At 73.0% G+C, this 111,986-nt stretch carries 107 protein-coding genes, 1 pseudogene and 1 riboswitch (2 of these 109 only partly in view); of the genes and pseudogenes, 64 read left to right on the forward strand and 44 right to left on the reverse strand.

Annotation, left to right across the window (positions count from 1 at the left end; all coding sequences use genetic code 11):
• On the reverse strand, positions 1-245 hold the beginning of the coding sequence (locus NI25_RS21860) for an alpha,alpha-trehalose-phosphate synthase (UDP-forming) (RefSeq protein WP_061444062.1). Its footprint begins 1,144 nt before the window's first position; only the first 245 of its 1,389 coding nucleotides appear in the window; the start codon lies at positions 243-245; its stop codon lies off the left edge, out of view.
• Between the two features lie 146 nt (positions 246-391).
• On the opposite strand from NI25_RS21860, the gene NI25_RS21865 reads away from it, so the two are divergent.
• Positions 392-1,099 carry a hypothetical protein gene (locus NI25_RS21865; RefSeq protein ID WP_061444063.1) on the forward strand — a complete coding sequence of 236 codons (708 nt, stop codon included), beginning with the start codon at positions 392-394 and terminating at the stop codon, positions 1,097-1,099.
• Positions 1,100-1,108: 9 nt separating this feature from the next.
• On the opposite strand, the gene NI25_RS21870 is transcribed toward NI25_RS21865, so the two are convergent.
• Positions 1,109-2,053, reverse strand: a complete 945-nt coding sequence (locus tag NI25_RS21870; protein ID WP_061444064.1) for a glucosyl-3-phosphoglycerate synthase — start codon at positions 2,051-2,053, stop codon at positions 1,109-1,111.
• A 172-nt stretch (positions 2,054-2,225) separates the two neighbouring features.
• Positions 2,226-2,373, forward strand: a riboswitch (SAM riboswitch).
• A 17-nt stretch (positions 2,374-2,390) separates the two neighbouring features.
• Here NI25_RS21870 and thrC point away from each other — a divergent pair.
• The 9 genes from thrC (at position 2,391) to NI25_RS21915 (ending at position 11,607) form a co-directional block, all read left to right on the forward strand.
• Entirely contained in the window at positions 2,391-3,683 is a 1,293-nt protein-coding gene (gene thrC / locus NI25_RS21875; protein WP_061444065.1) for a threonine synthase, read from the forward strand.
• A complete protein-coding gene (locus tag NI25_RS21880) occupies positions 3,680-3,955 on the forward strand; it encodes a MoaD/ThiS family protein (RefSeq protein ID WP_061444066.1) in 276 nt (91 codons plus the stop codon). Before thrC ends, NI25_RS21880 begins: the two co-directional genes overlap by 4 nt.
• Before the next feature lie 417 nt (positions 3,956-4,372).
• Positions 4,373-4,576, forward strand: a complete 204-nt coding sequence (locus NI25_RS21885; protein WP_004929928.1) for a cold-shock protein — start codon at positions 4,373-4,375, stop codon at positions 4,574-4,576.
• Positions 4,577-4,936: 360 nt separating this feature from the next.
• The gene (gene groL, locus NI25_RS21890; protein WP_061444067.1) at positions 4,937-6,562 is read left to right on the forward strand and encodes a chaperonin GroEL; all 1,626 of its coding nucleotides are present in this window, start codon (positions 4,937-4,939) and stop codon (positions 6,560-6,562) included.
• 233 nt (positions 6,563-6,795) lie between these two features.
• Positions 6,796-7,926, forward strand: coding sequence for an NADH:flavin oxidoreductase (locus NI25_RS21895; RefSeq protein WP_061444068.1), 1,131 nt, complete (start codon positions 6,796-6,798; stop codon positions 7,924-7,926).
• Between the two features lie 33 nt (positions 7,927-7,959).
• Positions 7,960-9,501, forward strand: coding sequence for a carboxylesterase/lipase family protein (locus tag NI25_RS21900; RefSeq protein WP_061444069.1), 1,542 nt, complete (start codon positions 7,960-7,962; stop codon positions 9,499-9,501).
• Entirely contained in the window at positions 9,498-9,842 is a 345-nt protein-coding gene (locus tag NI25_RS21905; protein ID WP_061444070.1) for a hypothetical protein, read from the forward strand. Before NI25_RS21900 ends, NI25_RS21905 begins: the two co-directional genes overlap by 4 nt.
• Positions 9,843-9,876: 34 nt before the next feature.
• Entirely contained in the window at positions 9,877-11,037 is a 1,161-nt protein-coding gene (locus NI25_RS21910) for a pentapeptide repeat-containing protein (protein WP_228953416.1), read from the forward strand.
• 33 nt (positions 11,038-11,070) lie between these two features.
• Positions 11,071-11,607, forward strand: coding sequence for a hypothetical protein (locus NI25_RS21915; RefSeq protein ID WP_061444071.1), 537 nt, complete (start codon positions 11,071-11,073; stop codon positions 11,605-11,607).
• A 4-nt stretch (positions 11,608-11,611) separates the two neighbouring features.
• Here the strand turns inward: NI25_RS21915 and NI25_RS21920 are convergent, their stop codons facing one another.
• Entirely contained in the window at positions 11,612-12,220 is a 609-nt protein-coding gene (locus NI25_RS21920) for a TetR/AcrR family transcriptional regulator (RefSeq protein WP_061444072.1), read from the reverse strand.
• Between the two features lie 94 nt (positions 12,221-12,314).
• On the opposite strand from NI25_RS21920, the gene NI25_RS21925 reads away from it, so the two are divergent.
• On the forward strand, positions 12,315-13,064 hold the full coding sequence (locus NI25_RS21925; RefSeq protein ID WP_061447028.1) for an SDR family NAD(P)-dependent oxidoreductase: 750 nt from the start codon (positions 12,315-12,317) through the stop codon (positions 13,062-13,064).
• 96 nt (positions 13,065-13,160) lie between these two features.
• Here NI25_RS21925 and NI25_RS21930 read toward each other — a convergent pair whose 3' ends face one another.
• A complete protein-coding gene (locus NI25_RS21930) occupies positions 13,161-13,763 on the reverse strand; it encodes a TetR/AcrR family transcriptional regulator (RefSeq protein WP_061444073.1) in 603 nt (200 codons plus the stop codon).
• 83 nt (positions 13,764-13,846) lie between these two features.
• On the opposite strand from NI25_RS21930, the gene NI25_RS21935 reads away from it, so the two are divergent.
• Positions 13,847-14,437: a dihydrofolate reductase family protein gene (locus NI25_RS21935; protein WP_061444074.1), complete on the forward strand. Its 591-nt coding sequence runs from the start codon at positions 13,847-13,849 to the stop codon at positions 14,435-14,437.
• Positions 14,438-14,456: 19 nt separating this feature from the next.
• Here NI25_RS21935 and NI25_RS21940 read toward each other — a convergent pair whose 3' ends face one another.
• From NI25_RS21940 to NI25_RS21950, 3 genes are all read right to left on the reverse strand, one after another.
• On the reverse strand, positions 14,457-15,026 hold the full coding sequence (locus NI25_RS21940; protein WP_061444075.1) for a hypothetical protein: 570 nt from the start codon (positions 15,024-15,026) through the stop codon (positions 14,457-14,459).
• Between the two features lie 40 nt (positions 15,027-15,066).
• The gene (murQ, locus tag NI25_RS21945; RefSeq protein ID WP_061444076.1) at positions 15,067-16,002 is read right to left on the reverse strand and encodes an N-acetylmuramic acid 6-phosphate etherase; all 936 of its coding nucleotides are present in this window, start codon (positions 16,000-16,002) and stop codon (positions 15,067-15,069) included.
• A gap of 98 nt (positions 16,003-16,100) precedes the next feature.
• Positions 16,101-17,072 carry a MurR/RpiR family transcriptional regulator gene (locus NI25_RS21950; protein ID WP_383514270.1) on the reverse strand — a complete coding sequence of 324 codons (972 nt, stop codon included), beginning with the start codon at positions 17,070-17,072 and terminating at the stop codon, positions 16,101-16,103.
• 55 nt (positions 17,073-17,127) lie between these two features.
• On the opposite strand from NI25_RS21950, the gene NI25_RS21955 reads away from it, so the two are divergent.
• The gene (locus tag NI25_RS21955; protein ID WP_061444078.1) at positions 17,128-17,508 is read left to right on the forward strand and encodes a hypothetical protein; all 381 of its coding nucleotides are present in this window, start codon (positions 17,128-17,130) and stop codon (positions 17,506-17,508) included.
• Positions 17,509-17,518: 10 nt separating this feature from the next.
• Positions 17,519-17,815, forward strand: a complete 297-nt coding sequence (locus NI25_RS21960; protein ID WP_061444079.1) for a DUF4031 domain-containing protein — start codon at positions 17,519-17,521, stop codon at positions 17,813-17,815.
• On the opposite strand, the gene NI25_RS21965 is transcribed toward NI25_RS21960, so the two are convergent.
• Positions 17,797-18,882, reverse strand: a complete 1,086-nt coding sequence (locus tag NI25_RS21965; protein ID WP_107071800.1) for a GNAT family N-acetyltransferase — start codon at positions 18,880-18,882, stop codon at positions 17,797-17,799. The two genes, NI25_RS21960 and NI25_RS21965, sit on opposite strands and share 19 nt — an antisense overlap.
• 10 nt (positions 18,883-18,892) lie before the next feature.
• Entirely contained in the window at positions 18,893-19,555 is a 663-nt protein-coding gene (locus tag NI25_RS21970; RefSeq protein WP_061444081.1) for a hypothetical protein, read from the reverse strand.
• Between the two features lie 99 nt (positions 19,556-19,654).
• On the opposite strand from NI25_RS21970, the gene NI25_RS21975 reads away from it, so the two are divergent.
• The 3 genes from NI25_RS21975 (at position 19,655) to NI25_RS21985 (ending at position 21,773) form a co-directional block, all read left to right on the forward strand.
• Positions 19,655-20,305, forward strand: a complete 651-nt coding sequence (locus NI25_RS21975; RefSeq protein WP_061444082.1) for a TetR/AcrR family transcriptional regulator — start codon at positions 19,655-19,657, stop codon at positions 20,303-20,305.
• Between the two features lie 10 nt (positions 20,306-20,315).
• Positions 20,316-20,999: a maleylpyruvate isomerase family mycothiol-dependent enzyme gene (locus tag NI25_RS21980; protein WP_061447029.1), complete on the forward strand. Its 684-nt coding sequence runs from the start codon at positions 20,316-20,318 to the stop codon at positions 20,997-20,999.
• 84 nt (positions 21,000-21,083) lie between these two features.
• Positions 21,084-21,773 (forward strand): copper homeostasis protein CutC, encoded by a 690-nt coding sequence (locus tag NI25_RS21985; RefSeq protein ID WP_061444083.1) that lies wholly within the window; start codon positions 21,084-21,086, stop codon positions 21,771-21,773.
• Between the two features lie 169 nt (positions 21,774-21,942).
• On the opposite strand, the gene NI25_RS21990 is transcribed toward NI25_RS21985, so the two are convergent.
• Positions 21,943-23,988, reverse strand: a complete 2,046-nt coding sequence (locus tag NI25_RS21990) for a HelD family protein (RefSeq protein ID WP_061444084.1) — start codon at positions 23,986-23,988, stop codon at positions 21,943-21,945.
• A gap of 287 nt (positions 23,989-24,275) precedes the next feature.
• On the opposite strand from NI25_RS21990, the gene NI25_RS21995 reads away from it, so the two are divergent.
• Positions 24,276-24,461: a hypothetical protein gene (locus NI25_RS21995; RefSeq protein ID WP_030399360.1), complete on the forward strand. Its 186-nt coding sequence runs from the start codon at positions 24,276-24,278 to the stop codon at positions 24,459-24,461.
• Between the two features lie 11 nt (positions 24,462-24,472).
• On the opposite strand, the gene NI25_RS22000 is transcribed toward NI25_RS21995, so the two are convergent.
• The 3 genes from NI25_RS22000 to NI25_RS22015 form a co-directional block, all read right to left on the reverse strand.
• Complete coding sequence (locus NI25_RS22000) at positions 24,473-26,119, reverse strand: DNA repair helicase XPB (RefSeq protein ID WP_061444085.1); 1,647 nt, start codon at positions 26,117-26,119, stop codon at positions 24,473-24,475.
• Positions 26,120-26,197: 78 nt separating this feature from the next.
• Positions 26,198-26,365: a hypothetical protein gene (locus NI25_RS39755; protein ID WP_061444086.1), complete on the reverse strand. Its 168-nt coding sequence runs from the start codon at positions 26,363-26,365 to the stop codon at positions 26,198-26,200.
• 369 nt (positions 26,366-26,734) lie between these two features.
• Positions 26,735-29,332, reverse strand: coding sequence for a helicase C-terminal domain-containing protein (locus NI25_RS22015; protein WP_061444088.1), 2,598 nt, complete (start codon positions 29,330-29,332; stop codon positions 26,735-26,737).
• A 139-nt stretch (positions 29,333-29,471) separates the two neighbouring features.
• On the opposite strand from NI25_RS22015, the gene NI25_RS22020 reads away from it, so the two are divergent.
• Together NI25_RS22020 and NI25_RS22025 are read left to right on the forward strand one after the other, a co-directional pair.
• On the forward strand, positions 29,472-30,485 hold the full coding sequence (locus tag NI25_RS22020; protein WP_061444089.1) for a hypothetical protein: 1,014 nt from the start codon (positions 29,472-29,474) through the stop codon (positions 30,483-30,485).
• Positions 30,486-31,101: 616 nt separating this feature from the next.
• A complete protein-coding gene (locus NI25_RS22025) occupies positions 31,102-31,764 on the forward strand; it encodes an HAD family hydrolase (protein ID WP_107071801.1) in 663 nt (220 codons plus the stop codon).
• Here NI25_RS22025 and NI25_RS22030 read toward each other — a convergent pair.
• Positions 31,713-31,991, reverse strand: coding sequence for a hypothetical protein (locus tag NI25_RS22030; protein ID WP_061444091.1), 279 nt, complete (start codon positions 31,989-31,991; stop codon positions 31,713-31,715). The genes NI25_RS22025 and NI25_RS22030 overlap by 52 nt on opposite strands.
• Before the next feature lie 173 nt (positions 31,992-32,164).
• Here NI25_RS22030 and NI25_RS40630 point away from each other — a divergent pair, with 173 nt between their 5' ends.
• Positions 32,165-32,548 carry a cold-shock protein gene (locus NI25_RS40630; RefSeq protein ID WP_003974650.1) on the forward strand — a complete coding sequence of 128 codons (384 nt, stop codon included), beginning with the start codon at positions 32,165-32,167 and terminating at the stop codon, positions 32,546-32,548.
• Positions 32,549-32,562: 14 nt separating this feature from the next.
• On the opposite strand, the gene NI25_RS22040 is transcribed toward NI25_RS40630, so the two are convergent.
• From NI25_RS22040 to NI25_RS22055, 4 genes are read right to left on the reverse strand one after another with little or no spacing between them, the layout of a single operon-like run.
• Positions 32,563-33,411, reverse strand: a complete 849-nt coding sequence (locus tag NI25_RS22040) for a 1,4-dihydroxy-6-naphthoate synthase (protein WP_061444092.1) — start codon at positions 33,409-33,411, stop codon at positions 32,563-32,565.
• Positions 33,401-34,096, reverse strand: coding sequence for a futalosine hydrolase (locus NI25_RS22045; RefSeq protein WP_061444093.1), 696 nt, complete (start codon positions 34,094-34,096; stop codon positions 33,401-33,403). The genes NI25_RS22040 and NI25_RS22045 overlap by 11 nt, the downstream gene beginning before the upstream one ends.
• A gap of 27 nt (positions 34,097-34,123) precedes the next feature.
• Positions 34,124-34,633: a DUF2771 domain-containing protein gene (locus NI25_RS22050; protein ID WP_199560994.1), complete on the reverse strand. Its 510-nt coding sequence runs from the start codon at positions 34,631-34,633 to the stop codon at positions 34,124-34,126.
• Between the two features lie 58 nt (positions 34,634-34,691).
• Positions 34,692-36,083: an MFS transporter gene (locus NI25_RS22055; RefSeq protein ID WP_061444094.1), complete on the reverse strand. Its 1,392-nt coding sequence runs from the start codon at positions 36,081-36,083 to the stop codon at positions 34,692-34,694.
• Between the two features lie 344 nt (positions 36,084-36,427).
• On the opposite strand from NI25_RS22055, the gene NI25_RS22060 reads away from it, so the two are divergent.
• Positions 36,428-37,354 (forward strand): DUF3027 domain-containing protein, encoded by a 927-nt coding sequence (locus NI25_RS22060; RefSeq protein WP_061444095.1) that lies wholly within the window; start codon positions 36,428-36,430, stop codon positions 37,352-37,354.
• Between the two features lie 181 nt (positions 37,355-37,535).
• Positions 37,536-40,664, forward strand: coding sequence for a sacsin N-terminal ATP-binding-like domain-containing protein (locus NI25_RS22065; protein WP_061444096.1), 3,129 nt, complete (start codon positions 37,536-37,538; stop codon positions 40,662-40,664).
• A gap of 105 nt (positions 40,665-40,769) precedes the next feature.
• Here the strand turns inward: NI25_RS22065 and NI25_RS22070 are convergent, their stop codons facing one another.
• Both NI25_RS22070 and NI25_RS22075 read right to left on the reverse strand, forming a co-directional pair.
• Complete coding sequence (locus NI25_RS22070) at positions 40,770-43,178, reverse strand: HAD-IC family P-type ATPase (RefSeq protein ID WP_061444097.1); 2,409 nt, start codon at positions 43,176-43,178, stop codon at positions 40,770-40,772.
• 110 nt (positions 43,179-43,288) lie between these two features.
• Positions 43,289-43,585 carry a DUF2530 domain-containing protein gene (locus NI25_RS22075; RefSeq protein ID WP_061444098.1) on the reverse strand — a complete coding sequence of 99 codons (297 nt, stop codon included), beginning with the start codon at positions 43,583-43,585 and terminating at the stop codon, positions 43,289-43,291.
• Positions 43,586-43,788: 203 nt separating this feature from the next.
• On the opposite strand from NI25_RS22075, the gene NI25_RS22080 reads away from it, so the two are divergent.
• Positions 43,789-45,246, forward strand: a complete 1,458-nt coding sequence (locus NI25_RS22080; protein ID WP_061444099.1) for an NCS2 family permease — start codon at positions 43,789-43,791, stop codon at positions 45,244-45,246.
• A gap of 16 nt (positions 45,247-45,262) precedes the next feature.
• Here the strand turns inward: NI25_RS22080 and NI25_RS22085 are convergent, their stop codons facing one another.
• A complete protein-coding gene (locus NI25_RS22085) occupies positions 45,263-45,451 on the reverse strand; it encodes a hypothetical protein (RefSeq protein WP_061447031.1) in 189 nt (62 codons plus the stop codon).
• A gap of 148 nt (positions 45,452-45,599) precedes the next feature.
• On the opposite strand from NI25_RS22085, the gene NI25_RS22090 reads away from it, so the two are divergent.
• Positions 45,600-46,037: a MarR family winged helix-turn-helix transcriptional regulator gene (locus tag NI25_RS22090; RefSeq protein WP_003974639.1), complete on the forward strand. Its 438-nt coding sequence runs from the start codon at positions 45,600-45,602 to the stop codon at positions 46,035-46,037.
• Between the two features lie 27 nt (positions 46,038-46,064).
• On the forward strand, positions 46,065-47,441 hold the full coding sequence (locus NI25_RS22095) for an MFS transporter (protein WP_061444100.1): 1,377 nt from the start codon (positions 46,065-46,067) through the stop codon (positions 47,439-47,441).
• Between the two features lie 18 nt (positions 47,442-47,459).
• On the opposite strand, the gene NI25_RS22100 is transcribed toward NI25_RS22095, so the two are convergent.
• Entirely contained in the window at positions 47,460-48,047 is a 588-nt protein-coding gene (locus tag NI25_RS22100; RefSeq protein WP_061444101.1) for a Uma2 family endonuclease, read from the reverse strand.
• Between the two features lie 116 nt (positions 48,048-48,163).
• Here NI25_RS22100 and thpR point away from each other — a divergent pair, with 116 nt between their 5' ends.
• Positions 48,164-48,736 carry an RNA 2',3'-cyclic phosphodiesterase gene (gene thpR, locus NI25_RS22105; RefSeq protein ID WP_061444102.1) on the forward strand — a complete coding sequence of 191 codons (573 nt, stop codon included), beginning with the start codon at positions 48,164-48,166 and terminating at the stop codon, positions 48,734-48,736.
• 147 nt (positions 48,737-48,883) lie between these two features.
• Here thpR and NI25_RS22110 read toward each other — a convergent pair whose 3' ends face one another.
• The 3 genes from NI25_RS22110 to NI25_RS22120 all read right to left on the reverse strand — a co-directional run bounded on the left by NI25_RS22110 (position 48,884) and on the right by NI25_RS22120 (position 51,307).
• Positions 48,884-49,876 carry an aldo/keto reductase gene (locus NI25_RS22110; protein ID WP_061444103.1) on the reverse strand — a complete coding sequence of 331 codons (993 nt, stop codon included), beginning with the start codon at positions 49,874-49,876 and terminating at the stop codon, positions 48,884-48,886.
• Between the two features lie 52 nt (positions 49,877-49,928).
• Positions 49,929-50,516: a Uma2 family endonuclease gene (locus tag NI25_RS22115; RefSeq protein WP_061444104.1), complete on the reverse strand. Its 588-nt coding sequence runs from the start codon at positions 50,514-50,516 to the stop codon at positions 49,929-49,931.
• 110 nt (positions 50,517-50,626) lie between these two features.
• A complete protein-coding gene (locus NI25_RS22120; RefSeq protein ID WP_061444105.1) occupies positions 50,627-51,307 on the reverse strand; it encodes an SGNH/GDSL hydrolase family protein in 681 nt (226 codons plus the stop codon).
• A 112-nt stretch (positions 51,308-51,419) separates the two neighbouring features.
• Here NI25_RS22120 and NI25_RS22125 point away from each other — a divergent pair, with 112 nt between their 5' ends.
• Complete coding sequence (locus NI25_RS22125; protein WP_061447032.1) at positions 51,420-52,412, forward strand: hypothetical protein; 993 nt, start codon at positions 51,420-51,422, stop codon at positions 52,410-52,412.
• Here the strand turns inward: NI25_RS22125 and NI25_RS22130 are convergent.
• The gene (locus NI25_RS22130; RefSeq protein WP_078884696.1) at positions 52,386-53,285 is read right to left on the reverse strand and encodes a TetR/AcrR family transcriptional regulator; all 900 of its coding nucleotides are present in this window, start codon (positions 53,283-53,285) and stop codon (positions 52,386-52,388) included. The two genes, NI25_RS22125 and NI25_RS22130, sit on opposite strands and share 27 nt — an antisense overlap.
• A 95-nt stretch (positions 53,286-53,380) precedes the next feature.
• Between NI25_RS22130 and NI25_RS22135 the strand changes: the two genes are divergently transcribed.
• From NI25_RS22135 to NI25_RS22155, 5 genes are all read left to right on the forward strand, one after another.
• Positions 53,381-54,370: an ATP-binding cassette domain-containing protein gene (locus NI25_RS22135; RefSeq protein WP_061444106.1), complete on the forward strand. Its 990-nt coding sequence runs from the start codon at positions 53,381-53,383 to the stop codon at positions 54,368-54,370.
• Entirely contained in the window at positions 54,367-55,209 is an 843-nt protein-coding gene (locus tag NI25_RS22140) for an ABC transporter permease (protein ID WP_061444107.1), read from the forward strand. Before NI25_RS22135 ends, NI25_RS22140 begins: the two co-directional genes overlap by 4 nt.
• Positions 55,210-55,330: 121 nt before the next feature.
• Positions 55,331-55,876, forward strand: a complete 546-nt coding sequence (locus NI25_RS22145) for a hypothetical protein (protein WP_061444108.1) — start codon at positions 55,331-55,333, stop codon at positions 55,874-55,876.
• Positions 55,877-55,878: 2 nt separating this feature from the next.
• Complete coding sequence (locus tag NI25_RS22150; protein WP_061444109.1) at positions 55,879-57,096, forward strand: sensor histidine kinase; 1,218 nt, start codon at positions 55,879-55,881, stop codon at positions 57,094-57,096.
• Positions 57,093-57,782, forward strand: coding sequence for a response regulator transcription factor (locus NI25_RS22155; RefSeq protein WP_061444110.1), 690 nt, complete (start codon positions 57,093-57,095; stop codon positions 57,780-57,782). Before NI25_RS22150 ends, NI25_RS22155 begins: the two co-directional genes overlap by 4 nt.
• A 62-nt stretch (positions 57,783-57,844) precedes the next feature.
• Here NI25_RS22155 and NI25_RS22160 read toward each other — a convergent pair.
• Positions 57,845-58,686 (reverse strand): annotated as a pseudogene (locus tag NI25_RS22160) (NAD(P)H-binding protein).
• A 118-nt stretch (positions 58,687-58,804) separates the two neighbouring features.
• On the opposite strand from NI25_RS22160, the gene NI25_RS22165 reads away from it, so the two are divergent.
• A complete protein-coding gene (locus NI25_RS22165) occupies positions 58,805-59,476 on the forward strand; it encodes a TetR/AcrR family transcriptional regulator (RefSeq protein ID WP_078884887.1) in 672 nt (223 codons plus the stop codon).
• On the opposite strand, the gene NI25_RS22170 is transcribed toward NI25_RS22165, so the two are convergent.
• The gene (locus NI25_RS22170) at positions 59,473-60,669 is read right to left on the reverse strand and encodes a methyltransferase (RefSeq protein ID WP_078884697.1); all 1,197 of its coding nucleotides are present in this window, start codon (positions 60,667-60,669) and stop codon (positions 59,473-59,475) included. The two genes, NI25_RS22165 and NI25_RS22170, sit on opposite strands and share 4 nt — an antisense overlap.
• A 194-nt stretch (positions 60,670-60,863) precedes the next feature.
• Here NI25_RS22170 and NI25_RS22175 point away from each other — a divergent pair, with 194 nt between their 5' ends.
• Both NI25_RS22175 and NI25_RS22180 read left to right on the forward strand, forming a co-directional pair.
• Positions 60,864-61,787 carry a hypothetical protein gene (locus NI25_RS22175; protein ID WP_061444111.1) on the forward strand — a complete coding sequence of 308 codons (924 nt, stop codon included), beginning with the start codon at positions 60,864-60,866 and terminating at the stop codon, positions 61,785-61,787.
• 134 nt (positions 61,788-61,921) lie between these two features.
• Positions 61,922-62,173 (forward strand): hypothetical protein, encoded by a 252-nt coding sequence (locus tag NI25_RS22180; RefSeq protein WP_061444112.1) that lies wholly within the window; start codon positions 61,922-61,924, stop codon positions 62,171-62,173.
• Positions 62,174-62,249: 76 nt separating this feature from the next.
• Here the strand turns inward: NI25_RS22180 and serC are convergent, their stop codons facing one another.
• Positions 62,250-63,368, reverse strand: coding sequence for a phosphoserine transaminase (gene serC, locus NI25_RS22185; protein WP_061444113.1), 1,119 nt, complete (start codon positions 63,366-63,368; stop codon positions 62,250-62,252).
• Between the two features lie 110 nt (positions 63,369-63,478).
• On the opposite strand from serC, the gene NI25_RS22190 reads away from it, so the two are divergent.
• Positions 63,479-66,343: an FAD-binding and (Fe-S)-binding domain-containing protein gene (locus NI25_RS22190; protein ID WP_061444114.1), complete on the forward strand. Its 2,865-nt coding sequence runs from the start codon at positions 63,479-63,481 to the stop codon at positions 66,341-66,343.
• Positions 66,344-66,349: 6 nt separating this feature from the next.
• Here the strand turns inward: NI25_RS22190 and NI25_RS22195 are convergent, their stop codons facing one another.
• Complete coding sequence (locus NI25_RS22195) at positions 66,350-67,510, reverse strand: alpha/beta hydrolase family protein (protein WP_061444115.1); 1,161 nt, start codon at positions 67,508-67,510, stop codon at positions 66,350-66,352.
• 381 nt (positions 67,511-67,891) lie between these two features.
• Here NI25_RS22195 and NI25_RS22200 point away from each other — a divergent pair, with 381 nt between their 5' ends.
• On the forward strand, positions 67,892-69,469 hold the full coding sequence (locus NI25_RS22200) for an FG-GAP repeat protein (protein WP_233520761.1): 1,578 nt from the start codon (positions 67,892-67,894) through the stop codon (positions 69,467-69,469).
• Between the two features lie 56 nt (positions 69,470-69,525).
• On the opposite strand, the gene NI25_RS22205 is transcribed toward NI25_RS22200, so the two are convergent.
• Positions 69,526-69,924 (reverse strand): winged helix-turn-helix transcriptional regulator, encoded by a 399-nt coding sequence (locus tag NI25_RS22205; protein ID WP_061444116.1) that lies wholly within the window; start codon positions 69,922-69,924, stop codon positions 69,526-69,528.
• A gap of 198 nt (positions 69,925-70,122) precedes the next feature.
• Here NI25_RS22205 and NI25_RS22210 point away from each other — a divergent pair, with 198 nt between their 5' ends.
• Positions 70,123-70,848, forward strand: a complete 726-nt coding sequence (locus NI25_RS22210; protein ID WP_078884698.1) for an alpha/beta fold hydrolase — start codon at positions 70,123-70,125, stop codon at positions 70,846-70,848.
• A 238-nt stretch (positions 70,849-71,086) separates the two neighbouring features.
• The gene (locus NI25_RS22215) at positions 71,087-71,647 is read left to right on the forward strand and encodes a DinB family protein (protein ID WP_061444117.1); all 561 of its coding nucleotides are present in this window, start codon (positions 71,087-71,089) and stop codon (positions 71,645-71,647) included.
• A gap of 3 nt (positions 71,648-71,650) precedes the next feature.
• On the opposite strand, the gene NI25_RS22220 is transcribed toward NI25_RS22215, so the two are convergent.
• Positions 71,651-72,265 (reverse strand): dihydrofolate reductase family protein, encoded by a 615-nt coding sequence (locus NI25_RS22220; protein WP_061444118.1) that lies wholly within the window; start codon positions 72,263-72,265, stop codon positions 71,651-71,653.
• 93 nt (positions 72,266-72,358) lie between these two features.
• Entirely contained in the window at positions 72,359-72,811 is a 453-nt protein-coding gene (locus tag NI25_RS22225) for an NUDIX hydrolase (RefSeq protein ID WP_061444119.1), read from the reverse strand.
• Between the two features lie 196 nt (positions 72,812-73,007).
• Between NI25_RS22225 and NI25_RS22230 the strand changes: the two genes are divergently transcribed.
• The 11 genes from NI25_RS22230 to NI25_RS22280 all read left to right on the forward strand — a co-directional run bounded on the left by NI25_RS22230 (position 73,008) and on the right by NI25_RS22280 (position 86,777).
• Positions 73,008-73,958 (forward strand): EamA family transporter, encoded by a 951-nt coding sequence (locus NI25_RS22230; protein WP_061444120.1) that lies wholly within the window; start codon positions 73,008-73,010, stop codon positions 73,956-73,958.
• Between the two features lie 106 nt (positions 73,959-74,064).
• On the forward strand, positions 74,065-75,843 hold the full coding sequence (locus tag NI25_RS22235; protein ID WP_061444121.1) for a serine/threonine-protein kinase: 1,779 nt from the start codon (positions 74,065-74,067) through the stop codon (positions 75,841-75,843).
• Between the two features lie 133 nt (positions 75,844-75,976).
• A complete protein-coding gene (locus tag NI25_RS22240; protein ID WP_061444122.1) occupies positions 75,977-76,771 on the forward strand; it encodes a TIGR03084 family metal-binding protein in 795 nt (264 codons plus the stop codon).
• The gene (locus tag NI25_RS22245; protein ID WP_061444123.1) at positions 76,768-78,438 is read left to right on the forward strand and encodes an acyclic terpene utilization AtuA family protein; all 1,671 of its coding nucleotides are present in this window, start codon (positions 76,768-76,770) and stop codon (positions 78,436-78,438) included. Before NI25_RS22240 ends, NI25_RS22245 begins: the two co-directional genes overlap by 4 nt.
• A 31-nt stretch (positions 78,439-78,469) precedes the next feature.
• Positions 78,470-80,068, forward strand: a complete 1,599-nt coding sequence (locus NI25_RS22250) for an acyl-CoA carboxylase subunit beta (RefSeq protein WP_061444124.1) — start codon at positions 78,470-78,472, stop codon at positions 80,066-80,068.
• A gap of 13 nt (positions 80,069-80,081) precedes the next feature.
• Complete coding sequence (locus tag NI25_RS22255) at positions 80,082-81,935, forward strand: acetyl/propionyl/methylcrotonyl-CoA carboxylase subunit alpha (protein WP_061444125.1); 1,854 nt, start codon at positions 80,082-80,084, stop codon at positions 81,933-81,935.
• Positions 81,936-82,015: 80 nt separating this feature from the next.
• Complete coding sequence (locus NI25_RS22260; RefSeq protein WP_061444126.1) at positions 82,016-83,164, forward strand: acyl-CoA dehydrogenase family protein; 1,149 nt, start codon at positions 82,016-82,018, stop codon at positions 83,162-83,164.
• Between the two features lie 48 nt (positions 83,165-83,212).
• Positions 83,213-84,781 (forward strand): 4-coumarate--CoA ligase family protein, encoded by a 1,569-nt coding sequence (locus NI25_RS22265; protein ID WP_061444127.1) that lies wholly within the window; start codon positions 83,213-83,215, stop codon positions 84,779-84,781.
• Complete coding sequence (locus NI25_RS22270; RefSeq protein WP_061444128.1) at positions 84,778-85,512, forward strand: enoyl-CoA hydratase family protein; 735 nt, start codon at positions 84,778-84,780, stop codon at positions 85,510-85,512. Before NI25_RS22265 ends, NI25_RS22270 begins: the two co-directional genes overlap by 4 nt.
• Positions 85,500-86,129 carry a TetR/AcrR family transcriptional regulator gene (locus NI25_RS22275; protein WP_061444129.1) on the forward strand — a complete coding sequence of 210 codons (630 nt, stop codon included), beginning with the start codon at positions 85,500-85,502 and terminating at the stop codon, positions 86,127-86,129. The genes NI25_RS22270 and NI25_RS22275 overlap by 13 nt, the downstream gene beginning before the upstream one ends.
• A 69-nt stretch (positions 86,130-86,198) precedes the next feature.
• Positions 86,199-86,777: a hypothetical protein gene (locus tag NI25_RS22280; RefSeq protein WP_199560996.1), complete on the forward strand. Its 579-nt coding sequence runs from the start codon at positions 86,199-86,201 to the stop codon at positions 86,775-86,777.
• Between the two features lie 18 nt (positions 86,778-86,795).
• Here the strand turns inward: NI25_RS22280 and pdxH are convergent, their stop codons facing one another.
• Positions 86,796-87,500 carry a pyridoxamine 5'-phosphate oxidase gene (gene pdxH / locus NI25_RS22285; protein ID WP_107071803.1) on the reverse strand — a complete coding sequence of 235 codons (705 nt, stop codon included), beginning with the start codon at positions 87,498-87,500 and terminating at the stop codon, positions 86,796-86,798.
• A gap of 239 nt (positions 87,501-87,739) precedes the next feature.
• On the opposite strand from pdxH, the gene NI25_RS22290 reads away from it, so the two are divergent.
• The 3 genes from NI25_RS22290 (at position 87,740) to NI25_RS22300 (ending at position 91,629) form a co-directional block, all read left to right on the forward strand.
• Positions 87,740-88,840: a citrate synthase 2 gene (locus NI25_RS22290; protein ID WP_061444131.1), complete on the forward strand. Its 1,101-nt coding sequence runs from the start codon at positions 87,740-87,742 to the stop codon at positions 88,838-88,840.
• Positions 88,841-89,182: 342 nt separating this feature from the next.
• Positions 89,183-90,055: a GNAT family N-acetyltransferase gene (locus tag NI25_RS22295; protein ID WP_061444132.1), complete on the forward strand. Its 873-nt coding sequence runs from the start codon at positions 89,183-89,185 to the stop codon at positions 90,053-90,055.
• Positions 90,056-90,222: 167 nt separating this feature from the next.
• On the forward strand, positions 90,223-91,629 hold the full coding sequence (locus NI25_RS22300; RefSeq protein WP_061444133.1) for a PAS domain-containing protein: 1,407 nt from the start codon (positions 90,223-90,225) through the stop codon (positions 91,627-91,629).
• Between the two features lie 45 nt (positions 91,630-91,674).
• Here the strand turns inward: NI25_RS22300 and NI25_RS22305 are convergent, their stop codons facing one another.
• Entirely contained in the window at positions 91,675-92,430 is a 756-nt protein-coding gene (locus NI25_RS22305; protein ID WP_061444134.1) for an SIS domain-containing protein, read from the reverse strand.
• Between the two features lie 233 nt (positions 92,431-92,663).
• On the opposite strand from NI25_RS22305, the gene NI25_RS22310 reads away from it, so the two are divergent.
• Together NI25_RS22310 and NI25_RS22315 are read left to right on the forward strand one after the other, a co-directional pair.
• The gene (locus NI25_RS22310) at positions 92,664-93,356 is read left to right on the forward strand and encodes a metal-dependent transcriptional regulator (protein ID WP_061444135.1); all 693 of its coding nucleotides are present in this window, start codon (positions 92,664-92,666) and stop codon (positions 93,354-93,356) included.
• Between the two features lie 469 nt (positions 93,357-93,825).
• Positions 93,826-94,725: an alpha/beta fold hydrolase gene (locus NI25_RS22315; RefSeq protein WP_061444136.1), complete on the forward strand. Its 900-nt coding sequence runs from the start codon at positions 93,826-93,828 to the stop codon at positions 94,723-94,725.
• A gap of 31 nt (positions 94,726-94,756) precedes the next feature.
• Here NI25_RS22315 and NI25_RS22320 read toward each other — a convergent pair whose 3' ends face one another.
• The 3 genes from NI25_RS22320 to NI25_RS22330 form a co-directional block, all read right to left on the reverse strand.
• Complete coding sequence (locus NI25_RS22320) at positions 94,757-96,406, reverse strand: hypothetical protein (RefSeq protein WP_061444137.1); 1,650 nt, start codon at positions 96,404-96,406, stop codon at positions 94,757-94,759.
• Positions 96,403-97,179 (reverse strand): ABC transporter ATP-binding protein, encoded by a 777-nt coding sequence (locus NI25_RS22325; protein ID WP_061444138.1) that lies wholly within the window; start codon positions 97,177-97,179, stop codon positions 96,403-96,405. Before NI25_RS22325 ends, NI25_RS22320 begins: the two co-directional genes overlap by 4 nt.
• Before the next feature lie 154 nt (positions 97,180-97,333).
• Complete coding sequence (locus NI25_RS22330; protein WP_061444139.1) at positions 97,334-97,987, reverse strand: bifunctional DNA primase/polymerase; 654 nt, start codon at positions 97,985-97,987, stop codon at positions 97,334-97,336.
• Between the two features lie 317 nt (positions 97,988-98,304).
• Here NI25_RS22330 and NI25_RS22335 point away from each other — a divergent pair, with 317 nt between their 5' ends.
• Both NI25_RS22335 and NI25_RS22340 read left to right on the forward strand, forming a co-directional pair.
• Positions 98,305-99,690 (forward strand): hypothetical protein, encoded by a 1,386-nt coding sequence (locus NI25_RS22335; protein WP_061444140.1) that lies wholly within the window; start codon positions 98,305-98,307, stop codon positions 99,688-99,690.
• 201 nt (positions 99,691-99,891) lie between these two features.
• Positions 99,892-101,571, forward strand: a complete 1,680-nt coding sequence (locus NI25_RS22340; protein WP_061444141.1) for a hypothetical protein — start codon at positions 99,892-99,894, stop codon at positions 101,569-101,571.
• A 34-nt stretch (positions 101,572-101,605) separates the two neighbouring features.
• Here NI25_RS22340 and NI25_RS22345 read toward each other — a convergent pair whose 3' ends face one another.
• Positions 101,606-102,925 carry an ABC transporter substrate-binding protein gene (locus tag NI25_RS22345; RefSeq protein ID WP_061444142.1) on the reverse strand — a complete coding sequence of 440 codons (1,320 nt, stop codon included), beginning with the start codon at positions 102,923-102,925 and terminating at the stop codon, positions 101,606-101,608.
• Between the two features lie 116 nt (positions 102,926-103,041).
• On the opposite strand from NI25_RS22345, the gene NI25_RS22350 reads away from it, so the two are divergent.
• Positions 103,042-103,542, forward strand: coding sequence for an SCO4402 family protein (locus NI25_RS22350; protein WP_061444143.1), 501 nt, complete (start codon positions 103,042-103,044; stop codon positions 103,540-103,542).
• A gap of 47 nt (positions 103,543-103,589) precedes the next feature.
• Positions 103,590-104,483, forward strand: coding sequence for a formyltetrahydrofolate deformylase (gene purU / locus NI25_RS22355; protein WP_061444144.1), 894 nt, complete (start codon positions 103,590-103,592; stop codon positions 104,481-104,483).
• Between the two features lie 56 nt (positions 104,484-104,539).
• On the opposite strand, the gene NI25_RS22360 is transcribed toward purU, so the two are convergent.
• The 3 genes from NI25_RS22360 to NI25_RS22370 are packed head-to-tail and all read right to left on the reverse strand — an operon-like array spanning position 104,540 to position 106,968.
• A complete protein-coding gene (locus tag NI25_RS22360) occupies positions 104,540-105,325 on the reverse strand; it encodes an ABC transporter permease (RefSeq protein WP_061444145.1) in 786 nt (261 codons plus the stop codon).
• Entirely contained in the window at positions 105,322-106,290 is a 969-nt protein-coding gene (locus NI25_RS22365) for an ATP-binding cassette domain-containing protein (RefSeq protein WP_061444146.1), read from the reverse strand. The genes NI25_RS22360 and NI25_RS22365 overlap by 4 nt, the downstream gene beginning before the upstream one ends.
• A 12-nt stretch (positions 106,291-106,302) precedes the next feature.
• Positions 106,303-106,968: a DUF4097 family beta strand repeat-containing protein gene (locus tag NI25_RS22370; protein WP_061444147.1), complete on the reverse strand. Its 666-nt coding sequence runs from the start codon at positions 106,966-106,968 to the stop codon at positions 106,303-106,305.
• 224 nt (positions 106,969-107,192) lie between these two features.
• Here NI25_RS22370 and NI25_RS22375 point away from each other — a divergent pair, with 224 nt between their 5' ends.
• A complete protein-coding gene (locus NI25_RS22375; RefSeq protein ID WP_061444148.1) occupies positions 107,193-107,927 on the forward strand; it encodes a helix-turn-helix domain-containing protein in 735 nt (244 codons plus the stop codon).
• A gap of 46 nt (positions 107,928-107,973) precedes the next feature.
• Here the strand turns inward: NI25_RS22375 and NI25_RS22380 are convergent, their stop codons facing one another.
• Entirely contained in the window at positions 107,974-109,245 is a 1,272-nt protein-coding gene (locus tag NI25_RS22380) for a zf-HC2 domain-containing protein (protein ID WP_061444149.1), read from the reverse strand.
• Positions 109,242-109,835, reverse strand: a complete 594-nt coding sequence (locus NI25_RS22385; RefSeq protein WP_061444150.1) for a sigma-70 family RNA polymerase sigma factor — start codon at positions 109,833-109,835, stop codon at positions 109,242-109,244. The genes NI25_RS22380 and NI25_RS22385 overlap by 4 nt, the downstream gene beginning before the upstream one ends.
• 318 nt (positions 109,836-110,153) lie before the next feature.
• Here NI25_RS22385 and NI25_RS22390 point away from each other — a divergent pair, with 318 nt between their 5' ends.
• The 3 genes from NI25_RS22390 to NI25_RS22400 all read left to right on the forward strand — a co-directional run.
• On the forward strand, positions 110,154-110,534 hold the full coding sequence (locus NI25_RS22390; protein ID WP_007388697.1) for an STAS domain-containing protein: 381 nt from the start codon (positions 110,154-110,156) through the stop codon (positions 110,532-110,534).
• A 57-nt stretch (positions 110,535-110,591) separates the two neighbouring features.
• Complete coding sequence (locus tag NI25_RS22395; protein WP_061444151.1) at positions 110,592-111,104, forward strand: EF-hand domain-containing protein; 513 nt, start codon at positions 110,592-110,594, stop codon at positions 111,102-111,104.
• A 558-nt stretch (positions 111,105-111,662) separates the two neighbouring features.
• Positions 111,663-111,986, forward strand: the 5' portion of a protein-coding gene (locus tag NI25_RS22400; RefSeq protein ID WP_061444152.1) for an ATP-binding protein. 141 nt of this gene lie beyond the right edge of the window; the window shows 324 of its 465 coding nt (coding positions 1-324); the start codon lies at positions 111,663-111,665; its stop codon lies off the right edge, out of view.

Here is a 111,986-nt window from a genome sequence, read left to right on the forward strand (position 1 = left end):
GCCGGTACGTCCAGCATCCGTACGCCGTCCTCGGCGACCCCGCGCCGCACCGCCTCGCGGTCGCCGTCGCCGAGCGCCGAGCACACCCACAGCGCGCCGGCGTCGGGCCCGATGGCCGACAGTCCCGAGACCAGTCCGCCACCGCCGCGTTTGGCGTGCAGCGACCCGTCCTCCCGCACCTCGTACGAGACGGGCCCCCGGTTGGAGGCGACCAGCACCTGAGCAGCACCGAAGCTTGAAGCCATACGCCTCAACCTAGCCCGGCCCCTCCCGCCTCAAACGTTCCCCGGTGTCACCTCGGCGGCGATTCGGTCACACGACTTGTGCGGAAACTGTGAACAGGTCGAGGATGTGCGGTGCACATTTCAACTTCTTGGGGGGCGGGCGAACCATGCCCATACGCATACGTACGCGACACCCGCGCGCGGGCGGACTCACCGGCACGGCGGCCCTGATCGCGGCCTGCGCGCTGGCCCTGGCGGGCTGCGGCGACGGCGGCGACGCGCGTACGAAGGCGGACGGGACGCCCGCGGCGGCCACCGCGACCGCCACCGCCACGCCGAGCAGCAGCCCGTCCCCCGAGACGTCCCCCAGCACGGAGACGCCGACGCAGACTCCCACCCCGACCGCCGCCACGCTGTCGGACTTCACCGGCCGCACCATGCGGGCGGCCGTCCTCGCCGCCAAGGGGGCGCACGTCGAGTACACCGTGGTCCTCCAGGGCACCGGGCAGCGGGCCTCCTCCTGGGGTCTCGACGAGAAGGTCTGCGAGCAGAGCGGCGGCTTGGGCACCGTGACCTTCACCGTCCCCCGCGACGGCCGCGACTGCGCCGGGCGCCTGCTGCACACGCCGAAGCCGACCCCGAAGCCGTCGAAGACCCGGGCCGACGGCACCGGCGGCACGAGCGGGGGCGGCGGAACAGGCGGCGGCACCGGCGTCTGCGAGCTGAAGAGCCCCGCCGGCAACTGCTACGCCGACGGCCAGTTCTGCGCCAAGAAGCACCGGGGTCTGAGCACCCACGGCCGCGGCGGCGAGTACCTGACCTGCGAGCGGGACTCCGGCGGCCGGTGGCGCTGGTCGGACGGCGTCCCCGGCTGAGGCAGGGGGTCAGGCCACCTTCCGGGCCGCGTACTCCGCGATCTCCGTCATCGGGGGCCGTTCCTCGGTGTCCACGGCGTAGGTGCGCGGCTCGAAGCCGTCGGCGCCCCGCTCGAACTGGGTGAGCGTCGGCCGGACCAGGTGGCCGCGGGCCAGCCGGAGCTGGGCGGTGCGGTAGATCGCGGCGGCCATCCGGCCCAGCGCCCGCCCGTCCTGGTGGCGGTGGACGCGGACCCCGACGTCGACCTGCGCGAGGGCGTCCAGACCCACCAGGTGCAGGGCGTCGACCAGCATCCCCAGCTCGACGCCGTAGCCGACCGGGAAGGGGAGCCGTTCCAGCAGGGAGCGGCGGGCCGCGTACTCGCCGCCCAGCGGCTGGACGAACCCGGCCAGCTGCGGCCAGTGCATGTTGAGCAGCGGGCGGGCCATCAGCTCCGTGACCCGGCCGCCCTGCCCCGGGGCAGCACCGAGCGGACGGTCGTACATGGCCTTGACCAGGTGCACGTCCGGATCGGTCAGCAGCGGGCCCACGATCCCGGAGACGAAGTCGGCGGAGAACTCGCGCAGGTCGGCGTCGACGAAGCAGACGATGTCCCCGTGGGTGACGAGCAGCGACCGCCACAGCACCTCGCCCTTGCCGGGCAGGGCGGGGATGCGGGGGAGGATCGCGTCCCGGTGCACGACACGCGCGCCGGCCGCCGCGGCCACCTCGGCCGTGCGGTCGCTCGACCCGGAGTCCACGACCACGAGCTCGTCGACCAGCGGGACCCGCTGCACCAGCTCCCGCCGGATCACCGCGACGATGTCGCCGACCGTCGCCTCCTCGTCCAGCGCGGGGAGCACCACGCTCACCGACTGCCCGGTGGCCTGCTTGGCGGACAGCAGTTGCCGGACGGTCCGGTCCCCGGCGGACCAGGAGCGCGCGCTCAGCCAGCGCTCGACTTCTTCCAGCACGTCCGGTGGTCTCCTTCGTGATCCGTGGTGATGCGCAGTGATCCGTTGTGATCCATCTCGCGGTACGGACGACTATCTCAACGGTCCTGGCCTTCGGTTACAGTCTTGAACAACGCGTGGGACCCCCGCATGCCGGGGTCGCCGCGCGCACCAGCGAAGAACAACTTCATACCGCTCATCCAGAGGGGCAGAGGGATACGGCCCGATGAAGCCCCGGCAACCCTCCAGCCGGCTCTTGTCACACGGACGTGGCGAGGCTCCCGGCTAGGGAAGGTGCCAAATCCGTCTCACGGCGAGATGCGTCGTGAGGAAGATGAGGAGAAAGGGCCTCGCCTCCATGGCTGTGCAGACTGCCGAAACCCCCACGAACCCCACGACCCCCGCGGTCGACCTCGGCCCCGCCGCCGCCCTGAGCTGCCGGGAGTGCGGCCACAAGGTCCCGCTCGGACCGGTCTTCGCCTGCGAGGAGTGTTTCGGCCCCCTCGAGATCTCCTACGACTTCTCCGCCTACGACGCCGAAGAGCTGCGCAAGCGGATCGAAGCAGGCCCCGCGAACATCTGGCGCTACGCCCCCCTGCTGCCCGTCCCGGCCGACGTGGCGACCAAGCCGAACATCAACCCGGGCTGGACCAAGCTCGTCAAGGCCGACAACCTCGCCCGCGAGCTGGGTGTCACCGGCGGCCTGTACGTCAAGGACGACTCCGGCAACCCCACGCACTCCTTCAAGGACCGTGTCGTCGCCCAGGCCCTGGAGGCCGCCCGCGCCTTCGGCTTCACCACCCTGTCCTGCTCCTCCACGGGCAACCTCGCCGGTGCCGTCGGCGCCGCCGCCGCCCGGGCCGGCTTCCGCTCCTGCGTGTTCATCCCGCACGACCTGGAGCAGGGCAAGGTCGTCATGGCCGCCGTCTACGGCGGCGAGCTGGTCGGCATCGAGGGCAACTACGACGACGTGAACCGCTTCTGCTCCGAGCTGATCGGCGACCCGGCCGGCGAGGGCTGGGGCTTCGTCAACGTCAACCTGCGCCCCTACTACGCCGAGGGTTCGAAGACCCTCGCGTACGAGATCTGCGAGCAGCTCGGCTGGAAGCTGCCCGACCAGCTCGTCGTGCCGATCGCGTCCGGCTCCCAGCTGACGAAGATCGACAAGGGGCTCAAGGAGCTGATCGAGCTCGGCCTGGTCGAGGACAAGCCGTACAAGATCTTCGGTGCGCAGGCCGAGGGCTGCTCGCCGGTCTCCACGGCGTTCAAGGCCGGCCACGACGTGGTGCGCCCGCAGAAGCCGAACACCATCGCCAAGTCGCTGGCCATCGGCAACCCGGCCGACGGCCCCTACGTCCTCGACATCGCCCGCCGCACCGGCGGTGCCGTGGAGGACGTGACCGACGAGCAGGTCGTGGACGCGATCAAGCTGCTCGCCCGCACGGAGGGCATCTTCGCGGAGACGGCGGGCGGCGTGACGGTCGGCGTCACCAAGAAGCTGATCGAGGACGGCGTGCTCGACCCGTCGCTCACCACGGTCGTCCTGAACACCGGCGACGGCCTCAAGACCCTCGACGCGGTGGCCGGCACCGGGCTCACCGCCACGATCCGTCCCAACCTGGACTCCTTCCGAGAGGCTGGCCTCGCATGAGCGTGACCGTTCGTATCCCGACCATCCTGCGCACCTACACCGGCGGCAAGGCCGAGGTCAGTGCCGAGGGGGCCAACCTCGGTGAGGTCATCTCCGACCTGGAGAAGAACCACACCGGCATCGCCGCCCGCGTCCTGGACGACCAGGGCAAGCTGCGCCGCTTCGTCAACGTCTACGTCAACGACGACGACGTCCGCTTCGAGCAGGGTCTGGAGACCGCGACGCCGGACGGCGCGGGCGTCTCGATCATCCCGGCGGTCGCCGGCGGCTGATCCGTTCCGGACACACCTCGTAGTGCGTATTGCCCTCTCCGTGAGAGAAACGGAGGGGGCAATTCCATGTGGTTGAGCGCGGTAGAGTTGGGGAACGCGCTCCCGATCGGCACAACGGGAACCGTTAATTCCTGCCGCCCGCCCGACAAGAAGCAGCCAAAGTGCGGGCGTTTTCTGCGGCTTTTGTTCCCTTTGCGTGCCCCGACTTGACCCGTATTCAGGCGAATTCTCGCTACATTCCGGACCCGGCGCGTCCAGATTTCTCGTCCGATTGACCTGTTGCAGACGGCAGTTGGACAGATACATTCAGCCGCGGTCGACGCGTTCCGGCGCACGCCCCCAGTCGTGGGGGGTGAGGTCTGACCCGGGTCCGCGAAGTGCGGATCTGTGCAAGGGCCAGTAATAGGGGAGTTAGGCATGGCTCAGGGCACCGTCAAGTGGTTCAACGCGGAGAAGGGGTACGGCTTCATCGCGGTCGACGGTGGTGCGGATGTTTTCGTCCACTACAGCGCGATTCAGATGGACGGCTACCGCACCCTCGAAGAAGGCCAGCGGGTCGAGTTCGAGATCTCGCAGGGTCAGAAGGGCCCGCAGGCCGACATGGTTCGCCTCAGCGCCTGAGACGCGCGGCCACCGCAGCACCCGGTCTTCATCCGAAGGGCCCGTACCCCCTGGGTACGGGCCCTTCGGCCTGTTCGCCGGCGGCTGACGGCAGGGCCCTGCCCCCAGAGGCGCTCGCGCCCGCCCGTCGCCCGGCCACCACCCCTCGACGAGCCCGCTTCGCGGGCGCACCTTGCACTCGGGCATGCCGAGTGCTAATCATTGGCGTTAGCACTCTGAAGGTGAGAGTGACAACGAAGGACCGGGTCGGTGAGGCCCGCGGGCCGGGTGGGGAAGGAACCACAAGGCCGGCGAGCCGTCCGTCGCGGGCGCGGGCGCGGTCCGAAGGAATCACCCCCAGTCCTGGAGGGACCACTTCACATGGCCAAGATCATCGCGTTCGACGAGGAGGCGCGGCGCGGCCTCGAGCGCGGCATGAACCAGCTCGCGGACGCCGTCAAGGTGACGCTCGGCCCCAAGGGCCGCAACGTCGTCCTCGAGAAGAAGTGGGGCGCCCCCACGATCACCAACGATGGTGTGTCCATCGCCAAGGAGATCGAGCTCGAGGACCCGTACGAGAAGATCGGCGCCGAGCTGGTCAAGGAAGTCGCCAAGAAGACGGACGACGTCGCCGGTGACGGTACGACCACCGCGACCGTCCTCGCCCAGGCCCTGGTCAAGGAAGGCCTGCGCAACGTCGCGGCCGGCGCCAACCCGATGGCCCTCAAGCGCGGTATCGAGAAGGCCGTCGAGGCCGTCTCCGCCGCCCTGCTCGAGCAGGCCAAGGATGTCGAGACCAAGGAGCAGATCGCCTCCACGGCCTCCATCTCCGCCGCCGACACCCAGATCGGCGAGCTCATCGCCGAGGCCATGGACAAGGTCGGCAAGGAAGGCGTCATCACCGTCGAGGAGTCCCAGACCTTCGGTCTGGAGCTGGAGCTCACCGAGGGTATGCGCTTCGACAAGGGCTACATCTCGGCGTACTTCGCCACCGACATGGAGCGTATGGAGGCGTCGCTCGACGACCCGTACATCCTGATCGCCAACTCCAAGATCGGCAACGTCAAGGACCTGCTGCCGCTCCTGGAGAAGGTCATGCAGTCGGGCAAGCCGCTGCTGATCATCGCCGAGGACGTCGAGGGCGAGGCCCTGTCGACCCTGGTCGTCAACAAGATCCGCGGCACCTTCAAGTCCGTCGCCGTCAAGGCCCCGGGCTTCGGCGACCGCCGCAAGGCCATGCTCGGCGACATCGCCATCCTCACGGGCGGCGAGGTCATCTCCGAGGAGGTCGGCCTCAAGCTCGAGAACGCCACGCTGGACCTGCTGGGCAGCGCGCGCAAGGTCGTCATCACCAAGGACGAGACCACGATCGTGGACGGCGCCGGCTCGGCCGACCAGGTCCAGGGCCGCGTCAACCAGATCCGCGCCGAGATCGAGAACAGCGACTCGGACTACGACCGCGAGAAGCTCCAGGAGCGTCTGGCGAAGCTGGCCGGCGGCGTGGCCGTCATCAAGGCCGGTGCCGCCACCGAGGTCGAGCTCAAGGAGCGCAAGCACCGCATCGAGGACGCCGTCCGCAACGCGAAGGCGGCCGTCGAGGAGGGCATCGTCGCCGGTGGTGGCGTGGCCCTGCTCCAGGCCTCCCAGGTCTTCGAGAAGCTGGAGCTGACGGGTGACGAGGCGACCGGCGCCAACGCCGTGAAGCTCGCCCTGGAGGCCCCGCTGAAGCAGATCGCCGTCAACGGCGGTCTCGAGGGCGGCGTCGTCGTGGAGAAGGTCCGCAACCTGACCGTCGGCCACGGCCTGAACGCCGCCTCCGGTGAGTACGTCGACATGATCGCCGAGGGCATCATCGACCCGGCGAAGGTGACCCGCTCTGCCCTGCAGAACGCCGCCTCCATCGCCGCGCTGTTCCTCACCACCGAGGCCGTCATCGCCGACAAGCCGGAGAAGGCCGCTCCGGCGGGCGCCCCGGGCGGCATGCCGGGCGGTGACATGGACTTCTGATCGACCGGTTCCGGTTGATCGACCGTCCTGCACGGACCGAGGGCGGCACTCCCCGAGAGGGGGTGCCGCCCTCGGGCTTTTCCGCGGTCCCGGGCCGGCCGCCGTATGTGTCCCGGGTCACGGCGGATCGGCGGCCGCGGACGGAATGACCCGGCCGGGCCGGGCCGTTCACCGGGGAGTGCGATGAATGCGCGCGCACATACCACCCGGTACCTACCTCAGGGAGCCCGCAAGTGACCGCCACCCCCACCGAGGCCGCCTCCCGCGCCGCCCAACTGCTCGCCCGCCCCGCCGTGATCAACGGCCTGACCGTGCCGAACCGCATCGCGATGGCGCCGATGACCCGCATGTTCTCCCCGGGCGGCATCCCCGGCGAGGACGTGGTGTCGTACTACGCGCGCCGCGCCGCCGCCGGGGTCGGTCTGATCGTCACCGAGGGCACCTACGTGGGGCACGAGTCCGCCGGGCAGAGCGACCGCGTGCCGCGCTTCCACGGCGAGGAGCAGCTCGCCGGGTGGGCGAAGGTCGCCGAGGCGGTGCACGCGGGCGGCGGCACGATCGTGCCGCAGCTGTGGCACATCGGCATGGTGCGCAAGGCCGGGGACCAGCCCTTCCCGGACGCCCCCGCCGTCGGCCCGTCCGGCCTGCGCATCGGCGAGGACGAGCCCACCGGAAAGGCGATGACCCAGCGCGACCTGGACGACGTCATCGGCGCCTTCGCCGAGGCCGCCGCGGCCGCCGAGCGCATCGGCTTCGACGGGGTGGAGATCCACGGCGCCCACGGCTACCTCGTCGACCAGTTCCTGTGGTCCGGCACCAACCGCCGCACCGACGCCTACGGCGGCGACCCGGTGGCCCGGACGAAGTTCGCCGCCGAGATCGTGGCCGCCGTACGCGAGACGGTCTCCGCCGACTTCCCGGTGATCTTCCGCTACTCCCAGTGGAAGCAGGAGGCCTACGACGCCCGCCTCGCCGAGACCCCCGAGGAGCTGGAGGCCATCCTCTCCCCGCTCGCCTCGGCCGGTGTCGACGCCTTCCACGCCTCCACCCGCCGCTACTGGCTCCCCGAGTTCGAGGACTCCGACCTCAACCTCGCCGGCTGGACCAAGAAGCTCACCGGCAAGACCGCCATCACCGTCGGCTCGGTCGGCCTCGACGGCGACTTCACCAAGGCCTTCCAGGGTGAGGGCGCCCCCGTGCGCGGCCTCGACAACCTCCTCGACCGCCTGGAGCGCGACGAGTTCGACCTCGTCGCCGTCGGCCGCGCCCTGCTCCACGACCCGCGGTGGGCCGAGAAGGTCCTCACCGGCCGCTTCGACGAACTCGCCCCGTACGACGCGGCGTCGCTGAAGACCCTCGCCTGAGCGCGGTGCGCACCACGGCGTAGGGTCCGGAGGATGACGATCCCTGGACCTGACGAGTCGGTGGAACCCGTGGTGCGCACCTCCGCCGGTGCGGTGCGCGGCCGGACCGAGGACGGCCTGGCCGTCTTCCGCGGCATCCCCTTCGCCCAGCCTCCGGTGGGAGAGGCCCGGTTCGCCGCCCCGCGCCGCCCCCGCCCCTGGGACGGCGTGCGCGACGCGTACGCCTTCGGCCCGCCGCCCCCGCAGGACGTCGGAGCGGCGGGCACCGCCGGTCCCCCGGACGCCCCCGGAGGCGACGACTGGCTGACGGTCAACGTCTGGACGCCCGCCCCCGACCCGGCCGCCCGCCGCCCGGTCATGGTCTGGATCTACGGCGGCGCCTACAAACTCGGCCACTCCGGCAACCCCGCCTACGACGCCCGCCGCATCGCCGCCGACGGCGACCTCGTCGTCGTCACCCTCAACTACCGCGTCGGCATGGAGGGTTTCGCCCACATCGAGGGCGCCCCCGCCAACCGCGGCCTGCTCGACCAGGTCGCCGCGCTGGTCTGGGTGCAGGACAACATCGCCGGGTTCGGCGGCGACCCCGACCAGGTCACGATCTTCGGCGAGTCGGCCGGCGCCGGTTCCGTGTCCTCCCTGCTCGCCATGCCCCGCGCGGCGGGGCTCTTCCGCCGGGCCGTCGCACAGAGCGTGCCGGGTACGTTCTTCTCCGCCGAACTCGCCCGGGACATCGGCACGGAGCTGGCCGCCGAGGTGGGCCTGCGCCCGACCGTCGCCGACCTCTCGGACATCGCCCCGGACCAGCTCGTCAAGGCCGGCCAGACCCTCGCCCCGAAGATGCCCGGCAGCGTCGCCCGCTGGGGCCAGGCGGCACCCACGATCACCCCGTACGCCCCCGTCGTGGACGGCGAGATCCTGCCGGTCACGCCGTGGCAGGCGCTCAGGTCCGGCGCGGCCCGTGACATCGACCTGATGGTCGGTCACAACCGCGACGAGAACCGTCTCTTCACGATGATGGCGGGCAAGCTCGGCGAGATCGGCGAGGACCGCGCGAGCGCCGCCCTGCGCCTGTACGCGCCGGGCGGCGAAGCGGCCTACAGGGCGGCCTTCCCGGAGGCGTCGGCCAACGACCTCTACGAACACGTCCAGACCGACTGGCTGTTCGCGATGCCGACCCTGCACCTGGCCGAGGCCCACCTCGCGGGCGGCGGCCGGGCCCACGTCTACGAACTGACCTGGCCCGCCCCCGCCTTCGGCGGCGCCCTGGGCGCGTGTCACGCCCTGGACATCCCCCTCCTCTTCGGCACCTTCCAGGCCGACCTGGCGGTGCTCCAGTTCGGCGGCACGGAGCCGTCCGAGGAGGCGCTGGCCCTGTCGTCCCGCTTCCGCGCCTCATGGACCGCCTTCGCCCGCACCGGCGATCCGGGCTGGCCCGCGTACGACACGCAGCGGCGCCGGGTACAGGTCCTGGACACCGAACCGAGGGTCGCGCCCTATCCGGAGGAGACGTCCCGGCGCCTGTGGGAGGGGTACGAGTTCACGCCGCTGCCGCTGCTGAGGGCCAAGGGGTGACCGGCCGGGGTTACCTGGTGGCCCTGTTCGTCGTGCCGGTCGTCGTCGGCGTGTACCTGCTCAGCGAGCCGACGTTCACGGGCGGCACCCCGCAGTGCGACGGCATCATCGAGGAGTACGGGGACTCGGAGCGCTCCGGCCCCATGAAGCCGGGCCAGACGTGCGACCTGTACGACTTCCACGACGGCAGGTCGGCGGGTACCCGGACGTACGAGCAGCAGAAGAAGGCACAGCGGGAGGAGGCGAAGGAGAACCGCCGGGCCGGAGGCTGGTGGCTCGCATACGGCGCGGCCGGCCTCTTCGCCGTCTCCCGCCTGGGGCGGAGGCGCCGCCGCCCTTGATCGGCTTCCGGGCGGCACCTAGGCTCTCGTGCCCATGGGGACGGGGGAGACATCCGGCGGGCGTCGCGCGGTGCACGGCGGGCGGGTGCGGCGCCGGGTGGCCGCAGGTCTGCTGGCCGGGGCGGGTCTGGCCGTTCTGGGCACGGTGTTCGTGCTCCTGCCGGGGGTGGTGGTCGACCACGATCTCGCCGGGGCGAGCGTCGCCGCACAGGACCGGCTGAAGGCGGTGAACGATGTCCGTACGGCGCTGCTGCAGGTGATCGGCGGCCTGGTCGTGCTCTTCGGCGCGTACGCCACCTGGCGCCAACTGCGGGTGAACCAGGACGGACTGCGGGCCACCCAGGAGGGCTACGTCACCGACCGGTTCAGCCGGGCCGTCGACCAGCTCGGCAGCGACAAGCTGGACGTGCGCATCGGCGGGCTGCACGCGCTGTGGCGGATCGCGGAGCAGTCCGACCGCGACCGGGAGGCCATCATCTCCATCCTGGCCGCCTACCTGCGTACCCACCTGCCCTGGCCGCCCGCCGGGCCGGAAGCGCCCGCGGCGGACGTGCCCATCAACGACATCGCACCCCTGGAGACCCGAACCGCCGACGCCCAGGTGGCGCTCACCGCGCTCGGCGTGCTGTGCCAGCACCGGGAGCAGTCCTGGGTCAATCTCAGCCTCACCGACCTGCGCCGGGCCGACTGCGACGGACTGTGGTTCCCCGAGGTCAACTTCGACCGGGCCTGCATGGAGGCGGCGAGCTTCTACCGCGCCAATCTGACCCAGGCGTCCCTGGTCTCGCTCAACCTGCGGCACGCCGACCTCACGACGGCGATCCTGCGCAGGGCCCGCTGCGTCCTGACCGACCTACGGGCCGCCAAGCTGGTCGAGACCGACCTGCGCGACGCCGACTTCACCGGGACCGACCTGCGCGAGGCGAACCTGCGCAAGGCCGATGCCCACGACGCGGTCTTCCACCGCGCCGACCTCCGCATGGCCGACCTGCGCGGCACCGACCTGAGCACCGCCGACCTCGCCGACGCGCGGCTGACCGGTGCCCTGGCCAGCGAGCGCACCCGCTGGCCCGCCGGCTTCGACCACACGGCCGCCGGCGTCGTGCACACCGAAGACCCCGGCCCCGAGCCGCCACCGCTGCTCCAGCCACCCGGGACGACGTGGCAGGCCCCGCCGCTGCGGTCCACGCCCTGACCGGCGTCCGCACGCGCGTGGTTCAATGACCGCATGGGGGAGGACCGCACGTCTCTGGGGCCGCTGGAACTGACCGACGGCCGCTGGCGCGTCGGGGACGCCGCGCGGACCGACGGCCACTGGGTGGAGTTCCGCCCGGACGGGCTTTACCAGCACGAGCCGGACTCCGAAGGGAAGTTGCTCCCGTGGTCCCGGATCATGGACGGCATCAGGCTCACCTGGGGCAAGCACCCCTGGAGCACGAACAACCGGGGGCTGTACACGCTGAAGGGCATGGTCGCCCCGCGTGACGGCGGCTGGCTGCACATGACGCTGCGTCATCCGTACGAGGACCACCAGCTGCGCTTCGACCAGCACACGCGCCCCTACCGTGCGGTTGACGCGCTCCGGCTGGAGGCCCTGCTGCGGCAGCTCACCGCTGACGGAAGGCTCCACGTCCTCGGCGACCCGGACTGGGTGGGCCGGGCCGCGGCGTGCCTGGCCGGCGGGGAGAACCGCCGGATCACCAGCCGTTCACTGCGGCAGGCGGTGGCAGCGGCCCTGGCGGCGGCCGGCCCCGGCACCCCCTGACGGATCACGCGGGCGGCCAGGAGCGCAGGGCCGTGTCGGCCACCCGCTGGAGTTCCTCCCGGGTGGCGCCGCCGACGGCCTGTACGGCGATGCCGTTGGCGAAGGTCATGAGGTAGCGGGCGATGTGCAGGGGGTCCGTGCCCGGCGGCAGGTCTCCGTCGTCGACGGCCTGCCGGAACCGGTCGCGGAGTCGGTCGACGCCCCCTTCGCGCCACTCGGCGAGCAGGTCACGGACGGAGCGTCCGGTCTCGCCGGCGGCGAGTGAGCCCTGGACGCCCAGGCAGCCGGACGGGCAGTCGGGGCGGGTGCTGACCTGGACGGCACCCCTCAGGACGGCGGTCGCCACCTCGCGGGCGGTCGGTTCCCGCAGGGCGCGGGCGACGTAGGAGGCGGGCCCCTCCTCGTAGCGTTCGAGCGCCTTGCGGAACAGGTCCTCCTTGTTGCCGAAGGCCGCGTACATGCTGGTGCGGGTGATGCCCATGGCGCCGGTCAGATCGGTGAGGCTGGCGCCCTCGTAGCCCCGCTCCCAGAAGACCCGCATGGCCTTCTCCAGGGCCTCGTCGGCGTCGAAGCCCCTCGGCCGGCCGATCGGCCCCTTCCGTCTCGTCTCCATGTCCCCAGTCTACGTCTTCCGTATCGATCGGTACGGATGTGCTACGGTCGCTTTCGGTACCGAGCGGTACTGAATAGCTAGAAGGGTGTTCATCATGGGGCAGCTCGAAGGCAGGACGGCCGTCGTCACCGGCGGCGGCACGGGGATCGGTCTGGCCAGCGCGGTGCGGCTGGCGGACGAGGGTGCGCACGTGTTCATCACCGGCCGGCGCAAGGAGGTCCTGGACGCGGCCGTGGAGATCATCGGCGCGGAGCGGGTCACGGCGGTGGCCGGTGACGTCTCGGACCCGGCCGATCTGGACCGGCTCTACGACGCGGTCCGCGCCCGGGGCCGGGGGCTCGACGTGGTCTTCGCCAACGCGGCGACCGCCTCGCTCGTGCCGCTCGAGGAGATCACCGAGGAACGGTTCGAGGAGATCTTCGGCGTCAACGTGCGGGGCACGCTCTTCACCGTGCAGAAGGCGCTGCCGCTGCTCAACGACGGCGCCTCGGTGATCCTGAACGCCTCCACCGCCGCGGACAACGGCGCGGAGTCGTTCAGCCTGTACGCCGCCTCCAAGGCCGCCGTCCGGACCTTCGCGCGGGGATGGGCCAACGAACTCAAGGGCCGCGGTGTCCGGGTCAACGCGATCTCTCCGGGCCCGGTCGACACCCCCGGAATCACCAACCTCTTCGGCGGGTCGAACGCGCCCACCGTTCACGCGAAGCTCACCGCGGACACCGCGATCGGCCGGATGGGGCGCCCCGAGGAGATCGCCGCTGTGGTGGCCTTCCTCGCCTCGGACCAGAGCAGCTACGTCCTCGGCGCCAACTGGTACGTCGACGGCGGGGAGAACCAGATCTGAAGCAGTGGACGGGGGCCGGGGGGTGTCGTTCGGATGCGGCCGACTCCAGGCAACGGTGCCCTGTGGCGCGCCCCGGCACAATCCGGACGACGCCCCCTAGCGGCCCCCGTCCGGTGCCGCGGTCTCCGGTGCCACGATGCGTTCGACCGCCGCCGCCACCAGCTCCTCGCGCTCGGCCGGGGTGAACACGTCCGGCAGGGTGAGCTGTTCGACGATCAGCCAGTTCAGGGTGAGCATGAGCAGTTTGACGGCCGTGGCGTCGCCGGGGAGGCCGGACGCCTCGTGGTGGGCGACGTTGGCGGCGACGTCCTCGCGGACGCGTTCGGTCAGCACCTCGCGCAGTTCGGGGCGCCGGGTGGCCTCCAGGCGCAGTTCGAGCAGGGCGAGGTAGCCGGTGCGGAACCCGGCGACGCGGTCGACCAGTTCGCGCATCAGCTGCACGTAGGTGTCACGGTCGCGGGCGACCGTGTGCTGGCGCGCGAGGGCAGCCTCGCCGGGGTGCAGCCGCTCGTAGACCCGGGCGCCGGCCTGCGTGAGCAGGTCGTCGCGGTTCGCGAAGTAGTTGGACGCGGTGCCGGCCGGCACGCCGGCCTCCGTGTCCACCGCCCGGAAGGTCAGGCCCCGGGCGCCCTGGGCGGCCAGCACCTCGATCGCGGCGTCGACGAGGGCGGCGCGCCGCTCGTCGTTGCGCCTCACCACGGGTACGACTCCATTGACACCACTCCATGTGTAGTACTACGGTCAAACCACTTCAAGCAGAGTACTACGTCGGGAGTCCTTCTATGCGCAAACTCGTGTACTACGTCGCCGTCACCCTCGACGGACGCATCGCGGGACCCGGTGGCGAGTACGACTTCTTCCCCGCGGGCGACGAGCGGCAGGCCGCCGCCTACTCGGCCTGGACCAACGGGATGTACCCGGAGACCGTACCGACCGCGATGCGCGCCGCCGTCGGTCTCGCCGACGTGCCCAACCGGAGCTTCGACACCGTCCTGATGGGACTCGGCAGCTACCGCCCCGCGCTCGACGCGGGGATCACCAGCCCCTACGCCCACCTGCGCCAGTACGTGGTGTCGAGCACCCTCCGGCCCGACGTCGACCCGGCCGTCACCGTCGTACCGGACGATCCGCTCGGCCTCGTCCGGGAGCTCAAGGGCGAGAGCGGCGGCCTGGACATCTGGCTGTGCGGGGGAGGGAAGCTCGCCGGGGCACTGCTGCCCGAGATCGACGAACTGGTGATCAAGAGCTACCCGGTGCTCGCCGGTACCGGCGTCCCGCTGGTCGACGGCGTCTTCGACCCCACGCCCTTCGAGGTCGCCGAGCGCACCGCCTTCCCCCAGGGCGTGACCCTCACCCACCTCACCCGCAGGTAGCGCGCCGCAGGGGCGTCGCTCAGAGGCCGCCCATCGGCTCGATGTCCACCCGCACCGGTGTGCCCCACACCCGCAGCACCTCGTAGTCGGTGAACTCGTGGACGATCCGGTACGCCGTCGCGGCGCGCGGGCCGCGGAGTTGGGCCGCGATGTACAGCTCGGCCTCGCGGCGGTCGCGGCGCGGGGTGCCGCAGAGCTGCCACGCCTGGCCGTTCCACAGCTCGGGCAGCCAGCGCTGCTGGGGCTGCGGGCGGTCGCCCCGGACACCGTAGCGGGACTGGACCGGCTCGGCGGCCCGGTGCGGCACCGGGCCGCCGCCGTACTCGGCGCGGCGAGCCGTGCGGCGGCGGGTCTCGCACAGCAGGCACAGGTCGGGGGCGCCCTGGTCGACCGGCCCGTTCGGGTGCTCGGGGCAGCGGGTGCTGGGGGCCGTCGTCGTGACGCTCTCCTCCAGCTGGTCCAGCGCGCGCTTCAGGTCCGCGCGGACCTCGTGCAGCTTGGCCTCGGGCGTGTCGGCGGTCAGGGCCTCGCCGTGCTCACCGATCAGACGCAGGGCGCGGCCCAGGGCGGTCAGCTGGGCGTGGTTCATGTACTTCAGAATCGCACACGGCGCCGACGGCCCCGGGCGGTCAGCCGTGCGCTCCCGCCAGCGCCGCCCGCAGGTGGCCGCCGGACTCGGTCAGCAGGCGGGCGGCCGTCGGGCCGTCCACGTCCGCCAGCAGGACCAGGATCGCGTGCTTCACCTCGCCGTCGGTCGCCGTCAGGGCGCGCTCGATCTCGTCGTCGGCGGCACCGGTGGCGAGCGCGACGATGCGGCGGGAGCGGGCCCGCAGCTTCTCGTTGGAGGCCCGGACGTCGACCATCAGGTTCCCGTACGTCTTGCCGAGCCGGATCATGGTGATCGTCGACAGCATGTTCAGGACCAGCTTCTGCGCCGTGCCCGCCTTCAGCCGGGTCGATCCGGTGAGCAGCTCGGGCCCGGTCACCACCTCGATGCCGTGTTCGGCCGCCGCGGCCAGCGCACTGTCCCGGTTGCAGGCGAGACCGACGGTCAGCGCCCCGAGCGAGCGGGCGTACTCGACCGCGCCGACGGCGTAGGGGGTACGCCCGGAGGCGGAGACCCCGACCACCGTGTCGTCGGCGGTCAGTGCCAGGGCGTCCAGGTCGGCGCGGGCCAGCTCCGGGGAGTCCTCGGCACCCTCGATCGAGGTGACCATGGCGTCCGGGCCGCCCGCGATCAGTCCGACGACTTGCCCGGGGGCGGTGTTGAACGTCGGCGGGCACTCCGAGGCGTCCAGCACACCGAGCCGGCCCGCCGTACCGGCGCCCGCGTAGACCAGCCGCCCGCCGCGCGCCATCCGGACGGCCACGGCGTCGATGGCGGCGGCGATCTCGGGCAGCCGCTCGGCCACGGCGGCGGCCACCGCGGCGTCCTCGCCATTCATCAGGCGGGTGATGTCGAGCGTCGGCAACTGATCGATCTCGGCCAGCTCCGGCCGGAACGCCTCGGTGGCCAACGTCTCCAACTGGGAACGAAGGTCGGGGTGATGGGGGGTGGAGGTCATAAGGATGCAGCCCTTTTCAGCTTACGGTGGCTCTGGATACCCAGGGGCGCGGGGAACTGCGCGACCAGCCACACTCGGCCCGCAGCCGCCCACAATGATCAGGACCTACGGTCCCCCGCCCCCGCGCGGAGCGCCCCGTGCCGATGCGCCAACGCCTCGTAGGACGCCGCCAGCGCCGGCGCGGCCGACTCGTACGTCCGCTGCGCCACCCCCACGAACAGGCAGTCCACCACCAGCAACTGACTGGTCCGCGACGACATCGCCGCCGGCCGCAGCTCGCTCTCCCGGGCGGTGGACGTGGTCAGTACGTGGTCGGCGTACTGGGTGACGGGACTGTCGGGGCGGCCGGTGATGGCGATGGTCGTCGCACCGCGCTCGAAGGCGACCCGCAGCGGTTCGATCACGTCCCCCGTCGAGCCGGAGTGGGTGATCGCCAGGGCCACGTCCCCGGCGCGCAACTGCACCGCGTTGGTGACGGCGAGGTGCGTGTCGCCCGGGGCGTGGGCTATGAGCCCTATGCGCAGCATCTTCTGGGTGAGGTCCTGGGCGACCAGGCCGGAGGCGCCGATGCCGTACACGTCGGTGCGGCGGGCGGCGGCCAGTGCGGCGACGGCCGCGCCGAGCTGGACGGTGTCGAGACCGGCGGCCGTGTCCGCGAGGGTCTGCTGCTCGTCGTAGGCCAGCTTGGCCACCACGTCGGCGATCGGATCGTCGACCGCGATGTCGGTGGTGATGGCGGGCGCGCGGCCGGACTGCTGCTGGGCGGCGAGCCCCGCGAGCGCGAGGCGCAGATCGCGGTAACCGGGGTAGCCGAGCAGCCGGGCGGTGCGTACGACGGTGGCCTCGCTGGTGCCGGTCAGCTCGGCCAGGCCGGTGACCGTGAGGGCCGCGCAGCCGGCCGGGTCGCCCGCGACGGCCTCGGCGACCCGCTGCATGGACCGCGTCATCGACGGCGCCAGGGTGCGGACCTTGGCCGCGAGGGCGGCGGGCGCGGGCGGTGCGCTCCCGCCGCCGGTGGCCCGGTGGCCCCCGGAGACGTGGGCGAAAGTTTCCTTCACTTCATCGGTCACTCATGAAAGATATTTTCGTTTCGGTCCGCGGGTCAAGAGTGCGCACAATGGGTGCATGAACCCCATCAGCCCCCTGGAGCAGGCGCTGCACGCCGCACGCGCCCTCGTCCTCGCCGATCTGGTGGCGGGCGAGGTCGCCGAGCCGGACGTCGTGTCGCTGGTCGAGGAGTCCGTCGCACAGCGGCGCTGGTGGGTCGAGCAGTGGCCGGAGGGCGCGGAGTTCGTGGCGGGGCTGGTCGCGCAGGACGTGCAGGACGCCCTGTTGGAGCGGTACGGCCGCTGGCCGCTGTGCCCGGTGTGCGGCTCCGGCGACCCGCACGCGCTGGACGTCGAGCCCGAGTTGGGGCCCGATCCGCACTGGGTGTGCGGCAAGGCCGGTGTGAAGGTCGCCGCCGTCGGCTCGCTGGGCGCGGCTCCCGGCGGCACGTCCTCGTGAGGGTCCCGCGGTGACCGTCTACATCGACCCGCCGACCTGGCCGGGCCACGGCCGTCTGTGGTCGCACCTGGTCAGCGACGTCTCCTTCGCCGAACTGCATGCGTTCGCCGCGGCCCTGGGCGTGCCCCGCCGCGCCTTCGAGCGCGACCACTACGACCTGCCCGCCCAGCGGTACGCCGACGCCGTGTCCGCCGGCGCGCTGGAGGTCAGCAGCCGCGAGGTGGTGCGGCTGCTGCACGGGGCGGGACTGCGCCGGCGCAAGGGGGCCGCCCGCGACGCCCCCGGGGCTCAGCCGCGCAACTCGTAGGCGAACTGCCCGGCACCGTCGCCCTCGGCGGACTCCACGGCGACCCGGGTGAAACCGGCGCGGGCGATGACGGCCTGCGAGGCGCGGTTCTCCGGCTCCGTCGTCGCGAACACGGACGTCACCTCCTCCCGCGCCAGCGCCCACGCGGACAGCGCGCGCAGCGCCTCCGTCGCGTAGCCCTTGCCGCGGGCCGCCTCGGCGAGGTCGTAGCCGACCTCCACCCGGCCGTCCTCGTCCGGCGCCCCGTGGAATCCCATGCCGCCGACCGCACGCCCGTCCTCGCGCCGGACGAGCGCGAAGACGCCCCACTCCGGGCGGTGCGTCCCCGCCCCGTACGCCTTAAGCAGCATGCCGGCGGCGTCCCGGGTGCCCTGGAAGGGACCGCCCTCGACCCATGCGAAGCCGCCGTCGCCGCCCGCGGCGAGGTCGGTGGCGGCGGCGGGGGAGACGCCCTGGAGGGTGAGCCGCTGGGCCGGGACCACCAGGTTGTTGCGCCAGCGCCACTCGGTGACCGGGTCGCGTCCGGGCAGGTCGCCGCGGCCGGTGGCCCACAGCAGGGTGCGCCAGGGGTCGGTGCCGGGCTGGACGTGCGGGAATATCCGGGCGAGCAGGTCCGCGCACAGCTCGGGGGACGGTTCGTAGGCCAGCCCGAGACCCTCGGCGATGTCGTGGGTGTGCAGCAGCACCTCGGTGATCCCCATCGCGGCGAAGCCCTCGCGGTTCGCGCTGCGGAAGGGGTACGGGTGGAAGGCCCGCACCTCGCGCGGGGTGGTGCGGACGGTGGCGGCGAGCAGCGCGCCGGTCGTCTCGATCACCTGGAGGACGTCCTCGTTGCCGGTGCCCTCGTCCAGGGTGATCTCGAACGGGACGTACGCCTCGGTGGCGCGTCCGGCCAGCTGACCGGCGTAGGCGATGAGGTCGCTCGCGATGTGCTCCGCCGTGTACCGGCAGTCCCAGTCCAGTCGTCCGGCCCGCGTCCCCTGCCAGTCCCGGTCCGTCGCCGTCCGCAGCAGCGCGACGGCGCCCGCGACGGCCTCCTCCACCCGTTCCCCGCCCATGCTTCGCATGCCGGGCAGGCTAGACCCCCGGGGTGTCGGGGAGCGACAGCATTTCCAGCTCCCCGGTGAGGTTGTGGCGGGCGGTCGCCTCCCACTCCCGCTGCCCGTGCGGGGTGTGGAACAGGGCGGGCAGCTCGAGGAGTTGGCGCAGAACCGCGGCCCGGCCCGCGCGGAACGCCTCGTTCGGGACGAAGTGGTACTCCTCGCGGACGGCCGCCGTGTACGCCGCGTACGCCGACGGCGGCGAGGCGAGCACCGCGAGGTCCGCGTCGCACAGCACCTGCCCGTCGCGGTCGTCGCCGGCCGGGGCGTGGGTCACGGTGAGCCGCACCAGCCGGGCCACCTCGGCCGTCCGCTCCGCCGGAACCCCGGCCTCGGTGAGCGCGCGCTCGGCGAGCCGGGCCGAGCGCTCCTCGTTCTCCGACCGCTCGGGCAGGTACACGGCGTCGTGGAACCAGGCCGCGAGCCGTACGGCGTCCACGTCCTCGGCGTGCTCCGCCAGGACGTCGACGTGGTCGAGGACCGCCGTGAGGTGCGCGAGGGTGTGGTAGCGCCGCTGCGGCTCCTGCCAGCGGACGAGCAGGTTGTCGGCGTACGGCGCGGGGTCGGGGGCGGAGCCGGGAGCGGCGGCTCCCGCCAGGGCGCGGGCGAAGCGGGAGCGCAGGGCGTCGAGGTCGGCCATGCGCCCATTCTCCCAGATAATGTTCGTGATAGCTTCTAACTGATTGTCGAATCACCGGCCGGACGAGCCGGGCGACGGCCGAGAGGTGGCGGACGGACCATGCCGGAGGCGCGCACGAGCACCCCGCGCGAGCGGTACCGCACCCAGGTGCGCGCGGAGATCAAGGAACACGCGTGGGAGCAGATCGCCACGGCGGGCGCCTCCGCGCTCTCCCTCAACGCGATCGCCAAGCGGATGGGCATGAGCGGCCCCGCGCTCTACCGCTACTTCGACGGCCGCGACGAACTGATCACGGAACTCATCCGGGACGCCTACCGCAGCCAGGCCGACGCCTTCCGGGCCGCCGCCGGGTCGGGTGCCGACCTGGCGGGCCTCGCGCACGCCCTGCGCGCCTGGGCTCTGGAGGACCCGCAGCGCTACTTCCTCATTCACGGCACCCCCGTCCCCGGCTACCACGCGCCGGGCGACATCACCGAGATCGCGGCCGAGACGATGACGGTCATCGTCGACGCGTGCGCCGCACTGGCGTCGCCGGGCGGCACCGCCGGGGCGTTCGACGCCCACCTCGAGGACCACCGGCAGTGGGCGGGCGACCACCCGGCACCCTCCCCGGTGCTCCACCGCGCCCTGTCCTTCTGGTCCCGGCTGCACGGCGTGCTGTCCCTGGAGCTCGCCGGCCAGTTCACCGGCATGGGTTTCGACCCCGCTCTTCTCTTCGAGGCCGAACTGAAGGACCTGATCGGCCCCTAACGTGGAGTCCATGACGACTCCCGCAGACCTGCACGACGTACGCGACCCCGAACTGCCCGGCCGGCTGCTGACCCTCGAACGCGACGAGCTGGTGCCGCTGCTGCGGTCCCGGACCGACGCCGACTTCGCCCTGCCCGTGGTCGCGTGTCCCGGCTGGACCGTGCGCGACGTGCTGGCGCACTGCTCCAGCGCCCTGAGCCGGGTGGTGGAGCAACGCTTCGAGAAGGGCGTCTTCTCGCCCGAGTCCAACGACCGCGACATCGCCGAACGCGCCGACTGGAGCAACGCCCGCGTCGTCGACGAACTGGAACGCGGCATGACCGAGGCCGGCCCGGTGATCGCCCGGGCCGGCGGCGCACTGGACGCCGTTGCACTGGGCGAGTGGGTGCACGCCGGTGACGTACGCGTGGCCTTCGGCGAGCCGGGGGCGTACGCCGGGCGCGGGCTGCCGGAGGCGCTCGCACTGCTGGGCACCGTCACCCGCGCGCGCGGACACGTACCGCTCCACGCCGACCTGGACGACCTCGACGAGCCCCTCAAGCTGGGCGAGGCGAGCGGCGAGCGGCCGCCGGGCCGGTACATCGGTGACGGAGCCACCCTCGTACGCCTCTACGCGGGCCGCCCCCTGGACGGAGCGGCGGGCTGGGAGCTGGCCGGGGTGGAGGCGAAGGAGCTCAACATCTTCGGCGGCTGAGCGGCGAGCGGGGCCCCGGGCCTGCCGTCGGGCGCGTAGTCTTGGATTGGACTAGACCTGTAGCAGGCCGACGAATGGGGTCCCATGAGCAAGCGTGCAGTCCTGGAGGTGATCGCCCTCGACGTCGAGGACGCGGTCGCCGCCCAGGCCGGAGGCGCGGATCGCCTCGAACTGGTCACCGACATGGCGGCCGACGGACTCACCCCGTCGGCCGCGACCGTCGCCGCGATCCGTGCCGCCGTCGACATCGACGTACGGGTGATGCTGCGGCTCGCGGACGGGTTCGCCGCCGGCGACGTCGAGCGGCTGGCCCGCGTCGCCGGTGAGATGCGGGAGGCCGGGGCCACGCAGTTCGTACTGGGGTTCCTGGACGTGGCGGGCGACGTGGACCTCGGCGCGGTGGAGCGGATCGCCAAGGTGCTGGACGGGTGCCGGTGGACGTTCCACCGCGCGATCGACCGCGCCGCGAACCGGGACGCGCTGCGCAAGCAGCTCGCGGACTTCCCGGGCCTGGACACCTACCTGACGGCCGGGGCGGCCGGTGGCGTGGACGACGGCCTGACCGTGCTGGTCGCGGAGGCGCGGCGGCGGGGGGAGCCGGGGTACGAGCAGCAGCTGCTGGTCGGCGGCGGCCTGCGCCTGGACCACGTGCCGGGACTGCTGGACGCGGGCATCGACGGCTTCCACATCGGCGGCGCGGCGCGGCCCGCCGGGTGGAGCGGGCCGGTGTCGGCGGACGCGGTGTCTCAGTGGCGGCGGGTGCTCGGGGGGTAAGTCGTGCACCTGCGCTGGTGCTCGCGGGGGTGGGGAGCACAGCCCGGCGTGGCGGGGTGCTTCCCCAGTGCCTGAACGGCCTGGGCGGTACCCCCAGCGCCCACCCGTGCCGCCCCGGCGGCACGACTGCCCGCAGCGGCGCGGGCGGCCGCGTGCGACTGCCCGCAGTTCAGGCCAGCTGCGGCGGCAGCCCCGACGCGTGGGTCACGATCAGCCCCGACACCGCTCGGGTCAGCGCCACGTACAGCCGCCGCAGTCCCGTCCGTTCGTCCGGCTCGCCGTCGACCACCGCCCGCGGCTCGTCCAGGACCACGTAGTCGTACTCCAGGCCCTTGGCCAGCGAGGCCGGGACCAGCGTGAGCCGGGTGGCGTGGGTGGTCTCCTCGCCGGGGCCGACGTGGCCGATCCCGGCCGCAGCCAGGGCCGCCGCCAGCTCGGGCACGCGCGCGTCGGCGGCGATGAGGCCGACCGAGCCCTCCCGTTCCAGCAGCTCACGGCAGGCCGCCACCACTTCGGCCGTCCCGTCCGGGGCCGTACGGATGTCGAAGAAGCCCGGGTTCTCGCGGATCGACGCCACCGGTGTCAGGCCCGGCGCGATGTGCGGCAGCAGCCGGGACGCGTACGCGATGACGTCCGTCGGCACGCGGAAACCGGCCGTCAGCTCCTCGATCACCGCCTCGGTCTTGCCGAGGTGCCCCAGCGCCTCCTCCCAGCTCCGGGTCGCCCACGGCGTGGTGCCCTGCGCCAGGTCGCCGAGGACGGTCGCCGAGCCGGTGGTGCAGCGGCGGCCCACCGCGCGGTACTGCATCGGGGAGAGGTCCTGCGCCTCGTCGAGGACCACGTGCCCGAGGGAGTGGGTGCGCTCGATCAGGTCGGTCGCCTCGTCGATCAGCACGGCGTCGGCGGGTGACCACCTGGCCGACTTCACCGAGCGGGCCGGCTTCGCCCACAGCACCGCCTTCTGCTCGTCCTCGGTGAGGATTCCCGCGGCGTGCTCGGCGAGGAAGTCCGCGTCGGCGAGCAGGCGCAGGACCAGCTTGGCGGGGTCGACCTGCGGCCAGACCGACTTCACCAGCGCCTTCACGGCCGCGTTGCGCGCCACCGCGTTCTGCACCCGGTCGTCCGGTGCCTCGCCGGCCCGCTCCATCTGCACCAGCACGGCGTGCGCGATCCGCTGCGGCAGCGCCTCGCGGGCGGCGCCGTAGCGGATGTCACGGGCGAGCAGCTCGCGGACGATCTCCTCCAGCTCGTACACCGGCACCCGCCAGCGCCGCGAGCCGCGCACCACGACGACGCCCTCGGCGGGCGGGACGACGTGGGAGTACAGGGCACGGCGCAGCACCTCCGCCATCCGCGCGTCGCCCTTGATCACCGCCGTCGCCGCGTCGTCCGTGCCGCGCACCTCGACGTGGGCCACCAGGTCGTCCACGGTGGCCTGGCGGACCGTCAGCTCGCCGAGCGCCGGGAGGACCTGCTCGATGTAGTGCAGGAAGGACCGGTTCGGGCCGATGACCAGCGTGCCGGTGCGGGCCAGGCGCTCGCGGTGCGCGTACAGGAGGTAGGCGACCCGGTGCAGGCCGACGGCGGTCTTACCGGTGCCGGGGCCGCCCTGCACGCAGACCGAGCCGGTCAGCCCGGCGCGCACGATCTCGTCCTGCTCGGGCTGGATCGTCGCCACGATGTCCCGCATCGGTCCGACGCGGGGCCGCTCGATCTCCTCCTGGAGCAGCCTGCTGGTGGTCGCCGCCTCGGCCGGGTCGAGCAGGTGCTCGTCCTCGTACGCGGTCAGGTCACCGCCGGTGTAGCCGAAGCGGCGGCGCAGCGAGATGTCCTGCGGGTCCTTCTTCGACGCCCGGTAGAACGGCTGCGAGACCGGCGCCCGCCAGTCGATCACCATCGGGTCGCCGTCCGCGTCGTGCACGTGCCGCCGCCCCACGTAGAACCGCTCGCCCTCCCCGCCCTCGGCCTGCTCGGCGCCGGGAGCGTGCAGGTAGTCGAGCCGGCCGAAGAACAGCGGGGTCTCGCTGAGGTCGGCGAGCGCCTTGATGCGCTGCTCGATCTGCGCCTCCAGCACGGCGGCGTTGACCCAGTTCGCGGTGACGTCGGTGATGTCCAGGGACTCGACGTCCTCGCGCATGGCCCGCAGCGCGGAGCGGGACGCGGCGAGGTGGGAGCGCTCTTTGGCGAGGGGGTCGTCGTGGACGGGCGTGGACAAGGGGGTGCCTCCGGATGACCTGCGATGCGGTGGGCGCGGGACGCGCGGTGGACCGACCGGTTTCCGTCCGGACGGCAGCACTCCGTGGGGAGGCGGGCAAGAGCGGAGATTCTAGGGGAGCGCGGGCGGCGCGGGCCAACCGATTTTCTCCGCCCCGCGGTCGACCCCTAGGGGATCACGTCCTCCGCGCTGGGGGATGCGCTCCCTCCAGGGTCGTACCGGAGGCGGCCGGGGATTGGGTCCGCAGACCGATGCCGGTCGGGGGTGGGCAGTCGCACCATGGAGACATGAGCGCAGCAACCATCTCCCCCGCCCCGGCACCGGGCCGCGCGTCCGGTGCCACGCCCGTGGCCGGCAGCCACCGGCACCGGCTCGGTGACACCCTGCGCGCCGTCAGGGTGTTCGCGGGCGCAGCCTTCGACGTGGTCATCCTCGGCGAGTACGGCGAGGAGGCCGGAGTCCGCCGGCACTGAGGACGTCGGGCTCAGCCTCCGTCCGCCAGCACCTCGTCCGCGTCCATGATCCGGTAGGCGTAGCCCTGTTCCGCCAGGAAGCGCTGGCGGTGGGCGGCGAAGTCCTGGTCGAGGGTGTCGCGGGCGACGACCGAGTAGAAGTGCGCCTGGTGGCCGTCGGCCTTCGGCCGCAGTACCCGGCCCAGACGCTGGGCCTCCTCCTGCCGCGAGCCGAAGGTGCCGGAGACCTGGATGGCGACGGTCGCCTCCGGCAGGTCGATCGAGAAGTTCGCCACCTTCGACACGACCAGCACGCTGATCTCGCCCTGCCGGAAGGACTCGAAGAGCTTCTCCCGCTGGGCGTTGGACGTCTCGCCCTTGATGACCGGCGCCCCCAGGTGCTCGCCCAGCTCGTCGAGCTGGTCGATGTACTGGCCGATGACGAGGATCTGCTGCCCGGCGAACCGCCGCACGATCGCCTCCGTCACCTTCCGCTTGGTGTCGGTCGTCGCGCAGAAGCGGTACTTCTCCTCCGCCTCGGCGGTGGCGTAGGCGAGCCGCTCCGAGTCGGTGAGGTTGACCCGGACCTCCACGCAGTCGGCGGGCGCGATGTAGCCCTGCGCCTCGATCTCCTTCCACGGCGCGTCGAACCGCTTGGGCCCGATGAGGGAGAACACGTCCGACTCGCGGCCGTCCTCCCGGACGAGGGTCGCGGTCAGGCCGAGGCGGCGGCGGGCCTGGAGGTCGGCGGTGAACTTGAAGACCGGCGCGGGCAGCAGGTGCACCTCGTCGTAGACGATCAACCCCCAGTCCCGGGAGTCGAACAGCTCCAGGTGGGGGTAGACGCCCTTCCGGCGCGTCGTCAGCACCTGGTAGGTCGCGATGGTGACCGGCCGGATCTCCTTGCGCGTACCGCTGTACTCGCCGATCTCGTCCTCGGTCAGCGACGTGCGCTTGACCAGCTCGTGCTTCCACTGCCGGGCGGAGACCGTGTTGGTGACCAGGATCAGCGTCGTCGACCTGGCCTGCGCCATCGCGCCCGCGCCGACCAGCGTCTTGCCCGCGCCGCAGGGGAGCACGACGACACCGCTGCCGCCGTGCCAGAAGTTCTCCACCGCCTGCTTCTGGTACGGGCGCAGCGCCCAGCCGTCCTCGGCCAGGTCGATCGGGTGCGCCTCGCCGTCGACGTATCCGGCGAGGTCCTCGGCGGGCCAGCCCAGCTTGAGCAGCGTCTGCTTGATCTGCCCACGCTCGGAGGGGTGCACGGCCACGGTGTCCGGGTCGATGCGGGCCCCGACCAGCGGCGCGATCCGCTTCGACTTCAGGACCTCCTCCAGCACCGGCCGGTCGGTGGTCGTCAGGACCAGTCCGTGTGCCGGGTGCTTGGAAAGGGTGAGGCGGCCGTAGCGGTCCATGGTCTCGGCGATGTCGACCAGCAGCGCGTGCGGCACCGGGTAGCGGCTGTACTCGACGAGCGCGTCCACGACCTGCTCGGCGTCGTGGCCCGCCGCCCGCGCGTTCCACAGGCCCAGCGGGGTCACGCGGTAGGTGTGGATGTGCTCCGGCGCCCGCTCCAGCTCCGCGAACGGCGCGATGGCCCTACGGCAGTCGGCGGCCTGCTCGTGGTCGACTTCGAGGAGCAGGGTCTTGTCGGACTGGACGATCAGCGGACCATTCACGGGCGGCACCCTTTCGCGTGCGTACGGCCGGACGACGGCTCGGCCAAACGTCCAGTGTGCCTGATCGCGGGCCCGGGCCTACCGGAGAGCGACGTTGATGTTGTTGATGAGCGGCCCCTCCAGCGCCGCGGCCCTGGGGGCGAGGGCCCCGAACAGTGCGGCGGCGGTGATCAGGGCGGCCATGGAGACGGCGACCGCGGACCGGGCGGCGGAGCGAACGGGGTCCGCGGGGATCTTGTCGGGCACGGCGGGCCTTTCGAGGAGGGACGGCGGGCCGGGGACCGGGGCCCGGCCCGCCTGGGGATCGCGGAGGCGGACGGTCAGAGGGTGAGGCCTCCGCCGAGGTCGATGCCGACCGCGGCGGCCTCCGCGGCGAACGCGGCGACCAGCGTCGCGGTGGAGGCCAGAACGGTGGCGAGACGGCGAACTGCAGTGCGCATCGGGCGCTTCCTTTCGCTTCGGTGCAGGACAACCGGTGGCTGCCCGAGCCCCGCCGGCCCGATGCGGTTTATGAAAAAAGCTCCCTCGCAGGTGCGAATCACCCGGCGTGGCGTGCATGGATCACGCCGTACACCCGGAGGAGCGACACCGTCCGCAAGGATTCCCGTTAGCCCGTCAGCCCGCGTCGTCGGCCAGTTCGGCCACGCCCGTGATCCGGTGCAGCGGGTAGGTGCGCACCTCGTCCGCCGTGTGGTCGTACGCCGTGACGAAGCCGCCCTCGACCCGGATCGGCGCGATCACCCGCTGGCTGGCGGCGCCCTCGGCGTTCACGTAGCCGATCCACAGCGCCTCGCCGGTCAGGACCGCCGCCTGCATCGTGGCCAGCGTCTCGGCGGCGCCCGTGCGGGGCAGCGAGCCGCCCGGCGCACCGCTCCCGCCGTCGCCCTCCCCGCCGCCGGGGCTCGGCTTGCGCGGGGTCGTCGAGGCCAGGTCACCGGCGCGCACGGCACGGATCGCCGCCGCCAGGAGCGTGTCGTCGGGGGCCGGCGGACCGTCCGGCACCGGCTCGGGCGCCGCACGCGGCGGGGTGCGGCGGGAGTCCGCGCGGGCGATCAGCACGTCGCCCGCGGCGGACTCGGCGGCCGGCGCGAACCCGATCGCGCGCAGCCCCTCCAGCAGCGCCGCCGGGTCGGCCTGCGCGGCCAGCACGGTGGGCGCGAGACGGCGCAGGCCGAGGGCGGCGGCCCGCTTGTCGGCGAGGATCTCGTCCAGCGTCGCGTCGTCGTCGCAGCGCACGTACGCCGAGGCCGCGCCCACCCGCAGCCGCCCGTGCCGCCGGGCCACGTCGTCGATCAAATAGGTCAGGGGCTGCGGCACCGGCGTGCGGGAGTGCCGGGCCAGGAACGCGTGCAGGTCGGCCGCGCTCTGCCCGGCGTCCAGCGCCCGGCGCACCGACCCCGGGGTGAACCGGTAGACGGTCGCCCCGCCCTTGGACTCCACGTCCGCCAGCACCCCCAGCACGTCGGCCAGCTCCCGCTCCAGCGGCCCCGGCGCCACCGCCGTCAGGTCCGCCTGGAGCAGCACGTGGTCCAGCGGTTCGGGGAAGAGCGGTGCCAGCAGCCGGGCGGCGGTCGCGGTGGCCGCGGCCCGTTCGGCGGGGGTCGGGGCAGTGGCCGCCGGGGGCGTGCGGTGGTGGTGGACGGGGAGCTTGTCGCCCGGCCCCCGGGGCTCCGTCTCCGCCGCCGGACGGGGTGCCTCGGGGGCGCCGATGAGGGCCCTGCCCGGCGCCGCCAGCGCACCGCGCCCGGTGACGCCCAGCAGCTCGGCCTCGGACAGCGTCCACCGGGCGATCCGGCTGCGCAGGTCGTCGTCCCGCGCGTCACCGGTCCCGGTCTCCCGCTGTTCGCGTTGCGGGCCGCGCAGGGGGCGTTCCCAGCGCAGCCGGGCCAGCACCGACGCCTCGACGGGCGAGGCACCCTCGGGCAGCCCCGCCAGCAGGGCCAGCACCCGGTGCCGTACCTCCGGCGCCGCCGAACGGTCCAGGTTCGGGCCCAGCGCCGAGAGCGTGCGGTCCTTCGCGTCCCGCCCCCCGACCACGCCCGGCGTACGGGTGGCCGTCAGCCACGTCCCCGCCAGGTGCGCCCAGCGCTCGGCGGGCGGCAGCTCGCGCCACTCGTCGTACGCCGGGGTCGCCGCATACCGCTCGTCCGCCTCGCCGTCGGAGGCGATCAGACCGGCGCCGTAGGCCAGTTCGACCCAGAACGCGGCGACCGGCTCGGGCACGTCCAGCGCCACGGCGGTCCGCTTCAGGTCGCGCACGCTCAGACCGCCGGCCCGCAGCACCGCCGGGCCGCCCTCGTCCCACTCCTTCAGCAGTTCCTCCACGGTCGCCAGCGCCGCCAGGGCCTGCCCGGCCGCGGTGGCGTCCACAACCTGTGGACGGTGCGTGGCGGCCGCTTCCACCGGCGGCGGCACCGGCTCGGGCGCCCGGTGCGCCCGGCCCGCGCGCAGGTGCAGGGCGACCTCGCGGGGCAGCACGACCGTGCCGGGCGCGGTCGGCAGCAGCAGGCCCCGGTCCAGCAGTGCGCGCAGGTGCGGGGCGGGGTCGTGGGTGACCTGGCCGTACGGCGGCCCCCACACCAGCCGGGCCAGCACCTCCCGGGACTCCTCCGGCAGCTCGGCGAGGAGCGCCGCCATGCGCCGCCGGTCGGCGAACAGGGCGCCGAGCGCGGACACGGCGGAGACCGAGTCGTGCGTCGAGGGCAGGCCGACGGCGCCGAGGATCTCCTGGATCCGGCCCGGCGACATCCCCGCCGTCGCCTCCCGCACGGACGGGCCGAGCCCCGTCGGGGACGGGTGCTGCGGGGAGGGCGCGAGGAGCTCACGGGCGGTGCGCACCAGCCGCAGCCGGTCGTCGGCGCCCCACACCAGCGCCTGCTCGCGCAGCAGGGCGACGGCCCGGGGCAGGGCGGCCGCGACGGCCGGGTCCTCCTCGTCGCCGCCCATCAGGGCGAGCAGTTCGCCGTACGACGCCGGGTCCGGCGCCACGGCCAGCGCCTCGGCCGTCTGCAGCGCGAACCGGTCCAGCCGCTCCAGCGCCCGTACGACCGAGGCGCGGGTGCCGGCGCGGGTGGCGAGCTGGGTGAGGTCGGTCGGCACGGGGGTGATGAGATCGGGACGGCTGCGCAGGAGGGCGGCCAGCGAGACGTCGTCCCTGACGCGGAGCGCCTCCGCGAGGGAGCGGGGGGCCGCGGACTTCTCCTCGGTGCTCATCCCGCTCACGTTAGCGGGTGGGTGCGACGGCGGAGGTGTGCGTGCGCGGGCGCGGTGCCGTCGGCCGGACGGGAGGATTCGGTACCGTCGTCCGACGGGGTACGTCGGGGTACCACAACGCACCGCCCCGGAGGGGAACGTGGGGATCGAGAGCGACCAGGTCGTCTTCGAGTATCTGAGCCGCGTCGGCGACGTGGCCCAGCAGCGGCAGCTGCCGTCGGCCACCCGCATGCGGCTGGTGTCGGAGCTGCGCAACGAGATCGACCGGCACCGTGCCAAGACCACCGTGGACAGCCCCGCCGCCGTCCGCCGCATCCTGGACCGGCTCGGCGACCCCGACGACATCGTCACCGCCGCGGGCGGCACGAGCGGCGCACGGCAGCAGGCACCGGACCCCACCGCAGTACCCGAACAGCGCGACCCCGAGCCCCGCGAGGCCACGCCACGCGACGCCCAGCGCCGGAGGGGCCGACGGCGCCCCGCACCCGAAGCCCCGGCCGGGCCCCCGGCCGCCTCCCCGCCCCACGTGGCGAGTGCGCGGGAACTGGGCGACGTCGACGAGGGGCAGCCGGACTGGTGGCGGGTCGACGACGGCCCCTTCGCCGGTACGGGCACCCTCGGCGACAGCGTTCCCGGATTCGTCGGCGGCGTCGAGATCCCGGAGCTGCTCAGGAAGCCGCCGAGCGCGGAGGACGAGGCGGGGCGGAAGGACACCGACGGGTCGAAGACCCCGGTGGAGGAGGCCGAGGAGCCGGCCGCCGCGCCGGCCGGGAGGCGGGAGGGGCGCCGCCTGCCCCGCCTGTGGCCCGAGGGCGGCTGGAACAACCCCCTGCTGCTGCTCGCCGCGGCCCTGCTGATCGCGGGCGCCGCACTCGGCAGCCTCGTCCCCCTCGGCCTCGGCTGGCTGATCGCCTACCTCTCCCGCAGGCTGACCCCGGCCCAGACGAAGTGGGCCGTCCTGGGCCTGCCCGGCACGGTCGCCGCCGCCGGCGCCGTCTGGCTGTGGGGCCGCGCCGAGGGGCGCTGGGGCGACGAGATCACCGAGGGCCGGCTGAACGAGGCCGTCGCCGACACCTGGCCCTGGGTCCTGCGCGGCGCCGCCGTGGCCACGGCCCTCTACCTCCTGTGGCGCTCCCGCCGCTCCCGCGCCTGACGGCTCCCGCGCCTGACGGCTCCCGCGCCTGACGGCTCCCGCGCCTGGCGGCTCCCGCGCCTGACGGCTCCCGCGCCTGGCGGCTCCCGGGCTTGGCGGCTCCCGGGCTTGGCGGTTTTCGGGCTTGGCGGCTCCCGGGCTTGGCGGTTTTCGGGCTTGGCGGCTCCCGGGCTTGGCGGTTTTCGGGCTTGGCGGCTCCCGGGCTTGGCGGTTTTCGGGCTTGGCGGCTCCCGGGCTTGGCGGTTTTCGGGCTTGGCGGCTCCCGGGCTTGGCGGTTTTCGGGCTTGGCGGCTCCCGGGCTTGGCGGCTCCCGCGCCGGCCGCTCCGGGCCTGGTTCCCGGGCTCGGCGGTTCCCGGCCCGCTCCGGCGCCCGCCCGTTCCCGCGCCCGCCCGTTCCCGCGCCCACTCGTTCCCGCGCCCACTCGTTCCCGCGCCCGCCCGTCCCGGCGCCCACTCGTTCCCGCGCCCACTCGTTCCCGCGCCCACTCGTTCCCGGCGCCCACTCGTTCCCGCGCCCATCCGTCCCGGCGCCCACCCGCTCCCGCGCCCACCAGTCTCGGCGCCCGACAAGCCCGCGCCCGACAGGTCCCGTCCCACGCCCGGCACAATGGGAGCCATGGCCTCCACGACGCGCCCCGCGCCCACCGTCGGTTTCGACCTCGACATGACGCTGATCGACTCACGGCCCGGCATCCGCGCCTGCTACCTGGAGCTGAGCGCCCGCACGGGGACGTACGTGGACGCCGACCTGGCCGTCACCCGGCTCGGGCCGCCGCTGGCCGAGGAACTGGCGAACTGGTTCCCGGCCGGGGAGATCGAGGCCGTCGCCGACCTGTACCGGGAGATCTACCCGGCGTACGCGATCGAGCCCACTCTCGCGCTGACCGGCGCCCGCGAGGCCGTCGCCGCCGTGCGCGAGGCCGGCGGGCGGGCGATCGTCGTCACCGCCAAGTACGAGCCCAACGCCAAGCTGCACCTGGCCCACCTCGGCATCGAGCCGGACGCCGTGATCGGCGGTCTGTGGGCCGAGCAGAAGGCCGTCGCGCTGCGCGAGCACGACGCGGACGTCTACGTCGGCGACCACGTCGGCGACGTACGCGGAGCCCGCGCCGCCGGTGCGCTCTCGGTGGCCGTGGCGAGCGGACCCTGCGACGCCGACGAGCTGCGCGCGGCCGGTGCGGACGTGGTCCTCGCCGACCTCACCCGGTTCCCGGCGTGGCTCGCGGCCTACCGCGACGGCGAGGGCGACACCGAGGGGCTCGACGCGGCGCGCGCCTGACGCCGCCCGGCGGCGACCGACCGGAGCACCCCGGCACCGGCGACCAGGAAGCCCACTCCCATCAGCATGCTCAACCCGAACATGAAGGTGGGGAAGGGCGTCGTGCCCAGCAGCAGCGGGGCCACCGTGACCAGAGTGGCCACGGCGCCGACGAAGAAGACGATCGCACCGGCGCGGATCAGCCGGTCACCGGGCGCGGCGGAATTCGTTTGGGTTTGTTCACGCACCCGACCAGGGTAGTTCCCAGGCCCGGGGAACAACCGGGGGACGTCTTGTCACCCGGCCGCGGACCATTAGCCTGGGTACCGGCGGGTCAGGACGACCCGCCCGAGTGCTATCAAGAGCCGTTTCCGAGCATATTTCCGAGCAGTTTCCGACGAGTACGAGGACGAGGACAGACGTGCCTACCGGCAAGGTCAAGTGGTTCAACAGCGAGAAGGGCTTCGGCTTTCTCTCCCGCGACGACGGCGGTGACGTCTTCGTCCATTCCTCGGTCCTCCCCGCCGGAGTCGAGAGCCTGAAGCCGGGGCAGCGCGTCGAGTTCGGTGTCGTCGCCGGTCAGCGCGGTGACCAGGCGCTGTCGCTCGCCCTGCTCGACCCGGCCCCCTCGGTCGCGGCCGCGCAGCGCAAGAAACCGGACGAGCTGGCCTCCATCGTGCAGGACCTGACGACCCTCCTGGAGAACATCACGCCGATGCTGGAGCGCGGCCGCTACCCCGAGAAGACGGCGGGCAAGAAGATCGCCGGGCTGCTCCGCGCGGTCGCGGACCAGCTCGACGTCTGACCCCGTCCCCCCGGTCAGGGGAACGCCAGCGCGTCCGGGCCGAGGGCCGGTACGAGTCCCTCGGCCGCCGCGCGGGTCAGCAGGCCCCGGATCGCCGCGTAGCCGTCCTCGCCGAGGTCGGCGGTGAACTCGTTGACGTACAGCCCGATGTGCTGGTCGGCGACGGCCGGGTCCATCTCCTGCGCGTGCTCCATGACGTACGGCCGGGACGCCTCGGGGTCGTCCCAGGCCGCGCGGACGGAGCCGCGGACGGCGTCGGCGAGGCGGTTCAGCGTCTCGGCGCCCAGCGAGCGCTTCGCGATGATCGCGCCGAGCGGGATCGGCAGCCCGGTCGTCCGCTCCCAGTGCTCGCCCATGTCGGCGAGCTTGTGCAGCCCGTAGTTCTGGTACGTGAAGCGCGCCTCGTGGATCACCAGCCCCGCGTCGACCTTTCCGTCCCGCACGGCCGGCATGATCTCGTGGAAGGGCATGACGACGATCTCGCCGACCCCGCCGGGCACCGTGTCCGCCGCCCACAGGCGGAAGAGCAGGTAGGCGGTGGAGGTTTCGCTGGGCACCGCGACCGTGCGGCCCCCGAGGTCGGCGTCCGCCTCCCGGGTCAGCACCAGCGGGCCGCAGCCCCGGCCGAGCGCGCCTCCGCAGGGCAGCAGGGCGTACTCGCCGAGGACGTACGGCAGTACGGCGTACGACACCTTCAGCACGTCGAACTCGCCGCGCTCGGCCATGCCGTTGGTGATGTCGATGTCCGCGAAGGTCACGTCGAGGGCGGGGGCGCCCGGAACGCGGCCGTGGGCGAGGGCGTCGAAGACGAAGGTGTCGTTCGGGCAGGGGGAGTACGCGATCTGCAGCGTGTCAGCGCTCATGTGGGTTCCAACTCCTGAGGACGGGGGCGAGCTTCCCGAAGGCGTCCGTCAGCGCCGCGAGCGCCTCGCCGATGCGCCAGGCGGCGCGGTCGCGCGGGCCGACCGGATTGGAGACCGCGCGCAGTTCCAGCACCGGCACGCCGTGCGCGGCGGCGGCCTCGGCGACCCCGAAGCCCTCCATGGCCTCGGCCAGGGCGCCGGGGTGGCGTTCGCGCAACAGCGTGGCGCGGGCCGCGGTGCCGGTGACGGTGGACCCGGTCAGGACGGTGCCGGGGCGGGCGCCGGTCGCGTCGGCGACGGCGGCGACGAGGCCGGCGGGCGGGTGGTGGGTGACGGTGCCGAAGCCGAGTTCGGTGACCGGCAGGAAGCCGTCGGCGGTCTCGGCGCCCAGGTCGGCCGCGGTGATCGTGTCGGCGACGACGAGTGAGCCGACGGGCGCGTGCGGGGCGAAGCCGCCGCCGATGCCGGCCGAGACGACCAGGTCGTAGGGGCTGCCGTCGAGCGCGGCGGCGGTCAGGGCGGCCGCCGTGGAGGCGGCGGCGAGGGCCGGGCCGACGCCGGCGGCCAGCAGGTCCCAGCCGTCCGGCAGCCGGTGCAGGGAGATCCCGGGGCGGGACGCCTCGGTGCCCGGCGCCGGGAACGCCCGGGCCACCGCGTCCCGTTCGACGGGGACCGCGGTGGCCACGAGGAGGTGCGGGGAGGACGTGGGAGGTCAGTCCTTCTTCAGCTCGAAGACCCACACGGCGGTGATGTTCTGGCTGTCGTCCTTGCCGTCCCGCGCGGCGACGGCGACGTTCGTCGAGTCGCCCTGGGCGCCGTACTGCGCGTTGAAGAAGACGCTGCCCGGCACGGTGCGGTAGGTCTTGTCGCTGTCCTCGACCAGCTGCTGACCGTTCATCAGGATCGTCCAGTGCTTGTCCGCGATGTCCGGGTCGACACCGAAACGCACGGTCTCGTCCTGGTCGACGGTGATGGACTTCGCGTCCTTGTCCTTCAGGCACTTGGTGATCTCGTCGGCCGAAAGGGTCTTGCCCTCTCCGCCGCAGGTGGCCTCGGAGCTGACCGAGTCACTGCCGACCGTGATCGTCGCGATCGGGGTCGGTTCGTCACAGGCGGACAGCAGGAGAAGTCCGGCGGACACGGCGCCTACGGCGGCGACGGCGCGGCGGCGTCGCACAGCGCGGTGTCCGAGAGCGGCGGTGCCGCGGGGCAACGTGGTCATGGCGGAAGGCTATACGGCGCTCCTGCCCCGCTCCCCACCTGGGTACGGCGTGGCGTGGTCACGCCACTCTCGGCCGAGTCCTGCCCCCGTGCCGCGCCGAGTCGAGCAGCCCCCGCACGGTCGTCAGCCACCCGGCGGCGATGATCGCGGCGGCCACCGACAGGCCCAGCGTGCCGTTGAGCGGCAGCACGATGCCGACGGCGCCGCCCAGCACCCAGGAGACCTGCAGCAGCGTCTCGGAGCGGGCGAACGCCGACGTGCGCACCAGTTCCGGCACGTCCCGCTGGATCAGCGCGTCCAGGGACAGCTTGGCCAGCGCCTGCGCGAACCCGGCGACCGCGGCCAGGCAGGCCACCAGGATGGCGCTGAAGAACACCGCGGCCACCACTGCCGCGCCCAGCACGATCGCGACCACCGTCACGATGATGACCTCCGGGGCGCGGGAGCGCAGCCAGGCCCCGACCGCCGTGCCCAGCGCGTTGCCCGCGCCGGCCGCGACGCCCACTATGCCCAGCGACACCGCAGCGCTCTGGCCGGTCATGGGGTGCACCCGCAGCAGGAACGCCAGGAAGAAGATCAGGAAGCCGGTCAGGCAGCGGATGGCGGCGTTGGCGGCCAGCGCGTGCGTCACCGCCGGGCCCACCGTGCGCAGCCCCGGACGCTTGCCCCGCTTCCGCAGCGGTCCCGGCAGGTGCCCCTCGTCGGCGGCGAGCAGGGCCCGGTCCTCGCCGCGCGCCGAGTCCACCTTGCGCGGCAGCGTGAACGACAGCACGGTGCCCGCCACGAAGATCAGGAAGGCGCCGTACAGCGGCCAGCGCGGCCCCACCTGCTGGAGCCCCGCGCCGATCGGCGCCGCGACGCCCGTGGCCAGCAGCCCGCACAGCGTGACCCGCGAGTTCGCCTTCACCAGGGAGACCCGGGGCGGCAGCAGCCGCGGCACCACCGCGCTCCGGACCACGCCGTACGCCTTCGAGGCGACCAGTACGCCCAGCGCGGCCGGGTAGAGCTCGATGCCGCCGGTGACGACCGCGCCCGACAGCACCAGGGCGAGCAGCGCGCGGGCGCCCATCGCGCACGCCATCGCCGCGCGGCGGCCGTGCGGCAGCCGGTCCAGGAGCGGGCCGATCACCGGCGCGAGGAGCGTGAACGGCGCCATGGTGATGGCGAGGTAGAGCGCGACCCGCCCGCGCGCCTCGTCCGTGGGCACGGAGAAGAAGACGGTGGAGGCGAGCGCGACGGTGATCATCACGTCGCCGGCGCCGTTCACCCCGTGCAGCTCGATCAGCTTGCCGAGGCCCGACTCGCCCGCGCCGTGCGCGTGCGTGGCCCGGCGGATGCCGCGCGCGGTACCGGTCACCGGCAGGCGCAGCGCCCGGCCGACCGCACGGAACCGGGGGCCGGGGCCGCGCCCACGGCTCCCGCGCTTGAACTCCGTCCGTGCGGCTGCCACCCCGTCATAGTGCCCCGTCAGCGGCGGCTGTAGCGTCGATACGGCACGTATGGCGGTGATCGGGTCGAGTGACACCGGGGCCCGCGCCACGCGGGAACGCCGGGTCGTACCCCGCCGAAACTCCCGTCGGTGTAGGCCCAGCGCACATGAGCAGGTAGCGTGCGTAGCGCGCCGTGGCGAACGTTCTCGGCCGCGCGCCGTACGGCCATCCCGCAGAATGGATGACGTAGGTGCGCCCGAGCGCGATCGGGCGCGGACGTCGACGCGGTCCACAGGTCCGCTCCGTCCGCCCCTCGCAGGCAGCGGCGCACTCGTGAGACGGCGTATGGAGAGAAGCGATACCTGTGAGCGCAGCGACAACGCGAAGCCGCACCCCTGACCGCCTGTGCGCCGAGGCCGTCGACCTCGCCCGGGCGGCGGCCGAGGAGGTCGCCGCGCCCGGCGTCGTCGGCGAGCACGAGGGCATGGTGTCGGAGGGCGACCGGGTCGTCACGCACTTCTTCGCCTGCAAGGAGATGGGATACCGGGGCTGGCGCTGGGCCGTGACGGTGGCCCGCGCCTCCCGCGCGAAGATCGTCACGGTGGACGAGGCGGTGCTGCTGCCCGGCCCCGACGCGCTCCTCGCCCCCGAGTGGGTGCCGTGGAGCGAGCGGCTCCGCCCCGGCGACATGGGCCCCGGCGACCTGCTGCCCACCGACGCGGAGGATCTGCGCCTGGAGCCCGGCTGGACCGGCGAGGACGAGCCGCCGCCCAACTCGGCCGTCTCCCACGAGATGGCGGAGCTGGTCGAGGCCGAGGACGCCGAGGTGACCGCCGGGCCGCCCGCCGAGCTGTCCGCCGTTCCGGCCCGCGGCACGATCTCCGCGGTCGCCGAGGAGCTGGGCCTGCGCCGCAGCCGGGTGCTGTCCCGGTACGGGCTGCACGTCGCCGCCGACCGCTGGGAGGAGGGCTACGGCCCCAAGACCGCGATGGCCCAGGCGGCCCCCGCCTCCTGCGTCAGCTGCGGCTTCCTCGCCCGTATCGGCGGCTCGCTCGGACAGGCCTTCGGGGTCTGCGCCAACGAGTTCTCCCCGGCCGACGGGCACGTGGTGTCGCTGGCCTACGGGTGCGGCGGGCACTCCGAGGCGGCGGTCATGCCGAAGCCGCCGCGGGTGGCTCCGCCGGTGATCGACGAGACGCGGGTGGATCCGTTCCCGCTGCGGCCCGCCGCGGATTCGGGTTCGGTTCCGGTGGCCGAGGACCAGGCGGCGGCGGAGCTGGGGCACTCCTGAGGTCCGCCACGGGGGGTGAGGTCCCCGGGGGCCGCGCCCCCGGCCCCCTCCTTCGGCCTTGACGGCCTCGTCCTCGAACGCCGGACGGGCTGATCGATCCGGCCGGAGCCATCAGGTCGCCGTCGGCGTGGTGTGAGTGCCGGGGCGGTACCTTCGTGGTCCGTCGATGAGGAGAGTCACCGTGAGCATGTTCGTACGGCCTGCCGCCGAGGGTGCCGATCCGTTCGGTACGGCACGGCTGCGGCGCGGGGTGCTGGACGCCTGGGCGACGAGCCCGGCCCGGTTCCGTGAGGACGCCAACGCGGAGGAGGACCTCGTCCTCGGCGGCTACCGCGACCGGCTGGTCGTCGAGCTCGCGCAGAACGCCGCCGACGCCGCCGCCCGGTCCGGCGTGCCCGGCCGGCTCCGGCTGACCCTGCGCGACGGTGTCCTCGTCGCCGCGAACACCGGTGCCCCGCTGGACGCGACCGGCGTCGAGTCGCTGTCCACCCTGCGCGCCTCCGCCAAGCGGGACGCCGGGGACGGCTCGGTCGGCCGGTTCGGGGTGGGCTTCGCCGCCGTCCTCGCCGTCACCGACGAGCCCGCCGTCGTCGGCCGGCACGGCGGGGTGCGCTGGTCCCTGGCCGAGGCCCGCGACCTGGCCGCCGACACCGCCCGGCACAGCCCCGGCCTGGGTGACGAGATCCGGCGGCGCGACGGTCACGTCCCGCTGCTGCGGCTGCCGTTCCCCGCCGAGGGCAGCGCCCCCGCCCCCTACGACACGGCGGTCATCCTGCCGCTGCGCGACACGGCCGCCGCCGACCTGGCCGAACGGCTCCTGCACGCCGTGGACGACGCCCTGCTGCTCGCCCTGCCGGGCCTGGAGGAGGTGGTGATCGAGGCCGGGGAGGAGGTGCGCACCCTCTCCCGCCGCGTCGAGGACGGCCTGACCGTCGTGGAGGACTCCCGCCACGGGGTCACCCGCTGGCGCACCGCCGCCGCGCACGGACCCCTCACCCCCGACCTCCTCGCCGACCGGCCCGTGGAGGAACGCCTGCGCCCCCACTGGTCCGTGACCTGGGCGGTGCCCGTCGACGCCGACGGTGCTCCCGAACGCCCCCGGACCAGCCCCGTGGTCCACGCGCCCACGCCCAGCGACGAGCCGCTCGGGGTGCCCGCCCTGCTCATCGCGTCCTTCCCGCTGGACTCCACCCGCCGGCACACCGCGCCGGGGCCGCTGACCGACTTCCTGACGGAACGGGCCGCCGACGCCTACGCCGGGCTGCTCGCCGACTGGCGGCCGGTCACCGCCGGCCTCATCGACCTGGTACCCGGCGCGCTGGGCCGGGGCGAACTGGACGGCGCGCTGCGGCAGGCCGTCCTCGGCCGGCTCCCGCGCACCTCCTTCCTGCCGCCCGCCGTCCCCTCCGGGGGCGAGGACGCGGAGGACGACCTTCCTGAGTCCCTGCGGCCCCGGGACGCCGAGGTGGTGGAGGGGGCGGGCGCCGACACCGTGCGGGTGCTGGCCGAGGTGCTGCCGACCCTGCTGCCCGCCGGTCTCGAACGCCGCGCCGAACTGCGCACGCTGGGCGTGGCCCGGGTGCCGCTGACCGACGCGGTCGACCGGCTGGCGGGCCTGGAGAAGGCCCCCGGCTGGTGGTGGCGGCTCTACGACAGCCTCGCCGGGGTGGACCCCGACCGGCTCTCCGGGCTGCCGGTGCCCCTGGCCGACGGCCGCACGGCCATCGGTCCCCGCCAGGTGCTGCTGCCCTCCCCGGACGCCGCCTCCCTCGACCCCGAGGTCCTCACCCGCCTCGGCCTCAAGGTCGCCCACCCGGACGCCGCGCACCCGCTCCTGGAGAAGCTCGGCGCCCTCCCGGCCACCCCGCGCGCCGTGCTCACCACCCCGCAGGTGAGGGCCGCCGTCGCCGCCTCCCTGGACGACGAGGGCGGCACCGACTGGGAGGAGGACGCCCTCGACGCCGAGGAACTGGCCGACACCGTCCTCGGCCTGGTCCGCGACGCCGGACTCGATCCCGGCGACGAGCCCTGGCTGGGCGCGCTCGCCCTGCCCGACGAGGACGGCGAACTCTCCCCGGCGGGCGAACTCGTCTTCCCCGGAGGCCCGTTCGCCCGGGTCATGCGGGAGGACGAACTCGCCGCCGTGGACGCCGAACTGGCCGAGAAGTGGGGTCCCGACCCGCTGGCCGCCTGCGGCGTCCTGGTCACCTTCGCCCTCGTCCGCGCCACCGACGTCGTCCTCGACCCCGACGAACTGGAGCCGCGCGAAGGAGACTTCGCCGAGCCCGACGACGCGGGGCTCCTCGACGCCGTGGACGTGTGGAGCGAGGACGTCCTCGACCGGTTCCCGGACAGCCCGGTCCCGCCGGTCGCCACCGAGATCGTCGCCGTGCGCGACCTCGACCTCGTGGACGACGACCACTGGCCCGAGGCCCTCGCCCTGCTGTCCCGGCCGCCGCTGCGCGACGCCCTCGTCCAGCCCGTCCGCGTCCTCCTGCACGACGGCACCCACGAGGTCGTACGGCCGTACACCGCGTGGTGGCTGCGCGGGCACCCGGTGCTCGGCGGACGCCGCCCGGCCGGCCTGCGCGCCGCGGGCGGCGACCCGCTGCTGCGGGGCCTGTACGACGAGGCCGACGCGACCGGCTTCGAGGACGAGCAGGTGCTGCGGGCGCTGGGGGTGCGCACCTCGGTCGCCGCCCTCCTCGACGAGCCCGGCGGCGCGGCCGAGCTCCTGGACCGCCTCGCCGACCCCGGCCGCCCGGTCACGGCCGCCCAACTGCACGCCCTGTACGGCGCGCTGGCCGACCTCGACCCCGAGCAGGTCACCCTGCCGGACGAGGTGCGGGCCGTGGTCGACGGCGAGGTGCGCGTGGTGGACGCCGCCGACGCCGTCGTGGTCGACTCGCCCGACCTGCTGCCCTTCACGTCCGGCGTCCCGCTGCTGCCGGTCCGCCCGGCGCGGGCCGCCGAACTGGCCGAGCTGTTCCAGGTGCGGCGCCTGAGCGAGTCCGTCACCGGCCGCGTCGACTCCGAGGGCGCCGAGCACGACGTACCGGAGCCGGTGCGGGTGCTGCTGGGGGCGCGGACCCCGGCGTCGTACGTGGAGCACGAGGAACTGGTCGTCGACGGCGTGGAGATCGACTGGCGCCTCACCGACGACGGCGCGCTGCACGCCGCGACCCTGGAGGGCGTGGCGGCCGGCCTCGCCTGGGCGGCGGGCCAGTGGCCCCGCCGCTTCGAGGTGGCGGCACTGCTGGAGGACGAGTCCCGGACGGAGGAGTTGGCCAGGGACCGCTGGTTCGACTGACGGGCGGTGCGGTGCCGTACGGTCGCGCGGGGCCGTGTTCGACGTGCGGCTCCGCCGCGTGGGCGCGACCAGCCACGACGGCGCGCCGCAGTCCACCGCGGACCGTCACACCGGAAGGCGCCGGTCCACCCACCGCCACGTGACCTCCAGAACGCCGGCCGCGATCACCGCAACGCCGACGGCGGTCCAGGGCATGGTCACCCCCACCAGCTTCAACGCGAAGAAGTCCTGAAGCCACGGCACCGCCAGCACCACCAGGAACCCCAGCCCCATCGCCGCCACCAGCAGTACCCGCCACCACGTGTACGGCCGGGCGATGATCGCCAGCACCCACATCGAGACCAGGAACAGCGTCAGCGTCGCCGCGCTGGTCTCCGCGCCCAGCGCGTCCGGGCCGGTGTAGTGCCGCCGGGCGGCCAGGTACGTCACGAAGGTCGCCGCGCCGGCCACCACACCGCCCGGGATCGCGTACCGCATCACGCGCCGTACGAAGTGGGGCCTGGCCCGTTCCCTGTTCGGGGCGAGGGCCAGGAAGAAGGCCGGGACGCCGATGGTGAGCGTGGACAGCAGGGTCAGATGCCTGGGCAGGAACGGGTACTCCACCTGCGAGCAGACCACCAGGATCGCCAGGAGCACCGAGTACACGGTCTTGACCAGGAACAGGGTCGCCACGCGCGTGATGTTGCCGATCACGCGGCGGCCCTCGGCCACCACCGACGGCAGCGTGGCGAAGCTGTTGTTGAGCAGCACGATCTGCGCGACCGCCCGGGTCGCCTCCGAGCCGGAGCCCATCGCCACGCCGATGTCGGCGTCCTTGAGCGCGAGGACGTCGTTGACGCCGTCGCCGGTCATCGCGACCGTGTGCCCGCGTGACTGGAGGGCGCCCACCATGTCCCGCTTCTGCTGCGGGGTGACCCGCCCGAACACCGTGCCCTCGTCGAGGGCTCCGGCCATCTCCTCCCGCTCGGCGGGCAGCCGCCGCGCGTCGACGGTGGCCCCGGACAGCCCCAGCTTGGCGGCCACCGCGCCGACGGACACCGCGTTGTCGCCGGAGATGACCTTGGCGCGGACGTCCTGGTCGGCGAAGTAGCGCAGGGTGTCGGCGGCGTCCGGGCGCAGCCGCTGCTCCAGGACGACCAGGGCGGTGGGCTCGGCCCCGTCGGCGACCTCGGGGTCGTCCAGCGCGCGGCCGGCGCGGGCCAGCAGCAGGACGCGCAGGCCCTGTTCGTTGAGCCGGCCGGTCTCCGCGAGCGCCGGGTCGTCCTCGGCGAGCAGGACGTCCGGCGCGCCCAGCAGCCAGGTGCCGAGGGCGCCGTCGCCCTCGTCGAACGTGGCGCCGCTGTACTTGCGCGCGGAGGAGAAGGGCAGCGACCCCGTGCACCGCCACGCACCGGCTGCGCCGTCGGCCGGGTAGGCGTCGATGATCGCCTGCAGGGAGGCGTTGGGGCGTGGGTCGGAGGCGCCGAGGGAGCCGAGGACGGTGCGGACGTGGCGCTCGTCGGCGCCGCCGAGCAGGCGCAGGTCGGTGACGTCCATGCCGCCCTCGGTGAGGGTGCCGGTCTTGTCCAGGCAGACCGTGTCGACGCGGGCCAGGCCTTCGATGGCGGGCAGCTCCTGGACGAGGCACTGCTTGCGGCCCAGCCGGATGACGCCGATCGCGAAGGCGACGGAGGTGAGCAGGACCAGGCCCTCGGGGACCATCGGCACGATGCCGCCGACGGTGCGCGCGATCGAGTCGTCCAGCGCGTTGTCCTTGGCGAGCAGCTGGCTGAGGATCAGGCCGATCGCCGTGGGGACCATCATCCAGGTGACGTACTTGAGGATCGTGGAGATGCCGGAGCGCAGCTCGGACTGGACCAGCGTGAAGCGGGACGCCTCCTCGGCGAGCTGGGCGGCGTACGCCTCGCGCCCGACCTTGGTGGCCCGGAAGGCGCCGCCGCCCGCGACCACGAAGCTGCCGGACATGACCTGGTCGCCGGGCTGCTTGACCACCGGGTCGGCCTCGCCGGTCAGCAGCGACTCGTCGATCTCCAGCCCGTCCGCCTCGACGCACACCCCGTCGACGACGGCCTTGTCGCCCGGGCCGATCTCGATGACGTCGTCCAGCACGATCTCGGACGTGGAGACCTCGGCGGGCTTCCCGTCCCGGCGCACCGTCGGGCGGGCCTCGCCGATCACGGCCAGCGAGTCGAGGGTCTTCTTCGCCCGCCACTCCTGGACGATGCCGATGCCGGTGTTGGCGAGGATGACGAACCCGAACAGGCTGTCCTGGATCGGCGCGACGAACAGCATGATCACCCAGAGCACGCCGATGATCGCGTTGAAGCGGGTGAAGACGTTGGCGCGGACGATGTCGGTCAGGGAGCGGCTGCTGCGCACCGGTACGTCGTTGACCTGACCGCGCGCGACCCGTTCGGCGACCCCGGCCGTCGTGAGTCCGGTCACGGGCGAGGGCGTGTCGGCTGGAGGCCCGGGGTGTGCGGGGTCGAGTCGGTCCGCGTCGAGATGCGTCATGCATTCGACGGTAAGTGCGGTTTTACGGCTTCACCCACCGAGTGCGGAGAAGATCCGACCTGGGTACGAGGCGTTCCGGCGCGGTGTGCTGCCGCCGTACTACCCGGGTACTAGGCGGTGGGCCGGTCGGCCCGTGTGCCCTGGGCGCTTTCGGCGTCCCGCGCGGCGGCGTCCCGCTTGATCGCGGCGTCGCGCCCCCGGACGTACCAGATGCCGATCAGGCCGAGACCGGCACCGGCCAGGCAGGTCCACACCCACCAGGTGTGCCCGTGGTCGTCGAACCAGCCGTAGAAGGGCAGCTGCACCAGGAAGAGGACGAACCAGAGGGCGGTGCCGCCGACGATGGTCGGAACCACGGGGCCCTCCAGGGGCTCCGGCGCCTCATGCGTGGGTGTCCACTTCGTCATGCGTACAGCTTACGAGGCGCGTGCGAACGGGTTGACGGCGCGGCGCCACGCGGCGAGGGCGCGGGTCTACGCGCGGAGATAGCGATCTGTGGCTCATACGTTCATACTGAACCCGTTTGTCTCTGACCGCTTTCATTCGTAGAAAACACCAAGAGGAACACCGACAAGGCCGTGGGGGAACCTGTTGGTGATGAGGTCCCCGCATGTCCACCTCGGCCACCGCCAAGGTCCCCCCGTCCCCCGAGCCGCCGGAGGACCGACGTCCCCCGCAGAACGGCATCGACCGTTACTTCAAGATCTCCGAGCGCGGCAGCACCCTGCCCCGTGAGATCCGCGGCGGTTTCGCCACCTTCTTCGCGATGGCCTACATCATCGTGCTGAACCCGATCATCCTGGGCAGCGCGAAGGACATGTACGGCCACCAGCTCGACAACGGTCAGCTGGTCACCGCGACCGCTCTGACGGCGGCGTTCACGACCCTCCTGATGGGTGTCATCGGCAACGTCCCGATCGCGCTCGCCGCCGGTCTGGGCGTGAACTCGGTCGTCGCACTCCAGCTCGCCCCGCGGATGTCCTGGCCGGACGCCATGGGCATGGTGGTGCTGGCCGGCTTCATCGTGATGCTGCTGGTCGCCACCGGTCTGCGGGAGCGCGTGATGAACGCCGTTCCCTACGGCCTGCGCAAGGCCATCTCCATCGGTATCGGCCTCTTCGTCATGATCGTCGGCCTCGTCGACTCGGGCTTCGTCACCCGGATGCCGGACGCCGCGCAGACCACCGTCCCGCTCCAGCTGGGCGTCGGCGGCCACCTGCACGGCTGGCCCGTCCTGGTCTTCGTCCTCGGCGTGCTGCTGACCCTCGCGCTGATCGTCCGCAAGACCCCGGGCGCCATCCTGATCTCCATCGTCGTGATGACGGTCCTCGCGGTGATCGTCAATGCCGTCGCCGACATCCCGTCCTGGGGGCTGACCACCCCCGAGTGGCCCGGCAACCCCGTCGCCACCCCGGACTTCGGGCTGGTCGGCGAGGTCAGCCTGTTCGGCGGGTTCGACAAGGTCGGCGTCCTGACCGGGGTGCTGTTCGTCTTCACCGTGCTGCTGTCGTGCTTCTTCGACGCGATGGGCACGATCATGGGCGTCAGCGACGAGGCGAAGCTGACCGACGGCGAGGGCCAGATGCCGGGCATCAACAAGGTCCTGTTCGTCGACGGCGTCGCGGTCGCCGCGGGCGGTGCCAGCTCCGCCTCCGCCACCACCTGCTTCGTGGAGTCCACGGCCGGCGTCGGCGAGGGCGCCCGCACCGGCTTCGCCAACATCGTCACCGGCGCGCTGTTCGCCCTGGCGCTGTTCCTCACGCCGGTGGCCACCATGGTCCCCTCGCAGGCGGCGACCCCGGCACTGATCGCGGTCGGCTTCCTGATCCTGGCCGGTTCGATCCGGGAGATCGACTGGAGCGACTTCACGATCGCCATCCCGGCCTTCGTGACGATGCTGATGATGCCGTTCACCTACTCGATCACCAACGGCATCGGCATGGGCTTCATCACCTTCTCGGTGCTGCGCCTGGCGGCCGGGCGGGGCCGCGAGGTGCCGGTGGCGATGCACGTGGTGTCGGCGGTCTTCGCCTTCTACTACCTGATGCCGGCCCTGGGCCTGACGTGAGGCCCGCGGGGCTGCCTCAGGTGACCCCGTAGAACCGTTCCGTCTCCTCCACGGCGGACTGGAACCGCTCGTCGAAGTCATCCCGAATGAGCGTCCGGACGACATAGTCCTGGACGCTCATTCCTCTTTTGGCCGCATGGTCCCGGAGCCGGTCGAGCAGCTCCCCGTCTATCCGCAGGCTGAGCACGCTGGTCCCCATGAGCACGAGGGTCGCCCCGGGCTGCCGGGTGAGCTCCGATTTCCGGAAACGTCTCACTCGTACGGGTGAACTGTGGGTTTCAGTGGCGGGCGTCACGGGCACATGGGCGCTGAGCGGTGGTATTTCGCGAGACTAATGAGTTACGCTAAGGAACATGCCGGACCTCAAGCATGGCGACGACGCGGCCGCCGTGAACTCCCTGCGCTCCGCCGTGATGCGGTTGTCCCGTCGGCTCAAGCACCAGCGGGTCGACGAGTCGCTCAGCCCCACCGAGATGTCGGTGCTGGGCACCCTGTCCAACTGCGGCAGCGCGACCCCGGGCGAGCTGGCCCGCAAGGAGCACGTCCAGCCGCCCTCGATGACCCGCATCGTGGCGCTCCTCGAGGCCAAGGGCCTGGTCCGGCTGGAGCCGCACCCCGAGGACCGGCGCCAGAAGGTCGTGACGCAGACCGAGCAGGCGGTGGTGATGCTCGAGGAGAGCCGCCGCAAGCGCAACGCGTTCCTGGCCACGCTGGTCGAGGGACTCGACGAGGACGAGTGGGCGAAACTGCGCGCCGCCGCCCCCGTGCTGGAGAAGCTCGCCCACAAGTAAGCAGTTCTCGCGAGGAGGCGAACCCTTTTGAGTACGGGATCCGGAGCAGCTTCCGCCCCCGCACCCGACGGCCCCGACGATCCGACCACCCGCACCCCCGAGACCTCTCGGCCCCCTCGCAAGACGTCGATGTTCGCCTCCCTGAAGGTCAGGAACTACCGCCTGTTCTTCCTGGGCCAGGTCGTCTCCAACATCGGCACCTGGATGCAGCGCATCGCCCAGGACTGGCTGGTGCTCAGCCTCACCGGCTCCTCGGCCGCCGTCGGCATCACCACCGCCCTGCAGTTCCTGCCGATGCTGCTCTTCGGCCTCTACGGCGGCGTCCTCGTCGACCGCTGGCGCAAGCGGACCACGCTGCTGTTCACCCAGTCCGCGATGGCCCTGTCCGCGCTCGCCCTCGCCGTCCTCACCCTCAGCGGCCAGGTCCAGGTCTGGCACGTCTACCTCGCCGCCTTCGCGATGGGCCTGGCCACCGTCCTGGACAACCCGGCCCGCCAGACCTTCGTCTCCGAGCTGGTCGGCCGCGACCAGCTGCAGAACGCGGTCAGCATGAACTCGGCCAACTTCCAGTCCGCCCGCCTGGTCGGCCCCGCCGTCGCCGGTGTGATGATCACCGGGGTGGGCACCGGCTGGGCGTTCCTCGCCAACGGCCTGTCCTTCGTCGCGCCGCTCACCTGCCTGCTGCTGATGCGCGCCCGCGAGCTGCACGTCGTGCGGCGCACCCCGCGCGGCAAGGGCCAGCTGCGCGAGGGCCTGCGGTACGTCGCCGGCCGCCCCGAGCTGATCTGGACCATCGTGTTGGTGGGGTTCATCGGCACCTTCGGCTTCAACTTCCCCGTCTTCCTGTCCGCCTTCGCCGACGACGTCTTCCACGCGGGCGCCGGGGCGTACAGCCTCTTCAACACCCTGATGGCCGTCGGTTCGCTGGCCGGCGCCCTGCTCGCCGCCCGCCGCGGCACCGCCCGGCTGCGCGTCCTGATCGCGGCGGCCCTCGGCTTCGGCGCCCTGGAGATCGTGGCCTCCGCGGCGCCCGAGCTGTGGCTCTTCGCGCTGCTGATGGTCCCGATCGGCGTCTTCAGCATGACGGTCAACGTCACCGCCAACACCAGCATCCAGATGTCCACCGACCCGGCCATGCGGGGCCGGGTGATGGCCCTGTACATGATGGTCTTCCTCGGCGGTTCCCCGATCGGCGCCCCGATCGTCGGCTGGGTCACCGACGCCTACGGTGCCCGGGCCGGCTTCGCCGCGGGCGGCGCGGTGGCGGCGAGCGCCGCACTCGTCATCGGCCTGGTCCTGGCCCGCGTCGGCAACCTGCGCCTGTCGGTGGGCTGGCACCGCGGCCACCCCCAGGTCCGCTTCGTGCCCCGGGAGCGGCGGGAGGCGCTGGCGCCGGTGGCGTAGGGCGGGACCGGCTTCCGGTCAGTCGCGGGGGAAGTCGTCGGTCTTGAGGGTGAGGCCGACGACGGTCCCGGTCAGGTCGACGTCCTCGCCGAAGCCGAAGCTGACGGCCGCGTGGTACTTGCCGTCCTTGGGGAGGGTGTGGAGGTGCCACTCGCCGGTGTACGGGTCGACGATCAGGTACACCGGGACGCCGGCGGCGGCGTAGGTGTCCTTCTTGGGGCCGTAGTCGTTGGCGGCGGTGTCTTTGGAGATGACCTCGGCGACGAATTCGACGTCCTGATAGCGCCAGAGGCCCTTGCCGTCCTTCACCGAGCGTTCGGCGATGGCTGCGACATCGCAGGCGAATCCGTTGAGCCGCCCGGGGAAGTCGATGCGCACGTCCGAGGCCAGTTGCTTGCGGGTGTACTTGACGCGCAATTGTTCAAGAATGTCGAAGATGATCTCGAAGTGGTGGTGCCGCTGCGGCGACATGAAGACGTGCCCCCCGACGATCTCGGTCTTGTATCCCTCGGGGACGGGCATCTTCTCGAGCCACTCGAACATGGCGTCCAGAGTCAGCTCGGTGCTCTCTTCGGCCATCTCGATCCTGTCGTCAAGGACGGTCATCGTGGCGCTCCTCCCCGGCTGCCCCCGACGCGAGTGCAGCCGCGCAGTACAACGATACGCACGGTGACCAGGACACGCGCGGACGTACACGTGTTCCCCGGGGGAGACTGGCCGGCATGAGACTGTTCGCCGCCGTGCTGCCGCCCGAGGACGTCACCGCCTCCCTCGCCGCCGAGGTGGCCGTGCTGCGGGGGCTGCCGGGCGCCGACGGGCTGCGCTGGACCGGGCGTCCCGGGTGGCACCTCACGCTCGCCTTCTACGGCGAGGTCGACGACGACGCCGTACCCGACCTGTCGGCCCGGCTGGAGCGGGCGGCCCGCCGCACCGAGCCCTTCGAGCTGGCGCTGCGCGGCGGCGGCCAGTTCGGGCGCGGCCGGGCGCTGTGGGCCGGTGCGGAGGGGGGCCTCGCGACCCTGCGGCTGCTGGCCGACCGCGCGGAGTCGGCGGGGCGCAGGGCGGGCGTCGAGATGGGCGAGCACCGGCGCTATCGGCCCCACCTGACGCTGGCCCGCAGCAGGCGGGCCTTCGACGCCCGTCCCTACGTCGAGGCGCTGGCCGGCTTCACCGGACCCGCCTGGACGGTGACCGACCTGGCGCTGGTCCGCAGCTTCCTGCCCGACTCGGGCGTGCCGGGCGAGCAGCCCCGTTACGAGGCGGTCGCCCGCAGCCCGCTCGGCGTCTCCGGTTAGGCTCGGGGGCGTGGACCCGAAGACCCGTAACCGGATCATGGCCGGTGTGCTCGTGCTGATGCTCGTGGTGGTGGCGGTGGCGGCGGCCCTCGGCTGATCGGCCCGTGGGCGGCCGCCCCGCTCACCCCACCGCTGCTCCGGCCGCGGCTACCAGGCGAAGGCCTCCGGAGAGGGGCCGGGACCCGGGAAGACCTCGTCGAGCCCGGCCAGCAGCTCGTCCGACAGCTCCAGCTCCACGGCCCTGAGTGCCGACGCGAGCTGGTCGGCCGTGCGCGGACCCACGATCGGGCCGGTCACGCCGGGCCGGGTCAGCAGCCAGGCCAGTGCCGCCTCGCCGGGCTCCACCCCGTGCTTGTCGAGCAGGTCCTCGTACGCCTGGATCTGCGTCCGCTTCGCGGGGTCGGCCAGGGCGTCGGCCGCGCGCCCCGAGGCCCGGCGCCCGCCCTGGACCTCCTTCTTGATGACCCCTCCGAGCAGCCCGCCGTGCAGCGGCGACCACGGGATGACGCCGAGGCCGTACTCCTGCGCGGCCGGGATCACCTCCATCTCGGCGCGGCGCTCGGCCAGGTTGTACAGGCACTGCTCGCTGACCAGGCCGATGGTCCCGCCACGCCGGGCGGCGGTCTCGTTGGCCTGCGCGATCTTGTACCCGGGGAAGTTCGACGACCCGGCGTAGAGCACCTTGCCCTGCTGGACCAGGGTGTCGATCGCCTGCCAGATCTCGTCGAAGCCGGTGGCGCGGTCGATGTGGTGGAACTGGTACAGGTCGATGTGGTCGGTCCGGAGCCGCTTCAGGCTGGCGTCCACCGCCCGCCGGATGTTCACGGCGGACAGCTTGTCGTGGTTGGGCCACGCCTCGCCGTCGGCGCCCATGTTGCCGTACACCTTGGTGGCGATGACGGTCTTGTCGCGCCGGCCGTCGCCCCGGGCGAACCAGTTGCCGATGATCTCCTCGGTACGGCCCTTGTTCTCGCCCCAGCCGTACACGTTGGCGGTGTCGAAGAAGTTGATGCCGGCGTCCAGCGCCGCGTCCATGATGGCGTGGCTGTCGGCCTCGTCGGTCTGCGGACCGAAGTTCATGGTGCCGAGGACGAGCCGGCTGACCTTGAGTCCCGTGCGTCCGAGCTGCGTGTACTTCATGGTCCCCAAGCCAACGACTTGGAGTGCGCTCCAGGCAAGCGGGGGCGGGCGGTCAGTCGCGGGGGAAGGCGTCGGTCCCGAGGGTGAGGCCGAGGACGGTGCCGGTGAGGTCCAGGTCCTCCCCGAAGACGACCCTGGTCTCGGTCGTGTAGTCGCCGTCCTTGGGGTGCGTGAAGATGTGGCAGCGGCCCTGGTACGGGTCGGCGACCAGGTAGAGGGGGACCTCTGCGGCGGCGTAGGCGAGCTTCTTGGGGCCGTAGTCGTTGGCGGCGGTGCCCTGGGCGATGACCTCGGCCACGAACTCGACGTCCTGGTAGCGCCAGTGGCCCGTTTCGTCCTGCTCGGCCCCGTTGCGGAGCTTGGCCACATCGGGGCAGAAAGCGTTCCCCGGTCCCGGGAAATCGATACGGACGTCCGAGAGGAGTTCGACGTCCATGCCGAAGCGGTCTTCGACGGCTCGTTCGATGCGGCGGATGATTTTGTGGTGGGTGCTGCGCTGCGGTGTCATGTGGACGCTGCCCCCGACGATCTCGACCCGGAATCCTTCGGGGACGGGCATCCGCTCCAGCCGCTCGAACCACTCGTCCAGGCGCTGGGTGTTGGCGTCGGCCATGGCGATCCTGTCGTCTACGACGGTCATCGTGGCACTCCTCGCCGGCTGTCCCACGGGCGGGAGCAGCCGCGCGGTACAACGATACGCACGGCGGCCGGGACACGGGACGACGCGCATATGCCACGGCGCGGGGGCTCCTACGAGGCGGCGGTGTACGGCCCGCCCAGCCCCCACTCCTCGTGCAGCGCCTCCGCGAACGCCTCCGCGATCCGGTGCTCGCCGCTCTCGTTGGGATGCGTGCCGTCGTAGGTGTCCGTGTGGAAGTCGTACGCCGGCGGGGGCGGGACGAACAGCAGCGGGGCACCCGGGTCGTCGAGGTCGGCGGCGGTCTTCGCGAGGAGTTCGTTGAAGTGGGCGACCTGCTCGGCGAAGGTCTCGTCGGCGTCCACCCGGATGTTGTGCAGGACCGGCATCACGGCGATGCGGATGCGCGGGTTCGCCGAGCGGGCGGCGGCCACGAAGGCGCGGACGTTGGCGGCGGTCTGCTCGGCGTTGGTGTAGAAGCCGAGGTCTATCAGGCCCAGGGAGACCAGCAGCACGTCCGCGCGGCAGGAGCGCACCGTCTCGCCGATCAGCGGCGTCATGTGGTGCCAGCCCTCGCCCCAGCCGGCCAGGTGGGCACGGGGGAAGTCCGGGTCGGCGTAGGAGTAGGACACGGGCTCGTCCGTCGACGGGTCGTGCAGTGTCTCGCGCGGGCCGACGAAGGTGAAGGGGCGGCCGTAGGAGTCGCGCAGGTGCTGCCACAGCCGGTAGCGCCACGTGTGTTCGCCGGCGCTCCCGATCGTCATGGAGTCACCGACGAACATGAACCTGAGCATCCGCTCATCATGGACGATCGGCCTGGCCGGCGCGATGTGAGCCCGACCACGCAGGGTGACCGGCGGGGTGGTCGCCGACGTGAACGCCCGCACGGGATGGCAGGCTTGGCGCATGCGCCGACCCTTCGCCCTCCTCGCCTCGGCCCTTCTCGTGGGCGCCCTCGCCGTGCCCGCCTCGGCGGCGGACGGGCAGGACGGGCCCGCGGGGAGCGACGGGTTCACCATCAAGGACCCGCGCATCACCGAGTCCAGCGGCCTCGCCGCCTCCCGTCAGCACCCCGGCATCTACTGGACGCACAACGACCAGGACACCGGCCCCTACCTCTACGCCGTGGACGGCGCCACCGGGGAGACCGTCGCCCGCGTCGCCCTCTCCGGCGTCGGCACGCCCCGCGACGTCGAGGCGATCGCCATCGGCCCCGGCAACCGGATCTTCGTCGGCGACATCGGCGACAACGACGGCGTGACCTGGCCGTACGTGTGGATCTACGAGCTGCCCGAGCCGAAGGAGCTCAAGGACCAGACCGTCAGGGCGACGCAGTACGTGGTGAAGTACGCGGACGGTTCCCGCGACGCCGAGTCGATGGTGGTCCACCCGAAGACCGGGCGGGTCTACATCATCGACAAGAACGAGGACGGCGGGCACCTGTACGAGGGCCCGGCGAAGCTGTCGTCCTCTGGCAGCAACGTCTTCAAGCCCACCGTGCCCGTGGACCTCTGGGCGACGGACGCCGCGTTCTCCCCGGACGGTGAGCAGCTCGCCGTGCGCGGCTACCTCGGGGGCATCTGGTACGACTGGAACGGCGGGAAGATCAAGCGCACGGGGCGGATCAGCGTGCCGCTGGGACAGGGCGAGTCCGCCACCTACACGACCGACGGCAAGAAGCTGCTGCTCGGCATGGAGGGCGCCAACAGCCCCGTCAAGGCCGAGGACGTGCCGGGGCGCGACGGCGGCGACTCGGGCGGCGGACCGGGTTCCGGGTCGCATGCCTCGGGTGCGGACTCGGACGGTCCGGGCGGGGACACGCTCAAGGTCGGCGCGGTCGGGCTGCTCGTCGCCCTCGCCGCCCTGTTCGGCCTACGCCGGGTCTTCCGGCGCCGCTGAGCCGCTCGCCGCGGCAGGCTCGTCCGCGGCCGGGCCGCTTGCGGCGGGGGCGTCCGCTGCCAGGTCGCTCGCGGCGAGGGCGTCCGCTGCAGGGTCGCTCGCGGCGGGGTCGTGCGCCGCCGCCCGGCGCGAGGCCACCAGCACCTCCAGCCCGTCCAGGATGCGCTGGAGCCCGAACTCGAAGTGGTCGAAGCCGGTGCCGAAGGCGTCCTCGGAGAGGGAGGACAGCACGGGGTAGCGTCCGCTGCTCATGGCCTTCACCAGCGTCGGTTCCTGGGCCCGCCAGAACTCCGCGTCCGTCAGCCCGGAGCTGCGCTCGGCCTCCCGCTCGTACACCTGGGTGCGGGCGGCCCCGACGACGTACCCGTCGATCATGACGATCACCGAGACCAGCTCGGGGTCGGTCAGGCCCATCGGCTTGATCCGGGCGAGCACCTTCTCCATGCCGTCCAGGGCGGAGGGGCCGAGGATCGGCCGGGACTGGTTGACCTCCAGCAGCCAGGTGTGGCGGCGGTAGAGGGCGAGCGTGGCGTGGCCGAGGGCCTGGAGCGCCGAGCGCCAGTCGCCGTCGCCGAGGTCGGCCGGGTCCTGGGACGGGCGCTGCACGCGGTCCAGCATCAGGTCGAGCAGCTCGCCCTTGCCGGGGACGTAGCGGTACAGGGACATCGTGCCGGTGCCCAGCTCGGTGGCGATCCGGCGCATCGAGACCGCGCCGAGACCGTCCCGGTCGGCGACCTCGACGGCGGCCTCGACGATCCGCTCCAGCGTCAGCCCCGGCCTCGGCCCCCGGCTGGGGCGCCGGCCGGTGTCCCACAACAGTTCGAGGGTGCGGCCGATGTCGCCGCTGCCGCTGGTCTCCGTACCGCTCGCCATGGGCTCAGTTTAAGTCCGCGCCAAAAAACTGAGTACGGCGTACGCGCAATCGGGTACGGTGTACTCAGTAAGGGAGTGAAGGGGGACTCAGACCCATGAGCGAGCGACATGCGGTACGGGCCGAGGGCCTGGCGAAGAGTTACGGCGACAAGCACGCCCTGGACGGCTTCGACCTGACCGTCCGCGAGGGCACCGTGCACGGCCTGCTGGGGCCGAACGGTGCGGGCAAGACCACGGCGGTGCGCATCCTGTCGACGCTGATCGGGCTGGACGGGGGACGGGCCGAGGTCGCGGGCCTCGACGTCGCCCGGCAGGCGCGTGAGGTGCGGGCGCGGATCGGTCTCACCGGCCAGTACGCGGCCGTGGACGAGGTGCTCACCGGCCGGCAGAACCTGGAGATGTTCGGGCGCCTGTTCCACCTGGGCGGCAGGCGGGCCCGGGCCCGGGCGGTCGAGTTGCTGGAGCAGTTCGACCTGACCGACGCCGCCGACCGGGGCGTGGGCAAGTACAGCGGCGGCATGCGGCGGCGTCTCGACCTCGCCGCGTCGATGATCCTGGCCCCGGCCGTCCTGTTCCTGGACGAGCCGACGACCGGCCTGGACCCCCGCAGCCGCGGCGAGGTCTGGGCCTCGGTCCGCGACCTGGTGGCGAGCGGCACGACGGTCCTGCTCACCACGCAGTACCTGGAGGAGGCCGACAAGCTCGCCTCCCGCATCACCGTCATCGACCGGGGCCGGGCCATCGCCGACGACACCCCGGACGGACTGAAGGACCTGGTCGGCGGCGACCGCATCGAGGTCGTGGTGGCCGACCGCGCCGAGATCCCGGGGGTGGTGAAGACGGTCGCCCGGGTCTGCGAGGGGGAACCGGAGGTGGAAAACGAGGCGCTGCGCGTGCACGCCCCGGTCACCGACCGCGTGTCGGCGCTGACCGAGGTGGCGCGCACCCTCCAGGACGAGGGCGTCGCCGTGGAGGACATCGGCCTGCGCAGGCCGAGCCTCGACGACGTGTTCCTGCGCCTGACCGGCCACCGTACGAGCGCGGAGCCCGTGCGGCACGCGGAGAAGGAGGCGATGGCGGCATGAGCGCGCTCGACGTCGAGAGCGCCACCGGCCCGGCGACGGCCCCGCCCGAGCACGGCCGGCTGTTCTGGCTGCTCGCCGACTGCGGCAACATCGTCCGCCGCGGCCTGACCCACTACTGGCGCCAGCCCGTCAACATCGCCTGGCAGCTCGGCTTCCCGATCCTCTCCGTCCTCCTCTACGGCTATGTCTTCGGCAGCGCCATGACCGTGCCGGGCGGCGGGGACTACAAGGACTTCCTGATGCCGGGCATGTTCGCGATGACCATGGCGTTCGGCTTCATCAACACCGCGACGGTCGTCGTCTACGACTCCACGAAGGGGGTCGTCGACCGGTTCCGCTCCATGCCGATGTCGTCCTCGGCCGTGGTGGCCGGGCGCGGGGTGACCGATCTGGTCGTGGCCTGCGCGGAGTTGGCCATCATGATGCTGACGGCGGTCGCCATGGGCTGGCGGCCGGACGGCGGTTGGGGCTTCCTGGCGGCCTTCGGCCTGCTGTTGTGGCTGCGGTTCGCGCTCATCTGGATCGGCGTGTGGCTGGGCCTTCTGGTGCCCAACCCGGAGGCGGCGGGCGGCCTGTTCGCGGTGGCCTTCCCGCTGACGATGATCTCCAGCATCTTCGTCGCCCCGCAGCTCATGCCCGAGTGGCTGGGCTGGGTGGCCGCGTGGAACCCGATCTCGTCCACGGCGGCCGCCGTCCGCGACCTGTTCGGCACACCGGTCGGCGGCGGCGACTCGTGGGTCGAGCAGCACGCGCTGCTGATGGCGGGCGTGTGGCCGGTGGTCCTGACGGCGGTCTTCCTGCCGCTGGCGGTACGGAGGTTCCAGCGGCTCAGCCGTTAGGGCCGTGGCGGGACGGCTGGGGTGGAGCCGGGGGTGGAGCCGGCGGGAGCGGTGGATCTCCACCCCCGGCTCCACCCGCGGGTCCAGGTGTCGCGGGCCTGGCCGGAGGAGCCTTGAGGGCATGACAACGACTGAGTGGATCACCGACATCGCCCTCGTTCTGGTCGTCTTCCGCCAGCTGCGGGAAGGCCGGCTCGACCGCCGGACCTTCCTGATCCCGCTGGGGATCGTGGCCGTCGTGGCGTACTCGTACCTGGACTCCGTCCCGACCGAAGGCAACGACCTCGTACTGATCGCGGTCCTGGCGGGCGTGGGCGCGGCGCTCGGTGTCGCGGGTGGCGTCTACACCCGGATCAGGGCGCTCGACGGGCACCTCCTGATCAAGGCGGGCGCCGTGTCGGCGATCCTGTGGGTGCTGGGCATGGGCGCCCGCATGGGCTTCCAGGTCTGGGTCGAGCACGGCGGCGCCGACGACGTCGCCCGGTTCAGCATCGCCCACCACATCACGAGCGACCAGGCCTGGGTGGCGGCCTTCGTACTGATGGCGGTCACCGAGGTGGTCACCCGGGTGGCGACGATCTACCTGCGCAGCCGGGTCCACGCCCGGGCCGCGGCCGGCTCCGCTCCCGCCGCCCCCGCGGTGTCCGTCCTGGACCGTACGGCCTGACCGTGCGCTATGTTCTGCCGGTGTCCGCCACCGAAAGCACCCCGCCCCCGGCCCCGGGGGCGGACCCGCGTCCGACACCGCCCAGCGGGCCGGTCCCCGGCCGGGACCCGCGGGTGCAGTGGGGACTGAACCTCGCGGTCGTCGTCGTGGGAGCGCTGACGATCCGTCCCATGGGGTTCAGCGGCCAGGGACTGGCGGTCACCGTCCTCTTCGTGCTCAACTCCGCGGCACTGCTCGCCCGGGCCGTGCCCGAGCACCGCATCCCCCCGCGCGTGGTGCTCGGCTGGCTCACCCTCGGCATCGTCGCGGCGGCCGCCCTGATCGGCGTCAGCGGCAGCGGTACGAGCTACCTCTTCGCCTACTTCCTCGCCGGCCACATCGGCTACCGGCTCGAACCCCGGTGGGCCCTCGCCCTCGCGGCGGCGACCTCCCTGCTCTGCGCCGGTGTCCTCCACTTCCACCTGGGGCCGGGCGACCCGGACCTGCCCTGGACGCTCGGGCTCTCCACCGGCATCCCGGTCGTGGTCGGCATCCTCAACCGCACCCAGCGCCAGGCCGTACGGTCGGCGCTCTCGGCCGCCGAGTCGGCGGAACGCGCGGCCCGCGCGGAGGCCCGGACCGCCGTCCTCACCGAACGCGCCCGCATCGCCCGCGACGTGCACGACGTACTGGCCCACTCCCTGGCCGGGATCAACATGCAGCTGGAGCTCGCCGACGCCCTGCTCGACACCGGAGACCTCGCGAAGGTCCGGGAGGCCACCACCAAGGCGCACGGCCTGGTCAAGGAGAGCCTGAAGCAGGCGCAGTGGACCGTGCACGCGCTGCGCGAGGACGCGTTGCCGCTGGTCGAGAGCCTGACCGCGATGGTCGAGTCGTCGGGCCACCCTGACGCTCTCACGGTCACCGGGACCGTCCGCGAGGCGCCGCCCCAAGTGACCCAGAACCTGTTGAGGATCGCCCAGGAGGCCCTGACAAACGCGGCCCGGCACGCTCCCGGCGGAAAGATCGGGGTGGAGCTGACGTTCACCGCCGCATCGATCACACTGAGGATCCGCAACCGGCCCGCCACCCGTGCGGTGACCCCGGGCGCCGGCAGCGGGATGGGGCTGATCGGCATGCGCGAGCGCGCCGCTCTTCTGGGCGGGAGCGTCAGCGCGGGGCCGGTCACCGAGGGGCCGGACCAGGGCGGCTGGCAGGTGGAGGCAGTGATTCCGGGATGAGCGGGACGAGTGAACAGGGCCGGGGGCCCGTGCAGTTGAAGGTGGTCGTCGCCGACGACCAGGCCGCAGTGCGGGAGCCGCTCGCCGCGGTGCTCGGACTGGCCGAGGACATCGACGTGGTCGCGGCGGCCGCGGACGGCGGCGAGGTGCTGGCGGCGGTGGCCGCGGGACCGGTCGACGTGGTGCTGATGGACCTGCGCATGCCCGTGATGGACGGCATCGAGACGACCCGCCGCCTGACCGAGGAGCATCCGGAGGTGGCGGTGGTCGTCCTGACCACGTTCGCCGACGACGAGTCGATCCTCGGCGCGCTCGGCGCGGGAGCCCGCGGCTACCTGACCAAGAACGCCGGCCGCCAGGACATCACCCGGGCGATCCGGGCCGCGGGCGCCGGCCAGTCCGTACTCGACCGGGAGGTCCAGGACCGCCTGCTCGCCACGGCCAGGGCGAAGGCGGCGCCCGCCCGGGACGAGGCGGCCGGGCAGCCCCTGCCGGACGACCTCACACCCCGGGAACGCGAGGTCCTCGCCCTGATCGGCCAGGGACTGTCCAACCGGGGCATCGCCGAGAAGCTCTTCATCAGCGAGGCCACGGTCAAGACCCACATCAACAACCTGTTCGCCAAGGCCCACATCCGCGACCGCGCCGACGCGGTCCGGCGCGCCATCGGGGCGGGGCTGGCCTAGAGAGTGCCGGGCGCCAGGCGGGGCGGGACGCCTGCCGGCGCGACGCCCGCCGGTGCGGCGCTTCAGACGGCGGCCTGGTCCGCGAGCCGGTCGGCGGCGCTGCGGGGCTCGCGGCCCAGGAGTTCGCCCAGCAGGGGGCCGGCCTCCGCGAAGCAGTCGGTGCGGGCGGCCTGGTACCAGGTGAGGAGCAGCCGGGCCACCGGTTCCGGAACACCGCTCGCGACCTGGCCGGCCATCCATTCCTCGTCGTCCATGACGACCCGCTCGACGGTACGGCCGGTGAGGCCGGAGGCGATCTCGGCGAGGTCGTCGAAGGTGACGGCGGTCGGCGCGGTGAGGTTGACGGGGCCGTCGAGGGCACGGTCGCCGGCGAGGAGGACCGCGGTGGCCTCCGCGATGTCGGCACGATCGGTGTACGGGACGGGACCGTCCGCGGGCCGGTCGACCGCCAGGGGCCGAGCACCTGGTCGAGGGGGCCGTAGGCGCCGTTGCGCAGTGCGGTCCACGCGGTCCCGGACTCGGCGAGGACCGCTTCGGTGGCGGTGTGGACTTCCGACGGCGGGTAGGGATTGCCCGGGACGGCGCCGTGCTGGCTGGTGTAGACGATCCGCTGGACCCCGGCCTCGACGGCGGCCTCGACGGCATTGCGGTGCAGGCCGGCCAGGTCGGCCGCCGGATCGTTGCCCGACACCACCAGCACCTGCTCGGCACCGGCGAACGAGTCGCGCAGCGCGGCCGGTTCCTCGTACGAGCCCTGCCGCACCCGGACGCCGCGGTCGGCGAGGTGCCGCGCCTTGGACGCATCGCGGACGCTGACGCCGATCCGGTCGGCGGGCATGCGCTCGAGGAGGTGCTCGACGACGGCACCGCCGAGCCCGCCGGTGGCGCCGGTGACGATGATCATGACGTGGCCCTTCGCTAAGTTGACCAGGGTGGTCAGTTTCGCTTCCCGTCGCGACCGTAAGTAAACTGACCCGACGAGTCAAGTTATGCGGGGCGCCAGCGAGAGACGGAGCCGAATGATGGCCGGAGCAACCGGAGCAACCGGAGCAACCGGAGCAACCGGAGCAACCGGAGCCGCGGGTGCGGCGGGTGCGGCGGCCGGATCGGCGTCCGCGGAACCCCGGCTGCGCGCCGATGCCAAGCGCAATGCCGAGCAGATCCGCAAGGCCGCGATCGGCGCCTTCCAGGGCCGCGGCCTGTCCGTGCCGCTGGAAGAGGTCGCCAGGGCGGCGGGGGTGAGCAAGGGCACGGTCTTCAACCGGTTCGGCGGCCGGATCGGCCTCATCGAGGCCGTCATCACCGAGGTCGTCGCCACGGAGATCTACGCCATCATCGACCGCACCCGCGCCATCGACGACGTCTGGGAACGGATGACGTACTACGTCACCGCGATCCGCGATCTGCAGTACCGTCAGCCCGCCACCGTCGACACCATGCTGCAGGCCTACCCCGACGCGCGGAGCCTCATGGAGATCTGCCGGGCGGGCGGCGAGATCAACGAGGAACTCGTCGCCGAGGGCCGGGCCTCCGGCGCACTGCGCCCGGAGTTCACCGCCGAGGACCTGCACGCGCTCCTCCACGACAGCGCACTCGTCCTCAAGCACGGAACCCGCCCACGACGGGAGGACTACGACCGCCGCACCGCCTACTTCCTTGCAGGAATGCGGGCCCAGGGAACCCCTGAGCACTAGGTCCGGCGGTGTGCGACCGCCTTGAAGAAGGTGTAGCAGAACACCCCGTCGGGTTCGGCCGTGCGCCGCAGGGCGGCGATGCCGGCGTCGAAGGTCCGCGGGTCGATCAGCCCCGCCGCGACGGCGGGCTCCCGTACCCCCGAGATCATCGCGGTGAAGGTGCGTCTGGTGAAGCTCTCGGCCAGTTCCGGCCGGCTGCCGTCCACGTAGACGGTGCGCGGACTGACGGCGATGTCCGACCAGTCCGCCTCGTGCAACAGGGGAAAGAGCCGCCGGCCGATGAGTGCGTCACCGCCGGCGTGCCGCTGCAGTGTCACCTGGCACGCGACGGCCGCGCGCGCCGCTTCGTCGTCCGGGTGGAAGGAGGCCGAGCCGTGGTCGCCCTCGATCACGGTGATCGTCCCGCCGGGCCGCACGAGACGCCGCAGCCGTCGCAGCGCGTCGACCGGAGCGGGCAGGTGCTCCAACAGGAAGCACACGAAGACGTGGTCGAAGGAGGCCGCGGCGAACCCGCCCTCCTCTTCGGGGAGCGCGAAGACGTCCTTCTCGACGAACTCGACGTTCGTGAACCCCGCGGCATCGACACGCCCCGAGGCCGACTTCAGCGAGTCGGTGGCGATGTCGGCCGACACGAAGTGCGTGTGCGGGCTGCGCGAAGCCAGGGCGGTGGTCTGCGCCCCCACGCCGCACCCCATCTCCAGGACCCGCTCACCCGGTTGGAACCGGGTGTCGCCGTGCAGCAGCTCGACCAGGGCGCCCGCCTGGTCCGCGAGCCGCGTGCTCTCCTCGGGCCGGTAGCCGTGCACGTACTGCTCGAACATGGTCATGGTCTCGATCACCTTCATCAGCTGGTCCGGCTCAGCACTCCCGAGCGCGGCCACGAGCCGGTCGCGGAGTTGGCTTCGCCGCCTGAGGTCCTCCTCGACGTCGTCGAGGTGCGCGCGCAGGGTCGCCGCCGGGTCCGGATCCTCGCGGTCCAGCAAGGCGGCGACCTGCCGAAGCCCCAGGCCGGTGCGGCGCAGGGCCATCGCCCGGTAGAGACGCGTGACGTGCGCGGGGCCGTAACGACGGTGACCGCTCGGCGTGCGCTGGGGAGACACCACGCCCAACGCGTCCCAGTGCCGCAACACCCGCACCGACACCCCGGACGCGTGCGCCAGTTCGCCCACCGTCCACCACGTCCCGTCGTCCACGGCGGCAACGCTAGGCCCTCACACGGTGTCAGCTTCAAGCCCGGATGCGTCCTGCCGGTGCGCCGCCGGGCGCCGTCCGCCGTTGCACGGGAGGCGCGTATGTTCTGGCATAGAGCGCTGGCATTTTCACCCGTACGGCTGACCGAGGTCCGAATCCCCGCGCTTAGTGTGCCCATGCGATTACGTTCCGTCGCATGGTCAGTTCACCGCATGAAGCGTTGCACCGGATCTTCCGCGTGGATCCGGGGCTGTTCGCCCGGCTGTTGCCGCGGGCGGGCATCGGGTTTCCGGAGCACACCGCGATCGAACCCCTGGACACCGATCTCACCGAGATCAGGCCACTTGAGCGCCGGGTGGACAGCGTCTTCCGCGTGCACGTGCCCGGCGAGGAGGGCGGCTTCGTGCTCGCCGTCGAGTCGCAGGGCAAGCCGGATCCGGACAAGCACAACAGCTGGACCTACTACTTGGCCCACATGTACGCCAAGTACCGGTTGCCGCCGTTCCTCCTGGTGGTGTGCAAGGACAAGGCGACCGCGGCCTGGGCGTCGGAACCGATCCGTGTCGGGCGCGGCTTCCACACCAGCATGGTCGTCTTCCCGCTGGTCCTGGGGCCTGGCATCCTCCCCGTGATCACGGAGCCGGACGAGGCGGCCCGAGACCTCGGGGTCGCCGTCTTCTCCGCACTCGCCTACGCCTCGGACCCGGGACTGACTGCGATACTGGACGCGCTGGCGTCAGGAGTGGCGGGCGACGCGGGGAAGTCCGGGTCCGGGAATGTGGACCGGGTGGACTGGGCGGAGATCGTCGAGATCGGACTGGGTGAAGGCCCGGGTCGTGAGTACTGGAGGAATCTGATGGCCACTTACACCCCGAACTTTCCGGGCAGCAACTCGATTGTCGAGGAGTCCTGGCTCGACGGCCGCGCCAAGGGCCAGAGCGAAGGCAAGGCGGAAGGCAAGGCGGAGGCTGTTCTGCACGTCCTCAAGGCGCGGGGGATTGAGATCTCCGGTTCTGTCCGGGAGCGGGTCACCGAGTGCACCGATCTTGAGGCGCTGGAGACGTGGCTCGGCCGTTCCCTGAGCGTGACGCGCGCCGAGGAGCTGTTCGCCGAGGAGTAAGAGCGTACGGATGCGCGGAGGAGACCCGGTGGATGAACTGCTGGGCACCCTTCGTCCGGTGTGCCGGGAACGGCTGTGGCTTCTCGGTCAGCGGAGGCGACCGCGTCGTGCGCGTTGGAAGCGATAGGAATCCGATGGCCACTTACACCCCGAACTTTCCGGGCAGCAACTCGATTGTGGAGGAGTCCTGGCTCGACGGCCGCGCCAAGGGCCAGAGCGAAGGCAAGGCGGAGGCTGTTCTGCACGTCCTCAAGGCGCGGGGGATTGAGATCTCCGGTTCTGTCCGGGAGCGGGTCACCGAGTGCACCGATCTTGAGGTGCTGGAGTCGTGGCTCGACCGTTCCCTGAGCGTGACGCGCGCCGAGGAGCTGTTCGTCGGGGAGTAGAGATCCCACTGATGTGCGCAGGGCGCCCGGCGGATCGTCCGCCGGGCGCCCTGCGTCGTCATGCCGGTGGTGGCGGCTACAGCTTCTCGATGACGTAGTCGACGCACTTCGTCAGCGCCTCGACGTCCGCCGGGTCGATCGCCGGGAACATCGCGACGCGCAGCTGATTGCGGCCGAGCTTGCGGTACGGCTCGGTGTCGACGACGCCGTTGGCGCGCAGCACCTTGGCGACCGCGGCGGCGTCGATGTCGTCGGCGAAGTCGATGGTGCCGATGACCTGCGAGCGCTTGGCCGGGTCGGAGACGAACGGGGTGGCGTACTTGGACTCGTCGGCCCACGTGTACAGGCGGGTCGAGGAGTCCTTGGTGCGGGCGGTGGTGAAGTCCAGGCCGCCCTGGCCGTTCATCCAGTCCAGCTGCTCGCCGAGGAGGAACAGCGTCGCGAGGGCCGGGGTGTTGTACGTCTGGTTCTTGCGGGAGTTGTCGATCGCCGTCGGCAGCGAGAAGAACTCCGGGACGTGGCGGCCGGACGCGTGCACGCGCTCGGCGCGCTCGATCGCGGCCGGGGAGAAGACGCCGATCCACAGGCCGCCGTCGGAGGCGAAGGACTTCTGCGGGGCGAAGTAGTAGACGTCGGTCTCCGACACGTCCACGGGGAGGCCGCCCGCGCCCGACGTCGCGTCCACCAGGACGAGGGCGCCCTCGTCGGCACCGGCCACCCGCTTGATCGGCATGGCGACACCGGTCGACGTCTCGTTGTGCGTGAGGCCGTACACGTCCACGCCGGCCTCGGCGTGCGCCTCGGGGTGGGTGCCCGGGTCGGAGGAGACGACCGTCGGCTCGGCCAGCCACGGGGCGAGCTTCGCGGCCTTGGCGAACTTGGAGGAGAACTCGCCGAAGCTCAGGTGCTGCGACTTGTTCTCGATCAGGCCGTGCGTCGCGACGTCCCAGAACGCGGTGGAGCCGCCGTTGCCGAGGATGACCTCGTAGCCGTCGGGGAGCCGGAACAGCTCGCGGATGCCCTCGCGGACCTTCCCGACCAGGTTCTTGACGGGTGCCTGGCGGTGGGAGGTGCCGAGCAGGGACGTACCGGTGGCGGCCAGGGCGTCCAGCGCCTCCACCCGCACCTTGGAGGGACCCGCGCCGAATCGACCGTCCGCGGGCTTGATGTCAGCAGGAATCTGGATCTCAGCCACGTGCCGGAGGGTATCCCCTCGGCCAAACCGGACGAAGACATGTCCGTCCGATGAGACGAGATCTCCGCCGTGCGGACCTGTGCGGAGCTACGAGAGCCCATGCTGGACGCATGACCGATCTGGAGGCAGCACTGCGCAGGGCCGTCCGCGGCGAGGTCGGGTTCGACGTCACCTCCCGGGCCCTGACCACGATGGACGCGTCGAACTACCGGAGGGTCCCGCTCGGTGTCGTCGCGCCGGCAGACGCCGACGACGTGGCGGCCGTGCTGGAGGTGTGCCGGGAGCGCGGCGTGCCGGTCGTGGCGCGGGGCGGCGGTACGTCGATCGCCGGGCAGGCGACGGGCACGGGCGTGGTGCTCGACTTCACCCGGCACATGAACCGGCTGGTCGGGCTCGATCCGCAGGCGCGTACGGCCGTCGTCCAGCCGGGGCTGGTACTCGACCGGCTCCAGGACGCAGCCGCCCCGCACGGGCTGCGCTTCGGCCCCGACCCCTCCACCCACAGCCGCTGCACGCTCGGCGGCATGATCGGCAACAACTCCTGCGGCTCCCACTCGGTGGCCTGGGGCACGACGGCGGACAGCGTGCTCGAGCTGTCCGTGGTCACGGCGCGGGGGCGGCGGCTGCGGCTCGGGCAGCAGTGGGCCGGGGCGCCGCAGGGGCTGCGGGAGCTGGTGGACGGCGACCTGGCCCGCCTGCGCACCGGCTTCCTCGACCTCCCGCGCCGCATCTCCGGCTACGCGCTGGACGCCCTGCTGCCGGAGAACGGCGCGGACGTGGCCCGCTCCTTCTGCGGCTCGGAGGGCACGCTGGGCGTGCTGACGGAAGCCGTCGTCCGGCTGGTCGAGTCACCACGCGCGCGTGCGCTCGCGGTGCTGGGCTACGCCGACGAGGCGGGCGCGGCGGAGGCTGCGGCCGGGCTGCTTCCGCTCGGCCCGCTCACGGTGGAGGGCATGGCGGTGGACCTGGTGCCGTCCACGGAGGGGCTGCCGAGGGGCGGGGCCTGGCTGTTCGTGGAGACCGGCGGCGACACGGAGGCGGAGGCACGCGCGCGTGCGGAGGCCGTCGTACGGGCCGCGGACGTCGTGGACGCGCTGGTGGTCACCGACCCGGCCGGGCAGCGCACCCTGTGGCGCATCCGGGAGGACGCGAGCGGTACGGCGACGCGGATGCCGGACGGGTCGGAGGCGTGGCCGGGCTGGGAGGACTGCGCGGTGCCACCGGCACGGCTGGGCGGCTACCTGCGCGACTTCCGGAGCCTGCTCGCAGCCCATGGTCTGCGCGGCACCCCCTACGGCCACTTCGGCGACGGCTGCATCCACGTCCGCATCGACTTCGACCTGCTGACGGACGCCGGGGTCGCCCGGTTCCGCCGCTTCTCGGAGGAACTGGCGGACGTGGTGGTGGCGCACGGGGGCTCGCTCTCCGGGGAGCACGGGGACGGGCAGGCGCGGGCCGAGCTGCTGCCCCGGATGTACGGCGCGGAGACGGTCGCCCTCTTCGAGCGCGCGAAGGCGGTCTGGGACCCGGACGACCTCCTCAACCCCGGCATGCTGGTCCGCCCGGCCCCCCTCGACACCAACCTCCGCTTCTCGGTCCTGCCGCGCGAGCCGGTGGACGTGGCGTTCGGCTACCCGTCCGACGGCGGCGACTTCTCGGCGGCGGTGCGCCGCTGCGTGGGCGTGGCCAAGTGCCGTACGACGTCGGTGTCCGGCTCGGGCGTGATGTGCCCGTCCTTCCGGGCGACGGGGGAGGAGGAGCACTCCACGCGGGGGCGGGCCCGGCTGCTGCACGAGATGCTCGCGGGCGAGCTGGTGACGGACGGCTGGCGGTCGACGGAGGTCCGGGACGCCCTGGACCTGTGCCTGTCCTGCAAGGGCTGCCGCTCCGACTGCCCGGTCGAGGTCGACATGGCCACGTACAAGGCGGAGTTCCTGCACCACCACTACGAGGGACGCCGCCGCCCCGCCGCCCACTACACCATGGGATGGCTGCCGGTGTGGCTGCGCTGGGCGGCACGGACGCGGACGGCACCGGTCGTCAACGCGCTGGCGTCGGTACGGCCGTTGGCCGCGGTGGCCAAGCGGCTGGGCGGGATCGCGGGGGAGCGGGAGGTGCCGCGGCTGGCGGGGGAGACGTTCAGCAGGTGGTGGCGGGGGCGGCGCCGGGGAGCGGCCGACGACGGCGACCTGGTGGTCCTGTGGCCCGACACCTTCACCGAGCACCTCTCGCCCTCCGTGGGCCGGGCGGCCGTACGGGTGCTGGAGGCGGCGGGACTGCGGGTGGCGCTGCCGCCGACGCTGCGCAGTCGCGGCGTGATCGGCGACGGTACGTCGACGTCGGCTCTCGCGCTGCTGACAGCCCGCCGGGGACAGGTCTGCTGCGGCCTGACGTACGTCTCCACCGGCCAACTGGACCGCGCCCGCACGGTGATGCGCCGCACGCTGGACCTGATGGCCCCGGTGCTGGAGACGTCCGCGCCGGTCGTCGTCCTGGAGCCGAGCTGCGCCGCCGCCCTGCGCACGGACCTGCCCGAGCTGCTGCACGACGACCCGCGCGCGGCCCGGCTGGCCTCGCGCGTCCTGACCTTCGCGGAGGCCCTGGAACGCCACGCCCCCGACTGGACCCCGCCGGCGGTGAACCTCCCGGCGGTCGGGCAGACCCACTGCCACCAGCACGCGGTCCTGGGCGACGCGGCCGACCGTCGCCTGCGCGAGTCGGCGGGCCTGACCGGGGAGCTGAGCGGCGGCTGCTGCGGCCTCGCGGGCAACTTCGGCTTCGAGGCCGGCCACTACGAGGTGTCGGCGGCCTGCGCGGAGGACCAGCTCCTCCCGGCGGTGCGCGAGGCTCCGGACGGCGCGGTGGTGCTGGCGGACGGCTTCTCCTGCCGGACCCAGCTGGAGCAACTGGCGGGGGTGCGGGGGCGGCACCTGGCGGAGGTGCTGGCGGAGGGGCTGGAGGGAGAGCGCCGGTGAGGTCTCCTACGGCCGGTGGAACTCGACCTCGGGGTGTGAGGGGGCGGGGCCCTGGAGGAGTGGCTGGGGGATGCCCCGGAGGTGGAGGTCGAAGAAGGCGCCGACGTAGTCGCGGGTGATGTACCAGCCCCGCTCGCCCGGGAGCGGCACCTCCGGATCGGGCAGCCCCAGCTGCTCCGCCAGCCAGGGGATGTCGGTGAAGGAGAAGTGCCCGGCCCCGGACACGGTCAGCCAACGCTTCCAGCCGCGCAGGCGGTCATAGGTCTCGGCCCAGTCGCCGGCGGTGTTGGCGGGACCGTGGACGGCCTCGGCGCCGACCATCATGAACGGACGCCGGCCGAGCCCGGAGCCCGCGTCGCGTACGAAGAAGCCCCCGTCGAGGTTGACCCCCGCCCGTACGCGACGGTCGGCTGCCATCGTCGCCATGGCGGCCGCCCCGCCGATCGAATGCCCGGCGACGCCGATACGGCGCGAGTCGATCACGTGGGCGAGCAAGCCCGCTCTACGGTGTCCCGTCAACGCGTCGATCACGAAGGACAGGTCTGCGGCCCGGCCCTCCACGACCACCGCCTCCTCGACGTCGACGCCGACCCGGTCGCAGGCCACGCAGGGCGGAACCCGGCCCCCGGGGAACTCCGTGCCGACGGATTCGTAGGCGTGGTCCACGGCGGCGACGACGTAACCGCGGGCGGCCAGTTCCCCGGCGAGCGCGGTGAGCGTGGTGCGCGGCATGGAGAAGCCGGGGGACAGCAGGACCAGCGGGAACCGGCCCGGCGCGGTGGGTGCGTCGAGTTGGGCGTGCGTCCGCGTTCCCGCGACCGTCGCGGCCGGTACGACCCCGGCGAGGCCCTTGGCCTCCAGGAGTCGTTGCGCCTCGCTCTCGGTCATGTACGCCGCCGGGACCCCGCCCGACGGGCGTGCCGGGTAGGACACGGACACCATCAGCTCCCTGCCGCGCGCCGCCGGCACCCAGGGGTCGGCGCGGTGCCGGTCGACGAGGTGCAGGGTGCGGCGGCCCACGGGGTGGGGGCCGGCGGGGGAGGGCAACTCCAGTACGGCGGCGGGCGCCGAGGACGCGGGGGCGGCCCCGAGGAGCGGCACGGACGCGGCTCCCGCGAGCAGTGCGGTCAGGACGGTTCTGCGTGAGGTGTTCGATCTGCTGGGCATGCGGTCGAAGTTAGACGCCGGGCGCGGCACAACGCGTCGCCGCTGAGGGGTACTTGGGCGTACGACCGGCGACTGATCATCGGGAGTCCGGATGGCACCGTGGTATCGGTCGCGCGGTCTGCCGCAGGGTTGTGGCGTCCACCGCACGACTCCCGAGCTCGATCGCACCCGACCCGTCTGGCGGCAGGTCGCCGCCGCCATCGAGGCACGTATCGCGGACGGTACTCACCCCATCGATGCGCGGGTTGGGTCGGTGGCCGAGTTGTCGGCCGCGTGCGCCATTGCGGCATCGGCCGCGCAGGCCGTCCGTCGGCCGCCGGTGACGGAGGGCGGGGGCGCCGACCCGAGTCGTTGACCGGAACCGCGTGACGCGGCCCACGCGTGATCGTCCGTATGGACGGCTCGGGTGATCAGGTGGAGGCGGCGTCGCGACGGCGGTTCGGCAAGCGGGCCCGGGTGATCGGGGGCGGGGCGGCCGTCGTCGCCTTGGCGCTCGCCGCCGGGATGGTGATCGCCGACGACGGGCCGGCCGGCATCGCGGCGCCGTACGGATGCGGGGCGGGGGGAGTGCACAGCACCGCGTCCTCTCCCGCGCCGGACCGACCCGCGCCGGACGGCGCCGCCGACTTCGACGGCGACGGGCATCCCGACCTGGCCCTCGGCTCGATGGGGGACGTGCCGGGCGGGTACGGCGGGGGGAGCGTCGCGGTGGCGTACGGGGCGGGGGACGGGACCGGGATCGCCCGGTGCCAGTACCTGACGCAGGACGACCCCGGGATACCGGGCGCCAACCGGGACGAGGCGTTCTTCGGGAGTGACGTCGTGGCCCGCGACCTCGACGGGGACGGGTACACGGACCTCGCCGCCTCCGTCTTCGACTGGAAGCCGAGCGTGATCATCATGTGGGGGTCCGAGGGCGGGCTCTCGCGCGGCGTCCGGGTGCCGGGGACCGACGGCAGCCACGTCGCCTGGGGCGACGACCCGCTCCTGGACGAGCAACTCGTCGGCGGTGACTTCGACGGGGACGGGCACCCCGACCTGATCTTCGGGCTGGGCTCCGGCAAGGGGCTGCTCAAGGGCCCCTTCGAGCGGGACGGCACCCCCGCCGGAACGGGGCCCGTCCCGGCTCCGCGCCGTCCCGCCCCACACGTCCGGCACGCGAACTACGACGACCTTCTCGCCGGGGACCTCGACGGCGACGGCATCGACGACCTGGTGAGCTTCCACGACGCAGACACCGGACCCGAAGTGCCTTGGCGGGACCGGACCCAGCCGGTGAGCTACCTGCGCGGCGGCCGGGACGGCTTCACGCAGCCCAGGGACACCCGGCTCCCCGACGCGGGCGAGGGCGCGATCGGCGACGTGGACGGTGACGGAGTCGACGACCTGGTCCTCAGCCCCCGTGGCGGCGACGCGAGCCGCAGCTCGGTGACCGTGGTGTACGGGACGCAGGACGGCCCGCGGGCGCGCAGGACGACGACCGTCGACCGGGACACTCCCGGCGTGCCGGGCGCGGAACCCCAGGACGAGGACGCCGTCCTCACCAGCCTGGCCACCGGGGACGTCAACGGCGACGGGTACGCGGACGTGGTGGCCGGGGCTCCCCGGTGGGACGTGTACGGGGAGCCGGGGCCGGAGGAGGTGCTGTTTTTGGCGGGCGGTCCGGACGGGCTCAGTGGCGAGGGCGCCCGGCTGTTCGACGGGGACGACCTCGGCGCCGCCCCGGGCGGGGACGCGAACTTCGGTGCCGCCGTGGGCCTCACCGACCTGGACGGCGACGGGCACGCCGACCTCGTGGTGACCGCGCCGGGCAGCGACACGGTCGACGGAGTGGCCTACCTGCTGCCCGGCACGGCGAACGGGCCCGCCACCCAGGGCGTCACCCGGTTGTCCGGGGACGCCTTCGACGACACCGAGGGACTGGGGCTGCTGATGGGCGGCGGGGAGGTCGCCCTTTAGGCCGTCAGGCCGTGTCTCCGAGCGGGGTTGCCTGGTGGCACCCGCTTGCCATCCCGCTATGAGGCCGTCGGTGGACCGGTGCGGGCAGCGTAGGCGGCGCGGGCATCGTCGATCCGGGCGAGGTGCGCGACGCTCCATTCGAGCAGAGGCGCGGTGGCCTCGCGCAGGCTGATGCCCATGTCCGTCAGCTCATAGCTGACATGCGGCGGCATCACGTCGTGGACGGTTCGGGTCAGGATTCCGTCGCGCTCCAGGCCGCGCAGCGTCACGGTGAGCATGCGCTGACTGATTCCGTCGATGGCCCTCTTGAGCTCGGTGAAACGGCGCGGTCCGTCTTTGAGGTTGCGCACGACCAGCAGCGACCACTTGTCACCGACGATGTCGAGCACCACCCGGGTCCGGCACGCGTCGCTGGGCCGCGCCACCGACTGCGGATCACCCTGTGCCGCGTCCATGGTTACCTCCGGAGAACCGAGGCACCGAAAAGTGCCTTATTGCCTGTGGTGCGTCGTGTGCACCAGCATGCTCTTGGTACTCAAACAGTACCGAGGCACGAAAAGTAACCGCCAGAGTCGCGAATCGGCGGCATGCGCGTGACCGTGCCCATCTGCCCATCTGCCCATCTGCTCATCTGCTCCCGCGAAGGAAGATCGATGTCCACATTCCTGCTGATCCACGGCGCTTGGCACAACGGACGGTGCTGGGAGCGGGTGGTGCCGCTGCTGGAGGCCGCCGGGCACCGGGTGTTCGCGCCGTCCCTGACCGGCTACGGCGACAAGGCACACCTGCTCGGTCCGGAGGTGGGTCTCGACACGCACGTCGACGACGTGGTCGGGCTGATCACCGAGGAGAACCTCGACGACGTCGTACTCGTCGGCCACAGCTACGCAGGGCTGGTGATCTCCTCCGCGGCCCACCGGATTCCGGAACGCATCGCGCACCTGGTCTACCTCGACGCGATGGTCCCGGAGGACGGCGAGTCCGCAGTCGACATCCACCCCGTGACACGGCAGCTGATCGAGCTCGCCGAGAAGTCCGAGAGCGGCTGGCGTGTGCCGCCGATGCCCGAGCGGCCCGCGCCGTTCGGCCTGTTCGGCGTCACCGACCCGGCTGACGTCGCGTGGCTGCACGGGATGCTCTCGGACCAGCCGGTGCGCTGTCTTCAGCAGCCGGTGCGACTGGGCAACCCGGCCGCTGACGCGATCCCGCGCACGCACATCCACAATGTCGGCGCCATGCCGGAGGGCGTCACCCGTCGCCCCGTCCCGCCGGTCCAGCCCAACGGCACCGCCGCCCAGGTCTGGGAGTTGCCCACCGGCCACGACTGCATGATCACCATGCCGACCGAACTCAGTGAACTGCTTCTCAAGCTCTCCTAGCGCGCCGCTCGTCGGAGGCCGGCGGGGGTCCGCCCCGGCCGCCGCGCCGGAGCCGGTCGAGGACTCGGGCGCGTCCCGCCGAGCCGGGCGCGTCCGGAAGGATCGGTTGAAGGCGCGGCCCGGGCGATCACGGTGATCGATTCGTGCCCCGGGCCGTCTAGGACAGGATGTGACCTATATGGCTCCTAGCGTGGTTCTCGATCGACGGAACGGCCCCACCGGAAGACGGAGACAGACCATGGCTATCGACCAGACCACCACCCCCGACCCGACCCAGGCCCCGGCGGCCGCGACCGGCGAGCGCGCCGACCTGCTGGAGATGCTGGCCGAGCACCGGAACTTCCTGCGCTTCACCACCCGTGACCTCACCGACGAGCAGGCCGGGTTGCGGACCACTGCGAGCGAGCTCTGTCTGGGCGGCCTGATCAAGCACGTCGCCGCGGTCGAGCGGAACTGGCGGAACTTCATCCTGGACGGCCCGTCCGTGATGGGGGACTTCACGGCCATGACCGAGGCCGACCGGGCGCGATGGACCGACGGGTTCAGGATGCTGCCCGGTGAGACGCTGGCCGGCGTGCTGGCCAACTACGCCGAGGTGGCCCGCCGGACCGACGAACTGGTCGCCACCCTGCCCGACCTGGGGGCCACCCAGCCGCTGCCCAAGGCACCGTGGTTCCAGGACGACACCGAGTGGTCGGCCCGCCGGGTGCTGATGCACATCATCGCCGAGACCGCCCAGCACGCGGGGCACGCCGACATCATCCGGGAGTCCCTGGACGGGGCCAAGACCATGGGGTGACGGTCACTTCACGAAGCGGTACTTCAGGTGGGTGGCGAGCGGGGTCTCGACGACCCGGACCTGTTCCAGGTCGCGCCGCCGCGCCCCCAGCCCCTCGAAGAGGCGCAGCCCGCCGCCGAGGAGTACGGGCACCACGTGCAGCTGGAGCTCGTCGACCAGGTCCGCCGCGAGGTACTGCCGCACCGTGTGCGCGCCGCCCCCGATGTCCACGTTCCGGTCTCCGGCGGCGGCCTTCGCCCGCTCCAGGGCGCTGTGGATGCCGTCGGTGACGAAGGTGAAGCTGGTGCCGCCCTCCTTCACCAGGGTGGGGCGGGGGCGGTTGGTCAGGACGAAGACCGGGGTGCGGAAGGGCGGGTTGTCGCCCCAGAACTCCTCGCCCGTGTCGTACATCATCCGGCCCATGATCACCGCCCCGGTGGCGTCGAACCACTCGCGCATCAGCTCCGAGTCGCGGTTCTCGTCCCCGCCGGTCATGCCCTGGCGCTCCCGCCAGCTCGCCAGGGTGTGGATCCACTCGAAGATCGGCTCGCCGCCGTCGCCGCCCGGGTTGTCGAGGGTGACGTTCGGGCCGGCGACGTAGCCGTCCAGGGTGATGGCCAGGTCCGCGGTCACGGTCATGAGGGGTGCCTCCTCGGGTGATGGGTACTGCCGTACTGCCTTCACCCTGGCGTCGATCGGGCACCGCCGTTTTCGACACCCAGGCGAGCGGAATCAGGGCACCGTCTCTCCCCGTACCAGCGGGCGGCACACCGGCTGGACGTCCTCGGGGAGGTCGTCCGGGCGGCACCAGCGGGCCTCCAGGATCTCGAACGGGTCCAGGCGCAGCTCGCCGCCCAGCAGGCGGGCCTCGAACGCCACCTCCAGGCGGGTGCGCAGTCCGCTGTTCAGCATGACCAGCCGGCCCACCTCCACGTCGAGGCCGGTCTCCTCCTTGACCTCCCGGACCACGGTCCGCCGGAAGTCCTCGCCCTTGTGCGCGAAGCCGCTCGGCAGACCCCACTGGCGGCCCGGCGCCCACAGCCGGTGCTTCAGCATCAGGACCCGTCCCTCGTCGTCCCGCACGACGCCGGTCACGCCGACCACGAACTTGGCGTTCACCAGCCACATCACGCGGCTCTGCACGGGGCGCAGCAGGCGCCAGAGGCGGGTCAGGAGTCGTCTCACCCGGTGGACGGTACCGCCTGGCCGCGCGGCCAGGGCAGGGCGGTCCCGGCTCGCCCGGCGGACGTGCGTTGACAGCCGTACGTCCCGGCCCCGACAGTTGCGTAAAAGCGCTATGTGCCTGACAGAGTCCATTACTCTGAACCGGGCAGTGCAGCATGCTGAACGACGTCCGCCCGCACACCGTCCCGGAGCCCCCGTGAGTACCCCAAGCGCCACCCCCGGCACCCCGTCCCCGGCTGCCGCCGCGCCCGCCGTCGGCCACGCGCCCGCGCCGGACGGTGCGCCGGGCGGGCGGTTCGGCTCCCTCGGGCCGGTCGGCCTGGTCCTCGCCGGTGGGCTCTCCGTGCAGTTCGGCGCCGCGCTGGCGGTGAGCCTGATGCCTCGGGCCGGGGCGCTCGGCGTGGTGACCCTGCGGCTGGCCGTGGCCGCCGTCGTCATGCTCCTGGTGTGCCGGCCCCGGCTGCGCGGCCACTCCCGGGCCGACTGGGGCACGGTCGTCGTCTTCGGCATCGCCATGGCCGGTATGAACGGCCTCTTCTACCAGGCCGTCGACCGCATCCCGCTCGGCCCCGCCGTCACCCTGGAGGTGCTCGGCCCGCTCGCCCTGTCCGTCTTCGCCTCCCGTCGCCTGGTCAACCTGGTCTGGGCCGCGCTCGCCCTGGCCGGCGTCTTCCTGCTGGGCGGCGGAGGCTTCGACGGCCTCGATCCGGCCGGTGCCGCCTTCGCGCTGGCGGCGGGCGCGATGTGGGCGGCGTACATCGTCTTCAGCGCCCGCACCGGGCGCCGCTTCCCGCAGGCCGACGGGCTGGCGATGGCGATGGCGGTCGGGGCGCTGCTCTTCCTGCCGCTGGGCATCGTCGAGTCGGGGCCGAAGCTGATCGACCCGGTGACGCTCGCGCTGGGCGCCGGCGTCGCCCTGCTCTCGTCCGTCCTGCCCTACACGCTCGAACTCCTCGCCCTGCGCCGCCTGCCCGCGCCGACCTTCGCCGTCCTCATGAGCCTGGAGCCCGCCATCGCAGCGGCGGCCGGTTTCCTCATCCTCGACCAGGCGCTGTCCGCCACCCAGTCCGCCGCCATCGCCCTGGTCATCGCGGCGAGCATGGGCGCGGTGCGGACACAGGTGGGGCGGCGGAAGGCGGCCGCGTGAGAGCGTCCCTCCCCGTCGGTCCGATCACCCCGGCCGGGCCGCGCGGCAGCCGCACCGCATAGGCTGCGTACCTGGTCAGCTCATCGGGATCACGGGGAGGGAACCGATGAATCACACGGCCGAGGTCTTCCAGCCCTTGCAGGACGACGATCCGCGCACGGTGGCCGGTTACCGTCTCGCGGCACGGCTCGGAGCGGGCGGCATGGGCCGGGTCTATCTGTCGCACACCCGGGGCGGCCGGCCCGTGGCCCTCAAGGTCGTACGGTCGGAACTGGCCGACGACGCGACCTTCCGGCGGCGTTTCGGCCGGGAGATCAAGGCCGCCCGGAGGGTGAAGGGCGCCTACACCGCCGAACTGATCGACGCCGACCCCGACGGCACCCCGCCCTGGCTGGCCACGCTGTACGTGCCCGGACCCCCGCTCTCGGACGCCGTCGCCCGGAGCGGACCGCTGCCGGTGCCCGCGGTGCTGTGGCTGATGGCGGGCGTCGCCGAGGCGCTGCAGGCCATCCACGGCGCGGGCATCGTGCACCGGGACCTCAAGCCGGCGAACGTGCTGCTGGCCGCCGACGGACCGCGCGTCATCGACTTCGGCATCTCGCTCGCCGCCGACAGCACGGCGCACACCGCCACGGGCACCACCATCGGCACGCCCCAGTACATGGCCCCCGAGCAGGCCTCCGGGGGCGACGTCACGGCGGCGACCGACATCTTCTCGCTCGGGCAGACGGCCGCGTTCGCGGCGCTGGGCAGGCCGCTGTACGGCGACGGCCCGGCCGCCACCGTGCTGTACCGGATCGTCCACTCGGAGCCCGACCTCTCCGGGCTCCCCGAGCGCCTGCGCGACCTCCTCGGCCGGTGCCTGGCCGCCGACCCCGGGGAACGGGCCGCCCCGGCGGAGATCGTCGAGTGGTGCCGCCGGGAGCTGGGCCGGGACGGCGGTGAGGACACCGGGCCCGCCGTGTGGCGGGAGATCGCCGGACCGCCGGTGACGGTTCCACCGCCGGTCGCGGCCACGGGGGCGGCGACGGCCGTGACGCCGGCCGTCGCGCCGGGTTCCACCGCGGTGCACACGGCGCCGTGGACCGCGCCTGCCGCCCCGCAGGCACCCGTCGTGTCCCCGGGGACCGCTCCGGCGGCGCCCTGGCCGGGCGCCTCCGGGCCGTGGGGGCCGGGCGCGCCGCAGCGGCCGGCCGGGCCGGAAGAGCGCAGGCGCCGCAGGAGACGCGCGGCCCTGCTCGCGACCGCCGCCCTGGCCGCGGCCGGCCTGCTGATCTCTTCGGCGTGGATGCTCCGGGACGCGATGGACCGGAGCCACGACCGCGACCGGGACACCGCCGCGTCCGCGTCCCCGTCCGGAACTCCGGACCGGGCGGAACCCCGTGCGTCGGCGTCCGGCGCGGCGGCCACGGACGGGCCCGGGGCGACGGCGGGTTCCGGTACCAGCGGTACATCGGGTGCGCCGAGTGCCTCGACCGACGGGCCGGCCGTCGGGCCCACCACGCCGCAGGCCCGGGCCTTCAGCGGCGTTCAGGTGGACAGGGACCACTCGGTCTCCTTGAGCGACGGAAAGAGCCACGAGGGCGCCAAGGAGGACATCCGCTTCAGCTGTGCGCAGGTCGGCTGCGAGCTGGAGAGCGACACCAGCGTGCTCCTGTGGATGCCCGACGGGCCGGGCACCACGTACGACGACTGCCGGTTCTTCACCGCCCACGCGAAGAGCCGCAGCCTGTCCCTGACCGTCGTGGCGGCCGGCACCGAGATCTGCGTCAGGCACCGCAACGGCGACATCGCGCTGCTCGTCGTCCAGGTGAAGTCCACCGCGATGCCGGACCTGGGGTTCGTCACGGCGGACCTGACCGTCTGGCGGGCCGAGAAGGACTGAGGCGTCACGCGCCGGACGGCCTTCGAGGAGGCGTCCCCAAAAATCATGCAAGCATGCTTGATTGTTAATCTCCGCCCTGCCATGCTCCTCCCCACACCGCCCCGCACACCGCCGTGCCCGAGGGGAGCGCCCCGTGTCCGACCCCACGCCCGTGATCGACGACCTGCGCGAGGAGAGCGAGGAACTCGACGCGCTGGTGGCCAAGTTGAGCCCGGACGAGTGGCGGACGGCCACCCCGGCACCCGGCTGGACGATCGCCCACCAGATCGCGCACCTGCACTGGACCGACCGGGCCGCCCTGGCCGCGGTCACCGACGCCAACGGCTTCCGGGCACTGGTCGAGCAGGCCCTCGCCGCCCCCGACCGGTACGTCGACGACGCCGCCGAGGAGGGCGCCGAGCAGGCCCCCGCCGAGCTGCTGGCCGCCTGGCGGAAGGGTCGTGCCGACCTCGACGAGGCCCTGCGCGCCGCCCCGCCCGGCGCCCGCTTCCCCTGGTACGGCCCGCCCATGGCCACCGCGTCCATGGCCACCGCCCGCCTGATGGAGACCTGGGCCCACGGCCTGGACGTCGCGGCGGCCCTCGGCGTGTCCCGCCCGCCCACCGACCGCCTGCGCCACGTCGCCCGCATCGGCGTCCGCGCCCGGGACTTCGCCTACGCCGCCCACGGACTCACCCCGCCCGCCGAGCCGTTCCGCGTCGAACTCACCGGCCCCGGCGGCGACCTGTGGACGTACGGTCCCGAGGGCGCCCCGCAGCGCGTCACCGGCCCCGCGCTCGACTTCTGCCTGCTGGCCACCCAGCGCGCCCACCGCGCCGACCTCGCCCTCACCGCCGAGGGCCCGGACGCCGACCGCTGGCTGGACATCGCCCAGGCCTTCGCCGGACCGCCGGGAGCCGGACGCCCGCCGAAGGGAACCGCCGAATGAGCGTGCTCCGCGTCGGCAACGCCTCCGGCTTCTACGGCGACCGCTTCTCCGCCATGCGCGAGATGCTCACCGGCGGCGAACTGGACGTCCTCACCGGCGACTACCTCGCCGAGCTGACCATGCTCATCCTGGGCCGGGACCGGCTGAAGAACCCGGACGCCGGGTACGCCCGCACCTTCCTGCGGCAGTTGGAGGAGTGCCTCGGGCTCGCCCACGAGCGGGGAGTCGGGATCGTCGCCAACGCCGGGGGGCTCAATCCGGCCGGTCTCGCCGACGCCGTACGCGCGCTCGCCGACCGCCTCGGCATCCCCGTCCGCGTCGCGCACGTCGAGGGCGACGACCTCACCGCCGCCCACCCCGGCACCCTGGCCGCGCACGCCTACCTCGGCGGCTTCGGCATCGCCGCGTGCCTGCGGGCCGGCGCGGACGTGGTCGTCACGGGCCGCGTCACCGACGCCGCCTTGGTCACCGGGCCCGCCGCCGCGCACTTCGGCTGGGAGCCGACGCAGTACGACCGGCTCGCGGGCGCCGTCGTCGCCGGGCACCTGCTGGAGTGCGGGACGCAGGCCACCGGCGGCAACTACGCCTTCTTCCGGGACGGCGACGTACGACGCCCCGGCTTCCCGCTCGCCGAGCTGCACGACGACGGCACGTCGGTCCTCACCAAGCACGACGGCACCGGAGGCTTCGTCGACGTCGGCACCGTCACCGCGCAACTGCTGTACGAGACGGGCGGCGCCCGGTACGCCGGCCCCGACGTCACCGCCCGGCTCGACACCGTACGGCTCACCCAGGACGGCCCCGACCGCGTCCGCGTCGAGGGCGTGCGCGGCGAGGCACCGCCGCCCACCCTCAAGGTCGGCCTCAACCGGCTCGGCGGCTTCCGCAACGAGGTCGCCTTCGTCCTCACCGGCCTCGACGTCGAGGCCAAGGCCGCGCTGGTGCGCGACCAGATGGAACCGGCGCTCGGCAAGGTCTCCGACGTCCGCTGGGACCTGGTCCGCACCGACCGGTCCGACGCCCCCACCGAGGAGACGGCCAGCGCCCTGCTGCGGCTCGTCGTGCGGGACGCCGACCAGGAGGCCGTCGGACGGGCGCTGAGCGGCGCCGCGATCGAACTCGCCCTCGCCAGCTACCCCGGGTTCCACGTGCTCGCACCCCCGGGGAAGGGCGCGTCCTACGGCGTGTTCGAGGCCGCCCACGTCCCGCAGGACACCGTCGGCCACGTCGCCGTACTCCACGACGGGCGGCGCGTTGCGGTACCGGCCGCCCGCGACACCGCCGTACTCGCACCCGTACCGGAACCGCCCCTGCCCGAGCCCCTCCCGCCCGGCCCCGTCCGCCGCGCCCCGCTCGGACTCGTCGCAGGAGCCCGCAGCGGCGACAAGGGCGGCGACGCCAACGTCGGCGTGTGGGCGCGGACCGACGACGCCTGGCGCTGGCTCGCCCACGAACTGACCGCCGACCGGTTCCGCGAGCTGGTCCCCGAGGCCCGCGACCTGCCCGTCACCCGGCACCCGCTCCCCAACCTGCGCGCCCTCAACTTCGTCGTCGAGGGCATCCTCGGCGAGGGCGTCGCCGCGCAGGCCCGTTTCGACCCGCAGGCCAAGGCGCTCGGCGAATGGCTGCGCGCCCGGCACCTGGACATCCCGGAGGCCCTGCTGTGACCGTGCCGCCGTACACCCCGGAGGCCCTGCTGTGACCGTCCTGCCGTCGGCCCTGGACCCCACCGACCCCGACCACCGCGCCAACCGCGAGGCCATGCTCGCCAAGCTCGCCGACCTGGACGCCGAGCACGCCAAGGCCCTCGCGGGCGGCGGGGAGAAGTACGTCGCCCGGCACCGGAAGCGCGGCAAGCTGCTGGCCCGCGAGCGCATCGAGCTGCTCCTCGACCCCGACACGCCCTTCCTGGAACTGTCGCCCCTGGCCGCCTGGGGAAGCGAGTACACGGTCGGCGCCTCCCTCGTCACCGGCATCGGCGTCGTCGAGGGTGTCGAGTGCCTGATCACCGCCAACGACCCGACCGTGCGCGGCGGCGCCAGCAACCCCTGGTCGCTGAAGAAGGCCCTGCGCGCCAACGACATCGCCCTCGCCAACCGGCTGCCCTGCATCAGCCTCGTCGAGTCCGGCGGCGCCGACCTGCCCTCCCAGAAGGAGATCTTCATCCCGGGCGGCGCGATCTTCCGCGACCTCACCCGGCTGTCGGCGGCCGGCATCCCCACCATCGCGGTCGTCTTCGGCAACTCGACGGCCGGGGGCGCCTACATCCCCGGCATGTCCGACCACACCATCATGGTCAAGGAGCGCGCCAAGGTGTTCCTCGGCGGGCCGCCGCTGGTCAAGATGGCCACCGGCGAGGAGAGCGACGACGAGTCGCTGGGCGGCGCCGAGATGCACGCCCGCACCTCCGGCCTCGCCGACCACTTCGCCGTCGACGAACCGGACGCCCTGCGCCAGGCCCGCCGCGTCGTCGCCCGGCTCAACCACCGCAAGGCGTACGCCGACCCGCCTCTCGCCGAGCCGCCCAAGTACGACCCGGAGGACCTGCTCGGCATCGTCCCCGGCGACCTCAAGGCCCCCTTCGACCCGCGCGAGGTGATCGCCCGGATCGTCGACGCCTCCGACTTCGACGAGTTCAAACCCCTGTACGGGACGAGCCTGACGACCGGCTGGGCGAGCCTGCACGGCTACCCGGTGGGCATCCTCGCCAACGCCCGGGGGGTCCTGTTCAGCGAGGAGTCGCAGAAGGCGGCCCAGTTCATCCAGCTCGCCAACCAGCGCGACATCCCGCTGCTCTTCCTCCACAACACCACCGGCTACATGGTCGGCAAGGAGTACGAACAGGGCGGGATCATCAAGCACGGCGCCATGATGATCAACGCGGTGTCCAACTCCCGCGTCCCCCACCTGTCCGTACTCCTGGGTGCCTCCTACGGCGCCGGGCACTACGGCATGTGCGGCCGCGCCTACGACCCCCGCTTCCTCTTCGCCTGGCCCAGCGCCAAGTCCGCCGTCATGGGCCCGCAGCAGCTCGCCGGCGTCCTGTCCATCGTCGCCCGCCAGTCCGCCGCCGCGAAGGGACAGCCGTACGACGACGAGGGAGACGCCGCGCTGCGCGCCATGGTGGAGCAGCAGATCGAGTCCGAGTCGCTGCCCATGTTCCTGTCCGGGCGGCTCTACGACGACGGCGTCATCGACCCCCGCGACACCCGCACCGTCCTCGGCCTGTGCCTGTCCGCCGTCCACACCGCCCCCTACGAGGGCGCACGCGGCGGCTTCGGCGTCTTCCGCATGTGAGGGTGAGAGACCAGTGATCACTTCCGTACTCGTCGCCAACCGGGGCGAGATCGCCTGCCGCGTCTTCCGCACCTGCCGTCAGTGGGGCATCCGCACCGTCGCCGTCCACTCGGACGCCGACGCGAACGCCCTCCACACGCGCGAGGCCGACGCCGCCGTACGCCTGCCGGGCACCGCACCCGCCGACACCTATCTGCGCGGCGACCTGATCGTGAAGGCCGCCGTCGCCGCCGGGGCCGACGCCGTCCACCCCGGCTACGGCTTCCTCTCCGAGAACGCCGACTTCGCCCGCGCCGTACGGGACGCCGGACTCGTGTGGATCGGGCCGCCGCCCGAGGCCGTCGAGGCGATGGCGTCCAAGACCCGCGCCAAGGAACTCATGGGCATCGCGCCCCTCACCGATCCCGCCGACGTCACCGAGGCCGACCTGCCGGTGCTGGTGAAGGCGGCGGCCGGCGGCGGCGGACGTGGCATGCGCGTCGTACGCCGCCTCGCCGACCTCGACGCCGCACTGACCGCCGCCCGTGCGGAGGCCACGAGCGCCTTCGGCGACGGCGAGGTCTTCGTCGAGCCGTACCTGGAGAACGGCCGCCACGTCGAGGTGCAGATCCTCGCCGACACCCACGGCACGGTCTGGGCGCTCGGCACCCGCGACTGCTCCCTCCAGCGCCGCCACCAGAAGGTGATCGAGGAGGCCCCGGCACCCGGCCTCACTCCCGAACTCACCGCCGAACTCCACGAACTCGCCGTACGCGCCGCTCGCGCCGTCCACTACGTCGGCGCCGGCACCGTCGAGTTCCTCGTCGCCGACGGCAAGGCGCACTTCCTGGAGATGAACACCCGCCTCCAGGTCGAACATCCCGTCACCGAGGCCGTCTTCGGCATCGACCTCGTCGCTCTCCAACTGCACGTCGCGGAAGGCCACGCCCTCGAAACCGACCCCCCACCCGCGCGTGGCCACGCCGTCGAGGCCCGCCTGTACGCCGAGGACCCGGCGAACGGCTGGGCCCCCCAGACCGGCCGCCTGCACCGCCTCGCCGTGCCCGACGGCATCCGCCTGGACACCGGCTACACCGACGGCGACGACATCGGCGTCCACTACGACCCGATGCTCGCCAAGGCGGTCGCCCACGCCCCCACGCGCGCGGAAGCGGTCCGCCGCCTCGCCGGCGCACTGGAGCGGGCGGTGACCCACGGCCCGGTCACCAACCGCGACCTGCTCGTCCGCTCCCTGCGCCACGAGGAGTTCGCCTCCGGCCGCATGGACACGGGCTTCTACGACCGCCACCTGACCGACCTCACCCGGTCCGCCCCCGACCCCCTCGCCCCTCTGGCCGCCGCCCTGTCCGACGCGAGCACCCGCACGGGCCGCTTCGGCGGCTGGCGCAACCTGCCCTCGCAACCCCAGGTCAAGCGGTACGCGGCCGGCGGCGAGGAACACGAGGTCCGCTACCACCACACCCGCACCGGCCTCACCGCCGAGGGCGTCCACGTCGTCCACGCCGGCCCCGATCGGGTCGTCCTCGAAACGGACGGCGTACAACGCCGCTTCGACATCGCCCGCTACGGCGACCGCGTCCACGTCAACGCCACCGCGCTGACCGCCCTGCCCCGCTTCCCCGACCCCACCACCCAGCACGCCCCGGGCTCCCTCCTGGCCCCCATGCCGGGCACGGTCGTCCGCGTCGCGGAGGGCCTGACGGAGGGCACCACCGTCCAGGCGGGCCAGCCCCTCCTCTGGCTGGAGGCCATGAAGATGGAACACAAGATCACGGCCCCGGTGACAGGCAGGCTGACCGCGCTGAACGCCGTACCGGGACAGCAAGTGACGGTCGGCTCTCTACTGGCGGTAGTGCAAGCAACCTAGGGGCGCGGGGCTGCATTGAATATGCGGCTCCGCCGCGTGTGCGCGAGCAACCACACACAATCCGCACCCGAAGGAGCACAGTGACCACCCTCATCGAATCCAACGAGCACAAGTCCCTCCGCGAAGCGGTCGCGGCCTTCGCCAAAACCCACCCCCACACCCTCAACGCCGAGGACAACAAACGCCTCTGGCAGGAAGCGGCCAAGCTCGGCTACATAGGCGTCAACCTGCCGGAGGCGTACGGCGGAGGCGGCGCCGGCATCACCGAACTCGCCCTCGTCCTCGAGGAGCTGGGCGCCGCCGGCAACCCCCTGCTCATGATGATCGTCTCCCCGGCGATCTGCGGCACCGTCATCGCCCGCTTCGGCACCGAGGAGCAAAAACGCGACTGGCTGCCGTCCCTCGCCGACGGCACCCGCCTCATGGCCTTCGGCATCACCGAACCCGACGCCGGCTCCAACAGCCACCGCATCACCACCACCGCCCGCCGCGACGAGGCCACCGGGGACTGGATCCTCACCGGACGCAAGGTCTTCGTCTCCGGCGTCGACATCGCCGACGCCACCCTGATCGTCGGCCGCACCGAGGACGCCCGCACCGGCAAGCTCAAGCCCTGCCTGTTCATCGTCCCGCGCGACGCCCCCGGCTTCGAGCGCCGCCTCATCGACATGGAACTCAACGCCGTGGAGCGGCAGTTCGAGCTGACCCTCGACGACGTACGGCTGCCCGCCGACGCCCTGGTCGGCGACGAGGACGCGGGCCTCCTCCAGCTCTTCGCCGGCCTCAACCCCGAGCGCGTCATGACCGCCGCCTTCGGCATCGGCATGGGCCGCCACGCCCTCTCCCGCGCCCTCGACTACGCCCGCGAGCGCACCGTCTGGAAGACCCCCATCGGTGCCCACCAGGCGATCGCCCACCCCCTCGCCCAGGCGCACATCGAGCTCGAACTCGCCCGCCTGATGATGCAGAAGGCCGCCCACCTGTACGACGCGGGCGACGACATCGGCGCCGGCGAGGCCGCCAACATGGCGAAGTACGCGGCAGGGGAGGCCTGCGTGAAGGCCGTCGACCAGGCCGTGCACACCCTCGGCGGCAACGGCCTCACCCGCGAGTACGGGCTGGGCCGGCTGATCACGGCCTCGCGCGTGGCCCGTATCGCCCCCGTCAGCCGCGAGATGATCCTCAACTACGTCTCCCACCAGACCCTGGGCCTGCCCAAGTCGTACTAGGCCCGTACCAGGCCCGTACCAGGCCGTATCCGCGACGTTGGAGGAACCGTGTTCCGCAGCGAGTACGCAGACGTCCCGCCCGTCGACCTGCCCATCCACGACGCCGTGCTCGGCGGGGCCGCCGCCTTCGGGGACGCCCCGGCGCTGATCGACGGCACCGACGGCACCACCCTCACCTACGAGCAGGTGGACCGGTTCCACCGGCGCGTCGCCGCCGCCCTCGCCGAGACCGGCGTGCGCAAGGGCGACGTCCTCGCCCTGCACAGCCCCAACACCGTCGCCTTCCCGCTGGCCTTCTACGCCGCCACCCGAGCGGGCGCCTCCGTCACGACCGTGCACCCGCTCGCCACCGCCGAGGAGTTCGCCAAGCAGCTCAAGGACTGCGCCGCCCGCTGGATCGTCACCGTCTCACCGCTCCTGGACACCGCCCGCCGCGCCGCCGAACTCGCGGGCGGCGTCCAGGAGATCCTGGTCTGCGACAGCGCGCCCGGCCACCGCTCGCTCGTCGACATGCTGGCCTCGACGGCGCCCGAACCCTCCGTCGCGATCGACCCGGCCGAGGACGTCGCCGCCCTGCCGTACTCCTCCGGCACCACCGGCACCCCCAAGGGCGTCATGCTCACCCACCGGCAGATCGCCACCAACCTCGCCCAGCTCGAACCGCTCATGCCGGCCGCCCCCGGCGACCGGGTCCTCGCCGTCCTGCCGTTCTTCCACATCTACGGCCTCACCGCCCTGATGAACGCCCCGCTCAGGCTCGGCGCCACCGTCGTCGTCCTGCCCCGCTTCGACCTGGAGCAGTTCCTCGCCGCCATCCAGAACCACCGCATCACCAGCCTGTACGTCGCCCCGCCGATCGTCCTGGCGCTCGCCAAGCACCCCCTGGTCGCCGACTACGACCTCTCCTCGCTCAAGTACATCGTCAGCGCCGCCGCCCCGCTGGACGCGCGCTTGGCCGCCGCCTGCTCCCGGCGGCTCGGCCTGCCGCCCGTCGGCCAGGCCTACGGCATGACGGAACTGTCCCCGGGCACCCACGTCGTCCCCCTGGACGCCATGACCGACGCGCCGCCCGGCACCGTCGGCAAGCTCATCGCGGGCACCGAGATGCGGATCGTCTCCCTCACCGAGCCCGGAAAGGACCTGCCCGCCGACGAGTCCGGGGAGATCCTCATCCGCGGGCCCCAGATCATGAAGGGCTACCTCGGCCGCCCCGACGCCACCGCCGCCATGATCGACGAGGAGGGCTGGCTGCACACCGGCGACGTCGGCCACGTCGACACCGACGGCTGGCTGTTCGTCGTCGACCGCGTCAAGGAGCTGATCAAGTACAAGGGCTTCCAGGTGGCCCCCGCCGAACTGGAAGCCCTCCTGCTCACCCACCCCGGCATCGCCGACGCCGCCGTCGTTGGCGAGTACGACGACGACGGCAACGAAGTGCCGCGCGCCTTCGTCGTACGCCAGCCGGCCGCACCCGACCTCGCGGAGGGCGAGATCATGATGTACGTCGCCGAACGCGTCGCCCCCTACAAACGCGTCCGCAAGGTCACCTTCACCGACGCCGTGCCCCGGGCGGCCAGCGGCAAGATCCTCCGCCGGGAACTGCGGGGACGCGCATGAGTATCGTGGCCCGCGCCAGGGACCGGGGGATCGAAACCCTCACCCTCGACTCCCCGCACAACCGCAACGCCCTCTCCGCCGCCCTCGTCGGCGACCTGACCGCCGCCCTCACCGACGCGGGCCGGGACCCCGGCGTCCGCGCCGTCGTCCTCACCCACACCGGCACCGCCTTCAGCGCCGGCGCCGACCTGCGCGACCCGCCCGGCCCCGACGCCCTGGTCGGCCTCCTCCGGCGGATCGCCGAGGTGCCGAAGCCGGTGATCGCCCGCATCGCCGGGCACGTCCGCGCGGGCGGGCTCGGGCTGGTCGGCGCCTGCGACATCGCGGCGGCGTCCACGGAGTCGACCTTCGCCTTCACCGAGGTCCGCATCGGCGTGGCGCCCGCCGTCATCTCCATGACCCTGCTGCCCCGCACCGACCCCCGCGCCCTCACCCGCTACTGCCTCACCGGCGAACGCTTCGACGCCGCCGAGGCCGCCCGCATCGGCCTGGTCACGGCGGCCGGCGACGACGTGGACGGCGTACTCGACCCCGTCCTCGATGGTGTGCGCCGTGCCTCACCACAGGGCCTGGCCGAGACGAAACGGCTGCTCACGGCTAGGGTGCTGGAGGCCTTCGACCGGGACGCGGCCGACCTCACCGCGCTCTCGGCCCGGCTGTTCGCCTCTCCGCAGGCCCGCGAGGGGATGACGGCCTTCCTCGAACGACGGGATCCGGAGTGGGTGGTGTGAGCGGCACCGTGGGCGCGGCGGAACGCGCGGAGCGCGTACCCAAGCAGGACCGCAGCCGGGCCACCCGGCAGCGGCTCCTGGAAGCCGCCGTGGCCTGCCTCGCCGAACGCGGGTGGGCCGGGTCCACCGTCTCCGTCGTCGCCGAACACGCCGGCGTCTCCCGCGGTGCCGCCCAGCACCACTTCCCGACCCGCGAGGACCTCTTCACGGCCGCCGTCGAGTACGTCGCCGAGGAACGCTCCGTCGCCCTGCGCGCCCTCTTCCCCGAGGGCGCCGCCGCGGGCGACCGGCGTGCGGTGGTCGCCGCGCTCGTCGACCTCTACACCGGCCCGCTCTTCCGCGCCGCCCTGCACCTGTGGGTGGCCGCCTCCAACGAGGAGCAGCTGCGCGAGAGGGTCACCGAACTGGAGGCCCGCGTCGGCCGCGAGACCCACCGCATCGCCGTCGACCTCCTCGGCGCCGACGAAACCCGCCCCGGCGCCCGCGAAACCGTCCAGGGACTGCTGGACATGGCCCGCGGCCTGGGCCTCGCCAACCTCCTCACCGACGACGCCGCACGGCGGCAGAGGGTGGTGGAACAGTGGGCGCGGCTGCTGGACGCGGCACTGGCCCGGTGAGCGGCGCCGGCACGGTGACCGCAGTCCGGCACCGGGTCACTGTCGGTGCCCGGCGCTACTGTCACCGCCATGGGTGACTACTTCCAGACGATCGTCGACCTCGACGCCGGCGAGGCGGAGGCCGCGGAACTCGCCGAGCGCGCGGTCGCGTGGCTGGTGAGCGAGGGCATCGTCCTCGCCGAACGCGAGGTCTGCGTCCTCGGGCAGCCCCTCGGGCACCCGCCCGGGCCCCACTGGAGCCGGGCGGTGGCCGACGACGACCCCGACGGGGAACCGTCCGACGGGCTCGCCGTGCACACCGGACGCACCGTGTTCGACAGCGGCCAGGACGAACCCGAAGCCGTGACCTGCCCGCACTGCCGCACCACGACCGACCTGTCGGACGAGGACGCCGACGACCCCGTCTGGCCCCGCTTCGCCTCCGCGATCACCGACTGGCAGGACGGCCCCGCGGACGCCGACGTCACCTGCCCCGCCTGCGCCCGCGAGGTCCCCCTGACCGCATGGCTCTGGGCCGACGACCGGCTGGCCGCCGGACACCTCGGCCTGGAGTTCTGGAACTGGCCCGAACTCAGCGACGGCTTCCGGGCCCGCCTGACCGCCGTCCTCGACGGCCACCGCACGGCGTACCTGTGGGGCAAGCTCTAGACGCGACGCCGGGACCCGTCACGGACTCAGCCGCTCCACCCGCCAGCCCCCGCCGCCCTCCGCCACGTACCGCAGCCGGTCGTGCAGCCGGTTCTCCCGGCCCTGCCAGAACTCCACCGCCTGAGGCACCACCCGGAACCCGCCCCAGTGCGGCGGCACCGGCACCTGCTCGCCCTCCGGATAGCGCGCCGCCAGCTCGGCGTACGTGCCGTCCAGGGCACGGCGGTCCGCCACCACCGACGACTGGACACTCGCCCAGGCACCCAGCTGGGAGCCGTGCGGCCGGGTCCGGAAGTACGCGGCGGTCTCGTCCCGCCCGGTGCGCCGCGCCACGCCCGTGACCACGACCTGCCGGGCCATCGGATGCCACGGGAACAGCAGCGAGACGTACGGGTTCGCGTCCAGCTCACGGCCCTTGCGGGAGTCGTAGTTGGTGTAGAAGACGAAACCCTGCGCGTCGAAGTGCTTCAGCAGCACCGTGCGGGAGCTGGGCCGCCCCTCGGCGTCCGCCGTGGAGACCACCATGGCGTTCGGCTCGAACAGCCCGCCGTCCGTCGCCGCCTGCTTGAACCAGCGCGCGAACTGCTCGACGGGCGTCGCCGCCAGTTCGGTCTCGGACAGCCCCTCGGCCCGGTACTGCTTGCGCATCGAGGCGAGATCGAAGGGCACCGGGTCGGCGGCGGGGACGGCGGAATCGGCTTCGCGATCGGTCACGCCGCCCATCCTGCCGCATCCGCTCCACCACCCGGCCGGGGTGGCACCCAGTGCCGCACCCACTCCCCAAACGTGACACCCGGGGATATGGTTCTTGGTCCCGCTCCGGCCGGATGACCGACGGCCGCACGGGGCATCACAGGGGTGACCGCCGGGACCGCGAGTCGATGCACGACCGTGGATCCATGGAGGCGCCGCACCGTCTCCGCCCAGGTCGCCGTACACCACTGATCACGAGGAGCCGCCTGATGTCCGACTTCGTACCCGGGCTAGAGGGAGTCGTCGCGTTCGAGACGGAGATCGCCGAACCCGACAAGGAGGGCGGCGCCCTGCGCTACCGCGGCGTCGACATCGAGGACCTGGTCGGGCACGTCTCCTTCGGCAACGTGTGGGGCCTGCTCGTCGACGGGGCCTTCAACCCCGGCCTGCCGCCCGCCGAGCCCTTCCCGATCCCCGTGCACTCCGGCGACATCAGGGTCGACGTCCAGTCCGCCCTCGCCATGCTCGCCCCCGCCTGGGGCCTCAAACCCCTCCTGGACATCGACGCCGCCCAGGCCCGCGACGACCTCGCCCGCGCCGCCGTCATGGCCCTGTCCTACGTCGCCCAGTCGGCGCGCGGCCAGAGCCTGCCCATGGTTCCGCAGCGCGAGATCGACAAGGCCGAGTCCGTCGTCGAACGCTTCATGATCCGCTGGCGCGGCGAGCCCGACCCCAAGCACGTCGCCGCCGTCGACGCCTACTGGACCTCCGCCGCCGAGCACGGCATGAACGCCTCCACCTTCACCGCCCGCGTCATCGCCTCCACCGGCGCCGACGTGGCCGCCGCCCTCTCCGGGGCCGTGGGCGCCATGTCCGGCCCGCTGCACGGCGGCGCGCCCTCGCGCGTCCTGCACATGATCGAGGAGATCGAGCGCACCGGCGACGCCGAGGCCTACGTCAAGAAGACCCTCGACGCGGGCGAACGCCTGATGGGCTTCGGCCACCGGGTCTACCGCGCCGAGGACCCGCGCGCCCGCGTCCTGCGCCGCACCGCCCGCGAGCTGGGCGCCCCGCGCTACGAGGTCGCCGAGGCCCTGGAGAAGGCCGCCCTCGCCGAACTCCACGCCCGCCGCCCCGACCGCGTGCTGGCCACCAACGTCGAGTTCTGGGCCGCCATCATGCTGGACTTCGCTCAGGTCCCGGCGCCCATGTTCACCTCGATGTTCACCTGCGCCCGCACCGCCGGCTGGTCCGCCCACATCCTGGAGCAGAAGCGCACCGGCCGCCTGGTCCGCCCCTCCGCCCGCTACGTCGGTCCGGGCACCCGCGACCCGCGCGAGATCGAGGGCTACGCCGACATCGCGGGCTGACGGCCCCTTCCTGTCCCCGAACGCAGGCGACCCGCGAGTCTGGTTCCTCCGTGGAGGAGCCGGCCGGACGTACCGGCGACTCGCGGGTCGGGTGACTGCTTGGGATTGGGCCGGCTGCACGCGTCTGTCACGCGCTGGTCCGGCGCCGCACTCCGTGTGGTGCCGGGCCGCTAGCCCGCAGCCACCTCACGCGTCCGGTTGTCATACATCTGCCGAACCACCTCCCTTCTCGTGTACCGCCCACCTTAAGAACCGGTCGGCCGTCGATCAATCGAATTTCCGGGTCGATTCGTTGCCGATCTCCCATGGACGCGTCTTCGCTGGTCACCTACGGTTTCGCCCATGACGGAACGCCAGGGGGGCCCGCCGGTCAGGCGGGCGATTGCCAGCGGGTCGGCCTTCGAGGAGCGGATCGGGTACGCCCGTGCCGTCGTCGACGGGGACCGGGTGCACGTGTCGGGGACGACCGGGTTCGACTACGCGTCGATGACGATCTCCGACGACGTGGTGGAGCAGGCCGAGCAGTGCCTGCGCAACGTCGGGGCAGCGCTCGCCGAGGCGGGGTGCACCTTCGCGGACGTGGTGCGGGTGCGGTACCTGCTGCCCGCGCGGGAGGACTTCGAGCCGTGCTGGCCCGTGCTGCGGCGGGCGTTCGGCCGGGTGCGGCCGGCCGCGACGATGATGGTGTGCGGGCTCGCGGACGAGCGGATGCGCATCGAGATCGAGGTGGACGCGCGGCGGGGGACGGTCACGGCCGGTCCCGCGGCGGCGCTGCGGATCGCGGCGGTGGACGGGGACGCCGTGGTGGAGGAGTGGCGGCACGTGCACAACGTGACCGTGCCGCCGGCCGCCATGACCCCCGACGAGGCGCGGGAACGCGCCGGACGCAACCGGCTGGCCAACGCCTACCTCGGGGACGTCCTCGTCGGCTGCTCCACCGTGCGGCCGCCCGGCGGCGAGGGGCGGGTGGCGACCGTGATCGCGCGCGTGCTGCCGGCCTACCGGGGCCGCGGGATCGGTACGGCGCTCTACGAGGAAGGGCTGGCGCACGCGCGCGTGCTGGGCGCCGGGGCGGTGGAGACCGTGGTGCTGGCGGCCAACGCCGACGGACTGCGGTTCGCGGGAGCGCGGGGGTTCGTGGAGAAGGAGCGGTACGTGCTCGACGGCGAACCCGACGAATGGGTCGATCTGACGCTCTCCGCCGGTCCCGCGTGAATCCCGCCGTGCCCCTTCATGACGGGGGCGTATGCCGAGTTTCCGCAGTACAACGATTTCCGCGAACTTGCGGGAACTCGGTGTGTGCTGCATCACGTTCGAGTTGAATGAAGGCCAGTGAGTGAACCGACGTACCGTACGGCGGACGCAGCCTGCAGGGGGTCCAGGTGAGTGCTTCCCGGCGTAGTGGGACCACCGACGAGCTGGGGCCGGACGAGCCGGAGCAGCCCGAGCGGGACGGCGCGGACCTGTTGGCCGCGCTCCTCGACGGCATGGACGCGGCCCTGTGCGCCTTCGACGCGGACGGGGTCGTGACCCACTGGAACCGCGAGGCGGAGCGGATCCTCGGCTGGAGCGCGGCCGAGGCCGTGGGACGGCAGGGTTTCGCCGGGTGGGCCGTGCGCAGCGCGGACGCCGGCGAGGTGGAGGACCGGCTGCTGTCCGCGATGCGGGCGCCGGGGCGCCAGGTGCACGAGTTCGCGCTGCTGACGAAGGACGGCGGCCGGGTGCTGGTGCGCACCCAGTCGGCGGCGGTCCGCGGTCCCGACGGGAAGCCGGCGGGCGTGTACTGCGCGTTCAGCGAGGTGCACGCGCAGATCGACCTGGAGCGCTCCATCGCGCTGAGCGAGGCCCTGCTGGAGGACGCGAGCTGGGGTGTCGTCCTGGTGGACGCGGACCTGCGGCCCGCCGTGGTCAACGCGCACGCGGCGCGTGCGCTGGGGGCGGGACGCACGTCCGTGCTGGGGCGGCCGCTCGGTGACCTGCTCGCCCAGGGCGTCGAGGAGTTGGAGAACGCCCTGACGCACGTCCTCGCCGAGGGCGCGCCGCCCGCGCCGGCCGAAGTGTGGGTGAGCCTGCGCACGCCCGAGGGGGAGCGGCGCCGGTGCTGGCGCAGCGGGTTCGTGCGGCTGGCCTCGCCGCTCGCGGAGGAGCCGGTGCCGCTGGGCGTCGGCTGGCTTTTCCAGGACGTCACGGAGTCGAAGCAGGGGGAGCAGGAGGCGGCGCTGCTGCGCTTCCGGGCCAACCAGCTCCACCGGGCGGCGCGGGCCGCGGCCGAGTGCGAGGACCCGGCGGAGGCCGCGATCGTCCACCTGGACTTCGCGCTGGCGGGGTTCGCCGACCACGCCCTGATCGACCGGGTCGTGAGCGGCGCGGCGTCGGACACCGACGCGGCGGAGCCGGTGCGGCTGGTGCGGGTGGCGGCCACGCCGTCCGGCGCGCCGGGGCCCAGCGTGCCGTCCGGGACGGCCGGGATGCCGGTGCGCTACGGCGAGGGGCACCCCGCCGTGCAGTGCGTGGAGCGGACGGGCTCGGTGCGGGCCAGCGCGGGAGTGCGCACGGTGCCCGAAGAACAGGTGCGGCAGTGGGCTGCGGCCCGGCAGTGGCCGGCGGACACGGTGCACGGCCTGTGCGCGGTGCTGCGCAGCCGCGGCCGGACCATCGGCGTCGTCACGTTTCTGCGAGGCGCGGGCCGCAGCGCCTTCGAGCGGCAGGACGCCATGTACGCCGAGGACGTGGCGGTCCGGATCGCCGCGGCGCTGGATCTCGCGGGCGCGGTGGGGGAGCGGCCGTAGCCGGCTGCGCGACCGCGGCCGCTCACCGGCGGTGACCGCGGCCGCTCACCGGCGGTAGAAGATCCGGTCCCCGTACCGGTCCAGCACGCGGCCGTTCCACTCGTGGCCGCCGTCCACGTTGCCCGAGCGCAGCAGCGGGGGTTCGATGCCGCGGTCGGCGAGGGTGGCGGCCGCCGTGGCCGTCATGGCCTGCATGAGGGCGCTGGTGACGACCGTGGAGGCGGGGGCGAAGGGCGCCGGGACGGTGTCCAGGGTGAGTTCCGCGTCGCCGACGGCGATCTTGGAGTCCAGCACGATGTCGCAGTGGTCCTTGAGGAAGGTGCCGGAGGAGTGCCGCGACGTCGTCTCGAAGGCGTACGCCACCGAGGTCACGCCGATGACCCGGATGCCGAGGGCACGGGCGTTCATCGCCATCTCCACGGGCAGGGCGTTGCGCCCGGAGAGGGAGATGATCACCAGGGCGTCGCCCTCGCGGAGCGGTGAGGAGTCCAGGACGGCGCTCGCGAGGCCGTCGACGCGTTCCAGGGCGGAGCCGAGCGTGGCCGGCATCACGTCCACGCCGACGACGCCGGGCACGGCGAGCAGGTTCATCAGGGCGAGTCCGCCGGCCCGGTACACGACGTCCTGGGCGGCGAGGGAGGAGTGGCCGGCGCCGAAGGCGAAGAGCCGGCCGCCGCTCTGCACGGTGTCGGCGAGCAGGGTGCCGGCCGCCTCGATGCTGTCCGCCTCCTCGTCGCGGACGCGTCGCAGGAGGTCGATCGCCGCGTCGACGAACTGGCCGGCCGGCTTGCGGTCGCTCATGCGGGACCCCTTCGGTGTGGCTGCGTCGCGGATCACGGTGCGGTCTGGACCAGTGCGGTGTCAATACGGCGTCCAGCCGCCGGGGCGGGGGTGAGCGGGCGTGAGCGGGTGCGGTCCGGGCCCGGCTTTTCGCGGCGGGGCACGGTTGTCGGTGGTATGCGTCAGAATTGGTGGCAGGGCCAGCGCACGCGCCGGTGGGCCTCAGCCTCCGGCAATCTCATCGAGGGGCACGTATGTCCGGACTGATCGACACCACGGAGATGTACCTCCGCACCATCCTGGAGCTGGAGGAGGAAGGTGTGGTCCCGATGCGCGCCCGGATCGCCGAGCGGCTCGATCAGAGCGGCCCGACGGTCAGCCAGACGGTGGCGCGGATGGAGCGCGACGGCCTGGTGTCCGTGGCGGCGGACCGGCACCTGGAGCTGACCGACGAGGGCCGGCGGCTGGCGACGCGCGTGATGCGCAAGCACCGGCTCGCGGAGTGCCTGCTCGTCGACGTGATCGGCCTGGAGTGGGAGCAGGTGCACGCCGAGGCCTGCCGCTGGGAGCACGTGATGAGCGAGGCCGTCGAGCGCCGGGTGCTGGAGCTGCTGCGGCACCCGACCGAGTCGCCGTACGGCAACCCGATCCCCGGCCTGGAGGAGCTGGGCGAGGCGGACGGCGCCGACCCGTTCCTGGACGAGGGCATGGTGTCCCTGGCCGACCTCGACCCGGGCCTGGAGGGAAAGACGGTCGTGGTGCGCCGGATCGGCGAGCCGATCCAGACGGACGCGCAGCTGATGTACACGCTGCGGCGGGCCGGGGTGCAGCCGGGATCGGTGGTGAGCGTGACCGAGTCGGCGGGCGGTGTGCTGGTGGGCAGCGGCGGTGAGGCCGCCGAGCTGGAGGCGGACACCGCCTCCCACGTGTTCGTCGCCAAGCGCTGACCGCACGGCGTCGGGCGCGGTGCGCCGAATCGCAGCGGCCGGGCGTTTCCCGTGCGAGGCTGTGGCGTGAGGCATCGGATGTGAGGGTCTCTTGGCCGTGGCTGACAGCGATGTCGCCCGGGCCGGAGAGGGGGAGGGGCGTTGCCGGAGAGACGGAGAGGGCCCCGGCGCCGTGTGGCGCCGGGGCCTGTCCTCCCCTGTGCTGACCTGGAGCCCCGAGCTCTCAAGGTCAATCCCCTCGGACCGTTTTCCCCGAGCGGTCCGCCTCCCGTTGAAGATCTCCCCCCGGCGGCGGCGATCAATCCCTGACCGGTGTCACTCGAATGAGGGGTGTTGCTCGGCGGGACGGCTCTTTCGAATGAGTATTCGATAATCTCGGTACTCGGCACGGCAGGCAGGACACGGTTCACAGGACCGGCCGGCCCGTGAGGCGGGCGGGTTCGAGCGGAGCTTGGGGGTGCCAGGACCTATGGCGCGGCGCATCGACGTGACCGGCGCGGGCGGCGTACGCCTCGCCGCCTGGGAGTTCGGCGATCCTCCCAAGACCGGCCGGACGCCGGACACCCGGGAGGAGGGCCTCGCCTCCAGGGCCGGAGGCCTGCCCGGCGTGCTGTTATTGCACGGACTGATGGGCCGCGCCTCGCACTGGGCCCCCACGGCCCGCTGGCTCTCCGCCCGCCACCGCGCCGTCGCCCTCGACCAGCGCGGTCACGGCCGCAGCGACAAGCCCCCGCAGGCCGCCGCCTACACCCGCGAGGCCTACGTCGGGGACGTCGAGGCGGCCCTGGAGCAGCTCGGGCTCGGCCCCGCCGTCCTGATCGGCCACGCCATGGGCGCCCTGACCGCCTGGCAGCTCGCCGCGAAACGCCCCGACCTGGTCCGCGGTCTGATCATCTGCGACATGCGGGCCTCCGCCCTCGGCGCCGCCTCCCAGCACACCTGGACCGAGTGGTTCCGCGCCTGGCCGGTGCCCTTCGCCACGCTGGCCGACGTCCGCAAGTGGTTCGGCGAGGACGACCCCTGGGTGGAGCGCCCGAACCCGGCGCGCGGCGAGTTCTACGCCGAGGTGATGGCCGAGGCCCCGGACGGCTGGCGCCCCGTCTTCGAACCCGAGCAGATGCTGCGCTCCCGGGAGACCTGGGTCTACGACGCCCACTGGGAGGAACTGACCCAGGTCCGCTGCCCCACCCTCGTCGTCCGCGGCCTCGACGGCGAGCTGGGCCGCGCCGAGGCCCAGGAGATGGTCCGCGTCCTGCCGCACGGCCAGTACGCGGAGGTCGCCGACGCCGGCCATCTCGTCCACTACGACCAGCCGGAGGCGTGGCGGGCGGCCATCGAGCCGTTCCTGAGCACCCTCGGGGAGGCCTGACCGACCGCTCGCCCCGGAGGGCCGGGGCCCGTCACCCCTTGCTGACCGCCGAGAGGATCTCCGGCAGCCGCCCTGCCGTGCGCGGCGCGGCCAGCCGCAGGCCGGCCAGCGTGAGCACGGCGCCGTACACCGCGCCGACCGGCAGCAGCAGCCACCCCGGGTCCCCGGCGCCCGCGCTCACGTTCACCCAGATCGTCAGCGCGATCACGGGCGCGCACAGCAGGGCCGCGCCGATCATGCCGCCGAAGATCGAGACCCAGGCCAGCCCCACCTGACCGGGGGCGACGTTCTTGTAGCCCTCCTGCGGGATGGAGTACGGGAAGCGCGCCGAGGTCCACGCGCCGGTGGCCAGCATCGCGCCGAGCAGCGCGAAGGACAGGCCGAGCGCCTCGGGCAGGGTGCGCCAGTCGTCGAGCATCGCGGTGGTCAGGACCGTGACGAGGGTGGCGTACGGCAGCGTGATCAGCAGCAGCGCCAGCGCTCGCGCCCGCAGCTCGACATAGGCGTCCCTGGTCGAGGAGATGGTCATCGCGACCATCCAGAACGCGGACGTGTCCTGCCCGAACTGGTTGTACATCTGGATGCCGAGCATCCCGGCGGCGAAGCAGGCGAAGTAGACCGAGCCGGTACCCTGCCAGGCGTTGAACACCGGCACGATCAGGCCGATGGCCAGCGAGGTCACCCACGCCGCCTTGGTCTTGGGGTCGCGCCACACATAGCGCAGGGTGCGCTCCATGGTGGTGCCGGTGCGGCCCGCCGGCAGCCACCGGGCGGGTCCGGCCGAGCCCCGCTCGCGCACCGCCTTGGTGTCGCTCTGGATCGTGGAGCCGTCGGGCGCCGTCATCAGCCGGGTCAGGTGGCGGGCCCACACCCGCAGCAGCAGACCCAGCGCGGCGGCGGTCAGCGCCAGCTGGGCCAGCGCGGTGCCGTATGCACCGTCGCTCGCCGCGTCCGTCGCGCCGACCGCCGAGGCGGGCGGCACCCAGCGCACCACGTCGGCCACCGGGTCGAGCTCTCCGAGCCCCGACGATCCGAGCCGCTGCGCGCCGAAGTTGACGAGCTGCGCGCCGACGGCGACGACCAGCCCGCTGAGCACCGCGAGATCGCGCCCCTTGCGGCTGGTCAGCAGCCGTACGTTGGCGGCGGCGACGGCCCGCGCGAGGGTCACGCACACCAGCAGCGCGAGGACCGCGCCGACGACTCCGACGACGTACGCCGCTCCGCCGTGCGCGAGCGCGACCACGGAACCGGCGAACACGCACAGCGTGAACAGCGGCCCGATGCCCACCAGCGAGGAGACGAGCAGGGCCCGCACCAGGGGGCCGGGCCGCAGCGGCAGCATCACCAGCCGGGTCGGGTCGAGCGTCTCGTCGCCGCCGGGGAAGAACAGCGGCATCACCGCCCAGCCCAGGGCGAGCACCGCGGCGAGCAGCACGACCAGCGCGTCCGCGTGCGCGTACCCGCGCAGCGCGACCAGGCCGATCAGCTGGAGCGCGGCGAAGAGCAGCACGACGACGGCGGAGGCGATGTAGGCGGCGCGCCGCCCGCCGGACTGCCGCAGCCCGTTGCGCAGCAGCGACAGCTTCAGCCGTACGAAGACGGAGGTGAGGGAGGGAACGGCTCCGTCCGACGAAGCCGACGGAGACGGAACCGAGGCGTGTGGTGCGGCCGGCGCGCTCATCGGGACCCGCCGCCCAGCCAGTCCAGGTCGGACCCGGCGTCCCGGCCGCCCGCGCCGACGAGTTCGAGGAACGCCTCCTGCAGCGAGGCGGCGTCGCCGCGCACCTCGGCGAGCGTGCCGGTGGCGCGGATGCGGCCGGCGGCCATGACGGCCACCCAGTCGCACAGCGACTCCACCAGTTCCATGACGTGGGAGGAGAAGACGACGGTGGCACCGGAGGCGGTGTAGCGCTCCAGCACTCCCCGGATGGTCTGCGCGGACACGGGGTCGACGCCCTCGAACGGCTCGTCCAGGAACAGCACTTCCGGGTTGTGCAGCAGCGCGGCCGCCAGCCCGATCTTCTTGCGCATGCCGGTCGAGTAGTCGACGACCAGCTTGTGCTGGGCACCCGCGAGGTCGAGCACGTCGAGCAGCTGGGTGGCCCTCTTGTCGACCTCGTCGCCGGGCAGTCCGCGCAACCGGCCCGTGTAGCCGAGCAGTTCCCTCCCCGACAGCCGCTCGAACAGCCGCAGCCCCTCGGGCAGCACCCCGATCCTGGCCTTCACCTCGGCCGGATCACGCCACACGTCGTGCCCGACGACCTCGACCGACCCCTGGTCCGGCCGCAGCAGCCCGGTCACCATGGAGAGCGTGGTGGTCTTCCCGGCCCCGTTCGGACCGACGAGCCCGATGAACTTCCCGGCCGGCAGCTCCAGATCGATCCCGCCCACGGCCACCTGCTGCCCGAACCGCTTCCAGAGCCCCTCGACCCGCACGGCGCTAGCACTCACCACGTCTCCCTCCGTCGACTTCGCACCCTACGGGGGAGCAACGCCGACAAGGGGCGCAGGGCCGTGGCGATATGCGGCTTAGCCGCGTGGGCGCGAGCAACCAGGAACCGGCCGCAGCCGCCGAGAGGCCGGCAACCCGGCAAATGAACAGGCGCCCCTAGCGATCCCTGCCGCACGCATACGCCAACGGCGAGATCACCTCTTCCACATCCGGCAGCCACCGGTTCACCGCGGTCGGCCGGCAGACCCACTGCACCGCACCCGAGGAACCGAACCGCGTCGGCGGCGCCGCCACGTACGCCCCCTCCCCGAGCACGCCCAGGTCAATGGCCCGGGGCGCCCATCCCAACCGCCGTACCAGCTCCGGCACCTTCACCCCGGCCCCGGGAAGAACGAAGAACCGCATCCGCCGGTCCGGCGCCAGCGTCACCGGTCCCAGCGTCAGTTCCATCCGCTGCATCCGGGCCAGTGCCAGGAACCCGGCGGTCTCGGGGACGTCGATCGCGTCGAACGTCCGTCCCGTGGGCAGCAGGATCGACGCCGTCTGCTGCTTCTGCCACATCCGCCGGGCGACGGTCGCGCTGCCCGTCGCCTGCGCCGCCCAGTCCTCGCGCGCCGGGTGCGCGCCCGGGGCGGCGCACGCCGGGTCGCCGCAGGAGCAGCGCTGCACCCCGTCGGCGGGCACCAGCCAGGTGCCGGGAAACACGTCCCAGTGACGCTCCTCGGCATAGCGAACGGCGGTCTCCAGCAGCGATGTGCCGCGCTGCTGCGGGATCTGGGCGGCTTCGGTGCCGGGGATGGTCTCTTCCACGTGGAACTCAACTCCCGGGCTCACCAGGGGTTACGGGGGCGGCGCGCGCGGGGGAGGTGCATCGGCACGGCTTCCGGGGCGCATGGGTGCACAGGTGGGGGCGCGCAGGAGGATTCGGCGCGGGAGCTGGGTAGCCAGCACTGGGGCCGGCACCGGCCGTTACCCCGGCAATCCGCGTAAGCACCGCAAGCTTCGCAAGTCTCGCATTGTCGGCACATCGACTGGGCATTGATCTTCACGGCCGGATTCGTCTCGTTTCGTCCGACGATCCGCCGGGACAGCATCGAGACCGCTTGAGACCGCATGGGGGTTACGCCATGGCCGCAAGGCCGCTCGTCGCGCGGCAGCCGAACGAACGACTGCAGGCGCTCATTCAGGAAGCGGGCTGCTCGAACGCGGGCCTCGCCCGCCGGGTCAACGTGTGCGGGGTCGAGCACGGACTCGACCTGCGGTACGACAAGACCTCCGTGGCCCGCTGGCTGCGCGGCCAGCAACCGCGGGGCCGGGCACCGGCGATCATCGCCGAGGCGCTCGGACGCAAGCTCGGCCGCACGGTCACGATCGACGAGATCGGCATGGCCAACGGCAAGAACCTCGCGTCCGGCGTCGGCCTCCAGTTCTCGCCGACGGTACTGGGGGCCATCGAGCAGGTCTGCGAGCTGTGGCGGAGCGACGTGGGGCGCCGGGACTTCCTGTCAGGGTCCTCCGTCGCCGCCTCCGCGCTCGTCGAGCCCAGCCGGGACTGGCTGATCTCCGCCCCCGACCCGCAGGTGTCGCGTTCGGCGGGGCCGCGGGTGGGCCAGTCCGACGTGGCGGCGGTGCGCGCGATGACGCAGGCACTGGTGGACCTGGACCACCAGTACGGCAGCGGGCACGTGCGCCCGGTCCTCGTCCACTACCTGAACAGCGTCGTCTCCGGACTGCTGGCCGGCTCCTACCGGGAGGCGGTCGGACGGGAGTTGTTCGCCGCGGTCGCCCGTCTGACCGAGCTGGCCGGGTACATGGCCGTCGACACCGGCCAACCGGGCCTAGCGCAGCGGTACTACATCCAGTCGCTGCGGCTCGCGCAGGCGGCCGGGGACCGCGGCTACGGCGGGTACGTCCTCGCCGCCTCCATGAGCCACCTCGCCGCGCAGCTCGGGAACCCGCGCGAGATCGCCCAGTTGGCGCGGGCGGCGCAGGAGGGCGCACGCGGGCGGGTCACGCCGCGCGCGGAGTCGATGTTCCACGCGGCCGAGGCCCGCGGCCACGCGCTCCTGGGCGACGTACGGGCGGCCCACGAGGCGGCCGGACGGGCGGTCGGAGCGATGGAGTCGGCCGATCCGGCCTCCGGCGACGACCCGGTGTGGATCGCGCACTTCGACGACGCCTACCTCGCCGACGAGTTGGCGCACTGCCACCGGGACCTCGGCCAGGCGGACGCGGCCGCCCGTTACGCGCGGCAGTCCCTGGACGGGCACCCCGCGTCACGCGCGCGCAGGAGGGCCATCGGCCATGTGCTGTTGGCCACGGCGCAGGTGCAGCAGCGTGAGATCGAACAGGCCTGCACCACGGCGACGAAGGCGGTGGAACTCCTGGCGACGCTGCGTTCGAACCGGGGCGCCGAGTACCTGGACGACTTCCAGGCCCGGCTCGAGCCGTACCGGGAAGAAGCCGTGGTCAGGGAGTTCGGAGCCCGGCTCGACCTGCAGGCCGCCGCGTGAGCGGGCGGGGCGCGGACGGGTGAACAGGCGTGAAACCGCGCCGTGGTGAGCGGAAAGGGACATCAACAGCGTGCCGCGGCCTGGTTTTGTTACCGCTGTCACAGGGAAGGAGTTGACGCCCCGGGCGGCGTGGCAGTGGGCTCGGGGGACCCGGTAGCGTGAGCCGACGATTCCGAAGGTCCCCCATTCGTAGGAGTCCCGGTGACGCAGAGTGGACAGGGCGAGGAGCCCTCGGCGCGGCAAGCGCACGAAGGCATCGTGCTGCCCTCGGACGGTGGCGAGCCCCTGCTGCCCGGGCTGGCGGACGCGCCCGTCGGCCCGCCGGCCGGTGGCCCGCCCCCCTCGGCGCCGCCCGGCGGCCAGGCCTGGGACCGGCCCTGGGGCCCCGAGCAGCAGCAGACCCCGTCCACCGGCCAGGGCTGGCCCACGCCGCCCGGCGCTCAGCCGTGGGGTGATCCCCAGACCCCTGCGCCGCCCGCACCGCAGGCCTGGCCGCCCGCTCCGGGCGACCCGGGCCGGCCCCCCGCGGCCCCCCTCCCGCAGGCCGGCCCCGGGCCGCTGCCGCCGGAGGGCGCGCCGCCCCCGTCGTACGGGACGCCGGCGGGCGACCCGTCCTACGGTGCGCAGCCGCCGTACGGGCAGCACCAGCAGTACCCGCACCAGCAGCATCAAGAGCAGCACCAGCAGCAGTACGGCGGGGCGGGCGCGGCGCTGCCGTCCATGCCCTTGCCGTCCGCCGACGAGGGCGCCACGCAGTACCTACCGCCGGTCGGAGCGTCCGCCGACGAGGGCGCCACCCAGTACATACCGCACATACCGCCCGCGGGGCCGGGTGCGCTGCCCCCGGAGAGACCCGTGCAGCCGCACGCCGGCGACTCGACCCGGTACCTCGGCCAGGCACCGCAGTACCCCGCCCAGCCCGCGGCTTCCGCCCCCGCGCCCAGCCCCGACGCGGAGGCCACGCAGTTCATCGCGCCCGTGCCCGGCGGCCCCGCCGGCGCACCGTTCGGCGCCGGACCCGGTGCCGACGAGGGGCGTCAGCCGCCCGCCGAGTTCGACAACCTCTTCCGCGGTGCGCCCGGCGCCGACGGCGGGGCCTCGGCCACCCAGCAGATGCCCCGCTTCGACGCGCCCCGGGCGCAGCACCCCGCCGGCCCCGGTGGCCAGTCCGGGTACGTCCCGCAGGGCCCGGGCGGCGGTGGTGGCACCGGCAGGCGGCGCGGGGACGGCGACGGCGGCCGGGGCGGTCGTACCGGCTCGCGGCTGCCGCTCATCGCGGCCGTCGGCGTGGGCATCGCCGTCGTCGGGGTCGGCGCCGGCGCGATGATGGCCGGCGGGGGGAAGGACGAGGACAAGGGCGGCAACCAGCCGGTGTCCGCCACGGCCCCGGCCTCCGAGTCCGCGTCCGCCCCGGCCTCGCCGTCCGCCGACCCGGCCGAGCAGCAGGCCGTCGAGCTGGACAAGCTGCTGGCCGAGAGCGGCACCGGACGCACCACGGTGATCAACGCCGTGGGTGACGTGAAGACCTGCGACAACCTGTCCCAGGCGGCCAAGGACCTGCGCGAGGCCGCCAAGCAGCGCACCGGGCTGGTGGACAGCCTCGGCAAGCTCTCCGTGGACAAGCTGCCGCAGCACACCGAGCTGACCACCGCGCTCACCAAGGCGTGGCAGGCCTCGGCGTCGGCCGACAACCACTACGCGGCCTGGGCCGACCGGACGGCCGGCAAGAAGGGCTGCAAGAAGGGCAAGGCCGCCACCCAGCCGTCGGCGGCCAACCGGGCGAGCGGCACGGCCAGCAAGGAGAAGGCCAAGGCCGCGAAGCTCTGGAACGCCATCGCCCAGAAGTACGGCCTGACCGAGCGCCAGCCGACCCAGCTGTGACCGCGCGGCCGGAAGGCCGTCGGCCGGGCGGGCCCTATGTCACGTCCGCGTCCCGCAGGGTTCCGGTGGTGTCCACGGCGCCCTCGCGGGCCGAGACCAGGCGGCCCTCCCGGACGACCTGGAGGGTGACCTCGGCGTTGACCAGGCGCGGGAAGCCGACCGAGGCCAGCTTGTCGGCGAAGGTCCACCGGAGGTCGGGCGTGAGGCCGCCCGTGCCGGCCTCCAGACCGTCGTCGAGGGCCCGCCGGACGGTGTCGGCGCTCACCTCGCCGTCGCCGAGCGACTCGACGACCTGCTTGAACACGGTGTACGCGATCCAGGTCGTCTGCACCCCGGCGTCCGCCGCGTCCACGTCGTTGTCGCCGAACGCCTGCTCCTTGATCAGCTTCTTCAGTCCGTCCCAGGCCGGGTCGCCCACCGCCGGGTACCAGCCGGTGACGTACGCCCCCTCGTAGGGCCCGGACGCACCGCCGCTCGCGTTGACCGTCGTCTGGTCGACGCTGCCGAGCACGGTGGCGGTCCGTACGCCGGGGTGGTCCTCGCGGGCGCGCCGGAAGGAGTCCATGAAGGTGCCGGTGCGGTCCCCGAGGACGGGCACCACGCACCCCGGCTTCCCCGCGCCGCCGCCCTCCCGGGCCAGCGCCTGACCGACCTGGTCGTCGTAGGAGGTGGCGTCCTCCGCCGCCCGCTGGTCGTGGGCCCGCTCGTGCCCGCCCGAGACCAGCCCCGAGTCCAGCAGCGGGGCCAGCTGGTCGCCCGCGATCGTGTCGGGGCGGACCAGCGTGACCGGACCGCAGGAGTCGGCGAGCGCGCGGCCGAGCCCCGCCAGCAGCGCCGGCTGGCCCCCGTTGACCGGGTACGACAGCGGACTGGTGAACTCCGTGTTGGTCAGGCCGTATCCGCCGATGTACGGGATGCGGGCGCCCTCCAGGACGGGGAAGAACGAGTCGGCGTGCTGGCTGTAGGACCCCACCACGGCGACGACGTCCTCCTTGACGGCGCGGCGGGCACACTTCGCGGCGGTCACGCTGTCGTTGTGGTCGTTGCACGTCAGCACGTTGAGCTTGCGGCCGCCGAGTCCGCCCTGGGCGTTGACCGAGCGGGCGTAGGCCTGGGCGAGCGCGGGCATGCCGGGCTTGTTGGTCGCGCCGGTGTCCTGCGGGGCCCAGGTCATGACGGTGATCGGGCCGTCGTCCCCGGAGCCCCCCGTGGCACCGGGGACCACCCCGCAGCCGACGGCGAGTGACGCGCACGCCACCAGCGCGCCCGCGGACAGGGCGCCGGTGCGGGTGGCCCGGGAGCGGCCGCGGGGGCCGCCGGGGGAGGTGCTGCGGATGGGTCGCCTGCCGGTCATGTCCCCGCACGATTCCGTCACACGGCCAACCGGGGAGTGACCTGTGGTCAACGCGCGGTGACGCGGAGGTGAATTGCGGGGGCCGGCCGGACGCGGGAAAGAGGAACGTAGGATCGATGACCGTGCAAGGTTCGGAGAACTCTTCCCGTCGCGGCCGTCGCTCCACCACCATGGGCGGCATGCCACTCAACGACATGCCGTGGTGGCGCTGGCGCAGTCAGGTGCGCTCCGCGCTGCACATGCTCTCCGCCCCCGCCTTCCAGCGGGACGTCTGGCTGGCCGGCGTCGACGGCTACGGGGACGTCACCGACGCCGTGTACCGCCTGGTCGAGGACACCTGGCTGGACCACTGGTCGGCCGAGAAGTACGTCGGCACGGTCTTCCGGGACTCGCAGGAGGCCGCGCTGGTCGACACCGCCGTGCTGCGGGTCCTGCGGATCATGCACCAGGTCGGGCCGGACGCGCCGGTGACCGCGTACCTGGACCACGCGGACTGGCCGGAGGCGGTACGGGCGGCGCGCGACGCGCACGTACGGCTGGCCACCAGCGACGGCGAGGACCCGGAGGCGGCGCCGCGCACGCTCGAGGTGCTGCGCATCCTGACCCGGTCCGCCTGACGGGACGGCACGCGGGCGAAGGAGCCGGGTATGGGACCCTGGGCGGCATGAACGCGCAGTCCTCCGCCGCCGTCCCCGCGGCCGACGCCCCGGCCGACCAGTACGTCCTCACCCTCTCCTGCCCCGACAAGCAGGGCATCGTGCACGCCGTGTCGAGCTATCTGTTCATGACCGGCTGCAACATCGAGGACAGTCAGCAGTTCGGGGACCACGACACGGGTCTGTTCTTCATGCGGGTCCACTTCTCGGCCGGCGAGCCGGTGACCGTGGACAAGCTGCGCGCCAGCTTCACCGCGATCGGCGACGCCTTCCACATGGACTGGCAGATCAACCGGGCCGACGCCAGGATGCGCATCGTGCTCATGGTGAGCAAGTTCGGGCACTGCCTGAACGACCTGCTCTTCCGCGCGCGGATCGGCGCGCTGCCCGTGGAGATCGCGGCCGTGGTGTCCAACCACACCGACTTCGCCGAGCTGGTGGGGTCCTACGACATCCCCTTCCACCACATCCCCGTGACGAAGGACACCAAGCCGGAGGCCGAGGCCCGGGTCCTGGAGATCGTGCGCGAGGAGAACGTCGAACTCGTCGTGCTGGCCCGCTACATGCAGGTCCTCTCGGACGACCTGTGCAAGACGCTCAGCGGGCGGATCATCAACATCCACCACTCCTTCCTGCCGAGCTTCAAGGGCGCGAAGCCCTACCACCAGGCGCACGCCCGGGGTGTGAAGCTGATCGGCGCGACCGCGCACTACGTGACGGCCGACCTCGACGAGGGGCCGATCATCGAGCAGGAGGTCGAGCGGGTCGGCCACGACGTCACCCCGGACCAGTTGGTGGCGATCGGACGGGACGTGGAGTGCCAGGCGCTGGCGCGGGCCGTGAAGTGGCACGCGGAGCGGAGGATCCTGCTGAACGGCCGCCGCACGGTCGTCTTCGCCTAGAACCTGTCCGTCCGACAGGTTCCAGGCGAAGACGGGGGGCCCGGAGGTCACTCCGGTCACTTCGGGTCGCTGTTGAACTTCGAGGTCGCCCAGACGTAGCCGAGCACGGTCAGGGCGAGGGACCAGCCGAGGGCGAGCCAGCCGTTGTGCCCGATCCCGGTGCCGAGGAGCAGGCCGCGCAGGGTCTCGATGGCCGGCGTGAACGGCTGGTACTCGGCGATCGGCTGGAACCAGCCCGGCATCGAGTCGATGGGCACGAAGGCGCTGGAGATCAGCGGCAGGAAGATCAGCGGCAGCGCGTTGTTGCTGGCGGCCTCCGCGTTCGGGCTGACCAGGCCCATGCCGACCGCGATCCAGGTCAGCGCCAGCGTGAAGAGCACCACGAGTCCGAAGGCCGCCAGCCACTCCAGGGCGGTGGCGTCCGAGGAGCGGAAGCCGATGGCCACGCCGACGGCGCCGACGAGGACCACGCTCATGATCGACTGCACCACACTGCCGATCACGTGCCCGACGAGCACGGAGCCGCGGTGGATGGCCATGCTCCGGAAGCGGGCGATGATGCCCTCGGTCATGTCGTTGGAGACGGAGACGGCGGTGCCGATCGTGGTGGACCCGATGGTCATCAGGAGCAGGCCGGGCACGAGGTAGGCGACGTAGTCGGAGCGGTCCCCGCCGCCGATGCCGGCGCTCATCGCGTCGCCGAAGACGTAGACGAAGAGCAGCAGCAGCATGACCGGCGTGAGCAGCAGGTTCAGGGTGAGGGACGGGTAGCGCCGGGCGTGCAGGAGGTTGCGGCGCAGCATCGTGGACGAGTCGCGCACGGCGAGGGAGAGGTTGCTCATCGGACGGTCTCCTTCAACTGGTCGGTCCGGGCGGGGACGACGGCGGCGCCGCCGGTGAGGGCGAAGAAGACGTCGTCGAGGTCGGGCGTGTGGACGGTGAGCTCGTCGGCCTCGATGCCGGCCGCGTCCAGCCGGTCCAGCACCGTCCGCAGGGCGCGCTGGCTGCCGTCGCTGGGGATCTGCAGGGCCAGCGCTTCGTCGTCCCCGGTGCTGCCGGAGAAGGCGGTGGCGGCGGACCGGTAGGTGCCCGGGTCGGTGAAGCGGAGCCGGACGTGTCCGCCGGGGACGAGTCGCTTGAGTTCGTCCGCGGTGCCTTCGGCGGCGATCCTTCCGTCGTGGAGGACGGCGATGCGGTCGGCGAGTTCGTCGGCCTCCTCCAGGTACTGGGTGGTGAGGAAGACGGTGACGCCGCCGGTGACGAGTTCGCGGATGATCTGCCACATGGTGTGGCGGGAGCGCGGGTCCAGGCCCGTGGTCGGCTCGTCGAGGAAGATGATCCTGGGGTCGCCGACCAGGGTCATGGCGATGTCGAGACGGCGCTTCATGCCGCCGGAGTAGGTGGACGCGGGCTTCTTCGCGGCCTCGGTGAGACCGAAGCGCTCCAGCAGCTCGGCGGCGACCCGCCGGCCCTCGCCCCGGGACAGGCGGTGCAGGTCCGCCATGAGCCACATGTTCTCCTCGCCGGTGATCAGACCGTCGACGGCGGAGAACTGCCCGGTGACACCGATCGCGCCCCGCACGGCCTGCGGGTTCGCGGCGAGGTCGTGCCCGCCGACGCGGATGTCACCGGCGTCGGCGGTCACGAGGGTGGAGAGGATCTTGACGGCGGTGGTCTTGCCGGCGCCGTTCGGGCCGAGCAGGGAGAAGATCGTTCCTTCGGGGACGGCCAGGTCGACACCGTCGAGGACGGTCTTGTCGCCGTAGGACTTGCGCAGTCCGTTCGCCGCGATGGCCAGGTCGGTCATGGCTGTTGCTCCTCAGAGGCTGCGGGCGGTGATGTCGCCGTGGTCGGTGGTCGCCCGGATGGTCAGGGCGGGGGTGCCGCCGGTGTTCTTGAGCGCGTTGCGGACGCGGCCGTATCCGGTGCCGGAGTCCAGGGCGGCCGAGACGCCGACGGCGGTGCCGACCGAGATGTCGCCGGAGCGAGTGCGCAGCACGAGCGTGCCGCGTACGGCTTCGGCGATCCGGATGTCGCCCTTCTGGACGCTGATCTCGGCGGGCCCGTCCAGACGGCCGACCGTGATGTCGCCGGCGGCGGTGGTGAGGCGGGCGCTGGCGGCCTCGTCGAGCTTGACCGGGCCCTGCGCGCCCTCGTGGGTGACGTCGCCCAGCCGTCCGACGCCGCGGAACTCGGCGGCCGCCGTCCTGGCCTCGACGCGGGAGCCGGCGGGCAGCCGGACCGTCACCTCGACGGAGCCGGAGGCGCCCATGAGCTGGTTCCTCTCCGGGACCTCGATCCGCAGGACGCCGTCGCCGAACTCCACCCGGGTCTGCTCGGCCGCCGTCACGTCACGTCCCTTCGAGGCGTCGGAGGGCAGCACCTCGACCGTGGTGTCGGTCCGGTCGGCGGCGATGATCTGGACGCGGCCCGCGGGGACGTCGAGGACGGCGGAGATCGGGGCGGTGGTGTCGAAGGTCTGCATGGTGCTCTCCTGTGTTCGTCGCGCTTTCTGACATGAGAAACGCTACGTTGCGTTCACGGAGGCGGCAATGACTTTGTTGCGTCTGAACTGCAAAAGACCAGTTCAAGTCACGGATTTCGTTGCAACAGTTGAGGAAGTAACGCAACGGTGGCCACGCTTCCGTTGCAATGGAGTGGGAGTGAACGCTATGGTCGGGGCACCAGGAGAGCGCGAAGGAGATCACGATGCCGGGAGGCAGGCTCACCCAGCAGGAACGTCAGCAGATCGCCCTGGGGCTGGCCGACGGCCTCGCCTACGCGGAGATCGCCAGGCGCCTGGACCGCCCCACCTCGACGGTCACGCGCGAGGTGATGCGCAACGGCGGCCCCACGGCGTACCGCGCCGACCTCGCGCACCGGGCCACCGAGCGCCGCGCCCACCGGCGCAGGCAGGCGGCCCCCCGCGGGGCGGAGGCGGCCCCGCCGGTCCGCGGGCGGGACGCCGAGGCCGTGCGCGAGTACGAGGAGACGCTGACCACCGTCTTCATACAGCAGGGCACGCCGAAGATGATGGCCCGGGTGATGGCGTGCCTCTGCGTCAGCGACACCGGCAGCCTCACCGCGTCCGAACTCGTCCGGCGCCTCCAGGTCAGCCCGGCGTCCGTCTCCAAGGCGGTCGCCTTCCTCGACGGGCAGGGACTCGTCCGCCGGGAGCGCGACGAGTCCCGCCGCGAGCGCTACGTCATCGACGACGACGTCTGGTACCAGTCCATGATCGCCAGCGCCCGGGGGACCCTGCAGGTGGCCGAAACCGCGCGCCAGGGCGTGGCCGTCCTGGGGTCCGGCACCCCGGCCGCCGAGCGCCTGGAGAACATCGCCCGCTTCCTCGACCACATCTCCGAGAGCATCGTCCGCGCCGCCGATCAGGCCCGCGAGGTCCTGCACACGGCCCCCGCCGCGCCCCCGGACGGCGAGGGGTGACCCCGGGCCGGGCGGGCGCCGCGGGTGCGGCCGTCGGGGCTCGCCCCTACATCCGGCTCAGGCAGGCCGCCGCGAACAGGACGTCCCTGATCGCCTCGCGGTCCCCCACCTGACCGGCCGCCGCCTCCGCCGGAGGCACGTGGCCCGCCGCCAGCCGGCAGAACTCCACACCGTCCAGGGCGACATGGGCCACCTCGTGATCGGCGGAGCCCACCGCGCCGGGGGAGTCCAGCGGGATGAGCCACTCGCCGCCGCCCGAGCCCTCGATCTCCAGCCGCAGGCTGCGTCCCGGCTCGCCCGCGGCGACCAGGTGCGGGCGGCCGCCGGGCGCGGCCAGCCCGGCCCGGCGGCGGGCCGCGAGGACACCCGGCAGCATCCGGGCCGCGAGGTCGATCATGCCGTTGAGGTGGCGCGCGGACGGCGGTTCGTACGGGTAGTCCACCGCTTCGGCGATGTCCTCCGCGTGCACCCAGCACTCGAACGCCCGGTCCAGCATCGCGTCCCGCAGCGGCAGTGCGAAGTCGCCGTACGAGACCGGCATCCCGCCCGAGTCGCCGGTGAACGCCACCGTCCGGACGATGCCGTGACTCTGCTCACGCCAGGGCGCCCGCACCGCGCGGGTGAGCGGGTAGTGCGAGGCCCGCCAGTACGCCTCCGTGCGGGCGGCCGGTGCCTGGCTGGGTGCCGTGATCTCGCCCAGCGGGTCGTCGAGGCCCAGCGCGGCCGCGACCGCCCCGTCGACCGTCATCAGGTGCGCGATCACCCCGGCGACGGTGGTACGGCGGCTCGCGGCTCCGTCGTCCTCGAACCAGCGCAGCCGGACCGGGGCGTGCCACTCGGCGTCCCCGAAGTCCTGGAGCAGCGCGTCCAGGCGGGCGGTCTCGGCGTCGTAGGGTGCGGCCCACCCGGGTACCGGGATGCGGGGCGGGCGCCGCTCCAGGCAGCCCTCCAGAACCCGGGTGCGCAGGGCGGGATCCAGGTCGAGGCTCTCCGGCCGCTGGAGCAGCGTGACCGCCTCGCGCAGGCGCAGCGCCTCGTCGGCGCACGCCTCGCACTCCCCGAGGTGCGCCTCCACGGCGTCCGCCTCCTGCGCCGAGCAGGCCGCCAGCGCCCACGCCCCGAGCAGCGACGTCAGCACCTGGTGCTCCAGCGCGGCCGGCGCCGGGTCGGGCAGCGCCCGCCCGCCGTCCTCGACGGAGGCGCGGGGCAGCGGTATGCGCGCTCCGGAGCCGGTGTCGTGCCCCTGTGCGTCCCGCGTGTCCCGGGTCTCCCGCGTGTCCTGCTCGTCGTTTCCGTCGTCCTCGTCGTGCGCCTTCATGCCGCACCCCCGTAGCCGGGCGGTGCCGCGGGCGGGTGCGGGGCGGTGCCGGCGTCGCGGGCCGTGGACAGGAGCTGGAGGCCCAGGCGCAGGCGGCGGCGGGCCTCGTCCTCCGTGACGCCGAGGTCGGCGGCGGTCTGGCGGTAGTCGCGGCGCTGGAAGTACGCCAGCTCGAGGGCGGCGCGCAGGGGAGCCGGCATGGACTGGACGATGTAGTCGGCGCGGGCGGCGACCGAGGCGTGCCGCACCTTGGTCTCCAGCTCCTCCGCGGTGCCCGGCCCGCCCCGGACCAGCGCCGCCGTCTCGGTGGCGCGCAGCCGCTGGACGGCGAATCGGTGGGTGAGCGTGGCGACCCAGGTGCGCAGCGGGCCCTGCCGGGGGTCGTAGGCGTCGGGGTGCTCCCAGACGTGCGCGAAGACGTCGCGCGTGATGTGGTCGGCGGCACGCTCGTCGTCGAGCACGCGGTGCGCCAGGCCGTGCACCAGCGAGGCGAACCGGTCGTACAGCTCGCCCAGGGCGGCGGCCTCGCCGCGCGCGAGCCGCTGCTGCATCTTGCGGTCCCAGCGCAGTGGCACGTCCCTCTTCGCCATGCCGTTCCTCCACCCCCTCCTCGGACCAGCCTGCGGCCACCCCGTCCCCGAATGTAGTCGGCACGTCCGACAGCGCACGCCCCTTTGCTCCAATGCGCGCCCCCGTCCGGCCGGAGGTGATATGCGCCTCCACTACCCTCTATCGTGCGACCGAAATCGATCGAACAGGATCGAAAGCGTCTGAAACAAGCCTCTTCCGACCGGTCTCCGTTTCCGCCCCGGCGTTTGCGGGAACGGCCGGTGGGCAGGCGCGCCGCCAAGAAGCGTAAGCATGGCTTCCGTTTCGGGTGAATCCAGGCGTTCCGACGGATGAAGGGCATGGTGGTGACGTTCAACGTGACCGGCGGCGAGCGGGGCCGGTGGGCCGTGCTCCAGGTGTCGGGCGAGCTCGACCTGGTGACGTCACCGGTGCTGCGGCAGCGCGTGCACGACGAGGTCGCGGAGGGGCGGCACAGCCTCGTCCTGGACCTCTCCGAGGTCCTCTTCTGCGACTCCAGCGGGGTCGGCGTCCTCATCGCCTCCCGCCGGCTCATCCGCTCCTGCCAGGGCAGACTGCGCCTGATACTGCCCGCTCAGGGGGCCGTCGACGGCTCCCACGTCAACCGCGTCCTCGGTGCGCTGGGCGTGCGCCGGCTCTTCGACTGCCACCCCGACCTCGCCTCGGCGACCGGGGACGAGCCGCGCCCCCTGTCCGCGTAGGCGTACGCTCCGGGCGGAACGTACCCGAGCACCGACGTGAGACGGCCGGAGAGAGCCATGGTCAACAGCGAGTACGAGCGCAGGATCGCCGCCCGGTTCACCACCTTCGACCAGGACGGCAACGGTCACATCGACCGTTCCGACTTCAGCGGGGCGGCCAAGGCCCTGCTCGCCGAGTTCGGCGTCGCCGCCCGCTCCGACAAGGGGCAGGCGCTGTATGGCGGAGCGGAGGCGCTCTGGCAGGGGCTGGCCGGCATCGCCGACCGGGACGGCGACCAGCGCATCACCCTCGAGGAGTTCGTCACCGGGGCGGTCAAACGGCTGCGCGACAAGCCGGACCGGTTCGCCGAGATCGCCCGCCCCTTCCTGCACGCCGCCCTCGCCGTCGCCGACCCCGCCGACGACGGCACGGTCACCGTCGCGAACGCCGCGCGGGCGCTGACCGCGTTCGGCGTGCCCGGGGACGCCGCCGGGCCGGTCGCCGCCGCGCTCGACACGGACGGCGACGGCAGGGTGGGGGAGGCGGAGGTCGTCCCCGCCTTCGCCCGCTGGTTCACCGTGCCGGAGTAGGGGCACCCGCCCGCAAGGCGCCCGCCCGCAGGCCACCCCCGCGCGGCACCCGTCCGCGAGGCCCCCGCACGGCACGCGCCGAGCGGGCACATGTCGCGGATCGTGGCAGGACGGCATCACGGAGCGTTGATACCGGGTTGTGTCCGCCGTGTGACCCGTTACGGCCCGGAGTCGGTGCCACGCTCCGGTACCTTGTGTGGGATGCGAGTGGTCCCGAGCGCCAGCCGTGCCGGAGCTGCCCCCGGGGCGGCTCCGGAACCGACGGTGTGCGCCTTGCCCCGCAGGGCGGAACGGCCGTCGGCCGCCGCCTGTTCGACTCCCCGGAATGTGCGTCGCACAGTATGGCGCACGGGTACTCCTTCGCGCTGGAATATGCCCGAAGCGCTTGTTGACGTGACTGTCCGTCAACCATGCTGTTCCACAAGGGATTCACGTACGGTGAGCCCCGCCCCGGCCGTTGTTCTGGCCATGCTGGAAATGGCTACGATCGTGGCCCTCATGAGGCGCGAGCCTTTGTGTCCGCCGGTTCGGATGGTGTGAGCGGTGCAGGTGCTTCAAGTGCAGCTGGAGGTCCGTCCAGACCCCTCGGAAGTGGGGCGCGCCCGGCGCTGGGCGCGCTCACGTCTGGCCGGGTCGGGGATACGGGCCGATGAACCACTCGCCGAGACGCTGGTCCTGCTCGTCTCCGAGCTCGTCACCAACGCCGTGGTCCACACCGGGCGTTCGGCGGTGCTGCGGCTGGTGCTGCCGGGCGCGGTGACCGAGGAGGCCACCGTTCGCCTCGAGGTGGACGACGCCAGCGACCGTGCCCCGGTGCCCCGTTGTGCGGGCGGCGAGGCGACGGGCGGCCGGGGCCTCGCCCTCGTGGACGGCCTCGCCGAC

It is taken from the genome of Streptomyces sp. CCM_MD2014 (assembly GCF_000772045.1).
In the GTDB taxonomy this organism is placed as follows: domain Bacteria; phylum Actinomycetota; class Actinomycetes; order Streptomycetales; family Streptomycetaceae; genus Streptomyces; species Streptomyces salinarius.

What these genes read in the sequence shown, in the direction of transcription:
- NI25_RS21865 (WP_061444063.1), top strand. Translation starts at nt 392, where the DNA reads ATGCCCATACGCATACGTACGCGACACCCGCGCGCGGGCGGACTCACC.
- thrC (WP_061444065.1), top strand. Translation starts at nt 2,391, where the DNA reads ATGGCTGTGCAGACTGCCGAAACCCCCACGAACCCCACGACCCCCGCG.
- NI25_RS21880 (WP_061444066.1), top strand. Translation starts at nt 3,680, where the DNA reads ATGAGCGTGACCGTTCGTATCCCGACCATCCTGCGCACCTACACCGGC.
- NI25_RS21885 (WP_004929928.1), top strand. Translation starts at nt 4,373, where the DNA reads ATGGCTCAGGGCACCGTCAAGTGGTTCAACGCGGAGAAGGGGTACGGC.
- groL (WP_061444067.1), top strand. Translation starts at nt 4,937, where the DNA reads ATGGCCAAGATCATCGCGTTCGACGAGGAGGCGCGGCGCGGCCTCGAG.
- NI25_RS21900 (WP_061444069.1), top strand. Translation starts at nt 7,960, where the DNA reads ATGACGATCCCTGGACCTGACGAGTCGGTGGAACCCGTGGTGCGCACC.
- NI25_RS21910 (WP_228953416.1), top strand. Translation starts at nt 9,877, where the DNA reads ATGGGGACGGGGGAGACATCCGGCGGGCGTCGCGCGGTGCACGGCGGG.
- NI25_RS21915 (WP_061444071.1), top strand. Translation starts at nt 11,071, where the DNA reads ATGGGGGAGGACCGCACGTCTCTGGGGCCGCTGGAACTGACCGACGGC.
- NI25_RS21920 (WP_061444072.1), bottom strand. Translation starts at nt 12,220, where the DNA reads ATGGAGACGAGACGGAAGGGGCCGATCGGCCGGCCGAGGGGCTTCGAC.
- NI25_RS21925 (WP_061447028.1), top strand. Translation starts at nt 12,315, where the DNA reads ATGGGGCAGCTCGAAGGCAGGACGGCCGTCGTCACCGGCGGCGGCACG.
- NI25_RS21935 (WP_061444074.1), top strand. Translation starts at nt 13,847, where the DNA reads ATGCGCAAACTCGTGTACTACGTCGCCGTCACCCTCGACGGACGCATC.
- NI25_RS21940 (WP_061444075.1), bottom strand. Translation starts at nt 15,026, where the DNA reads ATGAACCACGCCCAGCTGACCGCCCTGGGCCGCGCCCTGCGTCTGATC.
- murQ (WP_061444076.1), bottom strand. Translation starts at nt 16,002, where the DNA reads ATGACCTCCACCCCCCATCACCCCGACCTTCGTTCCCAGTTGGAGACG.
- NI25_RS21955 (WP_061444078.1), top strand. Translation starts at nt 17,128, where the DNA reads ATGAACCCCATCAGCCCCCTGGAGCAGGCGCTGCACGCCGCACGCGCC.
- NI25_RS21965 (WP_107071800.1), bottom strand. Translation starts at nt 18,882, where the DNA reads ATGCGAAGCATGGGCGGGGAACGGGTGGAGGAGGCCGTCGCGGGCGCC.
- NI25_RS21970 (WP_061444081.1), bottom strand. Translation starts at nt 19,555, where the DNA reads ATGGCCGACCTCGACGCCCTGCGCTCCCGCTTCGCCCGCGCCCTGGCG.
- NI25_RS21975 (WP_061444082.1), top strand. Translation starts at nt 19,655, where the DNA reads ATGCCGGAGGCGCGCACGAGCACCCCGCGCGAGCGGTACCGCACCCAG.
- NI25_RS21980 (WP_061447029.1), top strand. Translation starts at nt 20,316, where the DNA reads ATGACGACTCCCGCAGACCTGCACGACGTACGCGACCCCGAACTGCCC.
- NI25_RS21985 (WP_061444083.1), top strand. Translation starts at nt 21,084, where the DNA reads ATGAGCAAGCGTGCAGTCCTGGAGGTGATCGCCCTCGACGTCGAGGAC.
- NI25_RS21995 (WP_030399360.1), top strand. Translation starts at nt 24,276, where the DNA reads ATGAGCGCAGCAACCATCTCCCCCGCCCCGGCACCGGGCCGCGCGTCC.
- NI25_RS22015 (WP_061444088.1), bottom strand. Translation starts at nt 29,332, where the DNA reads ATGAGCACCGAGGAGAAGTCCGCGGCCCCCCGCTCCCTCGCGGAGGCG.
- NI25_RS22025 (WP_107071801.1), top strand. Translation starts at nt 31,102, where the DNA reads ATGGCCTCCACGACGCGCCCCGCGCCCACCGTCGGTTTCGACCTCGAC.
- NI25_RS22040 (WP_061444092.1), bottom strand. Translation starts at nt 33,411, where the DNA reads ATGAGCGCTGACACGCTGCAGATCGCGTACTCCCCCTGCCCGAACGAC.
- NI25_RS22050 (WP_199560994.1), bottom strand. Translation starts at nt 34,633, where the DNA reads ATGACCACGTTGCCCCGCGGCACCGCCGCTCTCGGACACCGCGCTGTG.
- NI25_RS22070 (WP_061444097.1), bottom strand. Translation starts at nt 43,178, where the DNA reads ATGACGCATCTCGACGCGGACCGACTCGACCCCGCACACCCCGGGCCT.
- NI25_RS22075 (WP_061444098.1), bottom strand. Translation starts at nt 43,585, where the DNA reads ATGACGAAGTGGACACCCACGCATGAGGCGCCGGAGCCCCTGGAGGGC.
- NI25_RS22080 (WP_061444099.1), top strand. Translation starts at nt 43,789, where the DNA reads ATGTCCACCTCGGCCACCGCCAAGGTCCCCCCGTCCCCCGAGCCGCCG.
- NI25_RS22090 (WP_003974639.1), top strand. Translation starts at nt 45,600, where the DNA reads ATGCCGGACCTCAAGCATGGCGACGACGCGGCCGCCGTGAACTCCCTG.
- NI25_RS22100 (WP_061444101.1), bottom strand. Translation starts at nt 48,047, where the DNA reads ATGACCGTCCTTGACGACAGGATCGAGATGGCCGAAGAGAGCACCGAG.
- thpR (WP_061444102.1), top strand. Translation starts at nt 48,164, where the DNA reads ATGAGACTGTTCGCCGCCGTGCTGCCGCCCGAGGACGTCACCGCCTCC.
- NI25_RS22110 (WP_061444103.1), bottom strand. Translation starts at nt 49,876, where the DNA reads ATGAAGTACACGCAGCTCGGACGCACGGGACTCAAGGTCAGCCGGCTC.
- NI25_RS22115 (WP_061444104.1), bottom strand. Translation starts at nt 50,516, where the DNA reads ATGACCGTCGTAGACGACAGGATCGCCATGGCCGACGCCAACACCCAG.
- NI25_RS22120 (WP_061444105.1), bottom strand. Translation starts at nt 51,307, where the DNA reads ATGCTCAGGTTCATGTTCGTCGGTGACTCCATGACGATCGGGAGCGCC.
- NI25_RS22125 (WP_061447032.1), top strand. Translation starts at nt 51,420, where the DNA reads ATGCGCCGACCCTTCGCCCTCCTCGCCTCGGCCCTTCTCGTGGGCGCC.
- NI25_RS22130 (WP_078884696.1), bottom strand. Translation starts at nt 53,285, where the DNA reads ATGGCGAGCGGTACGGAGACCAGCGGCAGCGGCGACATCGGCCGCACC.
- NI25_RS22135 (WP_061444106.1), top strand. Translation starts at nt 53,381, where the DNA reads ATGAGCGAGCGACATGCGGTACGGGCCGAGGGCCTGGCGAAGAGTTAC.
- NI25_RS22140 (WP_061444107.1), top strand. Translation starts at nt 54,367, where the DNA reads ATGAGCGCGCTCGACGTCGAGAGCGCCACCGGCCCGGCGACGGCCCCG.
- NI25_RS22145 (WP_061444108.1), top strand. Translation starts at nt 55,331, where the DNA reads ATGACAACGACTGAGTGGATCACCGACATCGCCCTCGTTCTGGTCGTC.
- NI25_RS22155 (WP_061444110.1), top strand. Translation starts at nt 57,093, where the DNA reads ATGAGCGGGACGAGTGAACAGGGCCGGGGGCCCGTGCAGTTGAAGGTG.
- NI25_RS22165 (WP_078884887.1), top strand. Translation starts at nt 58,805, where the DNA reads ATGGCCGGAGCAACCGGAGCAACCGGAGCAACCGGAGCAACCGGAGCA.
- NI25_RS22175 (WP_061444111.1), top strand. Translation starts at nt 60,864, where the DNA reads ATGGTCAGTTCACCGCATGAAGCGTTGCACCGGATCTTCCGCGTGGAT.
- NI25_RS22180 (WP_061444112.1), top strand. Translation starts at nt 61,922, where the DNA reads ATGGCCACTTACACCCCGAACTTTCCGGGCAGCAACTCGATTGTGGAG.
- NI25_RS22190 (WP_061444114.1), top strand. Translation starts at nt 63,479, where the DNA reads ATGACCGATCTGGAGGCAGCACTGCGCAGGGCCGTCCGCGGCGAGGTC.
- NI25_RS22195 (WP_061444115.1), bottom strand. Translation starts at nt 67,510, where the DNA reads ATGCCCAGCAGATCGAACACCTCACGCAGAACCGTCCTGACCGCACTG.
- NI25_RS22205 (WP_061444116.1), bottom strand. Translation starts at nt 69,924, where the DNA reads ATGGACGCGGCACAGGGTGATCCGCAGTCGGTGGCGCGGCCCAGCGAC.
- NI25_RS22210 (WP_078884698.1), top strand. Translation starts at nt 70,123, where the DNA reads ATGTCCACATTCCTGCTGATCCACGGCGCTTGGCACAACGGACGGTGC.
- NI25_RS22215 (WP_061444117.1), top strand. Translation starts at nt 71,087, where the DNA reads ATGGCTATCGACCAGACCACCACCCCCGACCCGACCCAGGCCCCGGCG.
- NI25_RS22220 (WP_061444118.1), bottom strand. Translation starts at nt 72,265, where the DNA reads ATGACCGTGACCGCGGACCTGGCCATCACCCTGGACGGCTACGTCGCC.
- NI25_RS22235 (WP_061444121.1), top strand. Translation starts at nt 74,065, where the DNA reads ATGAATCACACGGCCGAGGTCTTCCAGCCCTTGCAGGACGACGATCCG.
- NI25_RS22245 (WP_061444123.1), top strand. Translation starts at nt 76,768, where the DNA reads ATGAGCGTGCTCCGCGTCGGCAACGCCTCCGGCTTCTACGGCGACCGC.
- NI25_RS22270 (WP_061444128.1), top strand. Translation starts at nt 84,778, where the DNA reads ATGAGTATCGTGGCCCGCGCCAGGGACCGGGGGATCGAAACCCTCACC.
- NI25_RS22280 (WP_199560996.1), top strand. Translation starts at nt 86,199, where the DNA reads ATGGGTGACTACTTCCAGACGATCGTCGACCTCGACGCCGGCGAGGCG.
- pdxH (WP_107071803.1), bottom strand. Translation starts at nt 87,500, where the DNA reads ATGGGCGGCGTGACCGATCGCGAAGCCGATTCCGCCGTCCCCGCCGCC.
- NI25_RS22290 (WP_061444131.1), top strand. Translation starts at nt 87,740, where the DNA reads ATGTCCGACTTCGTACCCGGGCTAGAGGGAGTCGTCGCGTTCGAGACG.
- NI25_RS22295 (WP_061444132.1), top strand. Translation starts at nt 89,183, where the DNA reads ATGACGGAACGCCAGGGGGGCCCGCCGGTCAGGCGGGCGATTGCCAGC.
- NI25_RS22305 (WP_061444134.1), bottom strand. Translation starts at nt 92,430, where the DNA reads ATGAGCGACCGCAAGCCGGCCGGCCAGTTCGTCGACGCGGCGATCGAC.
- NI25_RS22310 (WP_061444135.1), top strand. Translation starts at nt 92,664, where the DNA reads ATGTCCGGACTGATCGACACCACGGAGATGTACCTCCGCACCATCCTG.
- NI25_RS22315 (WP_061444136.1), top strand. Translation starts at nt 93,826, where the DNA reads ATGGCGCGGCGCATCGACGTGACCGGCGCGGGCGGCGTACGCCTCGCC.
- NI25_RS22320 (WP_061444137.1), bottom strand. Translation starts at nt 96,406, where the DNA reads ATGAGCGCGCCGGCCGCACCACACGCCTCGGTTCCGTCTCCGTCGGCT.
- NI25_RS22335 (WP_061444140.1), top strand. Translation starts at nt 98,305, where the DNA reads ATGGCCGCAAGGCCGCTCGTCGCGCGGCAGCCGAACGAACGACTGCAG.
- NI25_RS22345 (WP_061444142.1), bottom strand. Translation starts at nt 102,925, where the DNA reads ATGACCGGCAGGCGACCCATCCGCAGCACCTCCCCCGGCGGCCCCCGC.
- NI25_RS22350 (WP_061444143.1), top strand. Translation starts at nt 103,042, where the DNA reads ATGACCGTGCAAGGTTCGGAGAACTCTTCCCGTCGCGGCCGTCGCTCC.
- purU (WP_061444144.1), top strand. Translation starts at nt 103,590, where the DNA reads ATGAACGCGCAGTCCTCCGCCGCCGTCCCCGCGGCCGACGCCCCGGCC.
- NI25_RS22360 (WP_061444145.1), bottom strand. Translation starts at nt 105,325, where the DNA reads ATGAGCAACCTCTCCCTCGCCGTGCGCGACTCGTCCACGATGCTGCGC.
- NI25_RS22365 (WP_061444146.1), bottom strand. Translation starts at nt 106,290, where the DNA reads ATGACCGACCTGGCCATCGCGGCGAACGGACTGCGCAAGTCCTACGGC.
- NI25_RS22370 (WP_061444147.1), bottom strand. Translation starts at nt 106,968, where the DNA reads ATGCAGACCTTCGACACCACCGCCCCGATCTCCGCCGTCCTCGACGTC.
- NI25_RS22375 (WP_061444148.1), top strand. Translation starts at nt 107,193, where the DNA reads ATGCCGGGAGGCAGGCTCACCCAGCAGGAACGTCAGCAGATCGCCCTG.
- NI25_RS22380 (WP_061444149.1), bottom strand. Translation starts at nt 109,245, where the DNA reads ATGAAGGCGCACGACGAGGACGACGGAAACGACGAGCAGGACACGCGG.
- NI25_RS22385 (WP_061444150.1), bottom strand. Translation starts at nt 109,835, where the DNA reads ATGGCGAAGAGGGACGTGCCACTGCGCTGGGACCGCAAGATGCAGCAG.
- NI25_RS22390 (WP_007388697.1), top strand. Translation starts at nt 110,154, where the DNA reads ATGGTGGTGACGTTCAACGTGACCGGCGGCGAGCGGGGCCGGTGGGCC.
- NI25_RS22395 (WP_061444151.1), top strand. Translation starts at nt 110,592, where the DNA reads ATGGTCAACAGCGAGTACGAGCGCAGGATCGCCGCCCGGTTCACCACC.